Below are 114,608 nucleotides of genomic sequence, written 5' to 3'. Positions count from 1 at the left end.
GGATTATCTGAGAACGCGTGGATTGCCTGGGTTACGCCGAATGAAGATCCTGACAACCTGATCCTCACGGGTGCCAAAGCCTGGGGCAAAGACGGCAAATATATCGGTGTCGCCTGTTTCGCCGACAATCCGGCCGACGCCGGGCAGGCAAAGAAATACGCGGATAACAACTGTCCGGAAAACTACAGCAACGGGCACGCCAATAAATTATATCTCGGCGTTTTTTCCTGGCAGAACCAACAGCTAACGCCGATTGCACGCTCGGAAAAACCATTAAACCAACTCTCTGAGTGGAATAAAACCGCTGAAAAAGAGAGCGATGATGAGTCCGTCAGACCACTGGCCTATTACACAAAACTGGATCTGGCACCATACCGGATCGCACCCGATACGCTGGCGTTTGGGGTGCGCGGTGGATACTCTGAGGCGTATTCCGGCGGCGGCGCATTTTATGAAGTGCTGGAGCTCTATGCGATCAAAGATAACAGGATAATCAACGTGTATTCCGACCTTGTTTATCAATATACGGACATCGCCGGAGAGTGGAATAAAGACGGTACAAGACAGCACGACATCAGCGAAAGTAAATATATCCTCAAAATACGTTCGGCAAAAACACACGGTTTTTATGATTTAGAGCGCGTAAACCTGCAGGATAAAAGCAGCCAAATATTCCGCTGGTCTGAATCGCTGCAGCGATATGCGCCATAACCAACCAATAAGGCCGACATCGTTCTGAACGCTGTAGGCCATTATCCTTTATATCTCGCCGTTAAATTCAGGAGCGGAAGCGCTATCCGACCCTGGCATAGAGTTTTTGATTGCAGTCCATCGTTTCCCCCGCCGTCATGTTCAGGCCTAACAACCACCTGAATTATATGGTTATTCACCTTTTTATCTTCATCGCTATTTTTCGTAACGTTAATAATATTAATATTACATTTTTGTTTTTTTTTGGTTTCTGCCATCACTTTATGGTGACAATCACAACAATATACTTCACCTGGGACTAACTTAACCACGGTGAGGTAAAAAATGAAATTTGAACGCCATCATAGAATATTGAAAGAAATCAGTATTTCGGGAGTTGTAAAAGTTTCAAATCTGGCGAAAAGTCTCAAGGTAACAAAAGAAACCATTCGCTCAGATCTCAATGAACTTGCCGGACAGAGATATCTCACTCGCTGTCATGGTGGTGCATTTATTACCCTTGATTCTCTTGATAACGTTGCAAAAAACGAAATTGCTTATGTGCTGGAAAAATATGAATCAGCGCAGAAAATAAAAAAAGGTCTCTCTGCCATGAAAAATAATGTATGTGTTATTGGCTCGTTCAATGTTGATATTATCAGTTACCTACCGAGGCTACCCTCGACAGGAGAATCATTACTTGCCGATAAATTTATTTTTTCGCCAGGCGGGAAAGGATGTAATCAAGCTTTAGCGGCAAGCTATGCCGATTCTGATGTGCATTTTATTACTAAAGTAGGGTCAGACCATTTTAGTGATTACGCCATTAATTTTATAAACTCATCAAAAATCCATAAAAGTGTAATCTACCAGACCAAAGAAACACAAACTGGTACAGCTACCATCATGGTGAATGGAGATACCGGGGATAACGTCATCGCTATCTATCCCGGTGCTAATATGACAATTTCACCTGATGAAATCACCATACAAAAAGAAGCCATTATTCATTCAGATATTGTTCTTGTACAACTGGAGACAAATTACGAGGCGCTTCAGCAAACAATTCGTCTCGCACAAAAAAATGACATACCGGTAATTATCAATCCAGCGCCATACAATGAAATGGTCAATACCATCATTGATGACATCGATTATATTACGCCAAATGAAACCGAAGCTGGTCTCCTGGCAAACATGTCCGTCAATGACATTGAGTCAGCCAAATGTGCAGCGAAGATTATTCATCAGAAAGGTGTAAAAAATACCATTATTACTTTAGGTAGCAAAGGATCTCTCGCTTATGACGGAACGCAATTCATCTATTCTCCGGCATTCCCGGCAGTTGTAAAAAACACCGCAGGAGCTGGCGACGCCTTCAATGGCGCACTCGCATCTGGCCTTGCTAAAGGAAAATCACTGGCATCCGCATTATGCTACGCCAGCGCATTCGCCTCGCTTGCTGTTGAAACACCCAATGCCTCTGACATGCCAGAAAACGAATCCGTTCTACATCGCATTCAGAGTTCACATTACAGACAAACTATCTCTACTCACTAAATCAAGGGGCAGACTATGAACAATACGCAGAAGAAACTAAAGGTGCTCTTTATTGGAGAATCCTGGCATATTCACATGATTCATTCAAAAGGTTATGACAGCTTTACCTCCAGTAAATATGAAGAAGGCGCTACATGGTTACTGGAATGCTTAAAGAAAGGTGGTGTGGAAATTGATTACATGCCTGCTCACACCGTACAAATCGCATTTCCAGAAAGCATTGATGAACTAAACCGTTATGATGTCATTGTCATTAGCGATATCGGAAGCAATACATTCCTGTTGCAAAACGAGACATTCTATCAGCTCAAAATAAAGCCAAATGCTCTGGAATCAATTAAAGAGTACGTCAAAAATGGTGGTGGTCTGCTTATGATTGGCGGCTATCTGTCATTTATGGGTATTGAGGCAAAGGCTAATTACAAGAACACCATTCTTGCCGAGGTCTTGCCAGTTATTATGCTTGACGGCGATGACCGAGTAGAAAAACCAGAGGGTATCTACGCTGAGGCTGTCTCGCCTGAACATCCTGTTGTAGACGGATTCTCAGACTACCCAATATTTCTTGGATATAACCAGGTTGTCGCCAGAGAAGATGCTGATGTCGTATTAACAATAAATAATGACCCACTGTTAGTGTCCGGTAAATACCAACAGGGTAAAACCGCCTGTTTTATGAGTGACTGTTCGCCGCACTGGGGAACTCAGCAATTCATGTCCTGGCCGCTTTATACCGACCTGTGGGTTAACACGCTTCAATTCATCGCCAGAAAATAAAAAACAATGGAGTAACGAAAGTTACTCCTTTTATAAAATATAAGGATTGATGTATGAACAAGAATAAGTACTCAACCCCCTTACTGATGCTTGCAACCATCTTAGCCGGTATGCTTTCCCCAATGCAGTCTGCCGTTAATGGGCAATTGGGACACTGGTTGCAGGATGGTAATGCTTGCGCAGTAATCTCTTTCGCCAGCGGTCTGGTCGTCATGTTTTTTATTATTATTGCGCGTAAAGAAACACGCCATCAATTCGCGTCGATCCCTACGCTGATTAAAAAGCGGAAAATCCCCTTGTGGAATTGGTTTGCCGGGTTATGCGGGGCGATGGTCGTATTTTCTGAAGGCGCATCAGCCAGCGCGTTAGGCGTTGCCACTTTTCAAACTGCATTAATTTCCGCCCTGCTCCTTTCCGGCCTGCTGTGCGACCGTTTTGGCGTCGGTGTGGATGAGAAGAAATATTTCACGCCATGGCGCGTTACTGGCGCATTGTTCGCTGTTATTGCCACGATTTTTGTCGTGTCGCCACAGTGGCACTCAACCTCGTTTATCCTGCTGGCTATCCTTCCATTTTTGGCAGGATTACTCGCTGGCTGGCAGCCTGCGGGGAATGCCAAAGTCGCCGAGGCAACGGGATCCATGCTGGTTTCCATTACCTGGAACTTCATCGTCGGCTTTTGTGTCCTGGGTGCAGCGCTGGCGATACGTGTCGCATTAGGGCATGTCACCGTCCAGTTACCCGATACGTGGTGGATGTATCTCGGTGGCCCGCTGGGTCTGCTGTCCATCGGGCTGATGGCAATTCTGGTCAGAGGCTTAGGACTATTAATGCTGGGTGTCGCCTCTACCGCGGGTCAGTTACTGGGATCGGTGTTGATTGATGAGTTAATCCCATCATTAGGCAATACGGTCTATCTGGTCACCATCATCGGTACATTATTCGCGTTAGTAGGTGCAATTGTTACCACCATCCCCGAATACAGAGCATCCAAAATGGCGAAAAAAATGGAGGTGTCAGGATGAAAGGCTTCCTGCAAACCGTAACGGGCCCAGTGGCACACTCAGAAATGGGTCTGACGCTACCGCATGAGCACCTGTTTAACGATTTGTCATCCGTTGTTGACGAGCCACAGTATGCTTTTTCACAGCAGTTGGTGGGAAAGAAAGTCAGTGCTGACCTGCAGTGGGGACTGAAACACGACCCGTACTGCTGCGCCGATAACATGGACAGAAAAGAGATTGATGATGTCATCTTTGAAATCAATAACTTCATGTCACTGGGAGGCAGGACGATTGTCGACGCGACGGGTTCTGAATCTATTGGTCGGGACGCCACTTCATTGCGGGAAGTGGCATTAAAAACTGGTTTGAATATCGTTGCTTCATCAGGACCTTATCTGGAAAAGTTTGAAAGCGCCAGGATCCACAAACCTGTCGAGTTATTAGCCTCACTTATTGATAAGGAACTGAATCAGGGGATTGGCGAGACGGATATTCGCGCCGGTATGATCGGTGAAATTGGCGTATCACCCGCCTTTACCCAAGCTGAGCGCAACAGCCTGCGCGCGGCGTCTCTGGCACAACGTAATAATCCCCATACGGCAATGAATATCCATATGCCAGGGTGGCTGCGGCTGGGTGATGAGGTACTGGATATTGTCCTTGAAGAGATGGACGTCTCTCCGGCAAAAGTTTCGCTGGCGCACTCAGACCCTTCAGGAAAGGATGTTGCTTATCAACGTAAAATGCTTGACCGCGGCGTATGGCTTGAATTTGACATGATTGGTCTGGACATTACTTTCCCCAAAGAAGGTATCGCCCCAGGTGTTCAGGACACCGCAGATGCGGTAGCACATCTGATTGAACTGGGTTACGCCGACCAGATCGTATTAAGCCATGATGTTTTTCTCAAACAGATGTGGGCAAAAAATGGGGGGAATGGTTGGGGATTTGTCCCAAATGTTTTCCTCGCCTATCTGGCTGCCCGTGGCGTAGATAACGATACTCTTCGCAAGCTCTGTATTGATAATCCGGCGCGGTTACTCACGGCGTAACTAACATATAGCCCGGCGCCTGATGCCGGGCTATTAATCAACAATCAATACCCCGCCGTTAAATCATCCACGGAACGCGGGTCGGACGCGCCATACAGTGCGCCATCCGGTCCAACCATAATGCTCTGCGTGCTGCCCATCGCTTCTTTCAGCGCCACTTTCTGTCCTTTTTGCTCCAGCAGTTTGATTGTATCCGGGCTGAAGCCCTTCTCAATACGAAGCTCATCCGGCAACCACTGATGATGGAAGCGTGGTGCATTGGTCGCTTCGGCGACGTTCATCCCGAAATCAATGCTGTTGACCACCATTTGCAACACAGTAGTGATAATTCGGCTCCCGCCTGGGCTGCCGGTAACCAGCCAGGTTTTCCCATCTTTTACCACGATAGTCGGCGACATAGATGACAGCGGACGCTTCTTCGGTCCGACCGCGTTGGCATCGCCGCCTACCAGACCGTATACGTTTGGTACGCCCGGCTTGGCAGAGAAGTCGTCCATTTCATTATTGAGCAGAATGCCAGTGTTACCCGCCACAATACCGGTCCCGAAGGTGGTATTCAGGGTATAGGTCACCGCCACGGCATTGCCGTCTTTATCCACCACCGAGAAGTGAGTGGTCTGATTGCTTTCATACGGGGCGAGCTTGCCAGGTTTAATCTGGCTGGAAGGCTTAGCCTTGTTGATATCAATCTGATCGGCAAGCGTTTTAGCATAGGCTTTGTTGGTCAGAGCCTGCCATGGCACTTTCACAAAATCAGGATCGCCCAGATACTCCGAGCGGTCAGCGTAGGCATATTTCTCCGCTTCAGCCATGACCTGCATGGCGTCGGCGCTGCCAAACCCGTACTTCTTCATATCAAAGTTTTCAAGAATATTGAGGATCTGCACGATGTGAATACCGCCAGAGGACGGCGGCGGCATGGAGAAGACCTGATACCCGCGATAGTCACCGCTAATCGGCGTACGCTCCACGGCTTTATAGCTGGCTAAGTCCTCTTTGGTCATCAGCCCACCGTTCTTCTGCATTTCCCCGGCGATCTGATCGGCAATAGCCCCTTTATAAAACGCATCAGGGCCGCTTTCGGCAATCATCTCCAGGCTTTTCGCCAGGTTCGTTTGCACCAGCTTATCGCCTTTTTTCAGTGGCTCGCCGTCTTTCCAGAAAATGGCTTTGCTGTTCTCGTGATTAGGGAGCACTTCACTGCCATAGGTTTTCAGATCGTCGGCCAGTGCGTCATTAACCACAAAGCCCTCTTCCGCCAGCTTCATCGCCGGACGTACCACTTTGTTCAGCGGCATCGTGCCGTATTTCTCCAGCGCCAGCGAGAAACCCGCGACGGTACCCGGCGTACCGGATGCCAGATGCGACGTCAGGGACTTTTTCGCATCGGCGTTGCCCTGCTCATCAAGGAACATGTCGCGGGTCGCGCCAGCAGGGGCCATTTCGCGAAAATCAATCGCCGTGGTGTTACCGTCTTTGGTACGCAGCAGCATAAAACCGCCACCACCCAGATTGCCCGCCTGGGGATGCGTCACCGCCAGCGCGTAGCCAACGGCCACGGCGGCATCGACAGCATTCCCACCCTGTTTAAGAATATCCACCCCCACCTGAGTGGCAAGCGCATCCACGGAGGCCACCATCCCCTGCTGCGCACGCACGGGATGGAACACATCCTCCTCAACACCGTATGATACCGGCGGCGGTGCAGCCGGAGCGGCAGCAACGCTAAAACAACTTCCTGAGAGCAGAGCAGCAATGGCTACCCGGCGTAAAAACGTCGGTTTTATCATCGTTATTCTCCAGATGTATGGGGGTCAGCCCCCACTAAGCCTGGTGCATAACTCTGAAATAATCATCGTAACGGCGAGAAAGGAGTAAACTTAAGAGATCCCCGAGAGGAGAAAAGCGATGAAACGACTCTTACTTTTAGCCATGCTGTTGCCGTTTGCAGGCTTTGCGCAGCCCATCAACACCATGAATAACCCGAATCAACCCGGTTATCAGATCCCGAGCCAGCAGCGTATGCAAACCCAAATGCAATCGCAGCAGATTCAGCAGAAAGGGATGCTCAATCAGCAGTTGCAAACGCAGACGCGTATGCAACAACAGCATATGGAAAACCAAATCAATACCAACTCCCAGCGCGTCCTTCAGTCTCAGCCTGGCGAGTTTAATTCCAGCCAGCAGCAAATGCTGCCCAACAGCAACGGTGGAATGTTAAGTGGAACCCGTAACCCGGACAGCTCGCTGAATAAGCAACATATGCTGTCGGAGAAAAAGAACGGCGACATGCTGAAGCCCTCCAGCACGCCGCAGCCTAACGTTCCGTTAAAAACAATTGGGCCTTAACAGGGCTGGAAATCCGGACCAATCGTATCAATGGCATCGGTACAGATGCAGTCCACTCCCCAGCGTAGCAGTTCCGCCGCGCGCTGGGGTCGGTTGACGGTATACACCAGAATACGCAGCCCTGCGTCGCGCAGCGCATCCACGCGCGCTTCATCCAGCAGCTTGTGATTAAGATGAATAGAGACGCAGCCCAGCCGCGTTGTCAGCTCACGCCAGTCCTCGCGCCACTCATCAAGCAGTAAGCCTCTCGGCAGTTCAGGCGCTGCCTGCTGCGCCGCTTCAAGCGCGTCAATTTCAAAGGATGACAACAGCGGTGGTGTCATTCCCGCCCACAGTTCCCGAGCGGCCAGCGCTACGGCTTTGCCGGTTAACGTTCCGGTGCCGGTGGTAGGTTTAATTTCAATATTCGCCATCATACCGTGCTGACGGCAGCGCTCGGCCACTTGCGAGAGCAGCGGTAGCGGTTCGCCTTTAAACTCACCGCTAAACCAGCCGCCGGCGTCCACGCGCAATAAATCCTGCCAGTTCAGCTCGCCTGCCACACCCCAACCATTGCTGGTGCGTTCCAGGTTGTCGTCATGCAGCAAGAAGATCTCACCGTCTTTCGACAATTTAGCGTCAAACTCAATCATGGTATGCCCGTATCGCGCCCCCATGTCGATCGCCGCCAGGGTGTTTTCCGGTGCCAGCTTACCGCCGCCGCGATGGGCGACGATATGGGGGTAAGGCCAGTTACTCATACGCGTTGTCCTGTTTCGCCATCAAAAAGATGCAGATGATTTTCTGGCAGATGCAGCCACAGCGTGCTGCCTGCCGTCGGGCGATGCTGATGCGCCAGTCGCACCACCAGCTTTTGCTCACCCCAACGTCCGTGTGCCAGGTTATCCGCTCCCAGCATTTCCAGCGTGTCGACGACCAACGGCACGCCGCCTTCGGCCTGCGAGCTTAGCGCAATATGCTCCGGGCGGATACCCAACGTCATGTTGCGCCCACCAGACTCCCTCGCGCTTCTGCCGAGGGGCAACGTCATGCCGTCATCCAGTTCAAAATGGGTGCCCGAGGCGCTGATGCGCCCGTCCAGCAGATTCATCGCCGGACTGCCGATAAAACTCGCCACAAAGCGGCTGGCAGGCTTTTCATATACCTCAACCGGCGTGCCGATCTGCTCGGCAATGCCTTTGTTCATCACCATCACCCGCTGGGCGAGGGTCATCGCTTCTACCTGATCGTGCGTCACATACAGTGAGGTGGTTTTCAGTCGGCGATGCAGATGTTGTAACTCCAGACGCATCTGTACGCGCAGCTTGGCATCGAGGTTAGACAGCGGCTCATCGAACAGGAATACCGCTGGATCACGGACAATCGCCCGCCCCATCGCCACACGCTGGCGCTGACCGCCAGAAAGCTCGCGCGGACGACGCTTGAGCAGTTCACCCAGCTCGAGAATACGCGCCGCCTCTTTCACCCGTTCGGCAATGTGCTCCTTGCCCATCCCACGGATTTTCAGCCCCCAGGCCATATTTTCTTCCACGCTCATATGTGGGTAGAGCGCGTAGTTCTGAAAGACCATCGCAATGCCGCGATCCTTAGGCTCCATTTCGGTGACGCGTTTATTATCAATCCAGATATCGCCGCCGCTCACCCGTTCAAGCCCGGCCACCATCCGTAGCAGCGTTGACTTACCGCAGCCGGATGGGCCAACCATCACGATAAATTCTCCGTCCGCGACATCCAGTGTCAGCGGTTTAATCACCTGGGTTTTGCCGTCCCAGCTTTTGGTTACTGCCTGTAGTTTTAAACCAGCCATTTTTATTTCTCACTATCGACCAGGCCACGTACAAAGGCACGCTGCATGGCTAACACGATGATTACCGGAGGGATGAGCGTCAGCAGCATGGCTGCCATTACCTGATTCCACTGTGTGGTGCCTTCACCAGTAGCAATCATGCCTTTGATACCTGCCACCGCAGTGCCCAAATTGACATCGGTAATAATTAACAACGGCCACAGATACTGGTTCCAGCCGTAGATAAAGGTGATCACAAACAGCGCCGCCAGATTGGTTTTTGACAGCGGTAGTACAATATCGCGGAAAAAACGCATCGGTGACGCACCGTCAATACGCGCCGCCTCAACCAGTTCATCCGGCAGGGTCATAAAAAACTGCCGGAACAGGAACGTCGCAGTCGCCGATGCCATTAACGGCAGCGTCAGACCCGCATAGCTGTCGAGCATTTTCAGGTTGGCGATCACTTCCACCGTCGGGAAAATACGCACCTCGACCGGCAGCATCAGCGTGATAAAAATCATCCAGAAGAACAGGTTACGCAGTGGAAAGCGGAACCAGACGATGGCGAATGCGGAGAGCATAGAGACGGTGGTTTTCCCTACCGTAATACTGAACGCCATGATGAAACTGTTGAGCATCATCAGCCAGAACGGCGCGCTGTTAACGCCCACGCCGTTGACCCAGATGTATTTCATGTTTTCCAGCAGCTGTGTGCCGGGAATCAGCGTCATCGGCGTTTCAAAGACTGCTTTGTTATCCAGCGTCGCCGCGACAAACGCGACGTACAGCGGAAACAGGATCACCATGATCCCCATAATCAACATGGCATGGCTGAATATTGTCAGCCCACGACGATTCTCAATCATTGGTAACGTACCTTACTTTCCACATAGCGGAACTGCACCACCGTCAAAATAATGACCAGGAACATCAGCACTACCGATTGGGCGGCCGAGGCGGAGAGATCCAGCCCGACAAAGCCTTCGCGATAGATCTTATAAATCAACGTAGTGGTCGCCTGTACCGGCCCACCCGCCGTGGCGGCATCGATCACCGGGAAGGTATCAAAGAAGGCATAAACCAGATTCACCACCAGCAGAAAGAAGCTGACCGGTGCAATCAGCGGCAGCGCCAGCTTAAAGAAGCGGCGAACCGGTCCCGCACCATCAATCGCGGCGGCTTCAATCAGCGACCGCGGAATAGACTGTAGTGCGGCAAAGAAGAACAGGAAGTTGTAACTAATCTGCTTCCAGACCGACGCAAACACCACCAGAAACATCGCCTGACCGCTGTTTTGCGCATGGTTCCAGTCATAGCCAAACTCACCGAGAAAATGGGTAATCAGCCCGCGTCCTGGGTTAAACAGGAAGATCCACAATACGGCGGCGACGGCGGGCGCGACGGCGTAAGGCAACAGCATCAGCGTCTGGTAAAAACGGCTGCCGCGCACCACGTAATTCACCAGCGCCGCAAAAAATAACGACACCAGCAAACCGCTTACCGTGACTAACGTACTGAACTTAATGGTGGTCCAGAATGAATCAAGGTAGTACGGGTCATGAAACAGCGCGATAAAGTTTTCCAGTCCGACAAACTGGCTAGAAAGACCAAACGGATCAACGGATTGTAGTGAGTACCACAGCGCTTCACCGGCGGGCCAGATAAAGAAAATAACGGTGATAACCAGCTGCGGGGCCACCAGCAAATAGGGAAGCCAGCGCGAGCGGAACACCGGACGGGATGAAGACATGTAGGTTCTTTTCCTGGAAGGTGCCAGATTGCGGTGCAAACACCGTATCCGGCCTACAAACTACACGCATTTGTAGGCCGGGTAAGTCGCAGCCGCCACCCGGCATTTCACATTACGATTTAGTCGATTGCTCAAAGCGGCGCAGTAACTGATTGCCACGCTCAACGGCAGCATCCAGCGCCTGCTGCGGGGTTTTCTTCCCGGTCCAGACGCTTTCCAGTTCTTCATCTACGATGGTGCGGATCTGCGGCATGTTGCCCAGACGCAGCCCTTTGGTGAACGGCAACGGTGGCTTGTTCAGCATCTGGCGGGTGGCGATATCAGCCCCAGGGTTCTTATCATAGAAGCCCTGCTCGCGGGTCAAGTCGTACGCGGCGGTGGTAATGGGTAGGTAGCCGGTCTTCTGGTGCCATTCGGCAGCAATTTCAGGCTTCGCCAGGAAGTTGAGGAACTGCGCCACGCCTTCGTAGGTTGCTTTGTCTTTACCCTGCATCACCCACAGGCTGGCTCCCCCGATAATCGCGTTCTGCGGCGCGCCCTTCACATCGGCATCGTACGGCATCATGCCGACGCCATAGTTGAATTTGGCGTAGTGGCGGATGTCAGCCAGAGAACCGGAAGAGGCGGTGGTAATGGCACAATCCCCGTTATAGAACTTCTCGGTAGACTCGTCTTTACGCCCGAAGTAGCTGAAATCTCCTTTTTTGTTCAACTCTTCCAGCAGGGCGATATGTTTCACCTGTTCCGGTTTATTGAATTCCAGCACCGCGTCAGTACCGTCAAAGCCGTTGTTTTTGGTAGCCACCGGCAGACCATTCCAGGCGCTGAAGTTTTCAATCTGAATCCATCCCTGCCAGCCGCTGGCGTAACCGCACTTCATGCCTGCTGCTTTCAGCTTCGCGGTGTATTCCGCCAGATCCTGCCAGGTTTTTGGCGGCTGCTCAGGGTCTAAACCGGCTTTTTTGAAGGCATCTTTGTTGTAGTACAGCACCGGCGTGGAGCTGTTAAACGGCTGGGAGAGTAAGTGTCCGCTTTTAGAGTCGGTGTAATAACCGGAAACCGTTGGTACGAACTGAGACTCATCGAAGTTAATACCAGCCTCTTTGAATACTTCATAGACCGGTTTAATGGCTTTCGAGGCCATCATCGTTGCCGTGCCCACTTCATAAACCTGCAGTAGCGCAGGTGCGTTTCCGGTACGGAAAGCCGCAATACCTGCGCTCAGGCTCTGCTCGTAGTTGCCTTTGTACTGCGGAACAATTTTGTAGTCGGGATTGGCGGCATTAAAACGTTGCGCCAGTGAATCAACTTCTTTACCCAGTTCACCTTCCATTGAATGCCAGAACGGGATAGTGGTGACGGCCAGAGCCTGACCTGCAAACGCCAGGCTAAGTGCCAGTCCTAAAGCTGTATGTCGTAACGATATCATCGGTTATCTCTCTTGTTGTGCCGGATGCGCGATATCACGCGTTTTATGCTCGCGGGGGTAACATGACATGCTCGAATGACAGAAAAATAACTTTTTTATTACAAAAAAAAGATAGTAAGGCGACAAACAGATGGCAAGGCGGTGAAAGCGTAGTGACAGGAAAATGCGGGGTGGTGCACAACAAAGCCGGGTAGCGCTATGTCTTACCCGGCCAGGATGACGTTATCTGTTGCAGCCAGCAAAGAACATTAATCTTTACGCCAGCGTCGTTCATATTCATTCTGTAAACGCTGCTGTTCCCGCCGCTCACGTTCGCGCTGAATATCCGATTTCTCATCTTCCCAGCCCGGGCAGACAGAGGAGGTGAACACTTCACAGGGCGAGCTGGACTGCGCTAACGAGTTGTCCGGTTTCTCTTCCCAGATTGAAGGGTCGCGCGGGTCGAACGCTGGCGGTGTTAAGGCCAGGGTATTTGATGAAAGCGTCAAAAACAAACCGCCAATCATCATGCAGATACCGGAACGTATCATCCTTTCTCCATGTTCACTTTTATTATTGATAACTATTCTCAATAATAACATAGAGCAATAAAAAGGGGCCATATCAGGCCCCCTTGTCCATTCATAGAATGTTAACCGCCCAGATACGCGCTGCGCACTGCTTCGTTAGCCAGTAACGCATCACCGGTGTCTTCCAGCACCACATGACCATTTTCCAGCACGTAGCCGCGATCGGCGAGCTTCAGGGCCTGGTTAGCGTTCTGTTCGACGAGGAAGATTGTCATCCCCTGCTCGCGCAGTTGTTCAATGGTGTTGAAGATCTGCTGGATGATAATCGGCGCCAGACCCAGCGACGGCTCATCAAGCAGCAGCAGCCGCGGCTGACTCATCAGCGCACGACCTATCGCCAGCATCTGCTGTTCACCGCCGGACATCGTGCCCGCACGCTGAATTCGACGTTCATGCAGGCGGGGAAACAAGTCATACACCCACTTGATGCGTTCCTGAAACTGGTCCTTTTCGGCAAAGAAGCCGCCCATCGCCAGGTTCTCTTCCACCGTCATGCGGGAAAACACGCGACGCCCTTCCGGAACAATCGCTACCGCTTCGCGCATGATTTTCGCCGTCTGCCAGTCGGTAATGTCTTTACCATCAAAGACAATTCGCCCACTTGTCGCACGCGGATCGCCGCACAGCGTACCAAGCAGCGTGGTTTTTCCCGCGCCGTTGGCGCCGATAAGCGTCACGATTTCACCTTGATTGATATACAAGCTGACGTCGTGCAGCGCCTGTATCTTGCCGTAGTGGGCGCTGACTTTGTCAAAGGACAACATGACTTTTTCCATATTATGCGTCACCACCATTATGCTTCACCTAAATAGGCGCGGATCACATCCGGGTTGTTACGAATCTGTTCCGGCGTCCCGTTCGCCAGCGGCGTGCCCTGATTCACCACGTAAATACGGTCGGAAATACCCATCACCAGCTTCATGTCGTGCTCAATCAACAAAATGGTGGTGTTGTGATGGTTACGCAGTTCAGCAATCAGCTCGTCCAGCTCTTTGGTCTCTTTCGGGTTGAGGCCTGCGGCGGGTTCGTCGAGCATCAGGATTTCCGGCTGGGTCACCATGCAACGTGCAATCTCCAGACGGCGCTGGTCGCCGTAGGCCAGGTTACTGGCCTGACGGTTGGCGTGCTCCAGCAAACCAATACGCTCCAGCCAGGTGGCGGCGCGATCCAACGCTTCACTCTGCGCGCGACGGAACGACGGGGTTTTCAACAGGCCGGAGAAGACGCCGGTTTTCAGCTGCTGATGTTGCGCCACCAGCAGGTTTTCAATCACCGTCATCTCGCGAAACAGACGCACGTGCTGGAAAGTACGCACCACACCCATCCGCGCAATTTGCTGACCCGGCAGCCCTTCCAGATGCTGGTCGCGCAGCTTAATCGTCCCACCCGTCGGCTTATAAAAACCGGTCAGGCAGTTAAAGACCGTGGTTTTTCCCGCGCCGTTTGGCCCGATTAACGAGACGATCTCTTGTGGTCTCAGCTCCAGTTCAACGTTGTTTACCGCCAGCAGACCGCCGAAGCGCATCATCAGGCCGTTGACGGATAATAATGGCTGACTCATGCCTGCTCTCCTTTTGCTTCCCCGTTTTTCAGCTTCAACTGCGGACGGGTCATCGGCAACAAGCCCTGCGGACGCCAGATCATCATCAGTACCATTAAACCACCCAGCATTAACATGCTGTATTCATTGAAATCACGCATCAGCTCGCGTGACACCACCAGCAGGATGGCCGCGAGGATCACTGCAAACTGTGAGCCCATCCCGCCCAGTACCACAATCGCCAGCACAAAGGCCGACTCGGCAAAGGTGAAGGATTCCGGGCTGACAAAACCCTGACGCGCGGCAAACAACGTACCGGCAAAACCGGCGAACGCGGCGCTGATGGTAAAGGCGGTCAGCTTGATGCGCGTAGGGTTTAAGCCCAACGAGCGACAGGCTATTTCATCTTCGCGCAGCGCTTCCCACGCACGACCCAACGGCATACGCAGCAGACGGTTGATGACAAACAGCGAGAAGACCACCAGCAGCAGCGCCACCAGATAGAGGAAAATAACGCGGTCAGAGGGATCGTACTTCACGTTAAAGAAGTTGCTGAAGGTATCCCAGCCACCTTCACGGGCAGTACGGCTGAACTCCAGACCGAAAAAGGTCGGTTTCGGGATCTGGCTGATACCGTTCGGGCCACCGGTCACTTCGGTGTTGTTGAGCAGCAGGATACGGACGATTTCGCCGAAGCCTAAAGTCACAATCGCCAGATAGTCACCGCGCAGGCGCAGTACCGGGAAGCCGAGCATAAAGCCCGCAGCAGCGGAAACTAGCCCCGCCAGCGGCAGACAGGTCCAGAAGCCGAGTCCGTAATAGTGGTTCAGCAGCGCGAAGGTGTAAGCTCCGATGGCATAGAAGCCGCCGTAACCCAGCACCAGCAGACCGGAAAGTCCCACCACCACGTTTAAGCCGAGGCCGAGGATGATATAAATCATCGTCAGCGTGGCAATATCAACCGTACCGCGCGACACCATAAACGGCCACGCCACGGCAATCACCAGTAGCGCGACCAGGAACAGCTTCTGTTTAACGGTGGAGCCATCAATCGCCGGCAGAATAAACTTCGGTCCGGAGACGCTCTTCAGGCCCTTCTGGAAAGCTGGACGCAACAGTTGGAAGAGAAAGACCACGCCAGTGCCGATAAACACCCACTGCCAGCGGATATCCGCGGCGGTATCCACCACCAGTTTGGTGCCGTCAAGCTCCAACTGGACGCCCATAAAGACGCCCGCCAGGATGAAGAACATAGCGGCAGAGAGCAGCGCCATTGCAAAATGCATCGGTTTCATACTTTCTCTACCTCCGGGCGACCCAGAATACCGGTCGGCATCACCAGCAGCACCAGAATCAGCAGCGCGAATGAAACCACGTCTTTGTATTCGGTACTCAGATAAGCAGAGGAGAGCGCTTCCGCAACACCCAGAATCAGGCCGCCGATCATCGCCCCAGGAATGCTGCCGATGCCGCCCAGTACCGCCGCGGTAAAGGCTTTCATCCCGGCCATAAAGCCGATATAGGGGTTAATTACGCCGTAGAACTGGCCGAGCAGTACGCCCGCTACCGCCGCCATTGCCGCGCCAATCACAAAGGTCAGCGCAATCACGCGATCGGTATTTATGCCGAGCAGGCTGGCCATTTTCAGGTCTTCCGCGCAGGCACGGCAGGCACGGCCCATACGGGAGTAACGGATAAACAGCGTCAGCGCCAGCATCGCCAGGAAGGTTACAATCCAGATAACCAACTGCATGGTGGTGATGGAAGCAGAGAAGTTTTCGCTACTGCCGACGGTCCACTGGCCGTTAAACAGGCTGGGCAGCGCCACATCGCGCGAACCTTCCGTCAGGCTGACGTAGTTTTGCAGGAAGATGGACATCCCGATAGCGGAAATCAGCGCGATCAGGCGCTTAGAGCTGCGCACGGGCCGATACGCTACGCGTTCAATGCTCCAGCCGTAGGCGCTGGCAATCACAATCGCGCCGACAAAGCCCGCCGCGACCAGTAGCCAGCTGGAATCAATACCCATCATCATTAGCGCAGCGATGATCATAAAGGAGACATAGCTGCCGATCATATACACCTCGCCGTGGGCGAAGTTGATCATGCCGATAATGCCGTACACCATCGTGTAACCGATAGCGATCAGCGCGTAGGTGCTTCCCAGCGTGACGCCGTTAAACATCTGCTGCAAGAAATAGAGGAACTGCTCGGACATAAGGTAACCTTTCTTAACCCGCCCGTTTTGCACGGGCGGTGGGATAACTCGTCTTCAGCTATTACTTCGCGACGGTCGATGATCCGTCCGCGTGCCACTGGAAGACACCAAACTCAAATCCCTTCAAATCGCCTTTTTCGTCCCATTTCAGCGGCCCAATCACGGTGTCAGCCCCGTGTGCTTTCAGATCTTTCACCAGATCCAACGGCTCTTTGCTACCGCTGCGATCCATTGCTGTCGCCAGTGACTGGACGGCTGCATAAGTGATCCACACGTACGGCCCGGTTGGATCTTTCTTGTCAGCTTTGAGCGCATCGACGATAGCTTTATTCGCCGGATCCTGGTCATAGCGTTTTGGCATGGTCACCAGCATGCCTTCCGCGGCATCACCGGCAATGTTAGACAGCGACGCATTGCCCACGCCCTCAGGTCCCATAAACTGGGTATTCAGCCCGACGGAGCGTGCCTGGCGCAGCATTTGTCCCATTTCCGGGTAGTAGCCGCCGTAATAAACAAAATCGATATTTTCTTTTTTCAGGCGGGCGATCAGCGCAGAAAAATCTTTTTCCCCGGCAGTGATCCCGTCAAAGAAGACGATATTGGCTTTGCCCGCTTTCAGGCTCTCCTGCACTGAACGCGCCAGGCCTTCACCGTATTGCTGTTTATCGTGAATGATGGCGATGCGTTGCGGCTTCACCTTCTCCAGAATGTATTTCGCGGCGGTCGGCCCCTGAGAGGAGTCCAGGCCCGCTGTACGCATAATGTGTGCGTAACCGCGCTGGGTCAGTTCCGGGTTGGTCGCGCCCGGGGAAATCATCAGAATGCCTTCGTCTTCATAGATATCTGATGCGGGCTGCGTGGAAGATGAGCACAGATGACCAATAACGTACTGAATGCCGTCATTGACGATTTTGTTCGCTACCGCAACGGCCTGTTTCGGATCGCAGGCGTCGTCATATTCGACGGCAACCAGTTTGTCGCCTTTGACCCCGCCTTTGGCATTGATATCTTTAATGGCCTGACGTGCGCCATTAAACTCCATATCACCCCACTGCGCGACCGGACCTGACATCGCCCCGACAACAGCGACCTTGATATCCTCCGCCATGACCGCGTGTGACATTGCCAGTGCTATCACCCCTGCGATGATTGTTTTCGCATTCCGTTTCATTTTCCTGAATCCCCATTCGTGATGATGTATATATTTTGTATTTATGTGGTTAAAAAGCAGACTGTGCTTTTTTTGAACTGTACTATTTTTACCAGTCTCGTTAATGGTTTAGCGCAGTTTTTTAAGCAAATTACGGCTAAAATCTCTATTTTTCAGTCGATTAAGAAAAGATAATATTCTGCTTTTCACTATAGATAAACAAAAAAAAGTGCATTTGTCAGCATAAAATAACGGCACAAAGAGCGGAATAAAATGCTGCATTCCAGGGTATTATCCTGCCTGTTTTTCAATCTCTACTGTTTCAATCTGTCATTGTCGTTGTTACAAAACTATTAACCTGGTTAATCGCATTAAAAAGAGAAAGCATCCGGGCGAATTATTTCGGTACACTGATTCCATCTTTTGTGATTTGGACATGCTGTTAATGAAGCTGACCATCGTTCGTTTAGATAACTTTAGCGACCAGGACCTGATTGATCTGGGCAAAATCTGGCCGGAATATTCCGCCTCATCATTAAGCGTAGATGAAACGCACCGGATCTACGCCGCACGCTTTAACGAGCGTCTGTTAGGCGCCGTGCGGGTAACCCTGAGCGGCACACAAGGCGCACTGGATTCATTGCGCGTGCGCGATATCACCCGCCGTCGCGGCGTCGGGCAGTATTTGATCGAAGAAGTGATCCGGGAAAACCCTGACGTGAGTTCGTGGTGGATGGCCGACGTCGGCGTTGAAGACCGCAGCGTGATGGCCGCATTTATGCAGGTGTTAGGGTTTACGGCCCAGGAGAATGGCTGGGAGAAACGGTAGAAAACCGCCCCCAACCAATTGTATTACGAGTATTTTCCCAAGAATTTTGTGTTGCAGGCAGGCGGCAAGTTATAAAATCCCCGGAGCTTACATAAGTAAGTGACCGGGGTTGAATAACGCAGCCAACACACCTGCGGCACGAAAGGCGCCGGGAAAATCACTTGGCGTCTGTCGCCGTCCCGTTTGCATGCCAGTCAAACACGCCGAATTCGAAGCCTTTCAGGTCGCCCTTCGCATCCCATGACAGCGGCCCCATCACGGTTTCCACCGAGTTTGCTTTCAGATACTTGGCAATTTCAGCCGGATCTTCAGACTGGTTCAGACCGGCCTGCAAAGATTGCAGCGCGGCGTAGGTGGTCCATACGAATGCGCCGCTCGGATCCTGTTTCTTGGCTTTGATAGCATCTACGATGGGTTTGTTCGCCGGAACCTGGTCGTAGTTCTTCGGTTTCGTTACCAGTAAGCCTTCTGCAGATTCACCGGCGATGTTAGACAGCGACACGTTCGCTACACCTTCTGGCCCCATAAACTGGGTTTTCAGACCCGCGGCGCGTGCCTGGCGCAGGATTTGCCCCATTTCCGGGTGGTAACCGCCGTAGTAAACGAAATCGATATTCTCTTTCTTCAAACGCGCTACCAGCGTAGAGAAATCTTTTTCCCCGGCGGTGATCCCGTCAAAGAACACCACGTTGGCGTTACCCTTTTTCAGGCCATCCTGCACCGCGCGGGCCAGACCTTCACCGTACTGCTGCTTATCATGAATAATCGCGATGCGCTGCGGCTTCACTTTTTCAACGATATATTTGGCGGCCGTTGGGCCCTGATCGGAATCCAGACCAGTGGTACGCATCACCAGGCTATAGCCGCGCGCGGTCAACTCCGGCGCCGTTGCCGCTGGGGTGATCATCAGAATGCCTTCGTCTTCATAGATGTCTGACGCAGGCTGAGTGGAAGAAGAGCACAGGTGACCGATAACGTATTTAATCCCGTCGTTGACCACTTTGTTCGCAACCGCTACCGCTTGTTTCGGGTCACAGGCATCGTCATATTTCACCATGACCAGTTTGTCACCTTTCACGCCGCCCTTGGCGTTGATATCCGCAATTGCCTGCTCTGCGCCGGTAAATTCCTGATCGCCATACTGCGCTACCGGGCCAGACATCGCCCCCACAACAGCAATTTTTATATCTTCTGCTAATGCCATGTTGCTGAATGCGAGTGCAATACATCCTGCCAGTAACGCTTTACCCTTCATTTTCATCCTGAGGTTCCTCATTGTTATGGTTGTTGCATTTGTTGTGATGTTGTTATTTAGCACATTATTCTGATATTGGCGTCACACCAAGTATAAGACATTGATATTTAGGCATGCTGACCGTGCATTTTCAGCATACTCTGCTAAAACATACCCCATTTTTATGGATTTGAAACGTGAATTTTTGCGATGACATAACATATAGGTGACAAAACTATAAATATCAATTTCATCTCCATAATATGACCTTATATCATCGATATAAAATATAATCTTAATTAAGATGCATTGTTGAATATATATAAATGACAGTATTATTTATAAAAGCCAAATATTATATTATTTTGTTATGCGTTATATGCATCCGCTAGAAATAGCCATATTAGTCAATACATTCAATATGTGATCTTGGTAACGTTTAAAAATCCATAAAACAATATATATTCAAAGAACAGAAACCACTCTCAAGAATGGAGTCTGTTACATACAAAATATAAATCAAACATATGGATTATATATATAAGGAAGATAACCATTGAATCTCTATGATATCATCATATTAACACATGGTGACGCAGGTAAAGAGTTATTAAACAGTAGTGAAATGATTGTTGGCAAAACGAAAAATACAACGGCTATTTCTCTGATCATCGGGATGTCACCAGAAACGTTAATGGAGCAAACAAGGAAAATACTCAGACCTAATATTAAAACCGTTATTCTTACCGATATATATGGTGGAACACCATCAAATGTAGCGACGGTTCTCTCCAGAGAATACCCTATTCATTGTATTAGCGGCGTAAACCTTGCCATGCTGCTTGAAGCGAATATGTTACAAGACTCCGATAAAGAAATCACCATCGAAGAATATGTTCAATGTATTCATGATGCCGGTAAAGATATGGTTCAAAGTTATCAATTTAATAAAGGATAATAGAATATGAGTATAGTACATGCCCGCATTGATTATCGCCTAATTCATGGACAGGTTATCACCAAATGGCTGAAAAGGAGCAACGCCGATAAAATAATAGTTATTGATGACGAATTATATAATGATCCTTTTTTAGCCGAAGTTTATAAAATGGCGGCCCCCAGCGGCATCGAAGTAATCATGACATCCATTGAGGAAACGACAACCCGCTGGAATGAGAAAAATTTCTATACTGGCAAACTTTTAATCCTTTTCAAATCTATTGATTCAGCATTAAAGACTATTCAGGGTGGATTAGAACTTGAAGAGTTGCAAGTAGGTGGCATAGAAAACATCCCTGGCAGAAAAATCGTCTTTAATCAGATATCAATAAATAAAGAAGATGCAGAAAAACTACAAGTAATAGAAGACAGGAATATTAAAGTTTATTTCCAGACTATCCCAGAAGAAGAACCAGCCAGTCTGCAAAAAATAAAGAATAAGTTACCTTAAAAAGGAGAGGAACTTATGGGCGTTTCTACAGCAATATTGATTGGTTTAGTTTATTGGATTTCACAAGCGAAGGTATGGTATGGCTTTTCAATCATGCGCATGCCGTTATCTATTGCCCCCATTATGGGAATTATCTTTGATGATATGCCGACTGCATTATCAGTCGGTGCGACATTACAGATGATCTATATAGGTAGTATTGCTCCTGGTGGGAACCCGCCAGCAGATGAGGGATTGGCCTCCTGCATCGCTATACCTATTGCTCTTACTGCGGGGATAAAACCTGAAATAGCTATTTCGTTGGCAATCCCAATAGGTTTATTAGGGGTTGTCCTCGAAAACGTTCGTAAAACGGTTAATACCACATTTGTTCATATGGCCGATCGCTATGCCGAAAAAGCAGATATCAAAGGGATTCAGCGGGTAGCAACTATCTATCCTATTCTGTTGGCCTTCCCTATGCGCTTCGTTCCTGTTTTCGTTGCCTGTTTGTATGGCCCAGATGCTATTGCCTCATTTGTCAAACTGTTACCCTCCTGGACCACCAACGGCTTAGCTATCGCTGGTAATATTCTTCCAGCATTAGGTTTTGCTATCACTATCATTGTGATCGGGAAAAAACAATACATCCCGTTATTCATCATTGGTTTCTTCTTGGTCACATATTCAGGGCTAAACACCATAGGGATATCCATTTTTGGTTTATGTGCTGTTCTCTTATACATGCAATCAAAAACTGCGAAAGGAACACAAAATGGCTAATAATATCGACTTAAAGGAAGCCGAAAGCTCACCAATTACGAATAGAGATGTGCAGATTGTCTGGTTAAAATGGCATGCTTTCTCGGAAACATCATTAAATTTTGAACGGTTACAGGCTCTAGCCTTTTGTAATTCAATGACAGGGATTTTAGCTAAGCTATACCCAAATGAGAGGGATCTTTCAAAAGCGTTACAGCGCCATTTGACGATGTTTAACACACAAGCTAACTGGGGCTCAGTGGTAAACGGCATCACTATCGCACTAGAAGAAAAAGCATCCCAGGAACCTGAAGAACAGCGAACAGCCACAACCCAATTAGTGACCAGTTTAAAAACGGGGCTAATGGGTCCAGTCTCAGGTATCGGGGATACGTTAGATTTTGGCACATTGCGACCTATTGTTATTGGGGTATGTATTCCTTTTGTATTGCAAGGGTACGTATTAGCCGCATTACTGCCATTGATATATCAAGTTGTCTATATGTTCTTCGCTAGCCGATTTGCACTTAATATTGGCTATAAAAAGGGGAAAGAGTCAATTTTAGAGATACTCCACTCTGGCAGTATCCATAAAATTATTGAAGGCGCAGGTATGTTCGGCCTGTTGATGATGGGGGCACTTTCTGCCACTTATGTAAAGATTAAGACACCACTACATATTACTACTGGTGGGGGGAATACTATTGTCCTGCAGGACATGTTAGATAAAATTGTGCCTAACTTACTCCCCCTGGTTGCGGTTCTCGGTATTTATATATACATCCAGAAGTGTGGACCGCATTTCCTACGAATACTGGTAGCAATCCTCTCTTTAAGCCTTATTTTTTCATTCTTCGGTTTATTGTAATATGAAAAAAATACTTATAACGCCAAGGCCCTTTCTTAGTAAGGGGCAAAAATATCTGGATGAATTACAGGCAGCAGGTTATATCGTCGAATGTAATACGAGCGGCGGACGTTTTAGTAAAGAAGAGTTGATGGTAAAAATTAAAGATGCCGATGCTATTATTACAGGCAACGACCCTTTAGATCAAGACGTTATAGATTGTGCAAAAAAACTAAAAGTAATCTCAAAATATGGTGTTGGTTTAGATAATATAAACGTTGAGTATGCGAACAGCAGAAATATTGTGGTGCATAAAGCACTCAACGCCAATTCTGTATCGGTAGCAGAAATGGCTATTCTAATGATGCTATCCAGTGCCAGAAAGTATGTTGAAATCGAACAACAGGCTAAATGTAGTAATGATGTAAGATTGGTGGGTACTGAGTTACATAAAAAGACATTAGGGCTGATTGGCCTTGGTGCTATTGGCAAACATGTAGCCCACATCGCTAACGCTATGGGTATGGAGATCATTGCATACGACCCTTATATCAATCAGAGTCAGATTTTTCCGTATATAAACTTTAAAGAGTTAGATGAGGTGTATCAGCTCAGTGATGTTATCTCGCTTCATTTGCCTTTATTAGATAGCACCAGGCACATGATTGATCAGCACGCATTCGAAAAAATGAAGCCTTCCGCAATTTTAATAAATACTGCACGAGGCGGTTTGATTGATGAAGATAGTTTATACAATGCTTTAATTACTCATAAAATTTCTTTTGCTAGTGAAGATATTGAACTTAAAGAACGAAAAGAAGTAACAAAACAACTCATGAATTACTCGATCACGCCACATGCGGCTTCGTTTACTCAGGAAGCAGATCTTAACACAATTCAAATCTCGATTAAAAATGTTACCAACGAACTGGAGAAAAGATAATGAAAGAACTTAAGGGAATTATTACTGCGATGGTGACACCTTTTGATGAAACGGAAAAAATGGATATCCCGGCAGCAAGAAAGATGGCTCGCTGGTTAGTCAATAATGGTGTTCATGGATTATTTATTTGTGGCACCAACGGTGAATTTCATCTGTTATCAGATGATGAAAAAGTAGAACTCACCAAAGCAGTTGTTGATGAAGTGGGTGATGACGTAACTATTTGCGCCGGTGCCGGTTGCTGTAGCACACAGCAAACTATTGCTCTGACTCAACGACTCGTTGATGCTGGCGCAGATTACATTTCAGTTGTAACCCCCTACTATCTGGTGCCTAATCAGGAAGATTTATATAAACATTACTATGATATTGCGGCCAGCACAGCAGCACCTATTATTCTATACAATCTCCCAGGGCAAACGGGCCTAAGTATTGAATACGAAACAGCGAATCGCCTGGCTGATATCGATAATATCGTGGCAATCAAAGATAGCAGTGGCAAATTTGAAGTACAAAAACAGTACCTTGAGATTTCAAAACACAAAAATTTTAAAGTATTGAACGGTTCAGATTCGCTGATGCTTGATGCATTTAAAGAAGGTTCAGTTGCCAGCGTCGCAGCCACATCAAATGTTTTACCGAAGATTGAAGTAGATTTGTATAACTACTTTATCGCGGGGCAGTTGGATCAAGCACAGGAAGAGCGTAATAAGATCGATGCGCTGCGTATGAACATTAAGAAAATGACCGCACCTGCAGTAATGAAAGAGGCTCTTAACTTAATGGGGATCACCGCAGGCATTACCAGAAGACCAATACATATGCCGAATGAAATCATCACTCAGGATATCAAAGAGATGCTGGCAGCCTATAATCTCCTGCCACAATAAGTTATACCGACAGTATTCGGCTGCATTAAGGTGACATGTTTGCCCAGAAACCGGGCAAACATGTCACCTTGTCAGGCGCAGGGGCATCAATCACTTCGGCCCCCCACCCCACAACACCAGAGAGGCAAAAGCAAACCAGGCAGAGGAAAGCGTGATAGCAGTTTGAAGTATCAATGAGACATAAAAAACCCCGGATTTTCATCCAGGGTTTATCAGCATTTCCAGGTCGGCGGAAGATTACGCTTCGATCGCCGCACGCAGTTTTTTCATGGCGTTCTTTTCAAGCTGACGAACACGTTCAGCAGAGACGCCGTAGCGATCGGCCAGTTCCTGCAACGTCGACTTGTTGTCTTCGTCCAGCCAACGGGCGCGAATGATGTCCTGGCTACGCTCGTCCAGACCCTCCATTGCGTGGGTCAGTTTGTTCGCGGCCTGATCTTCCCAGTTATCTTCTTCAATGCCGTCGGCAAAGTTAGATGATTTATCCTGCAGATACAGAACCGGCGCCATCGGCTGGCTGTCAGACTCGTCGTCTGAAGACATGTCAAACGTCATGTCCTGCGCCGCCATACGGGATTCCATTTCGCGCACGTCTTTGCTGGAAACACCCAGCTCACGAGCAACCATTTCAACTTCGTCCTGATTGAACCAGCCCAGACGCTGCTTGGTTTTACGCAGGTTAAAGAACAGCTTACGCTGCGCTTTGGTGGTCGCGACTTTTACGATACGCCAGTTACGCAGAACGTATTCGTGGATCTCAGCTTTGATCCAGTGCACGGCGAAAGAAACCAGGCGCACACCCACTTCCGGGTTGAAACGGCGCACGGCTTTCATCAGGCCGATATTACCTTCCTGAATCAGATCCGCCTGCGGCAGGCCATAGCCCGCATAATTACGAGCAACATGAACAACAAAGCGCAGGTGAGACAGGATCAGCGTTTTAGCTGCTTCCAGATCGCCCTGGTAATGCAGCTTTTCAGCAAGTAGCCGCTCCTCGTCAGCCGACAACATCGGCCACGCGTTCGCAGCCCGGATGTAAGATTCCAGGTTACCAACAGGGGCTAAAGCTAAATTTTGCATTTCTTTGGTCATTCAAATCCTCTCAATCTTTTCATCTGACGCGTTGGCTAAAACCAATAGCAACAACCATGCCAGAGCTTATGAGCAACGAGAATATCATTCAATCTTTTATCAGACAGTGATTTTATCCACAAGTTCCATGTCGTAATGTGTATAGATTACGCACAAAATGTGACATCACAATGAATACGCTGGGAAGAGATAACAGGGACTCTTTCCCTGCAGAGCGAACTACTCAGTGCAGGGAAAGATTATACCAGAGATTTTTTAATCGGGGGTAAAGTGGCGTAAATGTTGAACCGTGGCAAGCCAGGCTGCCACCCAGCCAATCATCGAGCACACCAGCAGTAATAACAGGCATTCGTCGAATGATAAGCCGTTGATATCAAACTTAGTTCCAAAAACCTGCGCCACCTCAGTAACCGCTGACGAGAGGCGCATCACCAAAATTTCTGACAAAATCAGTGAAAGAAATGCGCCGGAAAAACCGAGCAGCGCACCGCCGTAGAGGAACGGACGCAGGATAAACCCATCCGTCGCGCCAATCAGTTTCTGCACGTTAATGGTATCGCGACGCGCAAAAATACTCAGCCGCACACTGTTACCGATGACGAGGAAGACCGCCGCTACCATCAGCACGCCAATCATCGCGGAGACGCGTCCGACAAGGCCCGTCAGCGCCGCCAGACGGGCAAACCAGCTGTCATCCATGCGCACTTCATCAATACCGTTGATTTGTGCGATACGGTCGCGCAGCGTGTTCAGCGACTCCGTGCCCTGGAAGTCCAGTTTCGGGATAACTACCGCCACGGCCGGTAGCGGGTTCTCTTCCAGCATATCCAGCGCGCCGCCAAAGCCGGACCAGTTACGGAATTCGCCCAGCGCGTCATCGCGGGAAAGGTAATTCACTTTCTCCACGCCCTGCTCGGCCTGCAACTGACCAACCACCCGCGCCGCTGCATCATCATCCAGCGTTTTTTGCAGGTAAACGGTGATCTGCGGAGAAGGATAATACTGGCTTGCCGCATGGTCGACGTTCTTATAAACCATGTAGCATACGCTTGGCAGCGTCAGGGAGATGGCAATAACCATCACCGTCAGGAACGTCGCCAAAGGCTTGCTTTTCAGGTCCTGTAACGCGCCCTGGAACGCGTAGCGTACCTGCTCGTTAAAGACATTGGTTTTACGCGAGTTCGGCTTTGGCGCGGCTTTCGCCCGCTTTGGCGCGTTACGACCGCCATCTCCCGGCGCGCCGCCCGATTTACGGAAGCGATCCAGTCGGCCACCGAACTGTTTGATTTGATTAATAGCGTCACGTCTATTCATGGGCCAGGCCTCCATGCAGATGTCCATCGCTCAGAACCATTTGGCGATAGGAGCGACGGGAGATCAGGCCAATATCGTGCGTGGCCATTAATACCGTGACCCCGACGCGGTTAAACTCTTCAAACAGGCGAAGGATCCCTTCCGACAACGCGTCATCCAGGTTCCCTGTTGGTTCATCCGCCAGCAATACCGCAGGTTTATTCACTACCGCACGGGCGATGCCCACGCGCTGTTGTTCACCGCCGGAGAGCTGAATAGGGAAGTTTTTCGCTTTGTCCAACAGTCCGACCTTATCCAGCGCCGCTGACACGCGACGACGAATATCGTCCCCGCTGGCGCCCGCGATGATCAGCGGGATTGCCACGTTGTCAAACACGGTTCTGTCCATCAACAGGTGGTGATCCTGAAAAATCATGCCAATCTGACGACGCAGAAACGGCACTTCACGGTTTTTCAAACGGCTGATGTCATGCCCGCTGAAGTAGATTTTCCCGGCGCTGGGCCGTTCAATTCCACAAATCAGCTTCAGCAGGGTACTTTTCCCCGCGCCAGAGTGGCCGGTCAGAAATGCCATCTCGCCAGGCTGCATATGGAAGGTAACTCCCTGCAGCGCTTGTCTCCCACCGAGATAGGCCTTGCTGACATGTTCAAAGCGAATCATTGTTAATCCTCTCGGGCAAAAAGTGCCTCTATAAAATCGTCCGCCTTAAACGGACGTAAATCCTCGATACGTTCGCCCACACCGATATAGCGGATAGGGATGCCAAACTGATCGGCAACCGAGAAGATGACCCCGCCTTTCGCCGTACCGTCCAGCTTAGTCAGGGTGATACCGGTTAAGCCCACGGCTTCATGGAACAGTTTGGCCTGGCTTATCGCATTCTGCCCGGTGCTGGCGTCGATAGTCAGCATAACTTCATGCGGCGCATCTTCGTCGAGCTTCTTCATGACGCGAACGATTTTTTTCAATTCTTCCATCAGGTGCGATTTGTTCTGCAAACGCCCTGCGGTATCAGCGATCAGCACATCTACATTACGCGCCTTCGCCGCCTGGATAGCATCAAAGATGACGGACGCGGAATCCGCGCCGGTATGCTGAGCAATCACCGGGATGTTGTTACGCTGACCCCAGACCTGCAACTGCTCTACCGCCGCCGCACGGAAGGTATCGCCCGCCGCCAGCATCACCGATTTACCCTGCTGCTCAAACTGACGCGCCAGCTTTCCGATAGTGGTGGTTTTACCCACGCCGTTGACGCCAACCATTAAGATAACAAACGGCGTCTTGCCATCAACATTCAGCGGTTCTTCCACCTTCGCCAGAATCTCGCCCATCTCTTCTTTCAGCAGGCCGTACAGCGCTTCCGCGTCTTTGAGCTGCTTACGGCTGGCACCTTCCGTCAGATTCGCAATAATCTTGCGGGTCGTTTCTACGCCCACGTCGGCGATCAGCAGTTGCTCTTCCAGCTCTTCAAACAGATCATCGTCGATCTTTTTACCACGGAACAGACTGATAAATCCGGAACCAAGGTTTTCTTTTGTTTTCAGGAGGCTGCGTTTCAGACGCGCAAAGAAACCTTCTTTCGTTGGTTTTTCCTGCTCCTGGACTCCCTCTTCTTCTGTCGGTGCTTCTACGGCAGGTTCTTCTACCGGCACCACCATCACGGCTTCTTCAGCAGCCTCAGCAGCCAGCGCCTGCGCTTCCAACTCTTCATCAGTCAGGTGCGGTTCGTTTTCGGCTTCCTCTTCAACCGCCTCAACGATTTCCACGGTTTCCGCTTCGGCCTGCCACTCTTCGGCAGAAACCTCTTCGGTTTTCACCTCTTCCGGCAGCGGCAATTCTTCGCGTTCGATAACCGTCGCCGCTGGCGTTTCCACTACGGGTTCAGCAGCGGGTTCAGCAACCCGCTCAATCTCCGGCTGCGATTGTTCGGCAACAGGTTCTGCTTCCGGCTGCAGTTTTTCGATTTCCGCAACCTGTTCAGTCACTTCAACAACTTCAGCTGCAAAAGCTTCCGTTTCCGCCTCGCTACGGGTTTCCTCGGCGCGCGGCTGTTCGTCAACGACGGTAGTTTCTTCAGCAACCGGTTGTTGTTCTTCGTTTTTTAATTCTGTCTCGTTTTCCGGTGTCTGCTCTTTTTGACCAAAGCCCAGCCAGGAAAAAAAGCCACGTTTTTTCTCTTTCGCCATTTGCGACTACACTCCCCCGCTGTTGCTTCATGGCACAGCGTCAACGCTATGTACATAGCAGCTAAAAAAATGATGAAATAGTCTATCACTTATACCCAATGAATTTCGAGTTACGTCAAGGTGGCAAGCGCACGAATCCCGATGAGCTTACTTTTAGTAAGTGATTCGGGTGAGTAAGTGCAGCCAACGAAGAGGTAACTTGAAAGGCGACGGGTTAACTTAACTCACATCACCGCCTGGAATGACACGTCAGCAGCGGATTGAGCAATAATTGAAATGAAAAAACCGAATCACTCTGGTAGCGGCCAGATCCGCATTATTGGCGGTCAATGGCGTGGCCGTAAACTCCCGGTTCCGGATAGTCCCGGTCTGCGCCCAACCACCGACCGCGTACGCGAAACCTTATTTAACTGGCTGGCCCCGGTAATGGTCGATGCTCACTGCCTGGACTGCTTCGCCGGCAGCGGCGCGCTGGGGCTGGAAGCCCTCTCTCGCTATGCGGCAAATGCGACGCTTCTGGAAATGGATCGCGCGGTATCACAGCAGCTACAAAACAATCTCGCCACGCTGAAAGCCCCCCATGCCCGGGTCGTCAACACCAATACCCTGACATTTTTGGCCCAGACGGGTACGCCGCATAACGTGGTGTTTGTTGACCCGCCGTTTCGCAAAGGATTACTGGAAGAAACATTAACTCTTCTGGAAATTCATGGCTGGCTGGCAAATGAAGCGTATATTTACGTTGAAAGCGAAGTAGAAAACGGTTTGCCGCCGGTTCCGGTGAACTGGTCGCTGTACCGCGAAAAAGTCGCCGGACAGGTCGCCTATCGCCTTTACCAACGTGAAGCACGAGGAGAACACGATGCTGATTAACCTGGGACGCCTGCTGATGTTGTGCGTCTGGGCATTTTTACTACTCAATATTTTCCAACCCTTTCCACGCCCGCTTAACATCTTCGTTAACGTCGCACTGATTTTTATGGTGCTGATGCACGGCATGCAACTGGCGCTGTTAAAAAGCACCATGCCTAAAGATGGCCCGCAGATGACCCGCGGAGAGAAAATCCGTATTTTTCTGTTCGGCGTCTTTGAGTTACTGGTTTGGCAGAAGAAGATTAAAGATCAGTTGAAAAAGTAACTGTGATCTTTTCGCCCGGCGGCGCTTAGCAGGCCGGGGCGACAAAATCTCCAGGCCGGACAAAGCGTAAGCCGCAATCCGGCATCAGTCAGATGAAACCTTAGCGTTCACTGTAAAATCAACAAAACGCGAACCTTTGTAACTCAGCGTTCCCTTATCCCCGACCGTTAACGCATGGTACTGCTGGGTATCCAGACGAAACGTCTGCTCGAAGCCGCCACTTTGTGGCTTAAAACTGACTTCATAGCGGATGCTGGTCCCCGCCGGGCTCACTTCCTGCTGGCGGGATCGCCGATCGTTAAGCGGTTTTTCCCGTTTGTTACTCACCACCACCTGCTTTTGCACTAACGGCGCAGTATCATTATCGGCTTTTTCACGCCGCTGCTGAACGAAGCGAAACGACGCAGCAACAACGATTAAGACAATGATAACAATGAAAAAAAGTGGTGGTTTGCTCATATTATTAACCCATCAGAAAATGCGGAAATAAGCATACATTGCCTGTTATGGTGTTGTCATCTGGCAGTGTCGACCTCTACACTGAACAGTAGAGCCGTGAGCACCCCGCTTACGAAAAAATAACGAATTCAAGGAACTAAGATGCTTTGGTCGTTTATCGCTGTCTGCCTTTCCGCATGGTTGTTCGTGGATGCTTCCTATCGTGGGCCCGCCTGGCAACGCTGGGTCTTTAAACCCCTAACGTTACTCCTGCTGGCGCTGCTGGCCTGGCAGGCGCCAATGTTTAATGCTGTCAGCTATCTGGTGTTGGCTGGCCTGCTTGCCTCGCTGCTGGGCGATGCGCTGACGCTGTTACCGCGCCAACGCCTTTTGTATGCCGTGGGGGCATTCTTCCTGTCGCATCTGCTGTATACCATTTACTTCGCCAGCCAAATGACGCTGTCGTTCTTCTGGCCTTTGCCGTTGGTGCTGGTGGTGCTGGGGGCGTTGCTGATTGCCGTGATCTGGACGCGTCTGGAAGAGCTACGCATCGCTATCTGTACCTTTATTGGTATCACGCTGATGATGGTCTGGATGGCTGGTGAGCTGTGGTTCTTCCGCCCGACCGCTCCGGCGCTGTCGGCTTTTATGGGCGCATCACTCCTGTTCATCGGCAACATTGTCTGGCTGGGTAGCCATTACCGTCGCCGCTTCCGCGCCGATAACGCAATTGCTGCCGCCTGCTACTTCGCCGGACATTTCCTGATTGTTCGTTCGTTGTATCTTTAAAACGCTTGACTCTGGAGTCGACTCCAGAGTGTATCCTCCGGTTAATATGAAATGATTATCAACCGGAGGATGCCATGTCGACACCCGATTCCAGTGGCAAAAAAGCCCCACAATTTTCTTCTTTCAAGCTAGCGCCTGCGCCACAAAAGGCTGACGACTGCTGCTGCGAAGGAAGTTGCTCCACCCCACCACCCGTATCCGGTACCGTAATGGGTACCCGCTACTCCTGGAAAGTGGCAGGCATGGACTGTGCAGCCTGCGCCCGAAAAGTGGAGAATGCGGTCCGCCAGGTCAACGGCGTCAACCAGGTCCAGGTTCTGTTCGCCACCGAAAAACTGGTAGTCGATGCGGGTTCCGATATCCGCCTGCAAGTTGAAAGCGCAGTGCAAAAGGCAGGCTATACCCTGCGCGATGAGCAAGCGCCAGACGCCGCCCCCGAGTCGCGGTTTAAAGAGAACCTGCCGCTGATTTCGCTGATTATCATGATGGCGATTAGCTGGGGGCTGGAGCAGTTCAATCACCCCTTTGGCCAGATAGTATTTATCGCCACCACGCTGGTAGGTCTGTATCCCATTGCCCGTCAGGCCCTGCGTCTGATGAAAACCGGCAGCTACTTTGCCATTGAAACGTTGATGAGCGTGGCCGCCATTGGCGCACTGTTTATCGGCGCGACGGCAGAAGCCGCCATGGTGCTGCTGCTGTTTTTAATTGGCGAACGCCTGGAAGGATGGGCCGCCAGCCGCGCCCGTAAAGGGGTCAGCGCACTGATGGCGCTCAAGCCGGAAACCGCCACGCGCCTGCGTAACGGCGAGCGCGAAGAGGTTGCTATCAATACTCTCCAGCCAGGCGATGTTATCGAGGTTGCCGCGGGTGGGCGTTTACCTGCCGATGGCAAGCTGGTCTCCGGATTTGCCAGCTTTGATGAAAGCGCCCTGACCGGCGAATCGATACCGGTTGAGCGCGCCACCGGCGAGAAAGTCCCGGCGGGCGCCACCAGCGTGGACCGTCTGGTAACGCTGGAAGTACTCTCCGAACCGGGTGCCAGCGCCATTGACCGTATTCTGAAATTGATTGAAGAAGCGGAAGAACGCCGCGCCCCCATTGAGCGCTTTATTGACCGTTTCAGCCGGATTTACACCCCAGCCATTATGGCGGTTGCGTTGTTGGTCACCCTTGTACCACCGCTGCTGTTTGCCGCATCCTGGCAGGAGTGGATTTATAAAGGGCTGACGCTGCTGCTGATTGGCTGCCCATGTGCGCTGGTGATTTCCACACCCGCCGCCATTACCTCTGGCCTTGCCGCCGCGGCACGTCGTGGCGCGTTAATCAAAGGCGGGGCCGCGCTGGAGCAGTTGGGTAGGGTAACGCAGGTCGCGTTTGATAAAACCGGCACCCTGACCGTCGGTAAACCGCGCGTCACGGCGATTCACCCGGCAAGCGGTATTGGCGAGGCAGAACTGCTGGCGCTGGCGGCAGCAGTAGAGCAAGGCGCGACGCACCCGCTGGCGCAGGCGATTGTTCGGGAAGCCCAAACGCGCGAACTGACTATCCCTGTCGCAAAAGATCAGCGGGCGCTGGTTGGCTCTGGCATTGAAGCACTGGTCAACGGCGAACGCGTGCTGATTTGCGCCGCCGGTAAGCAACCTGCCGATGCTTTTGCCGGGCAGATAAGCGAGCTGGAAAGCGCGGGTCAAACGGTGGTGCTGGTGCTGCGTAACGATGCCGTTCTCGGCGTGCTGGCCCTACAGGACACGCTGCGCGACGATGCCCGTAGCGCCATCAGCGAGCTTAATCAGATTGGTGTGAAAGGGGTGATCCTGACGGGTGATAACCCGCGAGCGGCGGCAGCTATTGCCAGTGAATTGGGTCTAGAATTCAAAGCGGGTCTATTACCGGAAGATAAAGTACAGGCCGTTACCCATCTTAACCAACAGTCGCCGCTGGCGATGGTCGGCGACGGCATCAACGACGCTCCGGCAATGAAAGCAGCCACCATTGGCATTGCGATGGGAAGCGGGACCGATGTCGCGCTGGAAACCGCCGATGCCGCCCTGACCCACAACCGCCTGCGTGGTCTGGTGCAAATGATTCAGTTAGCCCGCGCCACCCACGCCAATATTCGCCAGAACATTGCGATTGCGCTAGGCCTGAAGGGGATTTTCCTCGTCACCACCCTGCTCGGGATAACCGGACTGTGGCTGGCGGTGCTGGCAGATACGGGAGCGACGGTACTGGTGACCGCTAACGCGCTGCGGTTACTACGTAAAGGATAATGAGTCTGTGCCGGACGGCTGTTGCATTAGCGCCATCCGGCTGAGATTACTGGCCTTTGCGCACCAGATAGCGGTACGGCAGAGAGTCGGTCTCTTTTGCCACCAGCTCATGCTCCATAAAGGTACAGAAGCCGGGAATGTCACGGGTTGTCGCCGGATCGTCGGCGACAATCAGCAGCGTTTCACCCGCCTGCATACCGCGCACGGTTTTACGCACCATCATTACGGGTTCCGGGCAGCGCAGCCCCTGGGCATCAAGAGTATGGTCGGGAGAGGTAAACAGATCGCTCATCGTAGTCTCGTTCATTCAAAAACGGCGTTATTTTACGCTCTGTTGTGGCGTAAGCCAATCAGGTTAACGATTGCGTGAAAAACACCCATTGCAATGTGCTCTTAAAGCAGTATCATGCGACGGTTTTTTATTGGGTTCCCTCACCCCATCCAACAAAAAGGTCACAATATGACTCCGTTTACACAATCTCAACGCGTAAAAGCGTTGTTTTGGCTATCGCTATTTCATCTGCTGGTGATCACCTCCAGCAACTATCTGGTGCAGCTACCGATCTCCATTTTTGGTTTCCATACCACATGGGGCGCTTTCAGCTTTCCGTTTATTTTCCTCGCGACCGATCTGACCGTGCGTATTTTTGGCGCACCGTTGGCACGACGTATCATCTTTGCGGTAATGATCCCCGCGCTGCTGATCTCCTATGTCGTTTCATCACTGTTCTATATGGGATCGTGGCAGGGATTCGGCGCACTGCTGCACTTTAATCTGTTTGTCGCCCGTATCGCCGCCGCCAGCTTTATGGCTTACGCGTTGGGTCAAATTCTGGATGTGCATGTCTTTAACCGCCTGCGTCAGAACCGTCGCTGGTGGCTGGCGCCAACGGCTTCGACGCTGTTTGGCAACATCAGCGATACGTTAGCCTTCTTCTTTATCGCTTTCTGGCGCAGCCCGGATGCCTTTATGGCCGAGCACTGGATGGAAATCGCGCTGGTCGACTACTGCTTCAAAGTGCTGATCAGCATTATTTTCTTCCTGCCAATGTACGGCGTGCTGCTGAATATGTTACTGAAAAGGCTGGCAGATAAATCCGAAATCTCTGCATTGCAGACGAGTTAAAGGTTCATTTTCCGAGTTGTGATAAGATGGACGAATGAGCCGTTATGGCCGTTTATCGAAAGGAAGAAGTCAATGCGCAATCTGGTTAAATATGTCGGTATTGGCCTGCTGGTTATGGGGCTTGCGGCCTGTGATAATAGCGATACAAAAGCGCCAGCAGAGGGTGCTGCCGCAGAAAGTAGCGCCACCGGACAACCGGTCAGCCTGTTGGACGGTAAACTCAGTTTTTCCCTGCCAGCGGATATGACCGATCAGAGCGGCAAACTGGGCACCCAGGCGAACAATATGCACGTTTATTCTGACGCAACCGGCCAGAAAGCGGTGATTGTGATTGTTGGCGACAATACCAACGAAGACCTGGCTGTGCTGGCAAAACGCCTGGAAGATCAGCAGCGTAGCCGCGACCCGCAGTTGCAGGTCGTCACCAATAAATCTATTGAGCTGAAAGGCCACACGCTGCAGCAGTTAGACAGCATCATCTCGGCCAAAGGCCAGACCGCTTACTCTTCCGTGGTGTTGGGTAAAGTCGATAACCAACTGCTGACTCTGCAAATCACGCTGCCTGCTGACGATCAGCAAAAAGCGCAGACTACCGCAGAAAACATCATTAACACGCTGGTTATCCAGTAACGGTTAAGACGATGACTCGGCCTCCGGTGACACCACCTGAGGCCGTTTTTTTAATCGCCAGGTCAGCAATAACGCCACCGCCACCAGCCCTGCCGCCGCCAGATAGATAACCGGCACGCCCGCCCACGTCATGACCAGCCCGGCCAGCGGCCCCGTAACTCCCAGTGATAAATCCATAAACACCGTATACGTCGCCAGCGCAGCGCCCTGATTTTGCTGCGGGACGGCTTTTACCGCCACCACGCCCAGCGCCGGGAACACCAGCGAGAACCCTGCACCGGCCAGCAGGACGCCGCTTTTCGCCATCCACGGCATGGAAGCCATCCCCACCAGCAGCAACCCAACAATCTCGACGCTAAAGCAGATCATCGCCACATTTAGTCCACCTAAACGGTTGATACCATTTGGGAATAACAGGCGGGTCCCCACAAACGTGCAGCTAAAAAGCGTCAGCGCGAAAGCGGCGCCGTCCCAGCCTTTGGCATCATAAAACAGGGTAATGAAAGTGGCGATCACGCCAAATCCGGCTGAGGCCAGGGCCAGCGCCATGCCGTACAACCAGACACGCCCAAGCACCGCGCGAAACGGCAACGGTTTGCCTTTGCTGGCCTTCACCGCCGGACGAGGGAGCGCCAGCAGTATTGCCAACAGCGCCACGCCCATCACGGTCAGCGCCAGTCCCTGTAAGCCACCCCAGGCATAAAACAGAACGCCCAGCGGAGCGCCTATCGCCATCGCGCCATAGGTCACGATGCCGTTCCACGAAATCACCCGTCCGATGTGCATTGAACCAACGACCCCAACCCCCCACAGCGTAGAGCCAGTCCCGGCAAAGCTTTGCCCGATCCCTAGAATCACGCGCCCCAGGCATAACAGCAGCAGGCTGGCCAACGGCCAGCCATTCGTGAAGCCCGCCAGGAAGTAGCCCAGACCACTTAAAAAACAGCCACACAGTCCGAATACCACAATCTTCTTTGGCCCCAGCAGGTCGGCATAGCGACCAGCATGTGGGCGGCTCAACAGCGTAGCAAAATATTGCAGGCTGATGACCAGCCCTGCCCAAAAAGCGCTAAATCCCATCACATCATGGACATAGCCTGGCAATACAGCGAGCGGAAGACCAATGGTCAGGTAGCTGGCGAAGTTAAACATCACCACAGAGACAATACGCAGATTAAGGCGTAAACCGCTAAGCGTCGGTTCAGCGACGGGTTCGGGCATGGAGGATCACCACGTTTTCACAACAGTGTTTCATTTCTACCATGTTGCCGGGCAGAAATCAGTAGTCAGTTTAGGAATATCAGTCGCAAGCCAGCCGCTACACTTAATTCAAAAACGCAAACAGGAAGACGACATGACAACCGCCCAGCCCGATAAAACGGGTTTGCACATTCTGCTCAAACTGGCTGCTCTGGTGGTGATCCTCGCGGGTATTCATGCCGCGGCGGATATCATCGTACAGCTTCTGCTGGCCCTTTTTTTTGCCATTGTATTGAATCCGCTGGTCATCTGGTTTATTCGCCGGGGTGTACGTCGGCCGGTCGCGATAACGTTAGTCGTGGTGGTGATGCTGATCGTTCTTACGGCGTTAATCGGCGTTCTGGCGTCATCCATTACTGAATTCATGGCCATGCTGCCAAAATACAACAAGGAGCTGACGCGCAAGGTTCTGTATCTGCAAGAGATGGTACCTTTTCTGAATCTGCATATGTCCCCGGAGCGCATGCTGCAACGTATGGACTCCGACAAGCTGATGACCTTCACAACCACGCTGATGACAAGTCTTTCCGGTGCCATGGCCAGCGTCGTTCTGCTGGTGATGACGGTGGTCTTTATGTTGTTTGAGGTGCGTCATGTCCCCTATAAGCTGCGCTTTGCGCTGAACAACCCACAAATCCATATTGCGGGGCTGCATCGGGCGCTGAAAGGTGTTTCTCACTATCTGGCGCTGAAAACGTTGCTCAGCTTATGGACCGGTGCCATCGTCTGGCTGGGACTGGCGCTAATGGGGATTCAGTTTGCTCTGATGTGGGGTGTGCTGGCATTCCTGCTAAACTACGTGCCCAACATTGGCTCGGTCATTTCCGCCGTTCCACCCATGATCCAGGCGCTGCTGTTCAACGGCGTTTACGAATGCGTGCTGGTTGGGGCGCTGTTTCTGGTGGTGCATATGGTAATTGGCAACATCCTCGAGCCCCGCATGATGGGGCACCGGCTGGGATTATCGACGCTAATCGTCTTTCTCTCTCTGTTGGTGTGGGGATGGCTGCTTGGTCCGGTAGGTATGCTGCTCTCCGTGCCGTTAACCAGCGTGTGTAAAATCTGGATGGAAACCACCACAGGCGGTAGCAAACTGGCAATTTTGCTGGGACCCGGCAGGCCCAAAACCCGATTACCTGGATAAACTTGCAAACAGCATGTATAGAATGGTAAACAACCCCATTATTACTAAAGGTTAGCCCTGATATGTACCGGATCGTTCTTGGGAAAGTTTCTGTTTTAAGCGCTGGCACACTGCCTGCCGCACTGCGTGAGCAGGCCCCGCAAGGCGCTCGTCGTGCGCGCTGGCTGGCAGGTCGCGTGCTGCTTTCCCATACTCTTTCGCCATTACCGGACATCGTCTACAGCGAGCAAGGAAAACCGGCCTTTTCCGCCGACACTCCGCTGTGGTTCAATCTCAGCCACAGCGGTGATGATATTGCCCTGCTGCTCAGCGACGAAGGGGAAGTCGGCTGTGATATTGAAGTCGTTCGCCCGCGCGATAACTGGCAGACGCTGGCAAATACGGTGTTCAGTCTCAGGGAACATGCCGAAGTTGAGGCCGAACGCCCGGAGCAACAGTTGGCGGCGTTCTGGCGCATCTGGACGCGTAAAGAAGCTATCGTGAAACAGCGTGGCGGCAGCGCCTGGCAAATTGTCAGCGTCGACAGCACCGCGCTAACCTCCTCACTCTCAGTCAGCCAGTGCCAGCTCGATACCCTGAGCCTGGCGGTGTGTACCCCCACGCCGTTTACCCTGACCGCCGACGCCGTGCAGCGTCTGGAAGCCTTAGCGTAAATTTTCCGGGAAGTTTTCCGGCAATTCATTGGCCGCACAGGCAATAACGCTGTCATTATTCGCCCCACAGTCACGCACGAAGGTGATGGTCGCAAACTCGTCAATCACCTCAGTTGGATATGCCGGACCCGCATCGCGATATGACATCATCAGCGGAATATGGTCATTCTGGAAACAGACCGTTTTTTGCGGATTGTTAATCACCCAGCGTGGGAAAAAGATGGTGCCATGAAAGAGTTTGTCGCCCAGATTTACGATCAGGCTGACGTCGGTCCCGGTCGGTTCGGTCCATGAAATTTTATAAACACTCTCGCCAACCCGCACAATGTACGCCCGCTGATCCTTCACCCAACGATTCCCCACAATGCCGCTGTGAATACGGTAATCCAGAGTGGTGTCGTTTTTCACGTAGATCTCGTAATTCCAGCCATTATCGTAGGTATAGACCAGATGTTTGCCGACAAAGCCGCTCAAATCATGTTTATCAAAAGTGCTCATATTCGTTCTCCTCTTACTTGATGCGAGGATCTTACCGCTTCAAAAATTGGATGAATAACGCTATATTTACATCATATTCATTCAATTTTTAGATGAGTTATGCATAAGACAACGCTGGAGCAATGGGCCTTACTGGAGAAAGTCGTGGAGCTGGGCAGCTTTGCTAAAGCTGCGGAAGAGACCAACCGTAGCCAGTCTTCGGTGAGCTACAATCTGGCGCTACTGCAGGAGCGGCTTGGCGTGACGCTGCTGACGCCGGAAGGTCGCAGGGCGGTATTAACCCCTGCGGGAGAGCTACTGTTGGGCCAGGTCAAACCGTTACTGAAGGCCTTTTTATGGGTGGAAACCCGGGCAGCAACGTTGCAAAACGGCACGCGAACGCGGCTGGATTTCATGGTAGATAGCATCTTCCCACGCAAACGCCTGTTCGCGATCCTCAAGCAGTTTCAGCAGGCGTGGCCGCAGACGCAGGTGCGTTTGACCGAAGTGCTGGAGAATGCTGACGATCGACTGGCAGCGCATGCCGATGCGGACGTGATGGTCCTGACCCGACGCCAGGATATCACCGGCCGCGGCGAATGGCTGATGAATATTGACTTCGTGGCCGTTGCCCACCGCGATCACCCGCTCTGCATGTTGGATGCGCCGCTGGATGAAGACGCATTACGCGCGTGGCCGCTGATTCGCATTGCCGATCGCGACAACCCGCAGCAAGCGGTGCGCGATGCCTGGACCTTCTCGACCATTGATGCCGCGATTGAGGCGGTGATGTATCAGGTCGGTTACGGCTGGTTGCCTGAGGAGCGAATTCAGCAGCAGCTTGAGCAGGGGCTATTACGACCGCTGCCGTTAAGCCATGGCGCTCGCCGTGCCACCCCGCTGCATCTGATCGTCAAAGACACGCTCGCGCCGCTGGATGAACAGGTAACAACCCTGCTGCGTTTATTGCGAGAGCATTAACCTTTTCCCCGGATGCCGGACGTGTGTTACAAAATACGCTATTCCCCTTACTCCCTGTGCGCCCACGCGCCACATGAAAGGTTAATTGCAGATGCAACGAGTCACCATTACCCTCGATGACGATTTACTGGAAACGCTCGACAGCCTGAGCCAGCGCCGTGGCTATAACAACCGTTCCGAAGCGATCCGCGATATTCTGCGCGGCGCACTGGCGCAGGAAACCACCCAGGAGCACGGCACTCAGGGATTCGCAGTGCTCTCGTATGTTTATGAGCATGAGAAGCGTGACCTGGCGAGCCGTATTGTTTCCACCCAACATCACCACCACGATTTATCAGTCGCCACGCTGCACGTGCACATCAACCATGACGACTGTCTGGAAATCGCTGTGCTAAAAGGTGACATGGGCGATGTGCAGCATTTTGCCGATGACGTGATTTCCCAGCGCGGCGTGCGCCACGGTCATCTGCAGTGCCTGCCGAAAGAAGAGTAATTGCTTGTTTTGTTGCCCGGCCTACATTCATTCCCGTTTGTAGGCCGGGTAAGGCGCAGCCGCCTTCCGGCAATAATATTTACGCCATCGTGCCAATCGTCTTTCTGAAACGCAGCAGCGCTATCAGGAAGAACGTACTGCCAATCGCCAGCAGCGTCAGGAACTGCGGCCAGACAATATTAAATCCTGCGCCGCGGTAAAGAATCGCCTGCGCAAGGCTAACAAAATGGGTAGTCGGCATCGTCAGCATAATGTCCTGCACCGCCTGCGGCATGCTTTCACGCGGTGTAGAGCCGCCGGAGAGCATCTGTAACGGCAGTAGTACCAGAATCATCAGCAGCCCCAGTTGTGGCATGGAGCGCGCCAGCGTGCCCATAAAAATGCCGATTGATGTGGTGGCGAACAGGCTCAGCGCCACTCCCAGCATAAACAGCGGTATCGAGCCTTCAATCGGTACGCCAAGCACCCCTTTTACCATCAGCATCAGCGACAGACCGGAAACCACCAGCACCACCAGCCCCATCGACCAGATTTTTGCCATCATGATTTCAAACGGCGTCACCGGCATTACCAGCAGGTGCTCAATGGTCCCATGCTCACGCTCGCGAATCAGCGCCGACCCGGTAAGCACAATCGCCAGCATGGTGATGTTGTTGATAATCGCCATCACCGCGCCAAAGCGGGCGGGTTCCAGATTAGGGTTAAAGCGCATACGCATTTCCAGCGCCACTGGCAGCTCGCTGTTATCGCGGTAACGCGACACAAAGCTGTTCACCTCGCCACTGATGATATTCTGGATATAGCTGTTGCCGGTAAAGGCCTGGCTCATTCGCGTGGCATCGACGTTAACCTGAATATCCGGCTGCCGCCCAGCCAGTACATCGCGCTGAAAATCAGGCGGAATGTTCACAGCGAAGGTATAGCGCCCGGCATCCAGCCCGGCATCCATCTCATCGGCGGTAATCATCTTCGGCGGTAAAAACCACGGACGATAAAAACTGTTCACAATGCGATTCGACAACTGCGACTGGTCCATATCGGCAATGGCAATCGGCGCCAGGTGCAGCGACCCTGGCAGAACGGTCGCAGAAGAGTAAACCGAGACCGTGAAGGCGAAGACGATCAGCGTCAGCATCGCTTTGTCACCCAGCAGGCTGCGTAACTCTTTGATGCCGAGGTTATAAATATTCCGTAATCGGCGCATCACCCCTCCTGTTTTTTCAGCAGCAATACGCTCAGACCAATGACCACTGGAATGGCTACCGCCAGTGGAATAAACAGCGGCCAGAGATCGGTCAGATCCAGCGCTTTAGAGAACGTCCCGCGCGCGATGGTCAGAAAATGGCTGGTCGGGTAAATTTCGCCAATCCACCGTCCCGGCCCTTCCAGCGAGGCGACCGGGTCGATCATCCCGGAAAACTGCGTCGCCGGGATCAGCGTAATAATCGCCGTACCAAAAATGGCGGCGATCTGACTTTTCATAAACGTGGAAATTAACAATCCCAGCCCGGTGGCAATGGTGACGTACAGCAGCGCGGCCAGCGTCAGGGTCACAAAACTCCCCTTATGCGGGACGCCGAATACAAACACCGACAGCGCACACAGCAGCAGAAAGTTCAGCATGCCCAGCACGATGTAAGGCAACTGTTTGCCGAGTAAAAACTCGCTGCGGGTAGTGGGCGTCACGTACAGGTTGATAATCGACCCCAGCTCTTTCTCACGCACCACGCTCAGAGCGCTGAGCATGGAGGGGATCATCATCAACAGCAGCGGGATCACCGCCGGAACAATCGCTGGCAGGCTTTTCACATCCGGGTTGTAACGATAGCGAGTTTCAATGGTCATCAATCCGTTTTGCCCGCTGGTATTTGGCTGACGCGCCATCACATCCTGCAGCCAGGTCTGGTGCATCGCCTGCACGTAGCCTCTGACCGTTTCCGCACGGCTCGGCATTGCGCCATCGACCCAGACGCCAATCTTCACCGGCGTTCCACGCGCGATATCGCGGCCAAAATTTGGCGGGATCTCTATGGCTACCGCGACTTCGCCCGAGCGCATCCGTTTGTCCAGCTCGTCATAACTGGTGAGCGGCGGCTGCTCGATAAAATAGCGCGATCCCGCCAGATTCAGCGTCCACGCCTGGCTGCTGACTGTCTGGTCACGATCGAGCACCGAAAAACGCAGGTTTTCCACATCCATGCTGATGCCGTAGCCCATGATCAACATCAGGATCACCGTGCCCATCAGCGCCAGCGTTGAACGTACCGGGTCACGTCGCAGCTCCAGCGCTTCGCGGCGGCTGTAGCTGAACAAGCGCCGCAGGCTAAATCCCTGGTGCGGCGGTTGACTGTTTTCATGCACTGCCGGGACATTGGCTGGCGGTAACTGAGCCTCCGGCGCCGGACCTGCCGCTTCCTGTAACCAAGAGATAAACGCCTCTTCCAGACTGGCGGCACCACGCTGTTTCACCAGCGCCTGCGGCGTAGCGCTGGCCAAGACTTTTCCGGCGTGCATCAGCGACATACGGTCGCAGCGCTCGGCTTCGTTCATAAAATGGGTGGAGATAAAAATGGTCACTTTATCCTGACGCGACAGATCGACCATCAGTTGCCAGAACATGTCTCTCGCCACCGGATCGACCCCGGAGGTTGGTTCATCGAGAATGAGCATCTCCGGGCGATGGATCACCGCCACCGCCAGCGACAGGCGTTGACGGATCCCCAACGGCAGCGCGCCAGGCAACGCGTCTTCGACATCGGTCAGCGAAAAGCGCTCACTCATTTCTTGTACCCGCCCCGGGATTTCTGCTTCGGGGATATGGAACAACCGCGCGTGTAGCTCGAGGTTTTGCCGTACGGTCAGCTCGCTGTAGAGCGAAAACGCCTGCGACATATAGCCTACCCGGCGACGGGTATCGATATTCTTCGGGTCAACCGCTTGCCCAAACAGCCACGCCTCACCTTCACTTGCGGGTAGCAGCCCGGTGAGCATTTTCATGGTGGTGGATTTACCGCAGCCGTTGGAGCCGAGAAAACCGAAGATTTCCCCGCGCGGAATACGAAAGTTAACGTGGTCAACGGCCACGAACTTGCCGAAGCGCATGGTCAGATCTTTCGCCTCGATGGCAATCTCTTCCTGCTCAGCGTGATACGGCGGGATCACCACTGGCTTATGCGCCTGGCGCTGGGCTTCGGGTAACAGCGCGATAAACGCCTGCTCCAGCGTGTCGGAGTTGGTTTTTTCGCGTAGCTGCTGCGCGCTCCCGGTGGCCAGCACCTCCCCGGCGTTCATCGCCACCAGCCAGTCAAAGCGCTCGGCTTCTTCCATGTAGGCGGTCGCAACCAGCACGCTCATGTTGGTCTGCCGCTGGCGAATGCTGTTAATCAGATCCCAGAACTGGGCGCGGGACAGCGGGTCGACCCCGGTGGTAGGTTCATCGAGAATTAACAGTTCCGGGTCATGGATTAACGCACAGCACAGCCCCAGCTTTTGCTTCATCCCACCCGAGAGTTTCCCGGCCGGACGATCGCGAAACGGCGCCAGTCCGGTGCTGTTCAGCAGCTCGGTAATCCGCGCTTCGCGCTCCGCTTTGTCATGGCCAAATAGCCGGGCAAAGAAATCGACGTTCTCATACACCGACAGCGTGTGGTACAGGTTTTTCCCCAACCCCTGCGGCATCCAGGCAATGCGCGGGCAGACATCCCGGCGATGTTTCGGGTCGCGCATATCGCCGCCCAGCACCATCACGTTACCGTGTTCAATGACTCGCGCGCCGGAGATGAGCGACAGCAGGCTTGATTTTCCGACGCCATCCGGGCCAATCAGCCCCACCATACAGCGGGCGGGGATATCCAGCGTGATATTGTTCAGCGCTACCGTTTTCCCGTAATGCTGACTCACGCCGTCAAGGTGCGCCACGGGAGGAACGGGAACCAGCGCCAGATGCGTCATTGCGGCAACCTCACCATCAGGTCGTCAGGCCAGGCTCGATTTTCATCGATACGCACCCACGCCATGCCCGGCAGACCGGTTTTCACGTACTCGAGATGCTGCTGCAACAGCTCTGGCGGGATACGCGCTTTAACGCGGAACATCAGCTTCAGCCGCTCATCGCTGGTTTCAACCGTTTTCGGTGTGAACTGCGCGACGCTTGCCACAAAGCTGATGGTCGCCGGAACACGCAGATCCGGTGCGGCATCCAGCACCAGGCGCGCTTCGCCGCCAATCTTCAGTAAGCCAGCCTGTTCGGTAGGCAAGAAGAACGTCATGTAGACATCGCTGAGATCGACCATATTCAGGACGCGCCCACCCGCAGAAAGCACCTCACCCGGCTCAGCAACGCGGTACTGCACGCGACCATCGCGCGGGGCTTTCAGCTCGCTGTCATCAATATCAGCCGCAATACGACGTTCGGTGGCCTGCGCAGCTTCTACACGGGTTTGCGCCTGAATGATGCTGGTGCGAGCGGCTTCAATTGCGGCTTTTGCCGCTGAGACCTGCGCCTTTGCGGATTCCAGCGCGGCGCGTGCGCTTTCTGCCGCGGCCCGATCGTCATCCAGTTGTTGCTCAGACACGGCCCCACGCTGGGATAGCGAACGGGAACGCACGTGGCGTTTAGAAACCGACTGCAGCTCCGCCTCGCGCTGTTTTACTACCGACTGCGCGGCGCGCATTTCACTTTGCCGCTGTTCCAGCAGCGCTCGCGCCGCCGCCACCGCGCTTTCGGCCTCTTTGATTTGCGCGATCGCTTCCAGCCGCTGCTCCTGCAGCACGCGAGTATCCATTTTCGCCAACACCTCGCCCTGACGAACGAACTGCCCTTCCGACACAAGGATCGTGTCAATTCGCCCGGCAATCTTGGTAGCAATATCCACTTCGGTGGCTTCAATTCTACCGTTGCTGGCTGCGAACCCCTCCGGTATTCCGGCAGGACGGAGCATCCACCATGCTATCGCAGCCACCACGACCAGGGTGCCCGCCCCCCACCACATCACATGACGCTTAAACTTATCCATATTCGACCCGCCGTAATCCCTGTTATCAAACGATGCGTGTCACAAAGCCCGCTGAATAGCTATTCAGCGGGAGATTCCATCCGGGATGAGAAGGAATAAGAAACTATGGCCAGAGAGCGGACAGGCGTTAAGGCAACCTGCGCCGCGCAGGAAGTGAATGACGAAAATGCTGTGAAATCGGGTAGTAATGTTGTCATCATCAGCGTTCCTGGCCGGAAATGAAACACGCATACTCATAACTGCTGTCTATTGAATACTAACACCTGGATTCAATATGTCTATTCGGTTGTAGTTTCCACTTCAGCCCTATCGCGCTCTGGCACAGGGAATATTTCGTATATCAACGATTGATAAACATTCACAACTATAAACATAATCAATAATTAGACATCGCTATAATAGTGGCTCATTTACCGATCTCGTTATGGCGAGGCTCCTGTACAAATACAAGTTACCGCCCTGCTGGTATCGAGAGAGGCCACTCAGGGAAATACAGGCATCCATCGAATCAAGGTGTTGCCAAGGTAACTTCTGACGATTTCACCATCGGACAGATACGTTGTTCAGTGCTAAAACCAGGACGTAGGGATCCGCCTGCGCTAACCCTGTCTTGTTCGCCCCTATGAGAGATTTTTATAGGGAATTACACCATGTCATCTATGCCACTCTGCGCCGCCCATCATCCTATGCCGGATTTCAATGGCGATGCTATCGCGCAATATATGCGCACCGATTTTATTACCCTGCCGGATCATCTCAGCGTGAACGGCGCTCGTGAATACTTTGTCTCCCAGCTCACAACGGATGATATTCCAGGCCAGGTCTTTGTTGTGGCTGGAAAAGCGCTGCGCGGGGTGTTATCCATCAAGCGCTTATTGCAGGAAAAAGATACATCGTTGAGCATCAACCATCTTACGGACAGTTGTTTGTTTCATGTAAAGCCTGATGATGAACGGGCACAGGTCGTTGCCGAGTTAGCCGAACGCGAACTCGATCTGGTGGCTGTCGTTGAGAAAGGTGAGCTGGTCGGTTGTCTGATGGAAAAAGAGATCGCTCATCTACAGGAAGATGATGTTACCGAAGATGTTCAGCTTCAGGGGGCAACGTTGCCGCTGGAAAAACCCTACCTGGAGATTAGCCCGTGGACATTGTGGAAAAAACGTTCTGTCTGGCTCCTGCTGCTTTTTGTCGCAGAAGCCTATACCAGCAGCGTTCTTCAACATTTTGAAGAGGCGCTGGAATCTGCTATTGCACTGGCCTTTTTTATTCCACTATTAATTGGTACTGGCGGCAACAGCGGTACGCAGATCACCTCAACGCTGGTACGTTCAATGGCGCTGGGAGAAGTGCGGCTGCGCGATATGGGTCGGGTGATCCGCAAAGAAGTTTCAACTTCGCTGCTGATCGCCCTGACGCTGGGTCTGGCAGGCTGCTTGCGCGCGTGGATGATGGGTATCGGAGTGGAAATCACGCTAATCGTTAGCCTGACGCTGGTTTGCATTACGTTGTGGAGCGCCGTGGTGTCATCAGTGATCCCCATGGTGCTCAAGCGTATCGGCATTGATCCCGCCGTGGTTTCCGCCCCGTTTATCGCCACGCTTATCGACGGTACCGGGTTGATTATCTACTTTAAAATCGCCCAGTATTTTCTTGGTCTGAACTAATGATAACGCCCGGCAGCCCAGGTTGTCGGGCACCACGGTCAGGCAGGTGTCAAATCCTGCGCGCATGCCCAGGCGCTCGACCACGCCCACTGGAAGTTATAGCCGCCCAGCCAGCCGGTGACGTCCATGACTTCGCCGATAAAGTAGAGTCCCGGTACTTTGCGCGCTTCCATCGTGCGCGATGACAGCTCGTTGGTATCGACGCCGCCCAACGTGACTTCAGCGGTACGATACCCTTCCGTACCGTTCGGCTGCACCCGCCACTCAGTCAGCGTCTCAACCAGCGTTTGCTGATCGCGTACATTAAGCTGCTTCAGCGAGACATCCGGGATTTGCCCTAACTGCTGTAAACATTCCACCAGACGCTTTGGCAACTGCATTGCCAGGGTGTTCTTTAAGCTTTGATTAGGGTGTGCGCTACGTTGGTCATCGAGGAAGCTCGCGAGGTCAACATCCGGCAACAAATTAATGCTGACAAATTCACCTGGCTGCCAAAAACTGGAAATCTGCAGCACGGCCGGACCAGAAAGCCCGCGGTGCGTAAAGAGCAGGTTTTCACGAAATACGGTGCCGTCCTCGGCGGTGATAACGGAAGAAACGGATACGCCAGAGAGCACCTGAAGCTGCTCCAGTAGCGGCTTATGTAAGGTGAAAGGCACCAGACCTGCGCGCGTAGGCAAAACGTTCAGGCCGAACTGTTCCGCAATTTTATAACCAAACGGCGTCGCGCCAAGACCCGGCATAGAGAGACCACCGGAGGCGATAACCAGCTTTTTCGTGCCGACACTCATCCCATTCAATTCCAGGACAAAATCGTCACCATCTCGCTCAACGCTCAGGATTTCGCTACGTAACCGCATAGTTACGTTACCTTTTTCACACTCATCCACCAGCATATCGACAATTTGCTGGGCGGAATCATCGCAGAAAAGCTGGCCTAGCGTTTTTTCATGCCAGGCAATACCGTGCTTACCCACCAGATCGATAAAATCCCACTGTGTATAACGCGCCAGCGCCGATTTGCAAAAATGCGGGTTTTGACTCAAATACGCAGCCGGCTCGACATAAAGGTTGGTAAAGTTGCAGCGGCCCCCGCCAGACATGAGAATCTTGCGCCCGGGCTTTTTACCATTATCAATTAGCAGTACGCGACTACCTGCTTGTCCTGCCTGCGCGGCACAAAACATACCCGCTGCGCCAGCGCCTATAATAACGGTATCAAACCTTTCCACGTTGCGATCCTCTCTAAAAAGCGGGAGTGAATTGTAAAGATTCCTCAGTGGTCGCACCAGCACCAAACTACCGATAAAGGGTATTTATCTGAAATATATAGGATAATTCTTTAGTGGTGTAAAACAAAGCAGGAGACAAATCAAAAAAACTCTATATTTCACTTTGCCCGCGCCGCCAAAGTCACTGATAATGCGCCGCGTTCATGTCCTCAAAATGGCGTAACGTCCTATGCTACATTTGTTTGCTGGCCTGGATTTACATACCGGGCTTTTACTATTGCTTGCTCTGGCTTTCGTGCTGTTCTACGAAGCAATTAATGGCTTCCATGATACAGCCAATGCTGTCGCAACTGTGATCTATACCCGTGCAATGCGTTCGCAATTGGCGGTGGTCATGGCTGCGGTGTTCAACTTCTTTGGTGTTTTGCTGGGTGGTCTCAGCGTGGCGTATGCCATCGTGCATATGTTACCAACGGATCTGCTGCTTAATATGGGATCGTCACATGGCCTCGCCATGGTGTTCTCCATGTTGCTGGCGGCAATTATCTGGAACCTGGGTACCTGGTACTTTGGTCTGCCTGCATCCAGTTCCCACACGCTGATTGGCGCCATTATCGGTATTGGTTTAACCAATGCGCTGATGAACGGCACCTCGGTGGTGGATGCACTTAACATCCCGAAAGTTATCGGTATTTTTGCCTCGCTTATCATCTCACCTATTGTCGGTCTGGTGGTTGCAGGTGGTCTTATTTTCATTCTGCGTCGCTACTGGAGCGGTACGAAAAAACGTGCCCGTATCCACCTGACGCCGGCAGAACGTGAAAAGAAAGACGGAAAGAAAAAGCCGCCGTTCTGGACGCGTATTGCACTGATCCTCTCCGCTATCGGCGTGGCGTTCTCCCACGGCGCGAACGATGGTCAGAAAGGCATTGGTCTGGTGATGCTAGTGCTGATTGGCGTAGCGCCAGCAGGTTTCGTGGTGAATATGAATGCTTCCGGTTACGAAATTACCCGTACCCGCGATGCAATCAATAACGTCGAAGTCTTCTTCCAGCAGCGCCCTGACCTGCTTAAACAGGCCACAGGCGTAGACCAACTGATTCCGTCCCCGACGGACGCGGCACCAGCGACGCCGACCGAGTTCCATTGCCACCCGGCGAATACCATCAACGCGCTGGAACGTGCGAAAGGTATGCTGGCGAATCTGGAAACCTACGACAAGTTAAGCGTCGAACAGCGTGGTCAGTTGCGCCGTATTATGCTGTGCATCTCTGATACCACCGATAAAGTGGTTAAGCTGCCTGGCGTAAGCGCTGACGATCAGCGTCTGCTGAAGAAACTGAAATCTGACATGCTGAGCACCATTGAGTACGCGCCTATCTGGATCATTATGGCCGTCGCACTGGCGCTGGGTATTGGTACGATGATTGGCTGGCGTCGCGTGGCAACCACCATCGGTGAGAAAATCGGTAAGAAAGGCATGACCTATGCCCAGGGGATGTCGGCGCAGATGACCGCCGCAGTCTCTATCGGTCTTGCCAGCTACACCGGTATGCCCGTTTCCACCACACACGTACTCTCCTCTTCCGTTGCGGGAACGATGGTTGTTGATGGCGGCGGTTTGCAGCGTAAAACGGTGACCAGCATTCTGATGGCCTGGGTCTTCACCCTGCCAGCAGCAATTCTTCTTTCCGGCGGGCTGTACTGGCTCTCCCTGAAGCTTATCTAAGCGAATGCGCGGTAAAAAAGCGGGTCAGGAAACTGGCCCGCTTTTTTTGTATCTGTCGTTGGAATCAGTGCCAGATAATCAGCGCAACCATGCTGATTAGCACCAGGCCGCATAGCGCGCTGGTGAGAATGAACTGACCGCGAACCCGCTCACAGCGGCGAATAAATTCATCATCATGATGATCGCGGTAACGCTGAGCGTAGATATACCACACCAGACGCATCTGCTTGTTCGGTTGCCCATGCGAGGTAAAAAAGCCCCCTCCATCTACATACTGGTAAAGCAATGGATCGCAACCACGAAGTACTACTAGCAGTGCGCGTAGCGAAGAAAAATAGCGCGCCATATTAACAATGCAAACGACACATAAAGCCCAGAACAATGCAATGGTGCTTATCATACCCCCTCCCCGGCGACCCGCCCACGGAACTCCTTTCCGGGACTACCGCTCCCCGATACCCTGCCAAACCATTCAGTGAAGAGTACTGAAGAAACCGTTCGTATTAGTATCACGCATTCGAACGCCCCTCTAGATAGTGTAGGAGATTAGTTAATTTTTTTGCCAGAAGGTTAATCGCTATCAATGCAATTAACTAAAAAATTTGTTTAACTGCTTGGCAAGCAAGGCGGATTGACGGATTATTCTGGTCGCTATAATGTAAGGATAGTCCTTATATGGTACGTTTTTACGACTGGGCTAGCCCCGCGCACAAGGTTCGCAGGACGCGGATGACGCGGCGGCAGAGAAACGCCAGCAGGCTAGTCATCGACAACTTATGGAAGGAGTAACACTATGGCTTATAAACACATTCTTATCGCGGTTGATCTTTCTCCGGAAAGCAAAGTTCTGGTTGAAAAAGCGGTCTCTATGGCGCGGCCTTACAATGCTAAAGTTTCCCTTATCCACGTTGACGTAAACTATTCCGACCTGTACACCGGCCTTATCGACGTGAATCTGGGCGACATGCAGAAACGCATTTCTGAAGAAACCCACCACGCGTTAACCGAGCTGTCCACCAATGCAGGCTACCCTATCACCGAAACCCTGAGTGGTAGCGGCGACCTGGGTCAGGTTCTGGTTGATGCCATCAAAAAATACGACATGGATCTGGTCGTTTGTGGTCACCACCAGGATTTCTGGAGCAAACTGATGTCCTCCGCGCGCCAACTGATCAACACCGTCCACGTCGACATGTTGATTGTTCCGCTGCGTGACGACGAAGAAGCATAAAATGCTTGCCGCCGGGAAATAGCCCGGCCTGCTGCAAGTAGTTAAGCCTGTAAACGCCCGCCTGTGCGGGCGTTTTTGTTTTTATCATTCGGACACAATTAGTACATCAATCCAACAAACAAATCATAATTAGTGTGATCAACTAATTGGATCGAAAACCATCTCTATAATACTCTACTCTCGCGGCCAATAGCCGCAGTCTATAACAAAATAAGACTTTTTCGGCGCGTTTAAGCATACGCGTTCATACTTTTCGGGATGGCTTTGAAAGGCGATGGAATATGAATAAAACTGCACCTACGGGCTTGCTGCAGCAACCTCGTCCGTTCTTCATGATCTTCTTTGTAGAATTATGGGAACGATTTGGCTATTACGGCGTTCAGGGCATCCTGGCGGTATTCTTTGTTAAGCAGCTAGGATTTTCACAGGAACAGGCATTTGTCACCTTTGGTGCCTTTGCTGCGCTGGTCTACGGCCTGATCTCGATCGGCGGCTACGTCGGCGACCACCTGTTAGGCACCAAGCGCACGCTGGTTCTCGGTGCCATTGTGCTGGCAATCGGCTACTTCATGACCGGGATGTCGCTGCTCAAGCCCGATCTGATCTTTATTGCTTTGGGTACCATTGCCGTCGGTAACGGGCTGTTTAAAGCCAACCCGGCAAGCCTGTTGTCAAAATGCTATCCACCAAAAGACGCCCGTCTGGACGGTGCTTTCACCCTGTTTTATATGTCGATTAACATCGGTTCGTTGCTGTCGCTGTCGCTGGCGCCGGTGATTGCCGATAAGTTTGGCTACGCGGTGACCTACAACCTGTGCGGGGCCGGGCTTATCGTCGCGCTGCTGGTCTACTTTGCCTGCCGTGGGATGGTAAAAAATATCGGTTCTGAGCCAGACCATAAGCCGCTGAATTTCCGTAATCTGCTGTACGTGCTGGCCGGTACGGTAGTGATGGTATTTATCTGCGCCTGGCTGATGCACAACGTGCAGATTGCCAACCTGGTGCTGATCGTCTTGTCGATTGCCGTGACTATCATCTTCTTCCGTCAGGCATTCAAACTGGATAAAACCGGGCGCAACAAGATGTTCGTGGCCTTCATCCTGATGCTGGAAGCGGTTGTGTTCTACGTGCTGTACGCGCAGATGCCGACATCGCTGAACTTCTTTGCTATCAATAACGTGCACCATGAAATTCTCGGTTTCGCCATTAACCCAGTGAGCTTCCAGGCGCTGAACCCGTTCTGGGTGGTGCTGGCAAGTCCGGTACTGGCCGCGATCTATACCCGTCTGGGAAACAAAGGCAAAGACCTGACTATGCCGATGAAATTTACGCTCGGTATGTTCCTGTGCTCGTTGGGCTTCCTGACGGCAGCCGCTGCCGGGATGTGGTTTGCGGATGCGCAGGGGCTGACGTCGCCGTGGTTTATCGTGCTGGTATATCTGTTCCAGAGCCTGGGTGAACTGCTGATTAGTGCCCTGGGACTGGCGATGGTCGCCGCTCTCGTGCCGCAGCACCTGATGGGCTTTATTCTCGGGATGTGGTTCCTGACGCAAGCCGCCGCCTTCCTGATGGGCGGGTATGTCGCCACGTTTACTGCCGTACCGGAGAACATCACCGACCCGCTGCAAACGCTGCCTATCTACACCAACGTCTTCAGCAAGATAGGCCTGGTCACCCTGGCTGTCACGGTGGTGATGGCGATTATGGTGCCCTGGCTGAACCGAATGATTAATACGCCAGATAGCAGTAAATAAGCTTTTTTTAACATTAACCGCGAGTCACATCGCGGTTTTTTTTGCCTTTTAAGTCCTGCATTGTAAGAGCGTAGTTTATACAAACAGGTCATCATGAATGGACATGACCATGAACGATATTGCGTTGATTAAGACTTCAGTTTTATCACGCCAGCGGAAAACGCTTCTCACCGAGGATGAGCACCGGGCATTTTCAATCGCTACCCTTTGCGCGCGTTAATCCACTCCTGAACTTCGACCACAAAAGTGTCCGGCGCTTTGCGGTACATTTTGCGCGCCAAATCCAGAATCGTATGCTGACCGAGCGCTTCTTCCATTCGCTGCTGAGCCATATCCATTACCGAGCGCACACCACAAATGCCTTCACAGGCCCACTCCGGCGGATGCTCCTCAAATACCGCCAGCCGCTGGCGAATCTCACGACACTCAAAGATGCGCTTATCGCCATCAATGGCATTCACCACGTCCAGCACCGTAATGTGTTCAGCAGGTTTAGCCAACTGGAAACCGCCGCCCTTTCCCTCAATGCTGCGCACCAGGCCCGCTTTCGACAAACGGGTGAAAATTTTCGCCAGGTAGTCATACGGCACGCTTTGCAGCTCGGCAATTTCCCGCACGCTCATATCCCGCGCGTCGCCCTTGCTGTCGACCATACACATCAGGCTATGAATGCCGTACTCAACCCCGGAACTGTAAAATGCCATTCTCTTATCTCAGCCAAAATGAATCTGAGTTAATTGTAGCTTTTTCGTCTCATTCATTCCAGACAGCAGCACAATCCATATTTATATAAAAACTTTAATCATATATTTATCAAATAGATAATCAAACACCCTACGACATCAGGACAAAAAGGATCCTGATCGCATTGCAATTCTTAACTACGACAAATAAAATCCGAGTAAATTATTCGTAGTCACCAGAGAGAACCCCCCAATGCGTAAACGAATTCTGATCGTGGGCGCCGGCTTTGCCGGTATGTGGGCAGCATTAAGCGCCGCACGACTGGCGGATAAACATCAGCAGGCCATTGATATTACAGTAATTGCACCACAGCCAGAGCTGCGTGTCCGCCCACGCTTTTATGAACGCGCCGTACAAACCCTGGTCGCCCCACTGCAACCCTTGTTTGACGTTACCGGCGTCAACTTCCTGCAAGGTAACGTCGAGCAGATCATCCCGGACTCTAAAGAGGTGAGCTGGAAAGATGCCAACGGAGAAATTCATCTGCGCCGCTACGACCGCCTGGTACTCGCCAGCGGGAGTCACGTTAACCGCGACGCCGTTGTCGGTGCAGCCGAGCATGCGTTTGACCTCGACCAGCTCGAGAGCGCCACCGCACTGGAGCAGCACATTACAGACCTGGCATTACAGCCGGAAAGTGAGGCTCGCAATACGGTGGTGGTCTGTGGCGGCGGCTTTACCGGGATTGAGATGGCGCTGGAATTACCTGGTCGTCTGCGTGAGATTCTGGGTGCCGATGCTAAGACCAGAGTGGTCGTAGTTGAACGCGGTGCTCAGCCTGCCGGGCGTTGGAGCCAGGAATTACGCGACGTAATAATCGAAGCCTCCACTGAACTGGGCATCGAATGGTTGGTAAATGCAGAAGTAGAAAGCGTGGATGCCGGCGGCGTAACGCTGAAAGATGGGCAGGTTATTGCCTCTCAAACAGTTATCTGGACCGTCGGCGTGCAGGCCAATAGCCTGACAGCACAGATTAACGCCCCGCGCGATCGACAGGGCCGCCTGCATGTGAATGCCAATCTGCAGGTCGTGGGTCATGATGATATCTACGCCACTGGCGATGTGGCCTACGCCGCCACCGATGACAAAGGCAACCATGCGTTAATGACCTGCCAGCACGCTATTTTGTTGGGTAAATTCGCCGGTAATAACGCTGCTGCAAGCCTGCTGGGAGTAGAACCTTCACCGTACCGTCAGGAGATGTACGTCACCTGTCTGGATCTCGGCGCGTGGGGTGCGGTGTATACCGAAGGATGGGATCAGCAGGTCAAACTCACTCGCGCAGAAGCGAAGAAACTGAAAGTATCGATTGTCAGTGAACTGATTTATCCGCCGAAAGCGGAAAGAGCCGTCGCATTTGAGATGGCTGACCCATACGCACCGTTTGTCTAACCTCCAGTAAACATAGTCTTCCTGACGGACAATCACTCTGTCAGGAAGTCGCCAGTGCCATACAACCTCCCCAGCAATGCCCCATCAGTTATATACATGGTTCTTTATCAATTATTCCCCTCAATTTTAATCACGCATAAAGACGCATTAAAAAAGCAAACGTGCAAATAAACGCATTAATGAATCGATTAACAATCGTACACGCCAGAAATGCGATCCTTTACGCAAAACACAAGAAATATAAGCAACCAACTGAATTAAAAGAATTTAAAATGTATCCTGTGATTAGCATCGCAAAAATCAACGATCTTCGTAGGCAATGCGTTTTTCTGCGCATAGATTATAAACACGCAAAAAACCGCATCAACATGTAAACAATATGCTGCGGGCATCGAATGTCAAATACCCAGGCAGCTGCTGTCAGTCAATCGTGAAAAGTGGGAGAACGTAAATGGATCAAGCAACAAAGTGGTTGGATCTTTCCGGTAAAGTCGTGGTCGTGACGGGTGGCAGTATGGGCCTAGGTGAAAAAATGGTTGAGAATCTCTACGCCAACGGTGCAACCGTGGTTTATGCCGATTTATCACCCAATAAAAACTTCAGCCAGTTCGACGACATCATCTTCATCAAATGCGATGTGACCAAAAAAACAGAAGTTGAGCAGCTCACGGCCTCAGTGGTAAAGAGGTTTGGTCATATAGACGGTTTAGTCAACAATGCGGGTGTCAGCCGTCCACGCCTGTTAGTCGATGTATTTAAAGAAAAACCAGAATATGAACTGAGCGAAGATGATTTCGACTTTATGGTCAACGTTAACCAGAAAGCTGTTTTTCTGGTATCGCAGTCCATTGGGCGCCAGATGGTCGAACAAGAATCCGGCGTCATTATCAATATGACTTCCGAAGCTGGTGTTCAGGGTTCACGCGGGCAGAGCTGCTATTCCGCAACGAAAGCCGCCGTTAACGCCTTCACATTTTCATGGGCGAAAGAGTTGGGCCCCCACAATGTGCGCGTTGTTAGCGTTGAGCCAGCCATCAATGTACCAACGCCAATGAACAGCGAAGCCAATTTCCGGGCGCTGGCTTACACACGAGGAACCGATCCAAATCATGTTCATAAAGACTATAAAGGCATTATTCCTCTTGGTCGTCCGGGGAAACTTGAAGAGATTGCCGACCTGATCTCTTTCCTGGTTTCCGATCATTCTTCTTATATCACCGGGTCCGTAATCAATATTACCGGCGGTAAATCGCATCATTAATCACTCATCAATATAAGAATGGAGCCGACCATGGGGAACAGTCGAATTGCCAATAGCCCTGCGTTAGCAAAAATTAGAAAGTTTGGTGGAGTTATGAGCGGCATGGTTATGCCGAATCTGGGAGCGTTTGTGGGATGGGGTTTAATGGCCGCCATCTTTATCCCTAATGGCTGGTTCCCTAATGAAAAATTAGGTGAAATGGTTGGCCCAATCCTAAATTACCTTTTTCCATTACTGATTGGCTATACCGCAGGATATAACATCCACGGTCAACGTGGAGGGGTCATTGCTGCATTCGCGACAATGGGCGTTATCGTCGGGTCAGAAATCACGATGATCAGTGGGGCGATGGTCATGGGGCCACTCTCTTCCTGGCTGTTGAAGAAATTTGACCAAAAAGTGCAGGACAAAATTAAGCCGGGATTTGAAATGTTCGTCAATAATTTCAGTCTCGGAATTATTGGCCTGATATGCGCTATTTTCGCCTATATGACCGTTGGGCCGGTTATCCGCCTGCTGATTGTCATTATCACATCAGGGGTAAACTGGTGTACCAGCAATAATTTACTCCCTTTACTGTCAGTGTTTATGGCGCCCGCTCAGGTTCTGTTCCTGAATAATGTGGTTAACCACGGCATTCTCGCACCAATTGGTTTCGCCCAGGTTCCCGAACTGGGTAAATCAATCATGTTCCTGGTAGATACCAATAATGGCCCACTGCTCGGAACATTAATGGCGATAGCCCTGTTTGGACGTGGACGCGCGAAGAAAACAGCACCGATGGCGATGTTTATTGCAGGTATAGCGGGGATCGGTGAAGTCTATTTTCCGTTTGTGCTGGCAAATCCATTACTGGTATTCGCCACAATGGGAGGACTTGCCGTCTCCTTATTCTTACAAGTCATCATGGAAGGCGGGTTGATCGGCGTTGCATCTCCAGGCAGTTTAATCGCTATCGCCATGATGACGCCGAAAAGCGCCATCGTTGCCAATCTGGTGTCCATCAGCGCAGGATTTATCGTGTCATGCGCGCTGGGCTGGTTAATACTTAAAATCAGCCCCGGTTCAGAAGATGATGATGAAAGCCCAGTGACTGTCGGCGGGCGTCAGGTTAAATCTGTGGCTGATTTTGTCCCAGGCTTATCCAATACCAGCGTAAAAAAGGTGCAACGTATATTGGTCGCATGTGATTCCGGGATGGGTTCTAGCGCAATGGGCGCTTCTGTTCTACGTAAACGACTACAAGAAGAAGGGCTCGGCTATATTAAGGTTATTAACGATTCAGCAAACCGAGTGGGTAGAGACTACGATATGGTAATTACTTTATCTGGGCTCCTTGAGCGCGCAAAATTAAGCTGTGAAAACACCGATACTGTGTTTATGACCGTTAATAACTTTATTAAGTTGAGTGATTATGACGAAACAGTTGCGTTTATAAAATCGCATAATCATGAAAACCATGAAGAGGTGCCAGCATGAGTGACATCTTTATCCCCGAGAACATTATTCTTAATGCACATGCCAACGATAAATTTGAAGCTATAACCCTTACTGGAAATATTCTGAAAATGAATGGCTATGTGACAGATAAATACGTTCAGAGAATGAAACTCAGAGAGGAGATTGTTTCAACTTATTTAGGCAATGGTTTAGCAATACCACATGGTACGGATGGTTCAGATTGCGAAATCATTAAGTCAGGCATTTCTTTAGTACAGTTTCCTGACGGTATAGACTTTGGTGATGGAAATACTGCCTATATAACCATAGGTATCGCGGGTAAAGAAGGCGAACATATGGACTTGTTAAATAAAATCGCCTTAATTTGCATTGAAGAAAAGAATGTTCAGGCATTACGAACCGCTAACTCTATAGAATATATTTTACAAGTGCTAAACATCTAAGATATACTCATTATTCTCTGAATAAAATGAGTCATTACGATGAAAGCGGCAAGACAAGATATTATTCTTCAAATACTTGAGAAAGAGAAAAAGATTGTTGTCAGTAAATTAAGTGAGCGTCTTAAGGTTTCTGAGGACACCATAAGACGCGACTTAAATGAGCTTGCGAATCAAGGAGTAATTCATCGTGTTCATAGTGGCGCAATACGCGTCGGGCCTGCCATCACTGAGTTTAATATCCGGCAGGATCTGAACACCAATGAGAAAGTAAAGCTGGCAAAGAAAGCCGTACATTTAATTAAAGAAAATAGCGTCATTTTAATTGACGGAGGAACAACTAACTACGAACTCATAAAGCTAATACCCAAAGATTTAAAATGCACTGTTGTTTCTAATAACATCCCTATTCTGCATTTATTAAGTGATTACAAGAATGTAGAGGTTATAGGATTAGGGGGCAGGCTTTATAAAAACTCTTTGGTTTTAATTGGTGCTGAAACTATTCGCGAATTAAATGCTATTCGCCCGGATATATACTTTATGGGTGTTGCGCATGTTGACAGTGAAGTCGGTGTAACTATTCCCGATCTGGATGAGTGTTATACCAAACAAAAAATGGCTGAAGTCTCTAATGAAGTTGCCATTCTTGTAACCGAAGAAAAACTTGAGACCAGATCTAATTTCGTGGTGTCCTCACTCAAGGATATAAATCATATATTCACGAGCAAGGATATCTAATAATATGAGGAGTTATAATGAAACGCGTATTAATTATAGGCGCTGGCCGCCTTGGTAAAGGCTTTGTGGGCGAAACATTTGACAATGCTGGCTGGGATATAACATTTCTGGATAAAGACCAAAGAGTTATTGATGAACTGAACCGTGAAAACAAATATACCGTTCAGGTTTTTCGTACTGATGACATCATTTTACACGAGATCACCAACTTTAATGCTTTTTTGACCGATGACAACTATTCTGTCATGAATGACTTTCTTGAGTCGTCTGTCATTATGTGTCCACTTTATCCAGAGGATTTTGCAGAATCCGCTCAGTATCTTGGCAAATGTTTTGAGCATCAATATCATATTGACCCAAACAAAAAAATGTCATTAATTTGCCTGACAAATAAAAATCATATTATTAAAGATATTGAAGGCTGGTACCGTGACGCAATCCCATCTGCTGAAGCGCGTCAATGGTTCGACACCCACGTAGCGATCCGCGACTCAATTGTCAGACGCTCCACCGATGCCAAAACGCACTACGCAACCCAGATAGACAGCACCGCCGTTGCCTCATTGATCATTCAAACTCCTCTTTATAACGACATCAGTGGTGTGGAATGGCTAGAGCCACGCGAACATCTGGAAATGCTTAAAGACATCAAAGTATTTACCATCAATGGCCCTCACGCTACTACCGCCTGGTATGGACATCTGAAAGGTTACAAAACCATTCCTGATGCCTCAGCCGATCCTCAGGTTTCAGATTTGGCCAATGCGGTACACGATGTCACAATTACTGCGGTAATGACCGAATACCCACAAATCACGCGCGAAGCATTAAAAGATCTGGAGTACTTACCTAAAGCTAAAAACGAACTCCCGGATTCGATTCATCGTGTCGCCTATGATCCTATTCGGAAATTGGCTTATCAGGATCGCTTAATGGGTGTAGTGCAACTTTGTCTTAAACACGACCTCGATTACACCCCCCTCACAAAAGCGATCGCTTGCGGCCTTGCTTATTATGCCGAAGACGATCAAACCTCTGTCAAACTGCAACAGAAAATGCAACGAATGGGATTGCTGACTACCGCTGCCGAAATCATTGGCTTACCTAAAAATCACCCTGTGACGCTTAATGTTGCACAGCAATATTTAGCGCTGGATGCTGAAAATTTAATTCCAACGACACAGTGTTAATTATGATGCCTGATGCCAATTGCAATGCTCGTTTCATCATAAAAAATGAGCATGGTCTACATGCTCGTCCAGGAGCAAACCTGGTTGCGACATTAAAACCCTTTAAATGTGAAGTTAAGATCGCAAATCTTGCAAGAAGTGATAAATACGTAAATGCAAAGAGTCTAATGGCTCTCATGTCCCTGGGTATAAAAAAAGGCCATGAAGTCAATATCGTATTCCTGGGTGAAGATGCCCAAATTGCATTACAAAAACTTAGCGCCGAAATCGAAAATGGTTTAGGTGAATAAGCTAATATCATTGGCGCTTATTTTTAAATAAGCGCCAACATCCGAAGATTTGGGAGCATTATGATGACCACCACCCACGATCGAGTTAAGTGGAAAGGCTATTCAGGAGTCCCCGCGTAAATATCAAACCGATGCCCTTTCGTAACTACCGCGTTCGGCGTGGCGACATCCGCCAGCGGCGGTGCGTAATCCGGGCGCTTCACTACCACACGTTTAGTGGCTAGCTGACGCGCAGGCTCCAGCAGCCCATCCGCATCCAGGTCCGGCCCCACCAACGACTGAAACACGCGCATCTCTTTTTTCACCAGCGCACTTTTCTGCTTATGCGGGAACATCGGGTCGAGGTACACCACCTGCGGACGCGGGGTGATATCGGTTAACGCCGTCAGGCTTGAGGCGTGGATCAGTTGTAAACGTTCCTGCAGCCACGGACCGATTTCCGGGTCAGCATACCCTCGCGCCAGGCCATCATCCAACAGCGCCGCCACGACCGGGTTACGTTCCAGCATTCGCACGCGGCAGCCTACTGAGGCCAGCACAAACGCATCGCGCCCCAGCCCTGCAGTCGCATCAACCACATCCGGCAGGTAATCGCCTTTAATGCCAACCGCCTTCGCCACCGCTTCGCCGCGACCACCGCCAAATTTGCGCCGATGGGCCATCGCACCGCCAACGAAATCCACGAAGATACCGCCGAGTTTGGGCTCATCACGTTTACGCAGTTCCAGATGTTCCGGTGTCATCACCAGCGCCATCAGGTTATCTTCATCGTGCGTAAGATTCCAGCGGGCGGCAAGAACAGATAAGGCGCCGTCTCCGGCGCCTGTTTCATCTACTAAGCAGATTTTCACGTGAATAATCAGCCTTTAATCCCGTAATGCTCCAGCATTGCATCCAGTTGCGGCTCACGGCCACGGAAGCGCTTGAACAGTTCCATCGGCTCTTCAGAACCACCACGGGTGAGAATGTTATCGAGGAACGATTGTCCGGTTTGACGGTTGAAAATCCCTTCATCTTCAAAGCGAGAGAATGCATCCGCCGCCAGCACGTCGGCCCACAGGTAGCTGTAGTAACCCGCCGCATAGCCACCAGCAAAAATGTGGCTGAAGGCATGCGGGAAGCGGCCCCACGTTGGGCCCGGCACCACGGCGACCTGCTTTTTAATTTCCACCAGCGTTTCGAGGATTTTCGCCCCTTGCTGTGGGTTAAACTCCGCGTGCAGACGGAAATCAAACAGGCCAAACTCCAGTTGACGCAGAATAAACAGTGCCGCCTGGTAATTTTTCGCCGCCAGCATTTTATCCAGCAGCTCCTTGGGCAGTGGCTCACCGGTCTCAAAGTGACCAGAGATAAATGCCAGCGCTTCGGGCTCCCAGCACCAGTTTTCCATAAACTGGCTCGGCAGTTCGACCGCATCCCACGGCACGCCGTTGATACCTGAAACACCGGCAGTTTCGATACGGGTCAGCATATGGTGCAGACCGTGGCCGAACTCGTGGAACAGGGTGATCACTTCATCGTGGGTAAACAGCGCGGGTTTGCCGTTCACCGGGCGGTTAAAGTTACAGGTCAGGTAGGCAACAGGCTTTTGCAGCGTACCGTCGGCTTTACGCATCTGGCCGACGCAGTCGTCCATCCACGCCCCGCCACGTTTATGTTCACGGGCATACAGGTCAAGATAGAAACTGCCGCGCAGTTCGTTGTTTTCGTCATACAGTTCGAAGAAACGTACTTCCGGGTGCCAGACGTCAACATCAGTGCGCTCTTTAGCGGTAATGCCGTAAATACGTTTAACCACTTCAAACAGGCCGTTAACGGCTTTGTTTTCCGGGAAGTATGGACGCAGCTGCTCGTCGCTGATGCTATAGAGGTGCTGTTTTTGTTTCTCGCTGTAGTAAGCGATATCCCACGGTTGCAGCTCATCGACACCAAATTCCGCTTTCGCGAAGGCGCGCAGTTGAGCCAGCTCTTTCTCGCCCTGAGGACGGGCACGTTTCGCCAGGTCGGTAAGGAAGTCGAGTACCTGCTGCGGGTTTTCCGCCATTTTGGTGGACAGAGATTTAAAAGCGTAGCTTTCAAAGCCCAGCAGCTGTGCCAGCTCGTGGCGCAGCGCGAGGATCTCTTCCATTATCGGGCTGTTGTCCCATTTACCAGCGTTTGGCCCCTGGTCAGACGCGCGAGTGGAGTAAGCGCGATACATCTCCTCACGCAGCCCCTGGTTATCACAGTAGGTCATCACCGGCAGGTAGCTTGGGATATCCAGCGTTAACAGGTAGCCTTCCTGCTGTTTAGCATCAGCCTGGGCTTTTGCAGCCGCCAGCGCGCTTTCCGGCATGCCGGAGAGTTCCGCTTCATCAGTCACCAGCTTAGTCCAGCCCATCGTGGCATCGAGGACGTTATTGCTGTAGAGATTGCCCAGCTCAGACAGGCGGGTGGCAATCTCACCATAGCGCAGCTGTTTTTCCTTCGGCAGACCAATACCAGAAAGCTCAAAATCGCGCAGCGCGTTATCGACCGCTTTTTTCTGTGCGGTGTTCAGGGTAGCGTAATGATCGCCGTCACGCAGGTCGCGGTACGCTTTGTACAGACCTTCATGTTGCCCAACCCAGGTGCTGTATTCAGACAGCAGCGGCAGCGTTTGTTCGTAGGCTTCGCGCAATTCCGGGCTGTTTTTCACCGAGTTCAGGTGGCTAACCGGAGAGAAAATACGCCCCAGCACATCGTCAACTTCCGCCAACGGCTGGCAAAGATTTTCCCAGGTGTACGGCGCGCCCTGCGCAACCACTCGCTCAACGTTTTCGCGGCAATCGTTCAGCGCCTTAGTAACGGCAGGCACAACGTGCTCAGGCTGAATTTTAGAAAACGGCGGCAGTTCGAAGGGGGTCAGCAATGGATTGGTCATTAGCGCGGTCCTGTTGAAAAGAGTGAATGAAGCGCGTATCCGGCGCTGTGCATATTAATTTGTACAATGGGGTTAAGTGTAGAGGATTTCAATGCCAGGCGTTGCGCTTTCGCGGCAGTGACGACTTTTCTGTATACTGTGGCGATACGCTTTATTTTCGCCCGATATTGCGCTGTTTTCGGGCCTACGTTTATAACCTGGAACACGTTTACCCATGCTGAGTTATCGCCACAGTTATCACGCTGGCAACCACGCCGACGTCCTTAAACACACCGTCCAGAGCCTGATCATCGAATCGCTTAAAGAGAAAGAAAAACCGTTTCTCTATCTGGATACCCATGCTGGCGCAGGCCGTTATCAGCTGAGCAGTGAGCATGCCGAACGTACCGGTGAATATCTGGAAGGGATCGCCCGTATCTGGCAGCAGGACGATTTGCCTGCCGAACTGGAACCCTACATTGGCGTGGTGAAGCACTTCAACCGTAGCGGCCAGTTGCGCTATTACCCCGGCTCTCCGTTAATTGCTCGCCAGCTGCTGCGAGAACAGGACAGCCTGCAATTAACGGAACTGCACCCGAGCGACTTTCCTTTGCTGCGCGGCGAATTCCAGAAAGATGAGCGCGCACGCGTGGCCAAAGCCGATGGTTATCAGCAGCTAAAAGCAAAATTACCGCCGGTTTCCCGTCGCGGGCTGATCCTTATCGATCCCCCCTACGAAATCAAAAGCGACTACCAGGCGGTGGTGACCGGTATTAACGAAGGCTATAAGCGTTTCGCAACCGGCACCTATGCGCTGTGGTATCCGGTAGTTCTGCGCCAGCAAATCAAACGCATGATCCACGACCTGGAAGACACCGGTATCCGCAAAATTCTGCAAATTGAGCTGGCGGTGCGTCCGGACAGCGATCAGCGCGGCATGACGGCGTCCGGTATGATTGTAATAAACCCGCCGTGGAAGCTGGAGCAGCAGATGAACAGTGTCCTGCCGTGGTTGCACAGCAAACTGGTTCCGGCAGGAACCGGTCATACGTCGGTAAGCTGGATCGTGCCGGAGTAATCGCAGTCATCGGTGGAACCTTTTAATTTCAGGTATACAATCGCGAATATTTTGGCGGATGGCGTAACGCTTCTCCGCCCTACAATGAACATGAAGGAGCGGTCATGACCAAGCACTATGATTACATCGCTATTGGCGGCGGCAGCGGTGGTATTGCCTCCATTAACCGTGCAGCAATGTACGGCCAGAAATGCGCGCTGATTGAAGCCAAAGAGCTAGGCGGCACCTGCGTTAACGTTGGCTGCGTACCGAAAAAAGTGATGTGGCATGCCGCACAGGTCCGCGAAGCAATCCACATGTACGGGCCGGATTACGGTTTCGACACCACCATCAATAAGTTCGATTGGGATAAACTGATCGCCACGCGCACCGCTTATATTGATCGCATTCATACCTCGTACGACAACGTGCTGGGCAAAAATAATGTCGATGTGATTAAAGGCTTTGCCCGCTTTGTGGATGCCAAAACCATTGAAGTGAACGGTGAAACCATTACTGCCGATCATATTTTGATTGCTACCGGTGGTCGCCCGAGCCATCCGAGCATTCCGGGTGTGGAATACGGTATCGACTCCGACGGTTTCTTTGAGCTGCCCGCGCTGCCAAAACGCGTGGCCGTTGTTGGCGCAGGCTACATCGCCGTTGAACTGGCGGGCGTAATTAACGGTCTGGGTGCACAAACGCATCTGTTCGTGCGTAAACACGCGCCGCTGCGCAGCTTCGACCCGATGATCGTCGACACGCTGGTTGAGGTGATGAACGCCGAAGGCCCGACTCTGCATACTCACGCAATTCCAAAAGCGGTCGTTAAAAACGCTGATGGCAGCCTGACCCTGCAACTGGAAGATGGTCGTAGCGAAACGGTAGATTGCCTGATTTGGGCGATCGGTCGTGAACCTGCCACCGACAACTTCAACCTGGCGGTTACTGGCGTGAAAACCAACGAAAAAGGCTACATCGTCGTTGATAAATTCCAGAACACCAGCGTGCCGGGTATTTATGCCGTCGGCGATAACACCGGGGCCGTTGAGCTGACGCCGGTTGCCGTTGCCGCGGGCCGTCGTCTGTCCGAGCGTCTGTTTAACAACAAGCCGGACGAACATCTGGACTACAGCAACATCCCGACCGTGGTCTTCAGCCATCCGCCTATTGGTACCGTGGGCCTGACCGAGCAGCAGGCTCGCGAACAGCACGGCGATGATCAGGTGAAAGTGTATAAATCATCGTTTACCGCGATGTATACCGCTGTCACCACCCACCGTCAGCCGTGCCGCATGAAGCTGGTTTGCGTCGGTCCGGAAGAGAAGATTGTCGGTATTCATGGCATTGGTTTTGGGATGGATGAAATGCTGCAAGGCTTCGCGGTCGCTCTGAAAATGGGCGCAACCAAGAAAGACTTTGATAACACCGTTGCCATTCACCCAACGGCATCTGAAGAGTTCGTGACCATGCGTTAATCAATAAAAAACCGGATGGCACTTTGCCATCCGGTTTTCTCTTATTTACCCTGCATATACGGTGTATATACCCCATTAAGGCTTTCGAGGAATGCTACGATATCGTCGATATCTTCCTGAGGCAGTTCTTTACCCACCTGATAACGCAGCATCAGTTTTACCGCGCCGTCGAGCGTAGGCACATCACCGCGATGGAAATAGGGCGCAGTCAGCGCAACGTTACGCAATCCAGGGACTTTCTGACGCAGCTTGTCACGTAATTCATTGGTGACGTTCATGCGGCCAATATCTGCAGCAGTGACCTCGCCGAAATTAAAGTCCTTTTTCAGCCCCAATGGCTCAAATGAACGTCCGCCTAAAATAATACCGCCATGACAGGTCGCGCACTTATTATCTTTAAACAACTGATAGCCATGTTTTTGCTGAGCGGTTAAGGCCGCTTCATCACCACGCAGCCATTTATCAAACGGCGAATTTGGCGTAATCAGCGTTTTCTCAAACTCAGCAATCGCATCGGTAATATTATCCCCACTGAATCCCTGCGGATAAACGGCAATGAACTCTTGCTTAAGTTGCGGATCCTTGTCCAGTTTCTGGATAATTTCATCCCAGGATTTAGACGCCATTTCGATAGGGTTCAACGGTGGGCCACCGGCCTGCGCCTGCAGTGTTGGCGCACGGCCATCCCAGAATTGCTCAACGTTAAAGACCGAGTTAAATACCGTTGGCGCATTGATAGGGCCAACCGCGCCGCCTACACCGATTGACGTTTTCCGGCCATCCACGCCGCCCGCATTCAGGGCGTGACAGTGCGCACAAGAAATCGTGCTGTCGCCGGAAATACGCGGGTCATGGTAAAGCGTAAAACCAAGCGCTACTTTGCGGGCATCGGTCGGGATGCTTTCCGGTATCGGCTGTACAGGTTCATTACGATGCTGCGTGGCAGTATCGTTACTGGCGTAGTACTGCTCACGCTGTTTCGCAATCCAGCCCAGGATCTCTGCTCGCTCCGTATCGCTTACCTTGCCAGCCCAGTGCAGTGCGGTATAACGCGTCGGCGGCATGGTCTCGTATTGCATCACCCACTCAATTTTATTCAGATCGCTTTGCGAAACGGGTTTATCCGCGACCAGCGCCGCACGAACGGCCTCCAGATTGAATGATTTGTATCCCAGTTGAATATCGTAATTCATCAACTGCTTAGCGACGGGAAAAGAAGAATAGAAAGGTAATTCAGCCGAAGGAGTGTGACAATAATCGCATCCTTTTTCACGTAAGAACCCTAGTACTTTATTATTTTCTTCCAGCGTAGAGGCCTGAACATCAGCCTGTTTACTCCGTTGATTATCGTGATACCACACATAACCGGATAATCCAAAATAACAAATCGCGACGCCAGCTATGGCAATCACGGTAAGACGGGTAATGATTTTCATTATTTTACCCTCACCGTTGTGAGTTATTGTGACCCAGAAAATTAGAATAATTAATAGACAGTCTTTGTCAGACCTGACCATCATAGGAAATGAGGGAATTACTATTTTGATAAGTATCAAGCAATTACATGGAGGAGAACTATCGATAGAATAGCCTGTGCCTATTATAGAGTTAAACGTTACCAGGTTGCGTTCACACCTCGTTGCAATCGAATGTTCTGAAAATGGAATATCCTCAGGTTGAGCAGAATTCGGAATTATTCATTATTTTCATTGGGATAGATTTATTTTTTGGATATTGCGCAGCACTAAAATGTGATCGACCGCACGCTTTACTCACCAGATACCGAAGCGAATGTCTACGCTTAATTGACGAGCGGGCAATAGCCTTAATCTTTCAACGTCCATCGGAGGTCTTTCGCATTATGCTCAACCAGAAACTACCCCACGCCCCTTCTGAAGAAATGACGATCGACATCGATCTGCTTTATGAAATGGATCCGTGCGAGTTAAAGCTGGATGAAATGATTGAGGCGGAGCCTGAACCGGAGATGATTGAAGGGTTACCCGCCTCAGATGCGTTAACTCCCGCCGATCGTTACCTCGAGCTGTTCGAACACGTTCAGTCGTCGAAACTGTTTGCCGATAGCAAAACCTTCCCCGACTGTGCGCCGAAAATGGATCCGCTGGATATTTTGATCCGCTATCGCAAGGTTAAACGCCACCGCGATTTTGATCTGCGACGCTTCGTCGAGAACCACTTCTGGCTCCCGGAAACGCCCTCCAGTGAATATGTTTCTGACCCGGCAAATTCGCTGAAAGAGCATATCGATCAACTGTGGCCGGTGCTGACGCGCGAACCACAGGACCACATTCCCTGGTCCTCGCTGCTGGCGTTACCGCAGTCATATATTGTGCCCGGCGGACGTTTTAGTGAAACCTACTACTGGGATTCCTACTTCACCATGCTGGGTCTGGCGGAGAGCGGTCGCGAAGATCTGCTGAAATGTATGGCGGACAACTTTGCCTGGATGATTGAAAACTATGGTCACATCCCGAACGGTAACCGTACTTACTACCTGAGTCGCTCGCAGCCGCCGGTCTTTGCGCTGATGGTCGAACTGTTTGAAGAGGATGGCGTACGCGGCGCGCGTCGTTACCTTGATCATCTAAAAATGGAGTACGCGTTCTGGATGGATGGCGCAGATTCCCTGGTACTCAACCAGGCCTACCGTCACGTGATCAGAATGTCGGACGGCTCCCTGCTCAACCGCTATTGGGACGATCGTGATACGCCGCGCGATGAGTCGTGGCTTGAAGACGTCGAGACCGCCAAGCATTCGGGTCGCCCACCCAATGAAGTGTATCGGGATTTGCGCGCGGGCGCGGCCTCCGGCTGGGATTACTCCTCGCGCTGGCTACGCGATGCAGGCCGTCTTGCCAGCATACGCACCACTCAGTTCATCCCTATTGACCTGAACGCGTTCCTCTACAAGCTGGAGAGCACTATCGCCAATATTTCCGCACTGAAAGGCGACAAAGACACTGAAGCGCAGTTTCGCCAGAAAGCCAATGACCGCCGCGATGCGGTGAATCGCTATCTCTGGGACGATGAAAACGGCTGCTATCGCGATTACGACTGGCGGCGCGAACAAATGGCCCTGTTCTCTGCCGCCAGTATTGTGCCGCTGTATGTCGGCATGGCAACACATGAACAAGCCGACCGACTTGCCAATGCGGTCCGCAGTCGCCTGCTAACCCCCGGAGGGATTTTAGCCACGGAGCATGAAACGGGTGAGCAATGGGATAAACCCAACGGCTGGGCGCCGCTGCAGTGGATGGCGATCCAGGGTTTCAAACTTTACGGCGACGACCATCTCGGGGATGAAATCGCCCGTAACTGGTTGAAAACGGTGAATCTCTTTTATCAGGAACACCACAAGCTTATCGAAAAATACCACATCGCCGACGCCGCGCCGCGCGAAGGCGGCGGCGGAGAATATCCGTTACAGGACGGCTTTGGCTGGACCAATGGCGTGGTGCGCCGACTCATCGGTCTGTATGGCGAACCCTAGCAGCTGACGGTCTGAATTATCAGACGGTCAGTTAATCGCATCGTACAGTTCGGCGTGAATTTTTTGCCATTTCTTGTTCTCTGGGCTTGGCTGCGCGCGAACGCGTAGCTCGGCCTGTTCAAGGTCATACTGCTGACGCGCGACAACCGCCGGCACCGAGCAAAAACTTTGCAGATAGCTTTTATGCAGCGATGTGAGTGACGCCCCATTCGCCATCGCATGGCTGACCGTGGTCATAAACTGCCGACATGGCTTACTCTCACTCATCTGCGAAGGGTAACGCAGCAGCAGCCTCAACACCTCGGTATTGCCTGCCGAGAATGCCTGCTCCGTCCACGCCAGCTTCCAGTCCATCCCGCCCTGCAGGAAAAGTGACGTCACACGGGTGTCGTTGCGCTCGATAGCCGCGCGCATGTTAAAGGCATCCCAAGTGATGCCCATTCGGGTCACCGACTCCCGCGCACCAGGGGCATCACGCCGTGGCTCCTCCTGCACGATTTCAACAGATTGCCCGGAAGACGCTTGTGGCGCTGGCGAAATGAATAACCAGAACGCGCCCAGCGAAATCACCAGCACCATCACACCGACCGCTACCCACAACATGCCGGAAATCAGCTGTTCACGTTCTTCCGCCGTGCGCCTGGCCCGCTTCTCCGGCGGATCGATACTGTCTGCGATTTCCTGTTTATCGCCCCCCGCCTGCTCGTCTTTTTGCTTTGCGCTTTCCCAAAACTGGCGAACCGTCGCCTCATCGGACTCCAGATACGACGCAGGATTAATGCGCGTACGCCGTTCTTCAAATGCCCGCTGCACAGGGTGAGTAATCTGTCGGTACTGGCAATCCAGCAACAGCAGCTGTACTGAGGTTAGCGGCTGCTGCGCGATAACGCAGTTACGGGCCAGGCGGCAGTCATCCAGGAACATCCTCAGCGTGATACGTGGCTCAACAAACGACATGAGCACCGAGGTGTCGTTAAAAATCTCGCTAAAATGCCGAACGAATAACTTCTTATCGACAACCATCAGCGCCAGTTCGCTAAACATCATGCCGTCCAGCGCATCCCGACTTTCTCCCAGCTTTAACCAGCGACGCAGACGTTCACCGCCAAAGTGCTGTTTCAGGAAGCTGTTGAGCGGATGTTGATCCGGCCATACCCGCGCAATCAGGGATTTGAGGGTTAATTCTATTGCGCGAAGCTGACGCTGCGCCCGCATCTGCGCATCCGGCTCTGCACGTTCAATCTCGGTTGGATACTTCAGGAGGGGCTGTTGCTGGCGCAACTGTTCCAGAGAAGCGACAAAGCGCAGCGCAGAAATCAGCTGATTTTCACTGACGTCCTGGCCATTTTCATATTGCGGCACGCTCTGCTGAAGATGGCGTAGCCGCAACGTGAACTGACTCAATTGCGCGTCATTCATCTGCAACCGCCTGGCGACAACACCCCAACCTCCCAGATTCAATCGCGCCTGGTCAAGCTGCTCGAGAAACCAGCGTGGATCTTTACCCTCTGCGACGCGCACGCCAAGCATCAGCAAAATTTCTACCGAGGCTTGCCGGATTATCCCCAAACAATGTTCGAATGGTGTACATGTCGCCTGTAACGCGCTATTGGTCATTATCTTCCCTAAAAGGACCCAAAAAGTGCGGCCTCACAATGGTGTGTAGTTATCTTTTTTAAATGCAGCGCTGTGCCGCCACAGACTAAAACACATTCATATAGCAAATAAATATGTTTTACAGTGACTTCCGCACAATCATTGAAAATTATTCTGGAGATAAGCCTGTGCCTGTACTGAAAACCTCGCGTTTGATCTGCCGCCCGCTCACACATGACGACTGGGCGTTTTTCTTAACGCTACAGCAGAACGCAGATGTGATGCGCTTTGTCGCTGACTCGCGTACCGAAGAGGAGATACGGACAGTCTTTGACTCCCGCTTGCCTGAATGGTCTCCCGGCAGTCCACACTGGCTGTGCCTGGTCCTGTGCGATAAGGCATCGGGCGTACCGCTTGGGGTAACCGGATATATTCAGGATAAAAATGAATGTGCCGAGGTCGGCTTTCTGCTCACTCCCGAGGCGCAGGGCAAAGGTTATGGCGCTGAATCCCTGCATGCCGTTTGCGATTATGCGTTTACCGCCGGAGGACTACGCCGACTGACGGCCTGCGTCACCGCAGGAAACGATGCCTCACGGCGTCTACTGGAAAAGGTCGGGTTCATTCTCGAAGGCACGCTGCGAGAAAGCTACTGGCTACATCAAACCTGGCATGATGACTGGATTTTCGGCCTGTTAAAACATGAATATCAGCCGCCCGCGCCATCAGGCGTTTTGCTGTAAAAAATGGCTGGATGGCGGCTGGCGTAACGGGGTGTGTTTCTTAAAATAGGTCTCTTTGTACAGAGATTATTATGCCGCTACATTCGACGCAGTTCACGCCCGCCTGTATCGCATTTATTAAGCAATGGCAGGGCCTGTCGCTGGAAAAGTATCAGGACAAAAAGGGGATCTGGGTCATTGGCTACGGGCACGAAATCACCGCAGATGAATCCTTTGATGCCCCAATTATGCTGATGCAGGCCGAAACATTGCTGCTCGCGGATATAAATATCTGCGAGGCATTCATCCATAAGGAAATGCCGCAAATACAAGATCGGTTTCAACAGGAAGCGTTAATTGCATGGATGCTCAGCGTGGGGATTAGCCGGTTTTGCAGTGCTGAATTCTGGCCGGGGGCTATTTCACAGCCAGAAACAGTCTGACTGTGAAATATTTTCCCATTATAGGGTGTCGTTTAGCATCATTGCCGCCTGCGTACGGTTTTTTACCTCCAGGCGCTGATACAGCGATTCAAGATGGGCTTTTACCGTTCCGGTGCTGATATTTAATAATCGACCAATTTGTTTATTAGATTCTCCGGCGGCCAGCATCGTCAGAATCTCCCGCTGACGCGCGCTGAGCAATCTGATATTTTGCCCGCCACATTCGGTCGCTGTGATGCAATCTCTGGGGATAAACATCATACCTATCGCGACGCTATTGAGTGCCAGCGTGAAGGTTTCCGCATCAGAGTCGCGCGGAACAATGGCCAGCACGTTTAATTGCGTGACTTCCTGTAGCCATTTTTTACGGCAGTCCGTTGCGGTTACCAGCACTTTTACCTTCGCAAAGCGCTCTGCTATCTGTTGCAGCAAGCTACGGCAGAACTCAGCGTCAAAATCTCCATCCAGCATTACCAGTGCATCAGGATTGTCTTCCAGCGTCCGCCAAAGATCATCTGCCTGACTGACACCCTGAACATTCACTCCTGGAATACGCTCTTGCAAAATTACATTCATTCCATGAATAAATATTGACTGCCTGTCAAACATTATTAACTGCATTATTTATCTCCGTCTGAATAAGATATTAGCCTTAACACGCGGAAGGGTATTATCCGAGGGGCAAAATATGAAGTCACCATTTGGCGGAGGCCATTTTACCGATAGACGGAGAAGAAAGAAGCAGACGTTATAAATAATTACAGCTGAAACCAAAGAATCACACAAAGGATCAAAATCGGGATCAAATATTCAGAAAATCCTTAATATTTGATGTTCAAAACTGGATTGCTAATATTAATAACCCGGAGTTTATATTCTTAGCTAAAAATAAGGAATTCACGATAACAGACAAATATGTTACAAAACAAAATATCGCATTAAATGATCATTCGGGCATGAGAATGGGGAGGTGATCATGGTTTCTGATGCAACAAATCCACTCCCGAAGAAGAATGAACTCTTCAGAACGTTTATCCCCGATCTCTTTCAGCACCGCGATCGCGGTATCAGATTCCAAATAATACCGGCAAACGCCATCAGCTATATTTTGACCTCTGATGGCGCGCCAGTTTTCGATTGCTCAAAAGGCTAAGTAAGAGGCAGTCAATTACAGGAACATCCCGCCAGAGACTTCGATACGCTGTGCCGTCATCCAGGCCAGCTCATCGCTGAGCAACGCAGCAATGGCGTCGCCAATATCGTCCGGTAACCCAACACGCCCCAGCGCCGTCTGCGATGCAATGTAGGCATTCAATTGCGCATTATCCCGCACGTTTCCGCCGCTAAAATCCGTCTCGATTGCCCCAGGCGCAATAATATTCGCCGTAATGCCGCGCTCTCCCAGCTCTTTCGCCTGATAACGGGTTAACACCTCCATCGCCCCTTTCATGGCAGCGTAAGCGCTGTAACCCGGTAGCGCAAAGCGCGACAATCCGGTCGAGACATTAAGAATGCGTCCGCCGTTGTTGATCAGCGCCAGCAGGTTCTGTGTCAGGAAAAAAGGTCCTTTAAAATGGATGTCCAAAAGCTGGTCAAATTGCGCTTCAGTGAACGCCGGATAAGGCGCGTTAATGCCAACTCCGGCATTGTTCAATAAATAATCAAAGGTGTCGCTTTGCCAGTGCGTTTGTAGGGTTTCCTGCACCTGTTTGACAAACTGAGGGAAAGTGGAAATATTTCCGACGTTCAACGGTAATGCTGCAGCTTTACCGCCAGATTGGCGAATTTCATCTACAACCTGCTGCGCTTCTTTTTCATTGCTGTTCCACGTCAGGATGACACCAATGCCTTTACTCGCCAGCTTTAGCGCCGCGTTTTTACCGAGTCCACGGCCGCCGCCGGTCACCAATGCGATACGTTGCGTCATAAGAAACCTCATTTCAGGTGTTGTGAAGATTGAGACAAAGCTTATTAGGTGGTAGAAAAACAATAAATACCGCTAACTGCGCATTACTGTTTCATTTAGAACAACAATAGGGCATGAGAATGGATAAAATTCACGCAATGCAGTTGTTCATCCGCGTCGCAGAACTGGAGAGCTTTTCGCGCGCGGCAGACACCCTCGGACTTCCTAAAGGTAGCGTATCGCGTCAAATCCAGGCCCTGGAAAATCACCTGGGCACACAGTTGTTGCACCGCACAACCCGCCGCGTTCAGCTCACGCAAGACGGCATGATCTATTACGAACGAGCGAAAGATTTGTTGAGCAATCTCGATGAACTGGATGGGCTATTCCATCACGACCCGGCCAGCATCAGCGGCAAGCTGCGCGTCGATATGCCGGTTGGTGTGGCGAGAAATCTGGTAATGCCCCGCTTACCGGCCTTCTTGCATCAGTATCCGGGGCTTGAGCTCGAACTTAGCAGCAGCGACCGCCTGGTAGACTTGATCCGCGAAGGCTTCGACTGTGTGGTACGCGTGGGGACGCTGAAAGATTCAGGGCTGATTGCGCGCCCGCTGGGAAAACTCACGCAGATTAACTGCGCCAGCCCGCAATACCTCGCCCGATTTGGTTATCCGGAAAGCCTGGAGGATTTAGCCTCGCATGCGGTGGTGCACTACTCAGTCAATTTGGGAACACGTGCGCAAGGCTTTGAAGTGGCGACAGACAACGGTGCTAAATGGGTTAAAACCGGCGGCATGCTGACGGTGAACAGTACCGAAACGTATCATGCGGCATGTCTTGCCGGTCTGGGCATTATTCAGGTACCGCGCGTGGGCGTGCGTGATGCCCTGCGCGCCGGTACGCTGATTGAAGTATTACCGCAATATCGCGCCGAACCATTACCGGTTTCATTGCTCTATCCGCATCGCCGTAACCTCTCCCGCCGCGTACATCTGTTTATGGAATGGCTGACCGGCGTGATGAAAGACTATGTGGACTGACAAGCTATACTGTCCTGAGAATGAACAGAACGAGGATTACTGCCCTGATGACGCAGGAAAAAGAGATTAAACGCCCCATTCAGGAACTTGAGCACGCACCAATCCCAAAAATTGAGACCCTGGAGCGTAAAAATACAGAAACCAACGGTAAGACCAACCAGGCGCTGAAAACCGCCCTGACCTTCGCCGATAAAATTCAACGCCAGCCCATGATTGCCCATCTGATTCGCGCCGCGGAGAGATTTAACGATCGTATGGGAAATCAGTTTGGCGCCGCCATTACCTACTTCTCGTTTCTGTCGATGATCCCTATCCTGATGGTGTCGTTTGCCGCCGCGGGTTTTATTCTCGCTTCGCACCCTACGCTGTTGCAGGATATCTTCAGCAAAATCCTGCTCAACGTCAGCGATCCGACGCTCGCCTCCACGCTGAAAAACACCATCAATACCGCCGTTCAGCAACGCACCACCGTCGGTCTGGTGGGTCTTGCCATCGCGCTCTATTCCGGAATTAACTGGATGGGAAACCTGCGCGAAGCTATTCGTGCCCAGTCGCGGGATGTCTGGGAGCGGACCCCACAGGATCAGGAAAAAATTTGGGTCAAATATCTGCGTGATTTTGTCTCATTGATTGGCTTACTGATTGCGCTGATTGTTACGCTGTCCATTACCTCCATCGCCGGTTCCGCCCAGCAGATGATTATCTCTGCGCTGTATCTCGACGGCATCGAATGGCTGAAGCCCGCCTGGCGGCTGATCGGCCTGACCATCTCTATTTTCGCCAACTACTTGCTGTTCTTCTGGATTTTCTGGCGGCTACCGCGTCACCGACCGCGCAAAAAAGCGCTCATTCGCGGCACGTTTATCGCGGCACTGGGGTTTGAAGTCATCAAAATGATCATGACGTACACGCTGCCATCACTGGTGCAATCGCCGTCAGGCGCGGCGTTTGGTTCCGTACTTGGACTGATGGCGTTCTTCTACTTCTTCGCCCGTCTGACTCTGTTTTGCGCTGCCTGGATTGCCACAGCGGAGTACAAAGACGACCCGCGTATGCCGGGGAAAACCCACCGCTAATCTTTGTTAACTGCCGGATAACGCTACGCTTATCCGGCCAACCCAATGCTTACGTCGAAATCCTGCGCATTATCAGAATTAAAATCCAGCCCGTAACTTTTGTTTAACCAAAAACCAGTTTTATCATCCAAGTTTTAAATTATGTGAAGCATTTCATGGAAGTGAAATCTCCAGCCTAAAAATTATCCCCTTTTTGCTCTATTTTTGACCGATCGCAAGGTTTGTTACAGATTGAAATGTCTCTTTTGCTGTGCGTAATATGACCTTTCGTTCGACCAAAAATAAGAAAATATTATGCAAGCAACAGCCACAACGCTCGACAACGAACAGGAACACACCCCGGTCAACTCGCGCAATAAAGTCGTCGTCGCCTCACTCATTGGCACTGCCATTGAGTTCTTCGACTTCTATATCTACGCCACCGCCGCGGTGATCGTGTTCCCCCATATCTTCTTCCCGCAGGGGGATCCGACCGCGGCAACGCTGCAGTCCCTTGCCACCTTTGCTATCGCCTTTGTGGCACGGCCTATCGGTTCTGCTGTGTTCGGGCATTTTGGCGATCGCGTAGGGCGTAAAGTCACGCTGGTTGCCTCACTGCTCACTATGGGGATCTCGACGGTTGTCATTGGCCTGCTGCCGGGCTATGAAACTATCGGTATTTTCGCCCCGCTGCTGCTGGCGCTGGCGCGTTTTGGTCAGGGTTTAGGACTGGGCGGGGAATGGGGCGGCGCGGCGTTACTGGCGACGGAAAACGCACCGCCGCGTAAACGCGCGCTGTACGGATCATTCCCGCAGTTGGGCGCACCTATCGGCTTCTTCTTCGCCAACGGCACTTTCCTGCTGCTCTCCTGGCTGCTGACCGACGAGCAGTTTATGAGCTGGGGCTGGCGCGTACCGTTCATCTTCTCTGCGGTGCTGGTGATTATCGGTCTGTACGTTCGCGTTTCGCTGCATGAATCCCCGGTCTTTGCCAAAGTGGCAGCGGCGAAAAAACAGGTGAAAATCCCGCTGGGTACCCTGCTGACAAAACATGTCCGCGTGACGATCCTCGGCACGTTCATCATGCTGGCGACCTATACGCTGTTCTATATCATGACCGTCTATTCCATGACGTTCAGCACCGCCGCGGCGCCTGTAGGGCTTGGCCTGCCGCGTAATGAAGTGTTGTGGATGCTGATGATGGCGGTTATTGGCTTTGGCGTCATGGTGCCGGTGGCGGGCCTGCTGGCCGATGCGTTTGGTCGTCGCAAGAGCATGCTCATCATCACCACGCTTATTATTCTGTTTGCGCTGTTTGCCTTTAAACCGCTGCTCGGCTCTGGCAATCCGGTGCTGGTGTTCGCCTTCCTGTTGCTTGGTTTGAGCCTGATGGGTTTGACATTTGGTCCGATGGGCGCGCTACTGCCGGAGCTGTTCCCGACCGAAGTGCGCTACACGGGAGCGTCGTTCTCGTACAACGTTTCGTCGATTCTTGGTGCTTCCGTTGCCCCTTACATTGCCGCATGGCTGCAGGCGAATTACGGCCTGGCGGCGGTCGGTACGTATCTGGCATCAATGGCGGCGTTAACGCTGATTGCGCTGCTGTTAACCCACGAAACCCGCCATCAATCATTGTGATTCTTTGGTTGTAAGCACCGTCTGCGGCCTACGTTGAGCATGAAATGTAGGCCGCAGAAGCGAAGCGTTAGCGCCATCCGACAACGGCAAAAATCACTTCTTCATTTGCGACAAAATGGTCCGGCATTGATTAGCGTCTCCTTCAGAAGGTGAAATCAGCGCCAGCAAGGCCGCCGCGGGCGTCACTAACGTTGCCAGCGCGGCAGCAACCGCACCGCGCGCAATCAGCGGCCCGGCCTTCACACCGGCCTGCGGATTCTTAAAGGTGCCGCGAACATACAGCGGCGAACGCAGGGTAATAATACGAATGCCTTTGCTCTCCGGATCGATGGTTAAATCCAGTTGCTCCGACGCAAAACTCGCCGTACCAGTGACATTAATGACCGCGTTTTCCGTGTCGAAGGCAAAAATCTGCGGGCGGGCTACGCCGTTAACAATATCCAGATTCGCCGCCGCGCAGTTCACCCGCACCTCGTCATCACCAAATATCTGTCCAACAAGATAGTTGCCCAGATTCAAGCCAACAATTTCCATCAGATTCCGGCTGATCAAACCGTCGTTCATCAGCAGCTTCAGGTTACCATTGCTGTTACCAAGCAGCGCCGCTACCGAGTTTCCGCTCCCGCTAAACCTGGCGTCACCGTTCATTTCACCGAGCGTTTTCTGCATCAGCTCCACATCCGGCATCAGCGCTTTTAGCTTCAGGCGGCGAGCCTGGATGTCCGCCTGCCCCCGCATCGGCTTTTTATCCCCTTCCAGATGGATGCTGGAGACAATGCTGCCTCCCGCGAGGCCAAATTTCAGCGGCTGCAGGCGCAGGTCGGCATTTTTCAGGATGATATGGGTGGAGAGATCGCTGATCGGCAGGCTACTGCCGTGCTCAATACGCCGTCCTTTGAAACGTACGTCAGCGTCCATCACGTTCCATTTGTCGGTTTCAAAACGGTCATACGGCAAGACCTTGTCCGCGGGCTGGACGCTCTTCTCACCTTTGCGCTGTTCAGATTGTTTAGCCCGCTCCGCCCCTTTGCCTGAATCCACACCGATCAGCGGCCCCAAATCAGCCAGCCTCAGTTGGCGTGACTCAACATCCCCTTTCAGCATTGGGCGCGGCTTACCGGTGGTATAGGCCAGCGTTCCGTGAATATCGCTGTCGCCAATTCGGCCATTAAAATCGCGGTAATCAAAAACAGAGGATTTTTCCGGGTCAATTTTCGCGACCAGATGTCCGTCGGTTTCAAACGGCGGCGTATCCGGGAGCAGCACGCCGGTCAAATCGTACAAATCCCCTAGCGAATCTCCCGAGAATTTAAGCCGCAGATCCGCCCCGCCCATATTCATCGGATCGTTTATCGTACCGATAAACGCCACACGCGTATTACCCGAACGGAAATCAGCCTGAATCGGGAAAGGGGTTCCTTCACCGCGCAGCGCCAGCATTCCGCCTATCTTCCCGCGACCGCTTAGCGGTTCGCCGTTATATCGGCCTTGCGCTTTCAGACCAAACACGTAGTCCTCAATATGGGCGTTGCTCTCTTTACTTTTTGCGCCAGTCACTTCGCTAAAGGGCAACGGCTTACCCAGCGGATCGACCAGGATCTCAATCTCTGACTTCGTCACCTTATCGTTAATGGCGATGCGCCCTTGGTCGAACAGAATGTTATCCAGCCGGAGAGACCAGGCTGATGGCGGCGCTTTGGGATCGCGGTTTTCATCCCCTGTCAGGTTAAAGGTCCAGTTATTGTTTTTCTCCGACAGGCGGATAAGCCGTGCATCGGGTTTGACCAGCTTGATCCACGGGAGCCAGACGGTTTTTGTCAGCAATGCCAGTGGGGCGAGCGTGGCTTCAACGCGCGGGAGATGCACCATGGTGACGTCAGGAATGTCCGGCGGGTTGCCGAGGATGATATCCTCAGCATGGACATGCGGCCACGGAACCCAGCTACGCCAGCCGGTTTCCTGTTTTTGGCGTTCCCAAACCACGCCCAGGTCACCCCGTATGGCGAAGGGCCGGTTGAGTTCTGTAGAGACTTTCTGGTTGATGGTCGGTTTGAGCCGGTTCCAGTCAAATGTCGCAATCACGATGATGAGTACGACGATCAACAACAAGAAAACCCCTATTACTGAAGTGGTTATTTTGCCTGTTCTCGTCATGTTTAACCTCCTTACTTTCTTCCTTGCCTGTCCTAAAGATAGTCCAGCAGAGGAAAAGGAGGCGTTCTACATCCTTATCAAAGCGACAGAATTACGTCTTCTAGGGTATCCAGAGGCACTGGACGAGAGAGAAAATAGCCTTGCGCAGCGAAAGCCGGTGAGTTTTGCACATCACGCCACTCTTCCAGCGTTTCAACGCCTTCGACAATCACACCGCGGCAATAGCGGTTCATCAGCTGTAACAGCAGCGTAAAGAGATTGCGGCCCTCCGGCGTCTGGCGCAGCATGACAAACAGATCCCGCGCCACTTTGATATAGTCGTAACTCACTTCGCTCAGAGCCGAGAAGTTTGCCATTCCGGTACCAAAATCATCCAGCCAGAGCGGGCCAAACTCGCACATTGAGGCGAACGACGAACCTTTCGGCAAGCGGATATGCTCCACCAGTTCAAAGCGCAGCCACGGCAGACATTCGATGATTTTCAGGATTTCGGGATCCTGGCGCATTGCAATCAGCGTTGGCCCGTCGACATTCACGGATGCCAGCAGATCGTTGGCTTTGAAAAACGCCCCTTTTTGTTCAAGCTGTACAAGCTGCTCTTTCACCACATCTACACGATGTCGTACGGCCACTTCGGCGAAATAGCGGTCTGGTGCGATACGTTGGGAGGGGTTTTCAGGATGGCTCACGACGGTCAGCAGCTCAACGGCCATCAGCCGTCCGTTGGTCTGATAAATCGGCTGGTAGGTGTAAGCACGCTCGCACTGCAGCCAATAGCGTCTCTCCTGCAAGTTTTCAATACTCGCATCGAGCGTAATTAGCTGCTGGGTAACCTGCTTTATCATCTGAGATGTCCTGTAAATAAGAGTGTGACTGACCGGACTCGTCAAAGGTTATCGGCGCTCAGGCGAAGAACTTTACGTTCAGCCCTACGCAAAATAGAAACTAAGCGGCAAAAAACGACGCAGAACACGTGCTGGCTCAAAAAAATAATGGAACGATGTTTTAATATAGTTGACCACTTAACACCCACAGCGCACACTAACGCTAATTTTTTTCAGAGCAGGTTACGACTATGTCCAGAAAGATTGCCGTGATTGGCGAATGCATGATTGAGCTGTCACAGAAAGGCGCTGACGTTCAGCGCGGATTCGGTGGCGACACGTTGAATACATCCGTTTATATCGCCCGTCAGGTCGATGCTGCGGCACTTTCCGTACACTATGTGACTGCGCTGGGTACCGACAGTTTTAGCCAACAAATGCTGGAATCCTGGCAGAGCGAAAATGTGGATACTTCATTAACCCAACGCATGGAAAACCGCCTGCCGGGCCTCTATTACATTGAAACCGATAGCACCGGCGAGCGCACCTTCTATTACTGGCGTAATGAAGCCGCCGCAAAATTCTGGCTTGAGAGCGAACAGTCCGCCGCTATTTGCGAAGAACTGGCGACATTTGACTATCTGTATCTGAGCGGAATCAGCCTGGCTATTTTAAGTCCGGCAAGTCGTGACAAGCTGCTGTCGCTGCTGCAAGAATGCCGCGCCAACGGTGGAAAGGTCATTTTTGACAATAACTACCGCCCACGTCTGTGGAGCAGTAAAGAAGAGACCCAGCAGGTGTATCAGCAAATGCTGGAATGCACCGATATCGCGTTCCTGACGCTGGATGATGAAGACGCGCTGTGGGGTGAAAAACCGGTTGCCGAGGTGATTGCCCGTACTCACGCGGCTGGCGTACAGGAAGTGGTTGTGAAACGCGGTGCAGACTCTTGCCTGGTTTCCATCGCAGGCGAAGAACTCATCGACGTTCCGGCCGTAAAACTGCCGAAAGAGAAGGTTATCGATACGACCGCTGCGGGAGACTCCTTCAGCGCCGGGTATCTGGCGGTACGTCTGACCGGTGGCGATGCCGCTGATGCCGCAAAACGCGGGCACCTGACGGCAAGCACCGTTATTCAGCATCGTGGGGCGATTATTCCTCGCGACGCCATGCCGCAATAATCTGGCGTTCTGGCAGGCCGGATTAGACGTTAACGTCGCGTCCGGCCTGCAGGTCACGATTCCCTTATTGCACCGGCGGGATGTCCGTCACTTCAGGATGTGATTCATCCGTTTCTACCGACGTTGCCGCGGCGGTAACCGGCGCCATAATGCTATCCCACGTCGCCTGCAGATCCTTCATATTGAATTCAGGTTCACCCTTCGGCTGCAACAGAATTAACGCCATATCTTGCGACAGTTGCTGACGCAGGTCCTGATTCAGCATCTCAACACTCAGGTTGTTCAGGAAGCTCTGACGTAAACGCTGATACTGTTCAGGCGCAATATCTACGACCTGGTTTTGCAACGAGCGCAAACGCTGGCTGATCAAAATATCGGTATCGGTGCGACCATAGGTGGCAAACAGCTTCTGCAGTTCCAGATTCTTTTGCGCCACCAGCGCATTAAATTCTTCTTCCGGCAGCCCCTTATCGCGCACTTTGGCCAGCTCACGCGCAACCGTGCTGAGGTTCGCGTTCAGCTTACCGTTCGGTGATTCAACGTTAATGGCACATTGCGCGCGCAGGAACAGCACCCGACAGTCAAAGCCAAGGCCAATGTCTTTGGCATTGTTTTTGGTGAGCTCCTGCTGAATGTGCCAGAACAACGCTTCACGGGCTAAATCAGCGCGCCAGTAACGTAACAGCGCGGCAGATTCACGGATCGGCTGCCACGGCGTATCCCACATAATAGACAGGCGATCCTGACGTACCGCATCGGTCATTATGCTTACGGCCTCTGCACGCAGCGGAGAGAGCGTGGGTACCGGCGCAGGCGTTTCACGTTTACCTTTTAATTCGCCAAAGGTTTTATTGATTTGATCAGCCACGCTGCGCGCATCTACGTTACCGACGATAATCAGCGTCATCGCATCCGGGGTATACCATTTCTGGTAGAAGGACTGGATTTTCGTCGCATCAATAGGCGTTTTCAGCGGATCGGCAGGATCGTGACCCAGCAGCGTCGATCCCTTCAGACGATAGCGCCACCATCCCTCTTTGGTATCTGACGGCCAGGTTGCAACCATATCTTCGCTACTCAGCGCATGATTGACCGATTCAGGGGTGATGCTCAGATTACCGGAAATATTCGCCAGATAAGAAAGTGACTCTTTCAGCAGATCGTTACGGCTGTTAGGCAGACTGAGGTTATACAGCGTGGAATCATAGGAAACGATAACGGGCGGCATGGGACGACTGGGATCGAACCCCTGCTGCCACAGAGAACGGGCTTGCGTAGCATCGAGGCCACCGCTTTGCGTCAGCGCGATACGCGGGATCGCATGGCTGAAACCACTCTGTTGTGTACTTTCGGTGAGTGAACCGGTATTGACCAGCAGGCGAACCTCAATACGGTCGCTGGGGCGCTGGGGAGTGGCTAAGACTTGCCACTGTAAACCATTTGCCAGCGTGCCCTGTTGCCACGCCGGGTCAGGCTGGAGCGCATCTGCCTGCACATAGCCGGCAGTGGCCATCATCAGCAAGCCGCCCGCTAAAAGTCGAATTTTTGTGCCCTGCATGTGAACCCCTGATCAACTATCCTGGAAATAAAAAGACAGCCCGCGAGAGGACTCTCTGAATATGACGTTAAAAACACTTCGTGTTAGACCGCAAGAACATAAAAATGTCACGGAGGAAGTGAAAAAATCCCGACGCCGCCGAATCGGCGGTTTCAGGCACAGGGGTTAATTATGCGCAAACGCCCGCAGTCCTGGAAGGGACTACGGGCATAAGTGGAGAGATTAAGAGGATATTTCGTGCGTTTTGCCATCCGGCGCACGATTATTCAGCACATCATCCAGCTTTTTATGGTCCAGTTCTTTCACCCATTTCGCTACTACAACAGTTGCCACACCGTTACCGACCAGGTTAGTCAGCGCACGGGCTTCAGACATAAAGCGGTCAATACCGAGAATCAGCGCCAGACCAGCAACCGGTAAATGGCCCACAGCGGAGATAGTCGCGGCCAGAACAATGAAGCCACTCCCGGTCACACCCGCAGCACCTTTTGAAGAGAGCAGGAGCACCACCAGCAGGGTTATCTGATGGAAAATATCCATATGGCTGTTGGTGGCCTGAGCGATAAATACCGCCGCCATCGTCAGATAGATTGATGTCCCATCAAGGTTAAACGAGTAGCCCGTGGGTATAACCAACCCGACAACCGACTTGCGACAGCCCAGTTTTTCCATCTTATCGAGCATACGCGGCAGCGCGGACTCGGAAGAAGAGGTGCCCAGAACGATCAGCAGTTCTTCACGGATATAGCGGATGAATTTGAAAATGCTGAAGCCGGTTGCGCGCGCAATCGAGCCCAACACCACAACCACAAACAGAATACAGGTGATGTAGAAACAGATGATCAACTGACCCAACTGCACCAGCGTCCCGACGCCATATTTACCGATGGTAAAGGCCATGGCACCGAAAGCACCGATCGGCGCAAGGCGCATGATCATGTTGATGATGCCAAAAATAACCTGCGAGAAGCTTTCAATCACGTTGAAAATCATCTGGCCTTTGCTACCCAAACGATGCAGCGCAAAACCAAACATAACCGCAAACAGCAATACCTGCAGGATGTTGCCACTGGCGAACGCGCCAATGACGCTACCCGGGATAATATCCATCAGGAAGCCTACGATCCCCTGGTCTTTTGCCTGTTCGGCGTAAATCGCAACCGCTTTGGCATCCAGCGTCGCCGGATCGACGTTCATACCGGCACCGGGTTGCACCACGTTGACGATGATAAGGCCGATGATCAGCGCAATCGTACTGACAATTTCAAAATAAAGCAGTGCAACCGCACCGGTGCGGCCTACGGCTTTCATACTTTCCATGCCTGCAATGCCGGTGACGACAGTACAGAAGATGACAGGTGCGATGACCATTTTGATGAGCTTCACGAAAGCATCACCAAGTGGCTTCATTTGGGCGCCTAATTCAGGGTAGTAATGGCCAAGGAGGATACCTATGGCAATTGCTGTCAGGACCTGAAAGTAAAGGCTTTTGAATATAGAGGTTTTCATAGGGTGTCCTTAAAGTAAAAACCACAGGCCTTGTAAGGTTTTGTTTAACCTGCGGCCTTAAAGTAACACCCACACAACATGACAGAAATGCGCCTGGATCATAATTGATACAGAAATGTTAAAAATTTTGAGCTGGCTCGCACAAGCGAGACCTTTTTTAACTTTTGTAATCAGCGTTTTTCGGCGTCAGATAACGTTCTTCGAAGATATTCGCCGGAACCGGCCGGGCAAACAGGAACCCTTGTGCCACTTCTACCCCCGCTTGTGATAACCATTCGCGTTGCGCTTCGGTTTCGACGCCCTCAGCGATCATCTGCAAATTGAGGCTATGCGCCAACTGAATGATGGCGGAGATCATGCTGCAATCTTCAGGGACGCCATCAACAAACATCTTATCAATTTTGAGTACATCCACCGGGAGCGACTTCATGTGCTGCAGTTGTCGCAGACCCGCATAGCCCATACCAAAATCGTCCAGCGCGATACGCACGCCCGCGTTGCGCAGCGGGCGTAAAATAGCCACAGCGGCATTAGGATCATCAATGTGCCGGCTTTCGGTCACTTCCAGAATCAACGTCCCAGGCTTGATGCGATAGCGGTTTAGCAACTCCAGCAGATCCGACACCATACTCGGATGCATCAGCTGTAGTGCAGACAGGTTCACCGAGAGCGGCAGCATCAGGCCGCGTTCCTGCCAGGCTGACAGCTGGCGGCATGTCTCCTCCAGCACCCAGTAACCGACCGTCACCATCAGGCCACAGGACTCAATCCTGTCGATTAACCCTTCTGGCAGCTCCCAGCTTCCGTCTGGCTGCTGCATTCGCAATAATGCTTCTGCGCTCAATACCTTACCGCTGGACATCTCCACCTGCGGCTGCATCCAGAGCGCAAACTGATGGTTATCCAGCGCGGTAAGAATATCGTTCTCTTCCGTCAAACGCTGTTGCGCCTCTTCCATCTGCAACGGGTCAAAGAACTGAATCCGGTTTTTACCCTTGTGACGCGACGTTAACACGGCTGAGAGTGCGCGGTGGTAAAGCTGTTCTGCGGTCAAATCGCCATTAAACATCGCCACCCCAATGTTACAGGTTGGACGTAGTTGAATGCCCTGAATCGGTAATCGCTCGTTAACGATAGTGAGCACTTGCTGACCTAGCGTAATAGCGTGCCAGGGTTCTTTCACACCATGTGCGATGATGGCAAAGTCATAGCCGCTCACCTGGGTAAGCACCATTCTGGGGGCCAATACTGACTTCAGCTTTTCAACCAGCGTAAGCAGCAGGATTTCCCGCTGGGTCTCGGATAACACACCCGCGGTATCACGTAGGGTTTCGCAGGTGACAATCATCAACGCCGTAGTCTGCTGACGATTCACAACCTGCTCCAGCAGCGCCATCAGAAACGACTTGTTGGGCAGCTCAGAAACCGGGAATCGCATTGAATGGTCGCTTTGCTCTTCACTGCGGCGCTGAATCAGTTGCTGATTGAGGTTGTAGCTACGCACCAGCAGGCCAATCTCGTCGTCCTGATGCAGACGCGGCAATGCCAGCTGATAGCCAATCAGATCCTGCTGGGGAATGTCGTTCAGCTCACGCGCTATTTTACGTAATGGATGCAAAATCAATCTGTTAATACACCATGAGATGGCTACCGTGAGTATTAACGAGAGAAGTAAGTAAATGGTCACTAACGTTGAGAGCGTACTCATCACGAACTTGTACATACGGTACGAATCCGCCTGTAGCACCAGATACGCCAGCGGTTGCGGATTCGCTGAACGCTCAAGAGAATAGACCGGCAGCGAAATTTGTACCGGAAGTTCAAACAGGCGAGTCACCGTAACCGGAACCGGGCGTTCAGGAATAAAGCTCATCCGCAGCGCCTGAAACTGATTGGGAAGCACCACATCGGCGCGGCTGACCACGCCTGCTGGTCGAATACTTCTTAAAATAGCTTCTGCTTCGGGAATATCCCCTTTCAGGATCGTGCCCGACAGAGGCTCACGGACGGAGCGAGCGATACTTTCCAGTTGCGTAGCCGTGTTGTAGCGATTCTGCTGGACCAGATGGAACAACAAAACGGTGCAAAAAATAAACACAAACACCATGACAACGGCCGCAACCATTGCCATCTGCTTAATTGTTAACGAGCGACTGACACGCAAACTGACTCTCCACGGATAGACGAAACTGCCGTCAGAGTATACCCGATCGTAGCGGTATTAAGAGAGGCGGTATCTGAAAACTTCCCAGCATGCATTATCCCGACAGGATAGGCACCTGGCGACGAGATTTATCTGCATTTAAGCCGAAAAAGGCCGCAAGGTTTCCCCCTGCGGCCTGGTTCGGGCGCATGTTGCCATCACGGCAGACAGACGCCCGCAAGGTGTATTACTTCCTGTTACGCAGCCAGCTCACAATCAGGCTGGCAATAATGCCAGCGATGATCGGAGCCGCTAAATCGTGCCAGAAGGCCACGCCTAACTGTGCGAGCGTCATATAGCCGCCTGTGTTGCAATGGCAACTGTTCACGGCTATTCTTGAGTTGTTCAGGTTCAAGTTAGCCCCCGTTTTGTTGCCAGGTTTATACCGAACAACGTGCGGGGGTTTTCTCTTTCCAGCAACCGATGCCGCCGGGGATCAAGCCCCCGCAACATTGCGCCTCACCGGGAATTCCCGGCTTGCCGCTGATTCTACGGTAGCCCACTTGCCATATCACTGCGCAATATATGGCTCTGCGTAGCGCCTCGCATTTCACCTGTTTTCGCACCAGTACGCTGGAAAGTTTCTTGCCAGTTGGCAACATTCCTGCCGCTCTTCAATACAGAAAAGGACATATCTCATTGATATCTATAACTTCATTTTCTGGCACAGCGATTGCTATTTGACTGTGAGCTGTTCTGTTCCGAATCAAAGGAGATATCATGTCTGACTGTCGTACTTACGGATTCAACACCCAGATCGTTCACGCGGGGCAACAACCCGACCCTTCTACTGGCGCGCTCAGTACGCCTATTTTCCAGACTTCAACGTTTGTTTTTGACAGCGCCGAACAAGGTGCCGCCCGCTTTGCGCTCGAGGAGTCCGGGTACATTTACACCCGTTTGGGTAACCCCACCACCGATGCGCTGGAGAAAAAGCTGGCGGTACTGGAAAGAGGTGAAGCCGGGCTGGCAACCGCATCCGGTATTTCTGCCATCACCACCACGCTGCTGACGTTGTGCCAGCAGGGCGACCATATCGTTTCCGCCAGCGCGATTTACGGCTGCACCCACGCGTTTTTGTCGCACAGCATGCCGAAGTTTGGGATTAACGTCAGCTTCGTCGATGCGGCAAAGCCTGAAGAAATCCGCGCCGCCATGCGCCCGGAAACCAAAGTAGTGTATATCGAAACGCCCGCTAACCCGACGCTGTCGCTGGTCGACATTGAAACGGTAGCCGGTATCGCCCATCAACAAGGCGCATTGCTGGTGGTGGATAACACCTTTATGTCACCGTACTGCCAGCAGCCTTTACAGCTAGGCGCGGATATTGTGGTACACAGCGTCACTAAATATATCAACGGTCACGGAGACGTGATTGGCGGCATCATTGTTGGTAAGCAGGAGTTTATTGACCAGGCGCGGTTTGTTGGTCTGAAAGATATCACCGGCGGCTGCATGAGTCCTTTCAACGCGTGGCTGACGCTACGCGGCGTTAAAACACTGGGGATTCGTATGGAACGCCACTGTGAAAACGCATTGAAAATCGCCCGCTTCCTCGAGGGGCATCCATCCATTACCCGCGTTTATTATCCTGGCTTATCTTCACACCCGCAGTATGAGCTGGGCCAGCGACAGATGAGCCTGCCAGGAGGAATTATCAGCTTCGAAATAGCCGGCGGCCTCGAGGCTGGCAGACGGATGATCAATTCTGTAGAATTGTGCCTCCTCGCGGTCAGTCTCGGTGATACCGAAACCCTCATTCAGCACCCAGCGTCTATGACACATTCGCCCGTTGCGCCAGAGGAACGGCTTAAAGCAGGTATTACCGACGGGCTTATCCGTCTTTCTGTGGGTCTTGAAGATCCAGAAGATATTATTAACGACCTTGAACACGCCATCAGAAAGGCAACATTCTGACCATTATGACCTGAACCGACGCCGATCGGTTCAGGTTGTTGAGAATCAAGGCACAACAGTCTGGTAATACGCGCAATCCTGTTTCGGGGAGTGCGCGTATTTTGGGCAGGGGGTTCTATGCAGGACGACACATTACAACTAAGCAACAATACAGCAACCACCGTACCATTCTCAAAGAAAATACCGTTTACGAAATACGACTTTGGCTGGGTATTACTGTGTATCGGTATGGCAATTGGTGCTGGAACGGTACTGATGCCGGTACAAATAGGCTTAACAGGCATTTGGGTATTTATCGTCGCCTTTATTATTGCCTATCCAGCAACCTATATTGTGCAGGATATTTATTTAAAAACATTATCAGAAAGTGAAACTTGTAATGACTATACCGATATTATCAGTCATTACCTGGGAAAAAACTGGGGCGTATTTCTTGGCGTCATCTATTTTTTGATGATTATTCACGGCATATTTATCTATTCCTTATCCGTGGTTTTTGACAGTGCCTCATATATCAAAACCTTCGGCTTAACCGATGCCGATCTTTCACAATCGATAATCTATAAAGTGGCCATTTTTGCCGTGCTGGTGGCCATTGCTTCCGGGGGAGAAAAGCTGCTGTTTAAAATCTCCGGCCCGATGGTGGTAGTCAAAGTGGGGATCATCATCGTGTTTGGTTTTGCGATGGTTCCGCACTGGAACTTCTCTAATATCAGCGCATTCCCTGAAACATCGGTCTTCTTTCGCGACGTATTGCTGACCATCCCGTTCTGCTTCTTCTCGGCGGTGTTTATTCAGGTGTTGAACCCAATGAACATCGCCTACCGCAAGCGGGTAGCGGACCGGGTTCTGGCCACCCGAATGGCAATACGCACGCATCGCATCAGTTACATTACGCTGATTGCGGTCATTCTGTTTTTCTCATTCTCTTTTACCTTTTCTATTAGTCATGAAGAGGCCGTTTCGGCCTTCGAACAAAATATTTCCGCACTGGCGCTGGCAGCGCAAGTCATTCCTGGGCAAATTATTCATATCACCTCAACGGTGCTAAATATCTTCGCCGTATTAACCGCATTCTTTGGTATTTATCTGGGGTTCCACGAGGCGATTAAGGGTATTATTCTTAATGTTCTGAGCCGCGTTATTGATGTGGCGAAAATTAATCCCCTGGTGCTTACGCTGGGTATTTGCACCTTTATTGTTATCACCCTGGTGATCTGGGTGTCATTTCGTGTATCGGTACTGGTGTTCTTCCAGTTGGGTAGCCCACTTTACGGGATTGTGTCGTGTATTATTCCGTTTTTCCTGATTTATAAAGTAACGCAACTGGAAAAACTACGCGGGCTGAAAACCTGGCTAATCCTGTTGTACGGGATCCTGCTGTGCCTGTCGCCATTATTGAAGCTGATTGACTAATCCGTTTACAGCGCCGTCAGTCACTGACGGCGCTTAACTCACACTCTCCAGTTGATAGCTGCGAATTTTATTCAGTACCGTGGTATGTGACACCCCCAGCGCTTTAGCGATATGCCGCGACGACACATTCTCTTCCACCATCTGTTCAATAAGCTGGCGTTCAGCACACAAAACCTGTTCTTTAAAAGGACGCTCTGTCGGCGTCAGCTCAACAGCAGGCAAATTCACCATCCCTAATTCTTCCCGCGTAATGACGTCGGATTCCGCCATCAGCATCAGGCGAATGATGGTATTTTCCAGTTCGCGAACGTTTCCCGGCCAGGTGTGATGATGCAGGGCATCAAAGCAGGCTTTATCCAGAATGATCCGTCGCTGGAATTCCTTCGCGTATTTCTGCACAAAGTGGCGAATCAATAGGCTGATATCCTGCGGGCGCTCCCGCAGGGGCGGAATGGTCAGTGAAAGTACGTTAATGCGGTAATAGAGATCGGCGCGCAGCAGACGTTGTTCCACCATCTCTTCCAGATTGGCGTTGGTTGCCACAATAATGCGCACATTGACCGGAATAATTTGCGCCCCGCCAACGCGACGGATCCCACCATCCTGAAGTACGCGCAGTAATTTAGCCTGTAAGCTCAGCGACATTTCACCAAATTCATCGAGAAAAAGGGTGCCTTTATCGGCCATTTCAAACAGCCCTTTTTTGCCTTTACAATCTGCACCGCTAAAAGCCCCTTTCTCATAGCCAAAGAATTCACTCTCCATCAACGACTCAGGTAGCGCAGAGCAGTTGACCGGAATAAACGGATAAAAACGTCGCTGCCCGGAATTATGGATAGCCCGGGCCAGAAGTTCTTTGCCAGTACCCGTATCGCCGCGGATCAAAACGGTATATTTGCTGTCGGCAATTTTTATCGCCTTTTCGATAAGCGAGTGCATGCTCTGGCTGCTACAAATAATGTCAGAGAAATAGCGCGGGCGTTCCGGCTCAGGCGTCGACAGTTCGCTTATCTCTTCACACAGGTAAGCGACGTTAATAATATCGGCGCGCCGGCCTAAACAGGATTGCACGCAGGAAATATCCTGTAACTGGCGGCACCAGGATTTAATCAGGATCCGTCCAGGTGTGACTTTCATGGAGATGATATTGATATCGCAGCAGGAAAATTCCTTCAGGACATCCTCAACCATCGACAGACGATCAATTGTTTTAATATCCCAGCGTATCGTGACCACATTTGCTCCTGACAGTTAGCAACTGCGAAATAGATATTTCTGTGACGAGAGGAAATCTGACTACATTTTAGACGCTGTGGAATAATGTTCTGCCAGAGGACTCACATTGTGGACGTAAAAACAAAATATAAAAAAACCGGAGCACAAGGCTCCGGTTATCAGGTCATAACCCACGTTTATTGCTGTGGATTTTCATCCTGGTCAACAGCGAAACAGGCCACGAGTTGTCCACCGTAATCCTTCAGCTGCGGCTGAAGCTGGGTACACGGACCAAAACGCCGACGGCAGCGGGCATTGAACGCACAGCCCGGCGGTGGATTCAGCGGGCTTGGCAGCTCACCGGTCAGCTTGATACGCTCGCGGCGATCGTCCGGGTTCAGGCGTGGCGTCGCGGAGAGCAGAGCCTGCGTATACGGATGACGCGGATTATTGAAGATCTGATCCTTCGTTCCTTTTTCCACACAGCGGCCTAAATACATCACCATCACCTCATCGGCAATGTGCTCTACCACCGACAGGTCATGCGAGATAAAGACGTATGACAGCCCCAGTTCCTGCTGCAAGTCCATCATCAGGTTCAGCACCTGCGCACGAACAGAAACGTCCAGCGCCGAGACCGGTTCGTCGGCAATCACCACGTCTGGATCAAGCATCAGCCCGCGAGCGATGGCAATACGCTGACGCTGACCGCCGGAGAACATGTGCGGATAGCGGTCGTAGTGCTCGGTTTTCAGCCCCACTTTCGCCATCATCGCCAGCGCTTTTTCACGACGCTCCTCTTTACTTAGCATGGAGTTGATCAGCAGCGGCTCTTCCAGAATCTGCCCTACTTTCTTGCGCGGGTTCAGGGAACCGTAAGGGTTCTGGAACACAATCTGGATTTTCTGCCGGCGCAGCTTCTGCGCCTGCGGGTCGTGCTTAAGCAGATCCTGCCCCTGATAATACAGCTCACCGCCGGTCGGGACTTCAATCATCGTCAGCAGGCGACCAAGGGTGGATTTCCCACAGCCTGACTCGCCTACCACCGCCAGCGTTTTGCCGCGTTCCAGCGTAAAGGAGACGCCGTCCAGCGCTTTCACCAGGCGTTCCGGGGCGAACATCCCCTTCTTCACCGGGTAGTGTTTTTTCAGGTCAATTGCCTGCAACAGCGGCTGTGGCAAAGCGGCCTTTTGCGTACTCATAGCCCAGGCCTCCCGGCATCATCAAGTGGGTAGTGGCATTTCGACTGACGACCGCCTTCCAGCAGGTTCAGTTCAGGTTCTTCAGCGCGGCATTTGTCAGTCGCATAGGGGCAGCGCGGGTTCAGTAAACAACCGGTCGGGCGGTCATATTTACCTGGCACCACGCCCGGCAACGAAGCCAGACGCGCTTTATCCTGAGCGAACTCCGGCAACGCGCGCAGCAACGCCTGGGTATACGGATGACGCGGCGCGCGGAAAATATCCTGCGCGGCCCCGGTTTCCACTACCTGCCCGGCGTACATCACAATGATCTTGTGCGCCGCTTCGGCCACCAGCGCCAGGTCGTGCGTGATTAAGACCAGCGCCATGTTCTCTTTTTGCTGCAATTCCAGCAGTAGCTCGATGATCTGCGCCTGAATGGTCACATCCAGCGCCGTTGTCGGTTCGTCGGCAATCAACAGCTTTGGACGACAGGCAATCGCCATCGCGATCATCACGCGCTGGCTCATCCCACCAGACAACTGGTGCGGATAGACATCCAGACGCGAGGCCGGATCGGGGATCCCCACCAGCGTCAGCAGGTCAATCGCCCGCTGAATACGCGTTTTTTTGTTGCCGCCCTGGTGCACCTTAATGGCTTCCATAATCTGGTAGCCGACGGTGTAGCACGGGTTAAGGCTGGTCATCGGGTCCTGGAAGATCATCGCCACTTCCGCGCCCACTAACTGGCGACGCTCTTTCTCAGAGATGCGCTTCAGGTCACGACCATTAAACTCCAGATTTTCGGCCATAACGCGGCCTGGGTAGTCAATCAGTCCCATAATCGCCAGCGAGCTGACGGACTTACCAGAGCCGGACTCCCCTACAATGCCAACCACTTCACCCTGGTTCACGCTGTAACTAATGCGGTCTACGGCACGGAATTCGGACCCCACATCGCCGAAGTGCACCGATAATTTATCTACATTTAATAACGCCATCTCGAACCTCTTACTGCTTCAGTTTGGGATCGAGCGCGTCACGCAGACCGTCACCCATCAGGTTAAATGCCAGCACCGTCAGCAGGATTGCCAGCCCCGGGAAGGTCACGACCCACCAGGCGCTTTGGGCAAATTGCAACACGTCAGAGAGCATGGTGCCCCATTCCGGCGTAGGCGGCTGTGCGCCCATCCCCAGGAAGCCGAGGGCAGCCATATCGAGAATGGCGTTAGAGAAGCCAAGCGACGCCTGAACAATCAGCGGCGCAAGACAGTTAGGAAGAATATTGACGAACATCTGGCGCATTGCACCGGCTCCGGCCACGCGGGATGCGGTAACGTAGTCGCGGTTAACCTCCACCAGGACGGCGGCGCGCGTCAGACGCACATAGTGCGGCAATGCCACGAACGTCAGCGCCAGCGCGGCGTTGCCAATCGAGGGCCCAAATACCGCCACCAGCACCAGCGCCAGTAACAGGCTCGGCAGTGCCAGCATGATATCGACCACACGCATGATGACGTTATCGACAATCCCGCCAAAGTAACCGGCAATCAGCCCGAGAATCACGCCCATCAGCAGGGAGAGCACCACCACCAGACAGCCGACCAACAGAGACAGACGCGCACCGTACATCAGGCGGGACAGCACATCGCGGCCCACATCATCAGTACCAAACAGATGCGCCATGGTACCGCCTTCCTGCCACGCAGGAGGAGCCAGCAGCGTATCGCGGAACTGCTCTGCCGGGTTGTACGGCGCGAGGACGTTGGCAAAGACCGCAATCAGGATCATCACGACAACGTACACCAGCCCAACAACCGCACCTTTGTTGCGTTTAAAATAGTGCCAGAACTCCTGCAACGGGGTCATGGGCACCGGTGCAGCAATAACTTTATTTTCAGTAACCTGTGACATGATGGCCCCTTACTTCCTATGCCGAATACGCGGGTTCACCACGCCGTACAGCAGGTCTACCAGCAGGTTGACGAGGATAATCATCGTCGCGACCAGCAGCACCCCGCCCTGTACCACTGGATAATCACGGCGTTGTAGCGCATCGATCAACCAGCGTCCCAGTCCCGGCCACGAGAAAATAGTCTCGGTCAGGATCGCCCCAGCCAATAACGTACCGACCTGCAGGCCGATAACGGTCACAACGGGCAGCATCGCGTTACGCAGAGCGTGAATGATGATGACGCGCATACGGGTCAGGCCTTTGGCGCGTGCGGTACGAATGTAATCTTCACCCAGTACTTCCAGCATCGATGAACGAGTCATACGCACAATTACCGCCAGAGGAATGGTGCCAAGCACCATTGCTGGCAGGATCATATGCGCCAGCGCATCGATAAAGTTGCCCTCTTCACCCCAAATGGCGGTGTCAATCAGCATAAAACCGGTCAGGGGATTGGAATCATCAAGGAACACCATGTCGCTCACCCGACCGGAAACCGGCGTCAGGTTCCACTGCACGGAAACCAGCATGATCAGCATCATGCCCCACCAGAAAATCGGCATGGAGTAACCCGTCAGCGCCAGGCCAACGGCAGTGTGATCGAAAATGGAGCCGCGCTTAACGGCAGCAAGTACACCCACCGGAATACCCACCGCAACGGCGAAAATCATCGCGCAGACGCCAAGTTCCAGCGTTGCTTTAAAGCGAGGAACGAACTCTTCCCACACCGGTAATCGGCTTTTCAGCGAGATACCTAAATCACCATGCATAACCCCCCAGATGTAATGGAGGTACTGCTGCCACATCGGTTTATCCAGACCGAGTTCAGCCAACAGTTGAGCATGACGCTCAGGGGAAATTCCACGCTCACCCGCCATGATCATTACCGGATCGCCGGGGATCATATGAACGAAAGCAAAGGTGAGAAGAGTGATACCGATAAACGTGGGAATGACAAGTCCCAAACGTCGGAGAATGAACTGCAACATAACCCGGATTCTCTCTAATGACGCACGGCCTGGAACCGTGAATCTGTATTGCTCACAAATCTTATCTCCCCCTCCAGCGAGAGGGAGATAAAGCATTACTGTCAGGTGGCGCTACGGTGACCCGACTTAACGGTCCGTAGCGCTGCCTGGCTTGCTTTTAATTATTCGACAGAGACGTTTTCGAAGTGATGTTTGCCTAATGGATCAACCACATAGCCTTTCACTTCTTTACGCACTGGTTCATACACGGTGGAGTGAGCAACAATCAGAGCCGGGGCCTGATCGTGCATAACAACCTGAGCTTGCTTGTACAGTTCAATACGTTTGTTGTGATCGTCGGTCGCACGCGCCGGCTGGATCAGATCTTCAAACGGCTTGTAGCACCAGCGAGAGTAGTTGGAACCGTCTTTCGCTGCCGCACAGCTGAACAGGGTGGCGAAGAAGTTGTCCGGATCCCCGTTGTCACCGGTCCAACCCATCATCACCGCCTGATGCTCACCCGCTTTGGCGCGTTTCAGATATTCGCCCCACTCGTAGGTCACAATCTTGGCCTGAACGCCGATTTTCGCCCAGTCAGCCTGAACCATTTCCGCCATACGGCGGGCGTTCGGGTTGTAAGGACGCTGTACCGGCATGGCCCACAGCTCAACGGTGAAGCCTTTATCCTGACCCGCTTCCTTCAGCAGCGCTTTAGCCTTTTCAGGATCGTAGGTGTAGTCTTTAACGTCGTCGTTATAGCCCCACATGGTCGGTGGGATCAGGTTTTTCGCGGCAACGCCAGCGCCCTGATATACCGCTTTAATGATGGCTTCTTTGTTCACCGCGTAGGTCAGCGCCTGACGGACTTTCACGTCATCAAACGGTTTCTTCTCGGTGTTGAAAGAAAGGTAGCCAACGTTCAGACCGGCCTGCTCCATCAGGTTAATGTTTTTATCCTGCTTCATACGCGCGATATCTGCCGGGTTCGGGTACGGCATCACCTGGCACTCGTTCTTCTGCAGTTTGGCGTAACGCACGGAAGCGTCAGGCGTAATGGAGAAGACCAGACGGTCAATCTGTGGCTTGGTGCCCCAGTAACCTTCGAATGCTTTATACAGAATACGGGAGTCTTTCTGGTACTGCTGCAGCTGGAACGGACCGGTCCCAATTGGGTTCAGATCCACTTTCTCCGGGGAGCCGGCTTTCAGCATGTTGTCTGCATATTCTTTGGAAAGAATAGAAGCGAAGTCCATCGCCAGGTCAGCCAGGAAAGGCGCTTCCGGGCGAGTCAGCACGAACTGAACGGTTTTATCGTCCACTTTTTTCACTTCGGAGATCAGATCTGGCAGACCCATCCCTTCGAAGTATTCATAGCTACCGCCAGAGACTTTGTGGTACGGGTTCTGGGCATTTTTCTGACGATCGAAAGAGAACACCACGTCATCGGCGTTTAAATCGCGCGTCGGTTTGAAATCTTTGTTGTCCTGCCACTTCACGCCCTGGCGCAGGTGGAAGGTATAGGTTTTACCGTCTTCGCTGATTTCCCACTTCTCAGCAAGGCCCGGGATCACTTCAGTTGTACCGGTTTTGAACTCGACCAGGCGGTTATAGATCGGTACGGAGCTGGCATCATAGGTCGTGCCAGAGGTGAAAAGCTGTGGGTTAAAGCCTTCAGGAGATCCTTCTGAACAATAAACCAGAGTTTTAGCCTGTACGCTTGCGGCGCAGGTCATAGCCACCAGGCTCAGACCAAGCTTCAGCATCCCTGACTTCTTCAAGGAAATACTCATTCTTCTGCTCCAAATGTGATGTTTGTTGTTTTACCCTTTGCAGTGGGTTTGCACCGCCTGGCCTTTTTTGTTTTTTACCCGGCCGGGTCGGCGTTAAGAGGATAGGGATTCCGTTCACATAAGCGACTGAGTTGCAGTGCGGATTCTCCATGAAATGCCCCTCATGCCCTACAATCTGTCAACAGAATGTGAAAACGTCAATACAGGTAACCGTGATTTACACCAACGGTGAGAATTCGCAAACAAAGATTAAAAAAAGTGCAGAAGGACATTTTCAGCAGGGAAATTTGTGCTACGCGCACTATGCCAGAATAAACATCTTCATATTTCGCAACATTTGGTGATTAACATTTATGCAAATTATTAAAACTTTCTAAATTAATGCTGCATATCTGAGCGATTAATGCCATGAACGCTAAAGCGCACAGCGGAAAATGCCAGGTTCAGCCATAAGTAGCGCAAAAAAAGTTTCAAGCAAATATAAAAAAAGGCAATGGAATATGTCACAGAATCGTTAACAGTCAGTGGGAAGTGGTGCACAATTTTTGCAGATAAAAGGAAGGTCAATTTTGGTCGGTGAGAGAGGATTACTCGCCACTAATGCAAAAAACCCTGCTCGTTGAGCAGGGTTTTGAATTTGGTCGGTGATAGAGGATTCGAACCTCCGACCCCTTCGTCCCGAACGAAGTGCGCTACCAGGCTGCGCCAATCACCGAATGCGGGGCGCATCTTACTGCTCAGCCGCGCCCCCGTCAATCCCTTAGTATCAAAATGCCATTTGATCGGCGAGAAAGTCAGCAGCCCAATTACTGAGCCGTAACCTTCTTCGCGTCCGGGATACGGCACCAGTTGTTATTCTCGTTAATACCGCCATTTGGCGAGGTATAACCGAGGCAACCCAAGATAGTGTCGTACAGTTCCACATGACGACGCGGCACCTTCATATCAGCTTCTTGCTTCAGGTGTGCAAACGCCTTCGCATGGTCTGGGTCTTCCAGATATTTATCTGACATCCACACCAGCATAGGAACGCGGAACTGCTCTGGCGGAGCCATTTTACGCGGCGTACCGTGCAGGTGCTCACGCTCGTTAATCGACTCACCGTGATCGGCGGCGTAGAACACTATCGCTTTCTTATCCCGCAGTTGATCAAACACTTTGGTAATAAAGTGATCAACATAGGTTACCGAGTTATCAAAAGAGTTAATCATCTCGGCTTTCGAGCAACCGCTATCCACATTGACACACTCCGGCTTCCACTGCGCATAGTCGCGGGTGTAGCGCTGCGTGTAGTTAAAATGCGAACCTTTGGTATGCAGAATAATCAGACGTTTGCCATCATCGTCATTCGGTTGCAGAGACTGCTGCATTTCGGTAATCAACAGCATATCGTCAACGTTCTTGCCACGGTTACGCGGCTCTGCGCCAATCTGCTCTCGGTAAGCGATGTTCTCCGCCATGGTATTGCTGTAGAACCACATCTCGCTTTGCATCGCGTAGAGGTCTGTCTTGAACCCTAACTGACCAAGCACGGAAAAGACGTTTTGTTCTTTCAGGGTACGCTGCGGGTTTTCTTCCGCCCCACCTTCACGCACAAACATACAGCGCAGCGAAAGCTTGGTCGCCGTGTCACAGGAATATCCACGGAACGCGGCCAGGTTTTTCTCCTGGGCGAGCCTTGGCGTGGTATTTCGCTCATAGCCAAAAATCCCCATATGGTCCCAGCGGGTGGTTTCGCCGATAATAAAGACCACATAGGTGTCGTCGAGGTTCTTAGGTTCAACATAGGTAAATTTCTTCGCCGGGTTCATCAGCGATTTGTTGTCTGAGGATTCATCCACCTGTGCCCAGGCGTACAAACCCAGCGCAGAGAGCCAGTTTGACGGCAAGTAAGAGTTCGCCACAACCCCGCCATAGCTGGGTAAATCGATACCTGTTTCTCGCTCTACGCTTCTCTGTTGCATGCTCAGCAGGCGAATCGGCGCCCATACCATCAGGCCGGCCAGTAAAACTACCGCTACACTACGCCACCTCATGCCCGGTGTACGAATTTGTCTCATCAACGTGTAGCGGCAGCGGTTACTCCAAATCAGCACCAAGGGAATAATACTGACCGAAACCAGCCACACGATGAAATGCCAGCCGACGACTTCTTTCGATAAATCAATATCCGTGGTCATTACGGAGGCGATAATACCGTAACCAATTACCACATTCAGGAAGGTCATATAATAACTGGCGCCGGCAGAACACAGCACCAAACAGGTTGCCAGGACACGCCAGGCGCGGCGGCCAAACAAAGAGAGAAGGCGTAGTAAAAAGAAGGTCACCAGCACAGTGCCGGCCAATTCAACAACCGCGGAGAGTCCTTTCCAGACGGTAAAATCGTGCGCATATCCGCTAAAGCGACGGAAAAATACAGCACAGTTCATAAACAAACCGATATAGATTGCCAGCAAGAAACTGAGTTTCTGCTGCGTCATCGACTTAATGTATCTCATGCAAACAAACCCTGGAAATCGGGATAAAAAACCCTGAGCAGCGATCAATCAGACCTGACAGAGGAAAAATGCGACAACAGCAGAAGTGAAATGTCTACGGGCGCGGGTAAGTAGACCACAGGAGGGAGCAAAAGTGCTTATAGAGAATGAAAATGGCGCATAAATTTTTGTAAATATATGCGCCAGGTATTAATCATACTACTAATAGATTTAGGCGTGCGCCTCGGTATAGACGCTACGTTGTGGCTGACGAATAGTGGTAGAAAGCGCCAGCGAAATGATTAACAGCGCAAAGATGACGCAGAAGGTCACATAGAACCCGCCAAACAGCGAGGCGATAATGGAACCGCAAATGCTACCGATACCGAAGCCCAGGTAAATAACACCGTAGTTTTTAGCCAGGTTATTCAGACCGAAGAACTCGCTGACCAGTGACGGGAATACGGTGATGGTGCCGCCAAAGTTAAATGCGACACAGGCAATTGCCATAAAGAAGGTTACGTCATTCAGCGGCGCGAACAACAGTGCAGCCATACCGACCAGCGAAACGACCTGACCAATGGTGATCACGCGAATACGGGAGATTTTATCGGACAGAATCCCCAGCACCAGACGACCCGACAGGTTCGCGATAGAAATGACGGTAACCGCATTCGCCGCCGTCGCCACATCCATATGCGCCAGGCTTTGTGCGATATCTTTCGCCACGCCAATGACGTACAGACCGCTCATACACGCTGTCAGGAACATGACTGCCAGCATCCAGTACTGCGGTTTGCGCATGGACTGCGCCAGGGTGTAGTCGTTCTCAACTACGCCATTCTTCGCTTTCACTTCCTGATTCGGCGCATCTTTCATCAGCGTGGAGCCAAAGACGATCATCACCAGTACGATCGCACCCCAAATCATGAAGGTTTTTTCCAGGCCCACGGTGCTCAGCAGTTGGCTGTCGATAAATTTAAAACCGAGGCTGCCAAGGCCATAAGAACCGATGGCAAAGGCGGAAATCAGCCCTTTACGCTCAGGGAACCATTTTACGCAGTTGGAAAGCGTTAACAGGTAACCTGCGCCATCCGCCAGACCAACCAGCACACCAGCGCTCAGCCACAGCATAATCAGGCTGTTGGAATGGGCGGTTAAGAAGAAACCGACGCCGAGTAAAATACCGGAGGCCATGGTGACGCGTTTCACGCCAAAACGCTCCTGCAGCTTGCCGGCAACGGAAGAGGAAATCGCCAGCCCGAGGCTCAGCAGGCCAAAGGAAAATGCCACCTGACTGACCGGCGCATCGAGCTTAGAAGAGAGCGCGCCATTAAACAGGCTCCAGGTATAAACAGAACCTAAAGCAAATTGGGTAATAATCGTGCCGATCAGTGTTAGCCAGCGAGTACGCTGATAATCAGAAGTTTTCATGGCAGTCTTCCTGCATAAGCAAAATGGGAAATTCTCTGCCAACAACCATACCGAAGCGCTTTTATGGCCAGGAGAAAACGGCATGAAATGCCACCAGGACGGAATGAAATGCCTGGAATGCGGAATGAATGACGAGACAAAAAGTCGGGTTACTGAATTTTATCGTAAGAGTTAGTACACGCTATCGCTGAGGGGCGTGTGATTGTTGATCTCAATATGTAACAAAGATGTTTATATGATGATTGTTTGCGTTAAAATTTGGCACTCACTCCCATGGTGTACATATAGTCGCTGTTATTGGCGCTATTTTCCGCCTGCGAAAGCGCCGCGTAAGCCGCCATGTGCCTGTTCAACAGCATATCTGCGCCAACGGTAACATCCAGCCAGTTACCGTCTTGACCCGCCGCCGTCATGCGACTGAGGCCCGACTGCGCTTTCCAGATATTCTCGCCAAACTGCTGGTTATAGCTGATTTGCGCCCACGGCCGCACATCACCGAACTGAGAATTGACTCGCCAGCCTAACGTGCTGACGCTGGCATGCCACAGCGGATCGTTCTGCGTTACCGACGTCACGCTATCGCCAAATTCGTTGTAAGTAGACGTGGTCGAACCGTCATAATGCAGCGCGGCCACCGGACCAGTCATCACCTGCCTTGAAAGCGGAAAGTTCCAGCCCATACTCATGCCGCTGGTCGCATCCATAGGCGTTTCATCCGCCAGATTCACCACGGGACCCGCCACGTTTTGAGTGGAGCGAATACGTTCTTCCAGAATGTCGTTATAACGTGGTTGGTGATCGCTGTCCCATGTATAACGTTCAGCCGTATGCCCTGACATCGCATCAACGATATATTCTTGTTGCCAGCCATATGCTGTATTGATGAACAGCGCACAAACTACGACGCTCGCCAGAGTTAACCTTTGGCGACCACTACTGTTTCTTATAATCATCAACGCGACTCCAGAAAAGAGCCGAATTCGGCGATATTATTGTCATTGTGTGAAGGATATCGGGCCCATCAGGCCCTGTATTAAATATTGTCTTTTTAGCTGGCGCGTCAAGGCGGGCCGAATGAAATTTTTACGCCAGTAAAAACAGCGAGGAAGAATATGCAGCGTTGCGGATGGGTCAGCCAGGACCCACTTTACATTGCCTACCACGACAAGGAATGGGGCGTCCCCGAAACAGATGGCAACAAGCTGTTCGAAATGATCTGTCTGGAAGGCCAACAGGCCGGTTTATCGTGGATCACCGTGCTAAAGAAACGGGAAAATTATCGCCACGCCTTCCACCATTTTGACCCGGAAAAAGTGGCGGCCATGACCGAAGAAGATGTGGAAAGACTGGTACTGGATGCCGGCATTATTCGCCATCGAGGAAAAATTCAGGCCATTATCGGCAACGCTCGCGCCTTTCTGACCATGGCGCAAAACGGAGAATCGTTTAGCGAGTTCGTCTGGTCGTTTGTTGATAACCAACCGCAACTGACCCGCGCCGCCAACCTGAGCGATATCCCCACCTCTACACCGGCGTCAGATGCTCTGTCTAAAGCGTTAAAAAAACGCGGATTTAAGTTTGTCGGCACCACCATCTGTTACTCCTTTATGCAGGCATGCGGCCTGGTCAATGACCATGTCACCAGCTGTATCTGTTACCCGGGAGAACAACATGATTCGTGAATCAAAGGCTGACGATCTACCGTCGATTCTGGCGCTGTGGATGGAAAGCACGATCCATGCCCATCCGTTTATCGAAGAACGCTACTGGCGCGAAAGTGAATCCATCGTGCGGGATGTTTACCTGCCAGCCGCACAAACCTGGGTATGGGAAGAAGAAGGGGTGCTCAAAGGCTTTGCCAGCGTCATTGACGACCGCTTTCTCGGCGCGCTGTTCGTCGCGCCTGCCGCCATCAGAAGCGGGATCGGCAAAGCGCTGGTGCAGCATGTGCAGCAGCGCTTTTCGTTACTCAGCCTCGAGGTCTACCAGAAGAATCAATCAGCGGTGAACTTCTACCATGCGCTGGGTTTTCGCATTGAAGATGGCGCATGGCAGGAAGAGACTCACCATCCCACGTGGATTATGGGCTGGCAGGCGGATCAAACGCCGTAAGCGCCAACGTTGGTCCGCTGTATTTTTCGAGCCACGCCAGCGCAGTGTTGCTCGCACAGCCATTCCCCAGCTTCGAGCTGGGGAGATCTTTGGTCAGCACGTTGACGGCGCCATTTTTACAAATACCGTTGGCGGCGAGATCCAAATCAGGCCAGGCGCCCTCATGAATACAGATGACACCGGGTTTAATTCCCGTCGTCACGACCGCTCCCGCCAGAACGTGCCCACGCTGGTTCCACACCCTGACCGTGTCGCCATCCGCAATACCGCGCGCTTTGGCATCCTGCGGATGAATCGTGACGGGCTCACGATCCGCTACCGCATACTGTTCGCGCAACGCGCTGTAATTTAGCTGACTGTGCAAACGGTGCGCCGGATGGGCGGAAAGCAGCTGTAACTGGCCCGGCTCGGCGTTACCGAACCACTCATCCGGCTCCAGCCACATCGGATGCCCCGCACAGTCCGCGTAACCGTAACCGGCAATCCTCGCGGAGTAGATTTCAATTTTACCGCTGTCCGTTTTCAGCGGATGCGCCTGTGGGTTGCGGCGAAAATCCGCGAAACGGATAAACTCCGCGCTGGCGGCGTTTTCTGGCATTTCGATCAGCGCATTCCGCTGCCAAAACTCGGTGAATGGCGGCAACGTCACCTGCTGGCTAGCCCCACGCTGCCCGGCAATGTTGTAAAAAGTCTCCAGCCATTCCAGCTCGCTTTTGCCTTCGGTAAATCGCTCATACCCGCCCTTCTCCCAGCGTTCACTCAGCTCGGCAAAGACATCAAAATCATTTCGCGCTTCACCCTGCGGCGGTACAACCTGCTTCATCGGCACCAGATGCTGGTTGCTGTAATCGCCGGTCATGGTCAAATCATTACGCTCAAAAGACGTCGTCGCCGGCAGCACGATATCGGCATGCTTCGCTGCGGCTGTCCAGAAACACTCCGAGATAACCACCAGCTCCGGTTTTTGCCAGGCGCGAATCAGACGGTTGGTGTCCTGATGATGGGTGAAGTTGGCGCCGCCCGCCCACCACAGCATACGGATGTCCGGGAAATGGCGGTCCATACCGTTGTGCTGATAAAAACCCCCCGGGTTCTCCAGCGCTTCAACAATTCGCGCCACCGGGATTTTATCCACTGCGTCGGTGCCGTTTTTAACGCTGCCCTGCATTGAAGCCAGCACCGCAGCACGGCGCGTTGGGTTGCCGCCGTTGGCAAAATGGTACGACAGCCCAAAGCCGCCGCCAGGCGTCCCGATTTGCCCGAGCATGGCGGCCAGCGTGACAATCATCCAGTGTTTCTGCTCACCATACTGCTGGCGTTGCATACCCCATCCCGCCATCAGCATGGTGGTGTTTTGGTGAAATATCGCCGCAAGTTCACGTATTTTCGCCGCCGGAACACCACAAATTTCAGCGGCCCATTCTGCCGTTTTTGCAACATCGTCAGATTTGCCCAGCAGATAGTCGGCAAAACGGTCATATCCGGTCGTACACCGGGCGAGAAAGTCCGCGTCGTGCCAGCCGTTTTCCACCAGCGTATGCGCGATACCCAGCATCAGCGCCACGTCGGTCCCCATATGCGGAGCGATCCATTCCATCTTCTCGCCAAAGAAATCGACGCTTTCCGATCGCATCGGATCGATACAGATCAACCGCTTCCCGCTGCCACGCAGTGCCTCAAAGTAAGCGAGGCCCTGCTCGTCGGAGGCGTTCCAGGCAATTTTCAGGGTATTCAGCGGATTGGCGCTCCATAACACCACCACTTCGCTGTTCTCCAGCACCACCGGCCAACTGGTCTGCTGCTGGTAAACTTCGTTACCGCCCACCACGTACGGCATGATGGCCTGCGCAGCACCCGTCGAGTAATCCCCCAGATGCCCGGTATAACCACCCGCCAGCGCCATATAACGCTGTAGCAGGGTCGCTGCTTTGTGTAACACGCCGTTGGAACGCCAGCCGTAGGAACCGGCAAAAATCGAGGCCGGGCCGTAGCTGTCACGGATGCGTTTATGCTGCGTATGGATAAGATTCAGCGCGTCGTCCCAACTGACACGAACAAATTCATCCTGCCCGCGCACCCCCTGCGGATCCTCCGGCGAGGCGAGAAAGCCTTTACGCACCATGGGAAAACGTACCCGCGTTTTACTGTGTACCTGGTCGCGCACCACGGTTTGCAAAGAGTTGGGATGGGCGGTGGGCAGCACGCCGCGAGAGGAGAAAACCGTCTCGCCATCGGTTTCGACGAGAATAGGTCCCCAGTGGGCGGCGGTTAACACCGAGTAATGTGCGGGTGAATTAGCCAAGATGGCGCTCCTGAATGCGATGTGACGGCTTATTTATTATGCCGTTCAATGTTACTTACAAATTTCAGAGTCTTCCCTGGAATTTTCTTCATGTTCACACGTCATAATCAACCGCCACGGTCGCTGTGGCAAAGAAGAAAAAGTCATTAAGGAATTAAGATGAAGAAACGTGTTTTTGTTATTGCTGCCATCGTGAGCGGCGCCCTGGCGGTTTCTGGCTGCACAACAAACCCTTACACCGGAGAACGCGAAGCGGGTAAATCCGGCATTGGCGCGGGTATTGGCTCTCTGGTCGGCGCGGGTATTGGCGCACTCTCTTCTTCGAAGAAAGATCGCGGCAAAGGCGCGCTGATTGGTGCGGCGGCTGGCGCGGCCGTTGGCGGCGGTGTCGGCTATTACATGGACGTGCAGGAAGCAAAACTGCGCGACAAAATGCAGGGAACGGGCGTCAGCGTGACGCGCAGTGGCGATAACATCATCCTGAATATGCCAAATAACGTCACCTTCGACAGCAACAGCAGCAACCTGAAACCTGCGGGTGCCAACACCCTGACCGGCGTGGCAATGGTACTGAAAGAGTACAATAAAACCGCCGTCAACGTGCTCGGCTTCACCGACAGCACCGGCAGTCAGGATCTGAATATGCGCCTGTCGCAGCAGCGCGCGGACTCCGTGGCCAGCGCCTTAATCACTCAAGGCGTCGCCGCTAACCGTATCCGCACTCAGGGTATGGGCCCGGCAAACCCGATCGCCAGTAACAGCACGGCGGAAGGTAAAGCGCAAAACCGCCGCGTAGAGATCACCTTAAGCCCGCTCCAGTAACGTTTTGTGCCGGATAATGGCAGCGTCTTATCCGGCATGAAGCACTTGCCATCGTTGATTTTCGCGTTAAGGTGTTGTCACCAAATTTAGGGAAATCAGCGATGAGCAAATCAACACGGGCAACCATCAGCGATGTGGCGAAAGCCGCAAAAACCGGCAAGACCAGCATTTCACGCTACCTCAACGGTGAAAAGCACCTGCTTTCCGACGCGCTACTGGCCCGCATTGAACAAGCCATTGCCGATCTCGACTACCGTCCCAGCCTGATGGCAAGAGGCCTGAAACACGGTCGTACCCGTCTGATTGGTCTGATCATCGCCGATATTACTAATCCCTACTCCGTCAACGTGTTAAGCGGGATTGAAGCCGCCTGTCGCGATAAGGGCTTTACCCCGCTGGTGTGTAACACCAACAACGAAGTGGATCAGGAGCTGCATTATCTCGACCTGCTGCGCAGCTACCAGGTCGAAGGGATTGTGGTCAACGCCGTTGGAATGCGCGAAGAGGGGCTGAACCGCCTGCAACAGTCTGCGCTGCCGATGGTACTGATTGACCGTAAAATTCCCGATTTCGCCTGTGATATGGTCGGGCTGGATAACACCCAGGCGGCAACGGTTGCCACTGAACATCTGGTCGAGCAAGGTTTTGAAGCCATCCTGTTCCTCAGCGAACCGCTGGGCATGGTGAATACCCGCCGCGAACGCCTGAGCGCTTTTCGCGCCACGCTCGCACAGTACCCCGGCGTTATCGCGCAAAATGCCGAAGTCCCGCTAACGGACAATACGCAACTGGATGACACGCTGCGCCAGTTTCACCAGCAGCATCGGGGGATGCGCAAAGCCGTTATCTCTGCCAACGGCGCTCTCACGCTGCAGGTTGCCCGCGCCCTGAAGCGCATTGGCCTTAACTGGGGCAGCGATATCGGCCTGCTCGGTTTTGACGAACTGGAATGGGCGGAGCTGGCGGGCGTCGGTATCACCACGTTGAAACAACCCACATGGCAGATTGGCTACACCGCCGTTGAGCAGGTTGTACGCCGAATTGATGGCGGCTCTGCTGCCATTCAGGAACAGGTATTCTCCGGCGAGCTGATCGTGCGCGGCTCAACCGCCCGTTAAATTTCCTTCGTGATGGTGATCATAAATTCGACATCATGAGCTTTTCTTTGGAACCGGTTCCATCTAGCGTTATAACAAGAATGCTAGTCTGGAGTTTCCATGAAAAGAAAAATTATGGTGGTTACCGCCGCCTACGGCTACGACCAGGTGCGGGCCGCAGGCGGGCAAACGGCAATGTTGCCCATCATTGCCGAAGCCGGTGCTGACGGCGTCGAAATCCGCCGCGAGTTATTAACCGACGCCGAGCTGAAAACGCTGTCCACAACGGCCTCTGCAATCGAACTCTTCGGCCTGCTGGCCTGTTATTCAGCGCCTGAACCGTTATTCCTTGAGGATGGGAACCTGAATCCCCGACTTCCGCAGCTTCTCGAAGAAGCGCAGGCCCTACAGGCGCTGTGGTTAAAAGTCTCTCTCGGTCATTTTTCCCATACCGAACAGTTCGACGATTTACGTGAATGGCTGGACAACAGCGGCATGGAGCTGGTTGTGGAAAACGATCAGACCGCCTGCGGACGCCTGCAGCCGATGCAACGCTTTAATGAAGCCTGTCAGACGCAAAACCTGCCGATATCTCTGACTTTCGATTTGGGCAACTGGCTGTGGGTTGGCGACTCCCCGGAGCAGGCCGCGCAGAACCTGGCGCCAACCGTCGGATATATCCATGTCAAAGCCGCAGTTACGCATCGCGATAGCTACCGTGCCGTACCGCCTGATGAAGCAGATTCACGCTGGCTGGCGCTGTTAAAAACGCTGCCCAACGATGTTCCGCGCGGTATTGAGTTCCCCCTGGAAGGGCAGGATTTGACGGCGGTTACCCGCCACTACGTCGAGCTGTTACGCGAGGAGTAACACATGAAAAATTCACTGGATGCGGTCACTATTGGTGAAGCGATGGCGATGTTTGTCGCCACGCAAACCGGCGAACTGACGGATGTAGAGCAGTTTATCAAGCGCGTTGCAGGCGCTGAACTCAACGTGGCGACCGGTCTTGCTCGTCTGGGCCTGAAGGTCGGCTGGGTGAGCCGCGTAGGCAACGACAGTTTTGGTCGTTTTATCGTTAAGTCGCTGGAAAAAGAAGGGATAGATGCGCAGGGAGTTACCCTGGATGGGCGTTACGCTACCGGCTTTCAGCTTAAATCTAAGGTCGAAAATGGAACCGATCCCATTGTGGAGTATTTCCGCAAAGGTTCCGCCGCCAGCCACCTCAGCGTTGAGGATTATCACGAGTACTATTTCGCCAGCGCGCGCCACTTGCACCTGAGCGGCGTGGCGGCGGCGCTTTCTGCCAGCTCCTATGAACTACTGGCGCACACCGCCCGCACGCTGAAAGCCCAGGGGAAGACCATCTCGTTCGACCCAAATTTGCGTCCGGTACTGTGGAAAAGCGAAGCCGAAATGGTGGAAAAACTGAACCGGCTGGCATTCCAGGCTGACTGGGTTTTACCTGGATTAAAAGAGGGGATGATTTTAACCGGCCAACAGACGCCTGAAGCCATCGCCGACTTTTATCTGCGCCACGGGGTGAAGGCCGTGATCATCAAAACCGGGGCTGATGGCGCCTGGTACAAAACAGCCAGCGGTGAACAAGGTTGCGTTGCACCGGTAAAAGTCGACAACGTGGTCGATACGGTCGGCGCAGGCGATGGCTTTGCCGTGGGCGTTATCAGCGCCCTGCTGGAAGGCCGTTCGCTGCATCAGGCGGTGACCCGCGGCAATAAAATCGGCGCACTGGCCATTCAGGTTCAGGGCGACAGCGAAGGATTACCCACACGTGAACAATTAGGGGAATAAACTCCCGGCCAACTCTGTCTCTGTACCCTACATACAGAGGCGGCGTATCAGCATAACCAGAGGGCAGTCTATGAATAGCTCAACTAATGCAGCAAAACGCTGGTGGTACATTATGCCAATCGTGTTTATCACGTATAGCCTGGCGTACCTTGACCGTGCGAACTTCAGCTTCGCCTCCGCCGCCGGTATCAACGAGGACCTCGGCATTACCAAAGGGATCTCTTCCCTGCTGGGCGCTCTGTTTTTCCTCGGCTATTTCTTCTTTCAGATCCCAGGCGCGATTTACGCAGAACGGCGCAGCGTACGAAAACTGATTTTTGTCTGTCTGATCCTCTGGGGCGCATGCGCGTCGTTAACCGGTATGGTCAGCAATATTCCAATGCTTGCCGCCATCCGCTTTATTCTTGGCGTCGTTGAAGCCGCGGTGATGCCCGCAATGCTGATTTATATCAGCAACTGGTTTACGAAATCCGAGCGCTCGCGCGCTAACACTTTCCTGATCCTCGGTAACCCGGTTACCGTCCTGTGGATGTCTGTGGTTTCCGGTTATCTGATCCAGGCGCTGGGCTGGCGGGAAATGTTTATCATCGAGGGCTTCCCGGCCATCATCTGGGCGTTCTGCTGGTGGGTATTGGTAAAAGACAAACCGTCTCAGGTCGGCTGGCTGTCAGAATCTGAAAAAGCCGCCCTTCAGGCGCAACTGGAAAAAGAGCAGCAAGGCATCAAAGCCGTGCGTAACTATAGCGAGGCCTTCCGCTCACGTAACGTCATCCTGCTGTGCATGCAGTATTTCGCCTGGAGTATTGGCGTCTATGGTTTTGTCCTGTGGCTACCGTCGATTATCCGCAACGGCGGCGCAAATCTGGGCATGGTAGAGGTTGGCTGGCTGTCATCCGTACCTTATCTGGCGGCGACGGCGGCGATGATCCTCGTCTCCTGGGCCTCCGATAAGCTGCAAAACCGTAAACTGTTTGTCTGGCCGCTGTTATTGATAGCCGCTTTCGCTTTTATCGGCTCCTGGGCCGTGGGTGCAGACCACTTCTGGATTTCTTACACGCTGTTAGTTATTGCGGGTGCGGCAATGTACGCCCCATATGGCCCCTTCTTCGCCATCATCCCGGAAATGCTGCCGCGCAACGTCGCCGGGGGTGCAATGGCGCTGATTAACAGCATGGGCGCGCTAGGCTCATTCTTTGGTTCATGGTTTGTCGGCTACCTCAATGGCGCAACCGGCAGCCCATCCGCCTCGTACATATTTATGGGGGTAGCGCTTTTTGTCTCAGTATGGCTAACTTTAATTGTTAAGCCTGCTAATAATCAGCAATTACCTATTGGCGCACGCCACGCTTAAATTTTAACTTACGGAGATTCGCATGAAGCCGTCCATTATTCTCTATAAAGCGTTACCTGACGATTTACTGCATCGCCTGGAAGAGCATTTTACTGTGACTCATGTGCCTAACCTGCGCCCGGAAACGGTCGCACAGTACGCCGAGGCTTTTGCCAACGCGGAAGGTCTGCTGGGTTCCAGTGAAGCCGTCAATACCGCCCTACTGGAGAGAATGCCCAGGCTACGTGCGACATCCACGATTTCCGTAGGCTATGACAACTTCGACGTCGATGCCCTCAACGCGCGCAAGGTGCTGTTGATGCACACGCCAACCGTGCTGACGGAAACTGTCGCCGATACGGTAATGGCGCTGGTGTTAAGCACCGCTCGCCGCGTGGTAGAAGTTGCTGAACGGGTGAAAATTGGCGAATGGACCAAAAGTATCGGGCCGGACTGGTTTGGTACGGATGTACACCACAAAACGCTGGGGATTGTCGGCATGGGCCGTATTGGTCTGGCGCTGGCGCAACGCGCGCATTTTGGTTTTAGCATGCCGATTCTTTATAACGCGCGCCGTCATCACCAGGAGGCGGAAGAACGCTTCAACGCGCGTTACTGCGACCTCGATACGCTGTTGCAGGAGTCCGATTTTGTCTGCCTGATCCTGCCGTTAACCGCAGAAACGCATCATCTGTTTAGTACCGAACAGTTTGCCAAAATGAAGTCCTCCGCCATTTTCATTAACGCCGGGCGTGGGCCAGTGGTCGATGAAAAAGCGCTGATTGCCGCCCTGCAAAGCGGGGAAATTCATGCCGCAGGCCTGGATGTGTTTGAGCAGGAGCCATTACCAGCAGACTCACCGTTATTGGCGCTGCCAAACGTGGTAGCCGTGCCGCACATAGGTTCAGCGACGCATGAAACGCGCTATAACATGGCGGCCTGTGCGGTGGATAACTTAATCGATGCGCTGCAAGGACGCGTTGAGAAGAATTGCGTGAACCCGCAGGTCGCGCCATAAACAAAAGGCCGGGTAGCGCTTACGCTTACCCGGCCTTTTATGTATTACATCGCCTTCATTACTGAGCGGCATTCACCGCCGCAGTCCAGGCCTGATTAAATGCCTGATGCTGAGAGGCCAACGGGCCAATCAGCGTGTTGTACTGACTTGCCTGCTGTGAAGTTGGGAACTGGATACCGTTAGCGACAAAGCTCACCTGCGTATCCTGCTGTGCCACAAAATCACCGACCTGTACTAACTGCTGCGTGAAGATTTGCGCGGCAGGGATCAGCGGCTGTAGCGCCTCTGAAGGTACAGTGACGACTTTATTGTAGACCTGGTCAAAGACCGGCTTCAGATCCTCGCCCTGCTTCAGCGCGCCATGCGCAGCATCTGCCTGCAGTTTCGCATTCTGCAACTGTTGCCCTAATACGCCCAACGCACCATTTGCCTGACGCAGCGGTTCACGCTGAGTCACATAATCCTGAGGAACACGAATCGCATTTACGCTATCAACCACCGGGCGCAGACCGGAGTCCATTGCCTGATTAACCTGCTGCGAATAGCCATACAGAATCGCGTAATCGGACACAAACGGGCCAAACTGTTTTTTCTGATCGGCGGTCAGCGTTGGTAAACGCTCTCCGCTACGCATTGCAGTATTCTGCAGAAAATCGATAAACGCTTTGCGTTGATCGCCTTCTTTATCAAAACACCCACTCAGGCCAACTACCATTAAGAGCGCCAAAACAGGCGCAAACCAGCGAGAGCAGGACTTACCTGTCGCCATTTTAATACTCCTTTCACCCAAAAATGCGCACAACGACACCCGCGTGCCTGACGTTGACAAGGATAGTCCAGGTCAGCCCCGCAAGATACCCTTTCCGCGTAATCTTGTGGGGGAAAATAACCGCTCCCGCCACCCATCGTTTTGCTAAACAATGCGCCATTTACCACACGACGTCATATTTTAGTCATCTTTACAATCGGGCTCGATCGTTCGCAGATCACGACCTTTATCAGTTCGTTAGCCTGCAAAAGATTGTCGACCCCGATCCGCTGAAACGAATCCATCACACAAACCTAAAATCCGGCTTCATTTTTTCCGACTACTCTTAATGAGCTTCGATGAAATTCACGATCCCGCTGTGTGATTTGTAGGAGTTCTCAATGGAATACAAAGATCCTATGTTTGAACTGCTGAGCAGTCTGGAGCAGATTGTTTTTAAAGATGTATCGCAGACGGTTACTCTGACGCAAAAAACCAACCCTTTCACCGAATTTGAACAGCTACGACGAGGGACAGGTTTAAAAACAGATGATTTTGCCCGGGTGATGGGCGTGACGGTCGCGACGGTTCATGAATGGGAGTCTAAACGCGTAAAGCCTTCCAATACCGAATTGAAGTTAATGCGCCTGATTCAGGCAGACCCAAGATTAAGTAAGCAACTGATGGATTGAACGATTTTTCAATTTTACTTATGAACGGTCCTGTAAAAGGGCCGTTCCCTTAAGGGGGTTATCCACAAAAAAGAAAATAGTAGTTGCATCCACATGCGTAAAATGAGTTAATGCCCTCAACGGTTTGACGTACAGACCATTACAGCAGTTAGTAAGGCAAGTCCCTTCAAGAGTTATCGTTGATACCCTTCGTAGTGAGCATTTCCTTTACTGTTAAAAAATCTGTAAAGCACGCCATATCGCCGAAAGGCACACTTATTTTTTAAAAGGTAATACACTATGTCCGGTAAAATGACTGGTATCGTAAAATGGTTCAACGCTGACAAAGGTTTCGGCTTCATCACTCCTGACGATGGCTCTAAAGACGTGTTCGTACACTTCTCTGCTATCCAGAACGATGGCTACAAATCTCTGGACGAAGGTCAGAAAGTTTCCTTCACCATCGAAAGCGGCGCTAAAGGCCCGGCAGCTGGCAACGTAACCAGCCTGTAAGCTTAAAAAGCTCAAAATTCTGAATCCCTGCCAAACGGCGGGGATTTTTTTTATCTGTACTTCGCAAGACTCGCCGCCCAAACGCTTCTTTGCATTACTTTACCCGTCCTCCCTTTGAC

The 114,608-nt window shown here is 52.0% G+C and carries 107 protein-coding genes, 1 tRNA gene, 1 pseudogene and 1 riboswitch (1 of these 110 running past the window's edge); of the genes and pseudogenes, 57 read left to right on the top strand and 52 right to left on the bottom strand.

The window, feature by feature from the left end:
• The 5 genes from HVZ52_RS01340 to HVZ52_RS01320 all read left to right on the top strand — a co-directional run.
• Window positions 1–711 carry the 3' portion of a hypothetical protein gene (locus tag HVZ52_RS01340; protein WP_181598782.1) on the top strand. It extends 174 nt beyond the left edge of the window, so 711 of the gene's 885 nt are visible here — the last part of the coding sequence; its start codon lies off the left edge, out of view; the stop codon is at window positions 709–711.
• A gap of 324 nt (window positions 712–1,035) precedes the next feature.
• Entirely contained in the window at window positions 1,036–2,250 is a 1,215-nt protein-coding gene (locus HVZ52_RS01335) for a PfkB family carbohydrate kinase (RefSeq protein ID WP_181598781.1), read from the top strand.
• Window positions 2,251–2,265: 15 nt separating this feature from the next.
• Complete coding sequence (locus HVZ52_RS01330; protein ID WP_181598780.1) at window positions 2,266–3,027, top strand: glutamine amidotransferase; 762 nt, start codon at window positions 2,266–2,268, stop codon at window positions 3,025–3,027.
• Between the two features lie 53 nt (window positions 3,028–3,080).
• Window positions 3,081–4,052 carry a DMT family transporter gene (locus tag HVZ52_RS01325; RefSeq protein ID WP_049283110.1) on the top strand — a complete coding sequence of 324 codons (972 nt, stop codon included), beginning with the start codon at window positions 3,081–3,083 and terminating at the stop codon, window positions 4,050–4,052.
• Window positions 4,049–5,083 (top strand): phosphotriesterase, encoded by a 1,035-nt coding sequence (locus HVZ52_RS01320; protein WP_181598779.1) that lies wholly within the window; start codon window positions 4,049–4,051, stop codon window positions 5,081–5,083. Before HVZ52_RS01325 ends, HVZ52_RS01320 begins: the two co-directional genes overlap by 4 nt.
• A 44-nt stretch (window positions 5,084–5,127) precedes the next feature.
• Here HVZ52_RS01320 and ggt read toward each other — a convergent pair whose 3' ends face one another.
• Window positions 5,128–6,873 (bottom strand): gamma-glutamyltransferase, encoded by a 1,746-nt coding sequence (ggt, locus tag HVZ52_RS01315; RefSeq protein ID WP_181598778.1) that lies wholly within the window; start codon window positions 6,871–6,873, stop codon window positions 5,128–5,130.
• Between the two features lie 118 nt (window positions 6,874–6,991).
• Between ggt and HVZ52_RS01310 the strand changes: the two genes are divergently transcribed.
• Window positions 6,992–7,432, top strand: coding sequence for a DUF2756 family protein (locus HVZ52_RS01310; protein WP_049283113.1), 441 nt, complete (start codon window positions 6,992–6,994; stop codon window positions 7,430–7,432).
• Here HVZ52_RS01310 and ugpQ read toward each other — a convergent pair.
• The 11 genes from ugpQ to livK all read right to left on the bottom strand — a co-directional run bounded on the left by ugpQ (window position 7,429) and on the right by livK (window position 17,898).
• The gene (ugpQ, locus tag HVZ52_RS01305) at window positions 7,429–8,172 is read right to left on the bottom strand and encodes a glycerophosphodiester phosphodiesterase (protein ID WP_047501430.1); all 744 of its coding nucleotides are present in this window, start codon (window positions 8,170–8,172) and stop codon (window positions 7,429–7,431) included. The genes HVZ52_RS01310 and ugpQ overlap by 4 nt on opposite strands.
• On the bottom strand, window positions 8,169–9,239 hold the full coding sequence (locus HVZ52_RS01300; protein WP_016154829.1) for a sn-glycerol-3-phosphate import ATP-binding protein UgpC: 1,071 nt from the start codon (window positions 9,237–9,239) through the stop codon (window positions 8,169–8,171). Before HVZ52_RS01300 ends, ugpQ begins: the two co-directional genes overlap by 4 nt.
• A gap of 2 nt (window positions 9,240–9,241) precedes the next feature.
• Window positions 9,242–10,087, bottom strand: coding sequence for a sn-glycerol-3-phosphate ABC transporter permease UgpE (gene ugpE, locus HVZ52_RS01295; protein WP_181598777.1), 846 nt, complete (start codon window positions 10,085–10,087; stop codon window positions 9,242–9,244).
• Window positions 10,084–10,971 (bottom strand): sn-glycerol-3-phosphate ABC transporter permease UgpA, encoded by an 888-nt coding sequence (gene ugpA / locus HVZ52_RS01290; RefSeq protein ID WP_016154830.1) that lies wholly within the window; start codon window positions 10,969–10,971, stop codon window positions 10,084–10,086. Before ugpA ends, ugpE begins: the two co-directional genes overlap by 4 nt.
• Before the next feature lie 112 nt (window positions 10,972–11,083).
• On the bottom strand, window positions 11,084–12,400 hold the full coding sequence (ugpB, locus tag HVZ52_RS01285) for a sn-glycerol-3-phosphate ABC transporter substrate-binding protein UgpB (RefSeq protein WP_016154831.1): 1,317 nt from the start codon (window positions 12,398–12,400) through the stop codon (window positions 11,084–11,086).
• Window positions 12,401–12,648: 248 nt separating this feature from the next.
• Window positions 12,649–12,930 (bottom strand): hypothetical protein, encoded by a 282-nt coding sequence (locus HVZ52_RS01280; protein WP_095715580.1) that lies wholly within the window; start codon window positions 12,928–12,930, stop codon window positions 12,649–12,651.
• Between the two features lie 101 nt (window positions 12,931–13,031).
• A complete protein-coding gene (gene livF, locus HVZ52_RS01275) occupies window positions 13,032–13,745 on the bottom strand; it encodes a high-affinity branched-chain amino acid ABC transporter ATP-binding protein LivF (protein WP_085951092.1) in 714 nt (237 codons plus the stop codon).
• 17 nt (window positions 13,746–13,762) lie between these two features.
• Complete coding sequence (livG, locus tag HVZ52_RS01270; RefSeq protein WP_003023438.1) at window positions 13,763–14,530, bottom strand: high-affinity branched-chain amino acid ABC transporter ATP-binding protein LivG; 768 nt, start codon at window positions 14,528–14,530, stop codon at window positions 13,763–13,765.
• The gene (gene livM, locus HVZ52_RS01265) at window positions 14,527–15,804 is read right to left on the bottom strand and encodes a branched chain amino acid ABC transporter permease LivM (protein ID WP_016154835.1); all 1,278 of its coding nucleotides are present in this window, start codon (window positions 15,802–15,804) and stop codon (window positions 14,527–14,529) included. The genes livG and livM overlap by 4 nt, the downstream gene beginning before the upstream one ends.
• The gene (gene livH, locus HVZ52_RS01260) at window positions 15,801–16,727 is read right to left on the bottom strand and encodes a high-affinity branched-chain amino acid ABC transporter permease LivH (RefSeq protein ID WP_003023435.1); all 927 of its coding nucleotides are present in this window, start codon (window positions 16,725–16,727) and stop codon (window positions 15,801–15,803) included. The genes livM and livH overlap by 4 nt, the downstream gene beginning before the upstream one ends.
• Before the next feature lie 61 nt (window positions 16,728–16,788).
• Window positions 16,789–17,898 carry a high-affinity branched-chain amino acid ABC transporter substrate-binding protein LivK gene (livK, locus tag HVZ52_RS01255; RefSeq protein WP_047415930.1) on the bottom strand — a complete coding sequence of 370 codons (1,110 nt, stop codon included), beginning with the start codon at window positions 17,896–17,898 and terminating at the stop codon, window positions 16,789–16,791.
• A 424-nt stretch (window positions 17,899–18,322) separates the two neighbouring features.
• Between livK and panM the strand changes: the two genes are divergently transcribed.
• Complete coding sequence (panM, locus tag HVZ52_RS01250; RefSeq protein WP_016154837.1) at window positions 18,323–18,706, top strand: aspartate 1-decarboxylase autocleavage activator PanM; 384 nt, start codon at window positions 18,323–18,325, stop codon at window positions 18,704–18,706.
• Window positions 18,707–18,863: 157 nt separating this feature from the next.
• Here panM and livJ read toward each other — a convergent pair whose 3' ends face one another.
• Complete coding sequence (livJ, locus tag HVZ52_RS01245) at window positions 18,864–19,967, bottom strand: branched chain amino acid ABC transporter substrate-binding protein LivJ (protein ID WP_181598776.1); 1,104 nt, start codon at window positions 19,965–19,967, stop codon at window positions 18,864–18,866.
• Window positions 19,968–20,496: 529 nt separating this feature from the next.
• Here livJ and HVZ52_RS01240 point away from each other — a divergent pair.
• From HVZ52_RS01240 to dapA, 6 genes are read left to right on the top strand one after another with little or no spacing between them, the layout of a single operon-like run.
• The gene (locus HVZ52_RS01240; RefSeq protein ID WP_047501419.1) at window positions 20,497–20,898 is read left to right on the top strand and encodes a PTS sugar transporter subunit IIA; all 402 of its coding nucleotides are present in this window, start codon (window positions 20,497–20,499) and stop codon (window positions 20,896–20,898) included.
• A gap of 6 nt (window positions 20,899–20,904) precedes the next feature.
• Window positions 20,905–21,390, top strand: coding sequence for a PTS sugar transporter subunit IIB (locus tag HVZ52_RS01235; RefSeq protein ID WP_049283116.1), 486 nt, complete (start codon window positions 20,905–20,907; stop codon window positions 21,388–21,390).
• Window positions 21,391–21,405: 15 nt separating this feature from the next.
• Window positions 21,406–22,152 (top strand): PTS sugar transporter subunit IIC, encoded by a 747-nt coding sequence (locus HVZ52_RS01230; protein WP_101700397.1) that lies wholly within the window; start codon window positions 21,406–21,408, stop codon window positions 22,150–22,152.
• Entirely contained in the window at window positions 22,145–22,999 is an 855-nt protein-coding gene (locus HVZ52_RS01225; RefSeq protein ID WP_101700398.1) for a PTS system mannose/fructose/sorbose family transporter subunit IID, read from the top strand. Before HVZ52_RS01230 ends, HVZ52_RS01225 begins: the two co-directional genes overlap by 8 nt.
• A 1-nt stretch (window position 23,000) precedes the next feature.
• Window positions 23,001–23,921 (top strand): phosphoglycerate dehydrogenase, encoded by a 921-nt coding sequence (locus HVZ52_RS01220; RefSeq protein ID WP_181598775.1) that lies wholly within the window; start codon window positions 23,001–23,003, stop codon window positions 23,919–23,921.
• On the top strand, window positions 23,921–24,811 hold the full coding sequence (dapA, locus tag HVZ52_RS01215; protein WP_101700400.1) for a 4-hydroxy-tetrahydrodipicolinate synthase: 891 nt from the start codon (window positions 23,921–23,923) through the stop codon (window positions 24,809–24,811). Before HVZ52_RS01220 ends, dapA begins: the two co-directional genes overlap by 1 nt.
• Window positions 24,812–25,048: 237 nt before the next feature.
• Here dapA and rpoH read toward each other — a convergent pair whose 3' ends face one another.
• The 4 genes from rpoH to ftsY all read right to left on the bottom strand — a co-directional run bounded on the left by rpoH (window position 25,049) and on the right by ftsY (window position 29,407).
• Window positions 25,049–25,903 carry an RNA polymerase sigma factor RpoH gene (gene rpoH, locus HVZ52_RS01210; protein ID WP_005121585.1) on the bottom strand — a complete coding sequence of 285 codons (855 nt, stop codon included), beginning with the start codon at window positions 25,901–25,903 and terminating at the stop codon, window positions 25,049–25,051.
• 255 nt (window positions 25,904–26,158) lie between these two features.
• A complete protein-coding gene (gene ftsX, locus HVZ52_RS01205; RefSeq protein ID WP_016154839.1) occupies window positions 26,159–27,217 on the bottom strand; it encodes a permease-like cell division protein FtsX in 1,059 nt (352 codons plus the stop codon).
• Window positions 27,210–27,878, bottom strand: a complete 669-nt coding sequence (gene ftsE, locus HVZ52_RS01200) for a cell division ATP-binding protein FtsE (protein WP_003023420.1) — start codon at window positions 27,876–27,878, stop codon at window positions 27,210–27,212. The genes ftsX and ftsE overlap by 8 nt, the downstream gene beginning before the upstream one ends.
• Before the next feature lie 2 nt (window positions 27,879–27,880).
• Window positions 27,881–29,407, bottom strand: a complete 1,527-nt coding sequence (ftsY, locus tag HVZ52_RS01195; RefSeq protein ID WP_101700401.1) for a signal recognition particle-docking protein FtsY — start codon at window positions 29,405–29,407, stop codon at window positions 27,881–27,883.
• A 276-nt stretch (window positions 29,408–29,683) separates the two neighbouring features.
• On the opposite strand from ftsY, the gene rsmD reads away from it, so the two are divergent.
• Both rsmD and HVZ52_RS01185 read left to right on the top strand, forming a co-directional pair.
• Window positions 29,684–30,280 (top strand): 16S rRNA (guanine(966)-N(2))-methyltransferase, encoded by a 597-nt coding sequence (gene rsmD / locus HVZ52_RS01190; protein ID WP_181598774.1) that lies wholly within the window; start codon window positions 29,684–29,686, stop codon window positions 30,278–30,280.
• Entirely contained in the window at window positions 30,270–30,545 is a 276-nt protein-coding gene (locus tag HVZ52_RS01185) for a DUF1145 family protein (protein WP_016154842.1), read from the top strand. Before rsmD ends, HVZ52_RS01185 begins: the two co-directional genes overlap by 11 nt.
• Window positions 30,546–30,629: 84 nt before the next feature.
• On the opposite strand, the gene HVZ52_RS01180 is transcribed toward HVZ52_RS01185, so the two are convergent.
• A complete protein-coding gene (locus tag HVZ52_RS01180) occupies window positions 30,630–31,004 on the bottom strand; it encodes a DUF2500 domain-containing protein (protein ID WP_181598773.1) in 375 nt (124 codons plus the stop codon).
• Between the two features lie 141 nt (window positions 31,005–31,145).
• On the opposite strand from HVZ52_RS01180, the gene HVZ52_RS01175 reads away from it, so the two are divergent.
• Entirely contained in the window at window positions 31,146–31,772 is a 627-nt protein-coding gene (locus HVZ52_RS01175) for a lysoplasmalogenase (protein WP_016154844.1), read from the top strand.
• Between the two features lie 74 nt (window positions 31,773–31,846).
• Window positions 31,847–34,045 (top strand): Zn(II)/Cd(II)/Pb(II) translocating P-type ATPase ZntA, encoded by a 2,199-nt coding sequence (gene zntA, locus HVZ52_RS01170; protein ID WP_181598772.1) that lies wholly within the window; start codon window positions 31,847–31,849, stop codon window positions 34,043–34,045.
• Window positions 34,046–34,091: 46 nt separating this feature from the next.
• On the opposite strand, the gene tusA is transcribed toward zntA, so the two are convergent.
• Window positions 34,092–34,337, bottom strand: coding sequence for a sulfurtransferase TusA (gene tusA / locus HVZ52_RS01165; protein ID WP_003827551.1), 246 nt, complete (start codon window positions 34,335–34,337; stop codon window positions 34,092–34,094).
• A gap of 168 nt (window positions 34,338–34,505) precedes the next feature.
• Between tusA and HVZ52_RS01160 the strand changes: the two genes are divergently transcribed.
• Entirely contained in the window at window positions 34,506–35,171 is a 666-nt protein-coding gene (locus tag HVZ52_RS01160) for a 7-cyano-7-deazaguanine/7-aminomethyl-7-deazaguanine transporter (protein ID WP_019078120.1), read from the top strand.
• 72 nt (window positions 35,172–35,243) lie between these two features.
• Window positions 35,244–35,801 carry a DcrB family lipoprotein gene (locus HVZ52_RS01155; protein ID WP_016154847.1) on the top strand — a complete coding sequence of 186 codons (558 nt, stop codon included), beginning with the start codon at window positions 35,244–35,246 and terminating at the stop codon, window positions 35,799–35,801.
• Between the two features lie 3 nt (window positions 35,802–35,804).
• Here HVZ52_RS01155 and HVZ52_RS01150 read toward each other — a convergent pair whose 3' ends face one another.
• Window positions 35,805–37,022 (bottom strand): MFS transporter, encoded by a 1,218-nt coding sequence (locus HVZ52_RS01150; protein ID WP_047358184.1) that lies wholly within the window; start codon window positions 37,020–37,022, stop codon window positions 35,805–35,807.
• A 133-nt stretch (window positions 37,023–37,155) separates the two neighbouring features.
• Here HVZ52_RS01150 and HVZ52_RS01145 point away from each other — a divergent pair, with 133 nt between their 5' ends.
• Window positions 37,156–38,205: an AI-2E family transporter gene (locus HVZ52_RS01145; protein ID WP_047501404.1), complete on the top strand. Its 1,050-nt coding sequence runs from the start codon at window positions 37,156–37,158 to the stop codon at window positions 38,203–38,205.
• A 62-nt stretch (window positions 38,206–38,267) separates the two neighbouring features.
• Complete coding sequence (acpT, locus tag HVZ52_RS01140; protein WP_046274499.1) at window positions 38,268–38,858, top strand: 4'-phosphopantetheinyl transferase AcpT; 591 nt, start codon at window positions 38,268–38,270, stop codon at window positions 38,856–38,858.
• Here the strand turns inward: acpT and HVZ52_RS01135 are convergent.
• Entirely contained in the window at window positions 38,850–39,356 is a 507-nt protein-coding gene (locus tag HVZ52_RS01135; protein ID WP_019078109.1) for a phenolic acid decarboxylase, read from the bottom strand. The genes acpT and HVZ52_RS01135 overlap by 9 nt on opposite strands.
• A gap of 99 nt (window positions 39,357–39,455) precedes the next feature.
• On the opposite strand from HVZ52_RS01135, the gene HVZ52_RS01130 reads away from it, so the two are divergent.
• The 3 genes and pseudogenes from HVZ52_RS01130 to nikR all read left to right on the top strand — a co-directional run bounded on the left by HVZ52_RS01130 (window position 39,456) and on the right by nikR (window position 40,809).
• A complete protein-coding gene (locus HVZ52_RS01130) occupies window positions 39,456–40,316 on the top strand; it encodes a LysR family transcriptional regulator (RefSeq protein WP_047415905.1) in 861 nt (286 codons plus the stop codon).
• Window positions 40,313–40,393, top strand: a pseudogene (gene nikE, locus HVZ52_RS22985) (nickel import ATP-binding protein NikE); the annotation flags it as partial. The gene HVZ52_RS01130 and the pseudogene nikE, both read left to right, overlap by 4 nt.
• A 14-nt stretch (window positions 40,394–40,407) precedes the next feature.
• On the top strand, window positions 40,408–40,809 hold the full coding sequence (gene nikR, locus HVZ52_RS01125) for a nickel-responsive transcriptional regulator NikR (protein ID WP_005121550.1): 402 nt from the start codon (window positions 40,408–40,410) through the stop codon (window positions 40,807–40,809).
• Between the two features lie 79 nt (window positions 40,810–40,888).
• On the opposite strand, the gene HVZ52_RS01120 is transcribed toward nikR, so the two are convergent.
• The 3 genes from HVZ52_RS01120 to HVZ52_RS01110 are packed head-to-tail and all read right to left on the bottom strand — an operon-like array spanning window position 40,889 to window position 45,824.
• Complete coding sequence (locus HVZ52_RS01120) at window positions 40,889–42,013, bottom strand: ABC transporter permease (RefSeq protein ID WP_181598771.1); 1,125 nt, start codon at window positions 42,011–42,013, stop codon at window positions 40,889–40,891.
• A complete protein-coding gene (gene rbbA / locus HVZ52_RS01115; protein WP_181598770.1) occupies window positions 42,013–44,760 on the bottom strand; it encodes a ribosome-associated ATPase/putative transporter RbbA in 2,748 nt (915 codons plus the stop codon). Before rbbA ends, HVZ52_RS01120 begins: the two co-directional genes overlap by 1 nt.
• Window positions 44,757–45,824 (bottom strand): HlyD family efflux transporter periplasmic adaptor subunit, encoded by a 1,068-nt coding sequence (locus HVZ52_RS01110; RefSeq protein WP_046274495.1) that lies wholly within the window; start codon window positions 45,822–45,824, stop codon window positions 44,757–44,759. Before HVZ52_RS01110 ends, rbbA begins: the two co-directional genes overlap by 4 nt.
• A gap of 411 nt (window positions 45,825–46,235) precedes the next feature.
• Window positions 46,236–46,419: riboswitch (M-box (ykoK) riboswitch) on the top strand.
• Window positions 46,420–46,474: 55 nt separating this feature from the next.
• Between HVZ52_RS01110 and HVZ52_RS01105 the strand changes: the two genes are divergently transcribed.
• Window positions 46,475–47,488, top strand: coding sequence for a magnesium transporter (locus tag HVZ52_RS01105; RefSeq protein WP_046274494.1), 1,014 nt, complete (start codon window positions 46,475–46,477; stop codon window positions 47,486–47,488).
• A 38-nt stretch (window positions 47,489–47,526) separates the two neighbouring features.
• On the opposite strand, the gene HVZ52_RS01100 is transcribed toward HVZ52_RS01105, so the two are convergent.
• Window positions 47,527–48,720, bottom strand: coding sequence for an NAD(P)/FAD-dependent oxidoreductase (locus tag HVZ52_RS01100; RefSeq protein ID WP_016154874.1), 1,194 nt, complete (start codon window positions 48,718–48,720; stop codon window positions 47,527–47,529).
• Window positions 48,721–48,949: 229 nt separating this feature from the next.
• On the opposite strand from HVZ52_RS01100, the gene pitA reads away from it, so the two are divergent.
• On the top strand, window positions 48,950–50,449 hold the full coding sequence (gene pitA / locus HVZ52_RS01095; protein WP_016154875.1) for an inorganic phosphate transporter PitA: 1,500 nt from the start codon (window positions 48,950–48,952) through the stop codon (window positions 50,447–50,449).
• Between the two features lie 64 nt (window positions 50,450–50,513).
• Here the strand turns inward: pitA and uspB are convergent, their stop codons facing one another.
• A complete protein-coding gene (uspB, locus tag HVZ52_RS01090; RefSeq protein WP_003023371.1) occupies window positions 50,514–50,849 on the bottom strand; it encodes a universal stress protein UspB in 336 nt (111 codons plus the stop codon).
• Window positions 50,850–51,242: 393 nt separating this feature from the next.
• Here uspB and uspA point away from each other — a divergent pair, with 393 nt between their 5' ends.
• The gene (uspA, locus tag HVZ52_RS01085; RefSeq protein WP_003023368.1) at window positions 51,243–51,680 is read left to right on the top strand and encodes a universal stress protein UspA; all 438 of its coding nucleotides are present in this window, start codon (window positions 51,243–51,245) and stop codon (window positions 51,678–51,680) included.
• Window positions 51,681–51,961: 281 nt separating this feature from the next.
• A complete protein-coding gene (gene dtpB, locus HVZ52_RS01080; RefSeq protein WP_019078104.1) occupies window positions 51,962–53,434 on the top strand; it encodes a dipeptide/tripeptide permease DtpB in 1,473 nt (490 codons plus the stop codon).
• A 200-nt stretch (window positions 53,435–53,634) separates the two neighbouring features.
• Here dtpB and HVZ52_RS01075 read toward each other — a convergent pair whose 3' ends face one another.
• Window positions 53,635–54,138 (bottom strand): Rrf2 family transcriptional regulator, encoded by a 504-nt coding sequence (locus HVZ52_RS01075; protein ID WP_016154877.1) that lies wholly within the window; start codon window positions 54,136–54,138, stop codon window positions 53,635–53,637.
• Between the two features lie 232 nt (window positions 54,139–54,370).
• Between HVZ52_RS01075 and HVZ52_RS01070 the strand changes: the two genes are divergently transcribed.
• The 7 genes from HVZ52_RS01070 (at window position 54,371) to HVZ52_RS01040 (ending at window position 60,953) form a co-directional block, all read left to right on the top strand.
• Window positions 54,371–55,570: an NAD(P)/FAD-dependent oxidoreductase gene (locus HVZ52_RS01070; RefSeq protein WP_181598769.1), complete on the top strand. Its 1,200-nt coding sequence runs from the start codon at window positions 54,371–54,373 to the stop codon at window positions 55,568–55,570.
• A gap of 451 nt (window positions 55,571–56,021) precedes the next feature.
• On the top strand, window positions 56,022–56,831 hold the full coding sequence (locus HVZ52_RS01065) for a sorbitol-6-phosphate dehydrogenase subunit (RefSeq protein ID WP_016157691.1): 810 nt from the start codon (window positions 56,022–56,024) through the stop codon (window positions 56,829–56,831).
• Between the two features lie 30 nt (window positions 56,832–56,861).
• Window positions 56,862–58,310 (top strand): PTS mannitol transporter subunit IICB, encoded by a 1,449-nt coding sequence (locus HVZ52_RS01060; RefSeq protein WP_016157692.1) that lies wholly within the window; start codon window positions 56,862–56,864, stop codon window positions 58,308–58,310.
• On the top strand, window positions 58,307–58,735 hold the full coding sequence (locus HVZ52_RS01055) for a PTS sugar transporter subunit IIA (RefSeq protein WP_016157693.1): 429 nt from the start codon (window positions 58,307–58,309) through the stop codon (window positions 58,733–58,735). Before HVZ52_RS01060 ends, HVZ52_RS01055 begins: the two co-directional genes overlap by 4 nt.
• A 39-nt stretch (window positions 58,736–58,774) precedes the next feature.
• Window positions 58,775–59,473, top strand: coding sequence for a DeoR/GlpR family DNA-binding transcription regulator (locus tag HVZ52_RS01050; protein ID WP_047501382.1), 699 nt, complete (start codon window positions 58,775–58,777; stop codon window positions 59,471–59,473).
• A 17-nt stretch (window positions 59,474–59,490) separates the two neighbouring features.
• Complete coding sequence (locus HVZ52_RS01045) at window positions 59,491–60,663, top strand: mannitol dehydrogenase (protein WP_181598768.1); 1,173 nt, start codon at window positions 59,491–59,493, stop codon at window positions 60,661–60,663.
• Window positions 60,664–60,665: 2 nt separating this feature from the next.
• A complete protein-coding gene (locus tag HVZ52_RS01040) occupies window positions 60,666–60,953 on the top strand; it encodes an HPr family phosphocarrier protein (RefSeq protein WP_029139725.1) in 288 nt (95 codons plus the stop codon).
• A gap of 98 nt (window positions 60,954–61,051) precedes the next feature.
• Here HVZ52_RS01040 and rsmJ read toward each other — a convergent pair whose 3' ends face one another.
• Window positions 61,052–61,804, bottom strand: a complete 753-nt coding sequence (gene rsmJ / locus HVZ52_RS01035) for a 16S rRNA (guanine(1516)-N(2))-methyltransferase RsmJ (protein WP_101700420.1) — start codon at window positions 61,802–61,804, stop codon at window positions 61,052–61,054.
• An 8-nt stretch (window positions 61,805–61,812) separates the two neighbouring features.
• Entirely contained in the window at window positions 61,813–63,855 is a 2,043-nt protein-coding gene (prlC, locus tag HVZ52_RS01030) for an oligopeptidase A (RefSeq protein ID WP_181598767.1), read from the bottom strand.
• Window positions 63,856–64,069: 214 nt separating this feature from the next.
• On the opposite strand from prlC, the gene HVZ52_RS01025 reads away from it, so the two are divergent.
• Window positions 64,070–64,912, top strand: coding sequence for a 23S rRNA (adenine(2030)-N(6))-methyltransferase RlmJ (locus tag HVZ52_RS01025; protein ID WP_016154881.1), 843 nt, complete (start codon window positions 64,070–64,072; stop codon window positions 64,910–64,912).
• Window positions 64,913–65,016: 104 nt separating this feature from the next.
• A complete protein-coding gene (gene gorA, locus HVZ52_RS01020) occupies window positions 65,017–66,369 on the top strand; it encodes a glutathione-disulfide reductase (protein ID WP_046274489.1) in 1,353 nt (450 codons plus the stop codon).
• Window positions 66,370–66,410: 41 nt separating this feature from the next.
• Here the strand turns inward: gorA and HVZ52_RS01015 are convergent, their stop codons facing one another.
• Complete coding sequence (locus HVZ52_RS01015) at window positions 66,411–67,805, bottom strand: cytochrome-c peroxidase (protein WP_016157700.1); 1,395 nt, start codon at window positions 67,803–67,805, stop codon at window positions 66,411–66,413.
• A 425-nt stretch (window positions 67,806–68,230) separates the two neighbouring features.
• On the opposite strand from HVZ52_RS01015, the gene HVZ52_RS01010 reads away from it, so the two are divergent.
• A complete protein-coding gene (locus tag HVZ52_RS01010) occupies window positions 68,231–69,880 on the top strand; it encodes an alpha,alpha-trehalase (RefSeq protein ID WP_029139724.1) in 1,650 nt (549 codons plus the stop codon).
• Between the two features lie 27 nt (window positions 69,881–69,907).
• Here HVZ52_RS01010 and HVZ52_RS01005 read toward each other — a convergent pair whose 3' ends face one another.
• Window positions 69,908–71,497: an STY4199 family HEPN domain-containing protein gene (locus HVZ52_RS01005; protein WP_047415891.1), complete on the bottom strand. Its 1,590-nt coding sequence runs from the start codon at window positions 71,495–71,497 to the stop codon at window positions 69,908–69,910.
• A 167-nt stretch (window positions 71,498–71,664) separates the two neighbouring features.
• Between HVZ52_RS01005 and HVZ52_RS01000 the strand changes: the two genes are divergently transcribed.
• Window positions 71,665–72,219, top strand: a complete 555-nt coding sequence (locus HVZ52_RS01000) for a GNAT family protein (RefSeq protein ID WP_181598766.1) — start codon at window positions 71,665–71,667, stop codon at window positions 72,217–72,219.
• 71 nt (window positions 72,220–72,290) lie between these two features.
• Window positions 72,291–72,641, top strand: coding sequence for a lysozyme (locus HVZ52_RS00995; RefSeq protein WP_049042435.1), 351 nt, complete (start codon window positions 72,291–72,293; stop codon window positions 72,639–72,641).
• Between the two features lie 18 nt (window positions 72,642–72,659).
• Here the strand turns inward: HVZ52_RS00995 and HVZ52_RS00990 are convergent, their stop codons facing one another.
• Window positions 72,660–73,262, bottom strand: coding sequence for a response regulator transcription factor (locus tag HVZ52_RS00990; RefSeq protein WP_016154889.1), 603 nt, complete (start codon window positions 73,260–73,262; stop codon window positions 72,660–72,662).
• A 355-nt stretch (window positions 73,263–73,617) separates the two neighbouring features.
• Here HVZ52_RS00990 and HVZ52_RS00985 point away from each other — a divergent pair, with 355 nt between their 5' ends.
• Window positions 73,618–73,794, top strand: coding sequence for a hypothetical protein (locus HVZ52_RS00985; RefSeq protein ID WP_153646715.1), 177 nt, complete (start codon window positions 73,618–73,620; stop codon window positions 73,792–73,794).
• A gap of 15 nt (window positions 73,795–73,809) precedes the next feature.
• On the opposite strand, the gene HVZ52_RS00980 is transcribed toward HVZ52_RS00985, so the two are convergent.
• A complete protein-coding gene (locus HVZ52_RS00980) occupies window positions 73,810–74,568 on the bottom strand; it encodes an SDR family oxidoreductase (RefSeq protein ID WP_016157705.1) in 759 nt (252 codons plus the stop codon).
• A gap of 119 nt (window positions 74,569–74,687) precedes the next feature.
• Here HVZ52_RS00980 and HVZ52_RS00975 point away from each other — a divergent pair, with 119 nt between their 5' ends.
• The 3 genes from HVZ52_RS00975 (at window position 74,688) to HVZ52_RS00965 (ending at window position 78,280) form a co-directional block, all read left to right on the top strand.
• On the top strand, window positions 74,688–75,587 hold the full coding sequence (locus HVZ52_RS00975; RefSeq protein WP_016157706.1) for a LysR family transcriptional regulator: 900 nt from the start codon (window positions 74,688–74,690) through the stop codon (window positions 75,585–75,587).
• A 47-nt stretch (window positions 75,588–75,634) separates the two neighbouring features.
• Window positions 75,635–76,663 carry an inner membrane protein YhjD gene (yhjD, locus tag HVZ52_RS00970; RefSeq protein WP_016154892.1) on the top strand — a complete coding sequence of 343 codons (1,029 nt, stop codon included), beginning with the start codon at window positions 75,635–75,637 and terminating at the stop codon, window positions 76,661–76,663.
• A 294-nt stretch (window positions 76,664–76,957) separates the two neighbouring features.
• Window positions 76,958–78,280, top strand: a complete 1,323-nt coding sequence (locus tag HVZ52_RS00965) for an MFS transporter (protein WP_003023312.1) — start codon at window positions 76,958–76,960, stop codon at window positions 78,278–78,280.
• A gap of 93 nt (window positions 78,281–78,373) precedes the next feature.
• Here the strand turns inward: HVZ52_RS00965 and HVZ52_RS00960 are convergent, their stop codons facing one another.
• Complete coding sequence (locus HVZ52_RS00960) at window positions 78,374–80,434, bottom strand: AsmA family protein (RefSeq protein WP_181598765.1); 2,061 nt, start codon at window positions 80,432–80,434, stop codon at window positions 78,374–78,376.
• Between the two features lie 77 nt (window positions 80,435–80,511).
• Window positions 80,512–81,279, bottom strand: a complete 768-nt coding sequence (gene pdeH / locus HVZ52_RS00955; RefSeq protein WP_047415877.1) for a cyclic-guanylate-specific phosphodiesterase — start codon at window positions 81,277–81,279, stop codon at window positions 80,512–80,514.
• Window positions 81,280–81,509: 230 nt separating this feature from the next.
• Here pdeH and HVZ52_RS00950 point away from each other — a divergent pair, with 230 nt between their 5' ends.
• Window positions 81,510–82,439 carry a sugar kinase gene (locus tag HVZ52_RS00950; RefSeq protein WP_016157709.1) on the top strand — a complete coding sequence of 310 codons (930 nt, stop codon included), beginning with the start codon at window positions 81,510–81,512 and terminating at the stop codon, window positions 82,437–82,439.
• Window positions 82,440–82,503: 64 nt separating this feature from the next.
• On the opposite strand, the gene HVZ52_RS00945 is transcribed toward HVZ52_RS00950, so the two are convergent.
• The 4 genes from HVZ52_RS00945 to HVZ52_RS00930 form a co-directional block, all read right to left on the bottom strand.
• On the bottom strand, window positions 82,504–83,997 hold the full coding sequence (locus HVZ52_RS00945; RefSeq protein WP_131405424.1) for a pitrilysin family protein: 1,494 nt from the start codon (window positions 83,995–83,997) through the stop codon (window positions 82,504–82,506).
• A 222-nt stretch (window positions 83,998–84,219) separates the two neighbouring features.
• Window positions 84,220–85,506 (bottom strand): C4-dicarboxylate transporter DctC, encoded by a 1,287-nt coding sequence (gene dctA, locus HVZ52_RS00940; RefSeq protein ID WP_003023301.1) that lies wholly within the window; start codon window positions 85,504–85,506, stop codon window positions 84,220–84,222.
• A 157-nt stretch (window positions 85,507–85,663) separates the two neighbouring features.
• On the bottom strand, window positions 85,664–87,670 hold the full coding sequence (gene hmsP / locus HVZ52_RS00935; RefSeq protein ID WP_032931922.1) for a biofilm formation regulator HmsP: 2,007 nt from the start codon (window positions 87,668–87,670) through the stop codon (window positions 85,664–85,666).
• Between the two features lie 226 nt (window positions 87,671–87,896).
• On the bottom strand, window positions 87,897–88,004 hold the full coding sequence (locus HVZ52_RS00930; protein ID WP_016154898.1) for a type I toxin-antitoxin system toxin Ldr family protein: 108 nt from the start codon (window positions 88,002–88,004) through the stop codon (window positions 87,897–87,899).
• 425 nt (window positions 88,005–88,429) lie between these two features.
• On the opposite strand from HVZ52_RS00930, the gene megL reads away from it, so the two are divergent.
• The gene (megL, locus tag HVZ52_RS00925) at window positions 88,430–89,626 is read left to right on the top strand and encodes a methionine gamma-lyase (RefSeq protein ID WP_003023295.1); all 1,197 of its coding nucleotides are present in this window, start codon (window positions 88,430–88,432) and stop codon (window positions 89,624–89,626) included.
• Between the two features lie 117 nt (window positions 89,627–89,743).
• A complete protein-coding gene (locus HVZ52_RS00920; RefSeq protein ID WP_181598764.1) occupies window positions 89,744–91,042 on the top strand; it encodes an amino acid permease in 1,299 nt (432 codons plus the stop codon).
• A gap of 33 nt (window positions 91,043–91,075) precedes the next feature.
• Here HVZ52_RS00920 and HVZ52_RS00915 read toward each other — a convergent pair whose 3' ends face one another.
• From HVZ52_RS00915 to HVZ52_RS00865, 11 genes are all read right to left on the bottom strand, one after another.
• Window positions 91,076–92,278 (bottom strand): sigma 54-interacting transcriptional regulator, encoded by a 1,203-nt coding sequence (locus tag HVZ52_RS00915; protein ID WP_016154900.1) that lies wholly within the window; start codon window positions 92,276–92,278, stop codon window positions 91,076–91,078.
• Between the two features lie 176 nt (window positions 92,279–92,454).
• Window positions 92,455–93,459 carry a dipeptide ABC transporter ATP-binding subunit DppF gene (gene dppF / locus HVZ52_RS00910; RefSeq protein WP_053388698.1) on the bottom strand — a complete coding sequence of 335 codons (1,005 nt, stop codon included), beginning with the start codon at window positions 93,457–93,459 and terminating at the stop codon, window positions 92,455–92,457.
• Window positions 93,456–94,439, bottom strand: coding sequence for a dipeptide ABC transporter ATP-binding protein (gene dppD, locus HVZ52_RS00905; RefSeq protein ID WP_019078085.1), 984 nt, complete (start codon window positions 94,437–94,439; stop codon window positions 93,456–93,458). Before dppD ends, dppF begins: the two co-directional genes overlap by 4 nt.
• Before the next feature lie 10 nt (window positions 94,440–94,449).
• On the bottom strand, window positions 94,450–95,352 hold the full coding sequence (gene dppC, locus HVZ52_RS00900) for a dipeptide ABC transporter permease DppC (RefSeq protein WP_016154902.1): 903 nt from the start codon (window positions 95,350–95,352) through the stop codon (window positions 94,450–94,452).
• Between the two features lie 9 nt (window positions 95,353–95,361).
• Entirely contained in the window at window positions 95,362–96,381 is a 1,020-nt protein-coding gene (gene dppB, locus HVZ52_RS00895) for a dipeptide ABC transporter permease DppB (RefSeq protein ID WP_016154903.1), read from the bottom strand.
• A gap of 161 nt (window positions 96,382–96,542) precedes the next feature.
• Window positions 96,543–98,150 (bottom strand): dipeptide ABC transporter periplasmic-binding protein DppA, encoded by a 1,608-nt coding sequence (dppA, locus tag HVZ52_RS00890; protein ID WP_016154904.1) that lies wholly within the window; start codon window positions 98,148–98,150, stop codon window positions 96,543–96,545.
• Window positions 98,065–98,301 carry a hypothetical protein gene (locus HVZ52_RS00885; RefSeq protein WP_137398959.1) on the bottom strand — a complete coding sequence of 79 codons (237 nt, stop codon included), beginning with the start codon at window positions 98,299–98,301 and terminating at the stop codon, window positions 98,065–98,067. The genes dppA and HVZ52_RS00885 overlap by 86 nt, the downstream gene beginning before the upstream one ends.
• 487 nt (window positions 98,302–98,788) lie before the next feature.
• Window positions 98,789–98,865 (bottom strand) — tRNA-Pro (locus tag HVZ52_RS00880).
• 91 nt (window positions 98,866–98,956) lie between these two features.
• Window positions 98,957–100,651, bottom strand: a complete 1,695-nt coding sequence (eptB, locus tag HVZ52_RS00875) for a kdo(2)-lipid A phosphoethanolamine 7''-transferase (protein WP_181598763.1) — start codon at window positions 100,649–100,651, stop codon at window positions 98,957–98,959.
• 210 nt (window positions 100,652–100,861) lie between these two features.
• Window positions 100,862–102,064 (bottom strand): MFS transporter, encoded by a 1,203-nt coding sequence (locus tag HVZ52_RS00870; RefSeq protein ID WP_016154906.1) that lies wholly within the window; start codon window positions 102,062–102,064, stop codon window positions 100,862–100,864.
• Window positions 102,065–102,315: 251 nt separating this feature from the next.
• A complete protein-coding gene (locus HVZ52_RS00865; RefSeq protein WP_016157717.1) occupies window positions 102,316–103,017 on the bottom strand; it encodes an autotransporter outer membrane beta-barrel domain-containing protein in 702 nt (233 codons plus the stop codon).
• A 159-nt stretch (window positions 103,018–103,176) separates the two neighbouring features.
• On the opposite strand from HVZ52_RS00865, the gene tag reads away from it, so the two are divergent.
• Window positions 103,177–103,746: a DNA-3-methyladenine glycosylase I gene (gene tag / locus HVZ52_RS00860; RefSeq protein WP_047358205.1), complete on the top strand. Its 570-nt coding sequence runs from the start codon at window positions 103,177–103,179 to the stop codon at window positions 103,744–103,746.
• On the top strand, window positions 103,736–104,176 hold the full coding sequence (locus tag HVZ52_RS00855) for an N-acetyltransferase (RefSeq protein WP_016157718.1): 441 nt from the start codon (window positions 103,736–103,738) through the stop codon (window positions 104,174–104,176). The genes tag and HVZ52_RS00855 overlap by 11 nt, the downstream gene beginning before the upstream one ends.
• Here the strand turns inward: HVZ52_RS00855 and HVZ52_RS00850 are convergent.
• Entirely contained in the window at window positions 104,145–106,478 is a 2,334-nt protein-coding gene (locus HVZ52_RS00850) for a molybdopterin guanine dinucleotide-containing S/N-oxide reductase (protein WP_181598762.1), read from the bottom strand. The two genes, HVZ52_RS00855 and HVZ52_RS00850, sit on opposite strands and share 32 nt — an antisense overlap.
• Before the next feature lie 159 nt (window positions 106,479–106,637).
• Here HVZ52_RS00850 and HVZ52_RS00845 point away from each other — a divergent pair, with 159 nt between their 5' ends.
• From HVZ52_RS00845 to ghrB, 6 genes are all read left to right on the top strand, one after another.
• The gene (locus tag HVZ52_RS00845; protein WP_016157720.1) at window positions 106,638–107,300 is read left to right on the top strand and encodes an OmpA family lipoprotein; all 663 of its coding nucleotides are present in this window, start codon (window positions 106,638–106,640) and stop codon (window positions 107,298–107,300) included.
• 101 nt (window positions 107,301–107,401) lie between these two features.
• Window positions 107,402–108,418, top strand: coding sequence for a LacI family DNA-binding transcriptional regulator (locus tag HVZ52_RS00840; protein WP_005133828.1), 1,017 nt, complete (start codon window positions 107,402–107,404; stop codon window positions 108,416–108,418).
• A 99-nt stretch (window positions 108,419–108,517) separates the two neighbouring features.
• On the top strand, window positions 108,518–109,267 hold the full coding sequence (locus HVZ52_RS00835) for a sugar phosphate isomerase/epimerase (RefSeq protein WP_181598761.1): 750 nt from the start codon (window positions 108,518–108,520) through the stop codon (window positions 109,265–109,267).
• Between the two features lie 3 nt (window positions 109,268–109,270).
• Window positions 109,271–110,209 (top strand): sugar kinase, encoded by a 939-nt coding sequence (locus HVZ52_RS00830; protein ID WP_181598760.1) that lies wholly within the window; start codon window positions 109,271–109,273, stop codon window positions 110,207–110,209.
• Window positions 110,210–110,279: 70 nt separating this feature from the next.
• Window positions 110,280–111,560 (top strand): MFS transporter, encoded by a 1,281-nt coding sequence (locus HVZ52_RS00825; protein ID WP_003827389.1) that lies wholly within the window; start codon window positions 110,280–110,282, stop codon window positions 111,558–111,560.
• 22 nt (window positions 111,561–111,582) lie between these two features.
• Window positions 111,583–112,557, top strand: coding sequence for a glyoxylate/hydroxypyruvate reductase GhrB (gene ghrB, locus HVZ52_RS00820; RefSeq protein ID WP_047415858.1), 975 nt, complete (start codon window positions 111,583–111,585; stop codon window positions 112,555–112,557).
• A gap of 58 nt (window positions 112,558–112,615) precedes the next feature.
• On the opposite strand, the gene HVZ52_RS00815 is transcribed toward ghrB, so the two are convergent.
• Window positions 112,616–113,326: a DUF3053 domain-containing protein gene (locus HVZ52_RS00815; RefSeq protein WP_016154915.1), complete on the bottom strand. Its 711-nt coding sequence runs from the start codon at window positions 113,324–113,326 to the stop codon at window positions 112,616–112,618.
• Window positions 113,327–113,706: 380 nt separating this feature from the next.
• Here HVZ52_RS00815 and HVZ52_RS00810 point away from each other — a divergent pair, with 380 nt between their 5' ends.
• Together HVZ52_RS00810 and cspA are read left to right on the top strand one after the other, a co-directional pair.
• On the top strand, window positions 113,707–113,997 hold the full coding sequence (locus tag HVZ52_RS00810; protein ID WP_016157726.1) for an HTH-type transcriptional regulator: 291 nt from the start codon (window positions 113,707–113,709) through the stop codon (window positions 113,995–113,997).
• A gap of 279 nt (window positions 113,998–114,276) precedes the next feature.
• Window positions 114,277–114,489 carry an RNA chaperone/antiterminator CspA gene (gene cspA, locus HVZ52_RS00805; protein WP_000014594.1) on the top strand — a complete coding sequence of 71 codons (213 nt, stop codon included), beginning with the start codon at window positions 114,277–114,279 and terminating at the stop codon, window positions 114,487–114,489.
• Window positions 114,490–114,608: the final 119 nt, after the last annotated feature.

The organism is Citrobacter sp. RHB36-C18 (assembly GCF_013814485.1).
GTDB classification, from domain to species: Bacteria; Pseudomonadota; Gammaproteobacteria; order Enterobacterales; family Enterobacteriaceae; genus Citrobacter; species Citrobacter braakii.
This window is presented reverse-complemented; position numbering and strand designations above follow the sequence as displayed.

What these genes read in the sequence shown, in the direction of transcription:
- HVZ52_RS01335 (WP_181598781.1), top strand. Translation starts at nt 1,036, where the DNA reads ATGAAATTTGAACGCCATCATAGAATATTGAAAGAAATCAGTATTTCG.
- HVZ52_RS01330 (WP_181598780.1), top strand. Translation starts at nt 2,266, where the DNA reads ATGAACAATACGCAGAAGAAACTAAAGGTGCTCTTTATTGGAGAATCC.
- HVZ52_RS01325 (WP_049283110.1), top strand. Translation starts at nt 3,081, where the DNA reads ATGAACAAGAATAAGTACTCAACCCCCTTACTGATGCTTGCAACCATC.
- HVZ52_RS01320 (WP_181598779.1), top strand. Translation starts at nt 4,049, where the DNA reads ATGAAAGGCTTCCTGCAAACCGTAACGGGCCCAGTGGCACACTCAGAA.
- ggt (WP_181598778.1), bottom strand. Translation starts at nt 6,873, where the DNA reads ATGATAAAACCGACGTTTTTACGCCGGGTAGCCATTGCTGCTCTGCTC.
- HVZ52_RS01310 (WP_049283113.1), top strand. Translation starts at nt 6,992, where the DNA reads ATGAAACGACTCTTACTTTTAGCCATGCTGTTGCCGTTTGCAGGCTTT.
- ugpQ (WP_047501430.1), bottom strand. Translation starts at nt 8,172, where the DNA reads ATGAGTAACTGGCCTTACCCCCATATCGTCGCCCATCGCGGCGGCGGT.
- HVZ52_RS01300 (WP_016154829.1), bottom strand. Translation starts at nt 9,239, where the DNA reads ATGGCTGGTTTAAAACTACAGGCAGTAACCAAAAGCTGGGACGGCAAA.
- ugpE (WP_181598777.1), bottom strand. Translation starts at nt 10,087, where the DNA reads ATGATTGAGAATCGTCGTGGGCTGACAATATTCAGCCATGCCATGTTG.
- ugpA (WP_016154830.1), bottom strand. Translation starts at nt 10,971, where the DNA reads ATGTCTTCATCCCGTCCGGTGTTCCGCTCGCGCTGGCTTCCCTATTTG.
- ugpB (WP_016154831.1), bottom strand. Translation starts at nt 12,400, where the DNA reads ATGATATCGTTACGACATACAGCTTTAGGACTGGCACTTAGCCTGGCG.
- HVZ52_RS01280 (WP_095715580.1), bottom strand. Translation starts at nt 12,930, where the DNA reads ATGATACGTTCCGGTATCTGCATGATGATTGGCGGTTTGTTTTTGACG.
- livF (WP_085951092.1), bottom strand. Translation starts at nt 13,745, where the DNA reads ATGGAAAAAGTCATGTTGTCCTTTGACAAAGTCAGCGCCCACTACGGC.
- livG (WP_003023438.1), bottom strand. Translation starts at nt 14,530, where the DNA reads ATGAGTCAGCCATTATTATCCGTCAACGGCCTGATGATGCGCTTCGGC.
- livM (WP_016154835.1), bottom strand. Translation starts at nt 15,804, where the DNA reads ATGAAACCGATGCATTTTGCAATGGCGCTGCTCTCTGCCGCTATGTTC.
- livH (WP_003023435.1), bottom strand. Translation starts at nt 16,727, where the DNA reads ATGTCCGAGCAGTTCCTCTATTTCTTGCAGCAGATGTTTAACGGCGTC.
- livK (WP_047415930.1), bottom strand. Translation starts at nt 17,898, where the DNA reads ATGAAACGGAATGCGAAAACAATCATCGCAGGGGTGATAGCACTGGCA.
- panM (WP_016154837.1), top strand. Translation starts at nt 18,323, where the DNA reads ATGAAGCTGACCATCGTTCGTTTAGATAACTTTAGCGACCAGGACCTG.
- livJ (WP_181598776.1), bottom strand. Translation starts at nt 19,967, where the DNA reads ATGAAAATGAAGGGTAAAGCGTTACTGGCAGGATGTATTGCACTCGCA.
- HVZ52_RS01235 (WP_049283116.1), top strand. Translation starts at nt 20,905, where the DNA reads ATGAGTATAGTACATGCCCGCATTGATTATCGCCTAATTCATGGACAG.
- HVZ52_RS01230 (WP_101700397.1), top strand. Translation starts at nt 21,406, where the DNA reads ATGGGCGTTTCTACAGCAATATTGATTGGTTTAGTTTATTGGATTTCA.
- HVZ52_RS01225 (WP_101700398.1), top strand. Translation starts at nt 22,145, where the DNA reads ATGGCTAATAATATCGACTTAAAGGAAGCCGAAAGCTCACCAATTACG.
- HVZ52_RS01220 (WP_181598775.1), top strand. Translation starts at nt 23,001, where the DNA reads ATGAAAAAAATACTTATAACGCCAAGGCCCTTTCTTAGTAAGGGGCAA.
- dapA (WP_101700400.1), top strand. Translation starts at nt 23,921, where the DNA reads ATGAAAGAACTTAAGGGAATTATTACTGCGATGGTGACACCTTTTGAT.
- rpoH (WP_005121585.1), bottom strand. Translation starts at nt 25,903, where the DNA reads ATGACCAAAGAAATGCAAAATTTAGCTTTAGCCCCTGTTGGTAACCTG.
- ftsX (WP_016154839.1), bottom strand. Translation starts at nt 27,217, where the DNA reads ATGAATAGACGTGACGCTATTAATCAAATCAAACAGTTCGGTGGCCGA.
- ftsE (WP_003023420.1), bottom strand. Translation starts at nt 27,878, where the DNA reads ATGATTCGCTTTGAACATGTCAGCAAGGCCTATCTCGGTGGGAGACAA.
- ftsY (WP_101700401.1), bottom strand. Translation starts at nt 29,407, where the DNA reads ATGGCGAAAGAGAAAAAACGTGGCTTTTTTTCCTGGCTGGGCTTTGGT.
- rsmD (WP_181598774.1), top strand. Translation starts at nt 29,684, where the DNA reads ATGAAAAAACCGAATCACTCTGGTAGCGGCCAGATCCGCATTATTGGC.
- HVZ52_RS01185 (WP_016154842.1), top strand. Translation starts at nt 30,270, where the DNA reads ATGCTGATTAACCTGGGACGCCTGCTGATGTTGTGCGTCTGGGCATTT.
- HVZ52_RS01180 (WP_181598773.1), bottom strand. Translation starts at nt 31,004, where the DNA reads ATGAGCAAACCACCACTTTTTTTCATTGTTATCATTGTCTTAATCGTT.
- HVZ52_RS01175 (WP_016154844.1), top strand. Translation starts at nt 31,146, where the DNA reads ATGCTTTGGTCGTTTATCGCTGTCTGCCTTTCCGCATGGTTGTTCGTG.
- zntA (WP_181598772.1), top strand. Translation starts at nt 31,847, where the DNA reads ATGTCGACACCCGATTCCAGTGGCAAAAAAGCCCCACAATTTTCTTCT.
- tusA (WP_003827551.1), bottom strand. Translation starts at nt 34,337, where the DNA reads ATGAGCGATCTGTTTACCTCTCCCGACCATACTCTTGATGCCCAGGGG.
- HVZ52_RS01160 (WP_019078120.1), top strand. Translation starts at nt 34,506, where the DNA reads ATGACTCCGTTTACACAATCTCAACGCGTAAAAGCGTTGTTTTGGCTA.
- HVZ52_RS01155 (WP_016154847.1), top strand. Translation starts at nt 35,244, where the DNA reads ATGCGCAATCTGGTTAAATATGTCGGTATTGGCCTGCTGGTTATGGGG.
- HVZ52_RS01150 (WP_047358184.1), bottom strand. Translation starts at nt 37,022, where the DNA reads ATGCCCGAACCCGTCGCTGAACCGACGCTTAGCGGTTTACGCCTTAAT.
- HVZ52_RS01145 (WP_047501404.1), top strand. Translation starts at nt 37,156, where the DNA reads ATGACAACCGCCCAGCCCGATAAAACGGGTTTGCACATTCTGCTCAAA.
- acpT (WP_046274499.1), top strand. Translation starts at nt 38,268, where the DNA reads ATGTACCGGATCGTTCTTGGGAAAGTTTCTGTTTTAAGCGCTGGCACA.
- HVZ52_RS01135 (WP_019078109.1), bottom strand. Translation starts at nt 39,356, where the DNA reads ATGAGCACTTTTGATAAACATGATTTGAGCGGCTTTGTCGGCAAACAT.
- HVZ52_RS01130 (WP_047415905.1), top strand. Translation starts at nt 39,456, where the DNA reads ATGCATAAGACAACGCTGGAGCAATGGGCCTTACTGGAGAAAGTCGTG.
- nikR (WP_005121550.1), top strand. Translation starts at nt 40,408, where the DNA reads ATGCAACGAGTCACCATTACCCTCGATGACGATTTACTGGAAACGCTC.
- HVZ52_RS01120 (WP_181598771.1), bottom strand. Translation starts at nt 42,013, where the DNA reads ATGCGCCGATTACGGAATATTTATAACCTCGGCATCAAAGAGTTACGC.
- rbbA (WP_181598770.1), bottom strand. Translation starts at nt 44,760, where the DNA reads ATGACGCATCTGGCGCTGGTTCCCGTTCCTCCCGTGGCGCACCTTGAC.
- HVZ52_RS01110 (WP_046274495.1), bottom strand. Translation starts at nt 45,824, where the DNA reads ATGGATAAGTTTAAGCGTCATGTGATGTGGTGGGGGGCGGGCACCCTG.
- HVZ52_RS01105 (WP_046274494.1), top strand. Translation starts at nt 46,475, where the DNA reads ATGTCATCTATGCCACTCTGCGCCGCCCATCATCCTATGCCGGATTTC.
- pitA (WP_016154875.1), top strand. Translation starts at nt 48,950, where the DNA reads ATGCTACATTTGTTTGCTGGCCTGGATTTACATACCGGGCTTTTACTA.
- uspB (WP_003023371.1), bottom strand. Translation starts at nt 50,849, where the DNA reads ATGATAAGCACCATTGCATTGTTCTGGGCTTTATGTGTCGTTTGCATT.
- uspA (WP_003023368.1), top strand. Translation starts at nt 51,243, where the DNA reads ATGGCTTATAAACACATTCTTATCGCGGTTGATCTTTCTCCGGAAAGC.
- dtpB (WP_019078104.1), top strand. Translation starts at nt 51,962, where the DNA reads ATGAATAAAACTGCACCTACGGGCTTGCTGCAGCAACCTCGTCCGTTC.
- HVZ52_RS01075 (WP_016154877.1), bottom strand. Translation starts at nt 54,138, where the DNA reads ATGGCATTTTACAGTTCCGGGGTTGAGTACGGCATTCATAGCCTGATG.
- HVZ52_RS01070 (WP_181598769.1), top strand. Translation starts at nt 54,371, where the DNA reads ATGCGTAAACGAATTCTGATCGTGGGCGCCGGCTTTGCCGGTATGTGG.
- HVZ52_RS01065 (WP_016157691.1), top strand. Translation starts at nt 56,022, where the DNA reads ATGGATCAAGCAACAAAGTGGTTGGATCTTTCCGGTAAAGTCGTGGTC.
- HVZ52_RS01060 (WP_016157692.1), top strand. Translation starts at nt 56,862, where the DNA reads ATGGGGAACAGTCGAATTGCCAATAGCCCTGCGTTAGCAAAAATTAGA.
- HVZ52_RS01055 (WP_016157693.1), top strand. Translation starts at nt 58,307, where the DNA reads ATGAGTGACATCTTTATCCCCGAGAACATTATTCTTAATGCACATGCC.
- HVZ52_RS01050 (WP_047501382.1), top strand. Translation starts at nt 58,775, where the DNA reads ATGAAAGCGGCAAGACAAGATATTATTCTTCAAATACTTGAGAAAGAG.
- HVZ52_RS01045 (WP_181598768.1), top strand. Translation starts at nt 59,491, where the DNA reads ATGAAACGCGTATTAATTATAGGCGCTGGCCGCCTTGGTAAAGGCTTT.
- HVZ52_RS01040 (WP_029139725.1), top strand. Translation starts at nt 60,666, where the DNA reads ATGATGCCTGATGCCAATTGCAATGCTCGTTTCATCATAAAAAATGAG.
- prlC (WP_181598767.1), bottom strand. Translation starts at nt 63,855, where the DNA reads ATGACCAATCCATTGCTGACCCCCTTCGAACTGCCGCCGTTTTCTAAA.
- HVZ52_RS01025 (WP_016154881.1), top strand. Translation starts at nt 64,070, where the DNA reads ATGCTGAGTTATCGCCACAGTTATCACGCTGGCAACCACGCCGACGTC.
- gorA (WP_046274489.1), top strand. Translation starts at nt 65,017, where the DNA reads ATGACCAAGCACTATGATTACATCGCTATTGGCGGCGGCAGCGGTGGT.
- HVZ52_RS01015 (WP_016157700.1), bottom strand. Translation starts at nt 67,805, where the DNA reads ATGAAAATCATTACCCGTCTTACCGTGATTGCCATAGCTGGCGTCGCG.
- HVZ52_RS01010 (WP_029139724.1), top strand. Translation starts at nt 68,231, where the DNA reads ATGCTCAACCAGAAACTACCCCACGCCCCTTCTGAAGAAATGACGATC.
- HVZ52_RS01005 (WP_047415891.1), bottom strand. Translation starts at nt 71,497, where the DNA reads ATGACCAATAGCGCGTTACAGGCGACATGTACACCATTCGAACATTGT.
- HVZ52_RS00995 (WP_049042435.1), top strand. Translation starts at nt 72,291, where the DNA reads ATGCCGCTACATTCGACGCAGTTCACGCCCGCCTGTATCGCATTTATT.
- HVZ52_RS00990 (WP_016154889.1), bottom strand. Translation starts at nt 73,262, where the DNA reads ATGCAGTTAATAATGTTTGACAGGCAGTCAATATTTATTCATGGAATG.
- HVZ52_RS00985 (WP_153646715.1), top strand. Translation starts at nt 73,618, where the DNA reads ATGGTTTCTGATGCAACAAATCCACTCCCGAAGAAGAATGAACTCTTC.
- HVZ52_RS00980 (WP_016157705.1), bottom strand. Translation starts at nt 74,568, where the DNA reads ATGACGCAACGTATCGCATTGGTGACCGGCGGCGGCCGTGGACTCGGT.
- HVZ52_RS00975 (WP_016157706.1), top strand. Translation starts at nt 74,688, where the DNA reads ATGGATAAAATTCACGCAATGCAGTTGTTCATCCGCGTCGCAGAACTG.
- yhjD (WP_016154892.1), top strand. Translation starts at nt 75,635, where the DNA reads ATGACGCAGGAAAAAGAGATTAAACGCCCCATTCAGGAACTTGAGCAC.
- HVZ52_RS00965 (WP_003023312.1), top strand. Translation starts at nt 76,958, where the DNA reads ATGCAAGCAACAGCCACAACGCTCGACAACGAACAGGAACACACCCCG.
- HVZ52_RS00960 (WP_181598765.1), bottom strand. Translation starts at nt 80,434, where the DNA reads ATGACGAGAACAGGCAAAATAACCACTTCAGTAATAGGGGTTTTCTTG.
- pdeH (WP_047415877.1), bottom strand. Translation starts at nt 81,279, where the DNA reads ATGATAAAGCAGGTTACCCAGCAGCTAATTACGCTCGATGCGAGTATT.
- HVZ52_RS00950 (WP_016157709.1), top strand. Translation starts at nt 81,510, where the DNA reads ATGTCCAGAAAGATTGCCGTGATTGGCGAATGCATGATTGAGCTGTCA.
- HVZ52_RS00945 (WP_131405424.1), bottom strand. Translation starts at nt 83,997, where the DNA reads ATGCAGGGCACAAAAATTCGACTTTTAGCGGGCGGCTTGCTGATGATG.
- dctA (WP_003023301.1), bottom strand. Translation starts at nt 85,506, where the DNA reads ATGAAAACCTCTATATTCAAAAGCCTTTACTTTCAGGTCCTGACAGCA.
- HVZ52_RS00930 (WP_016154898.1), bottom strand. Translation starts at nt 88,004, where the DNA reads ATGACGCTCGCACAGTTAGGCGTGGCCTTCTGGCACGATTTAGCGGCT.
- megL (WP_003023295.1), top strand. Translation starts at nt 88,430, where the DNA reads ATGTCTGACTGTCGTACTTACGGATTCAACACCCAGATCGTTCACGCG.
- HVZ52_RS00920 (WP_181598764.1), top strand. Translation starts at nt 89,744, where the DNA reads ATGCAGGACGACACATTACAACTAAGCAACAATACAGCAACCACCGTA.
- dppF (WP_053388698.1), bottom strand. Translation starts at nt 93,459, where the DNA reads ATGAGTACGCAAAAGGCCGCTTTGCCACAGCCGCTGTTGCAGGCAATT.
- dppD (WP_019078085.1), bottom strand. Translation starts at nt 94,439, where the DNA reads ATGGCGTTATTAAATGTAGATAAATTATCGGTGCACTTCGGCGATGTG.
- dppC (WP_016154902.1), bottom strand. Translation starts at nt 95,352, where the DNA reads ATGTCACAGGTTACTGAAAATAAAGTTATTGCTGCACCGGTGCCCATG.
- dppB (WP_016154903.1), bottom strand. Translation starts at nt 96,381, where the DNA reads ATGTTGCAGTTCATTCTCCGACGTTTGGGACTTGTCATTCCCACGTTT.
- dppA (WP_016154904.1), bottom strand. Translation starts at nt 98,150, where the DNA reads ATGAGTATTTCCTTGAAGAAGTCAGGGATGCTGAAGCTTGGTCTGAGC.
- HVZ52_RS00885 (WP_137398959.1), bottom strand. Translation starts at nt 98,301, where the DNA reads ATGGAGAATCCGCACTGCAACTCAGTCGCTTATGTGAACGGAATCCCT.
- eptB (WP_181598763.1), bottom strand. Translation starts at nt 100,651, where the DNA reads ATGAGATACATTAAGTCGATGACGCAGCAGAAACTCAGTTTCTTGCTG.
- HVZ52_RS00870 (WP_016154906.1), bottom strand. Translation starts at nt 102,064, where the DNA reads ATGAAAACTTCTGATTATCAGCGTACTCGCTGGCTAACACTGATCGGC.
- HVZ52_RS00865 (WP_016157717.1), bottom strand. Translation starts at nt 103,017, where the DNA reads ATGATTATAAGAAACAGTAGTGGTCGCCAAAGGTTAACTCTGGCGAGC.
- tag (WP_047358205.1), top strand. Translation starts at nt 103,177, where the DNA reads ATGCAGCGTTGCGGATGGGTCAGCCAGGACCCACTTTACATTGCCTAC.
- HVZ52_RS00855 (WP_016157718.1), top strand. Translation starts at nt 103,736, where the DNA reads ATGATTCGTGAATCAAAGGCTGACGATCTACCGTCGATTCTGGCGCTG.
- HVZ52_RS00845 (WP_016157720.1), top strand. Translation starts at nt 106,638, where the DNA reads ATGAAGAAACGTGTTTTTGTTATTGCTGCCATCGTGAGCGGCGCCCTG.
- HVZ52_RS00840 (WP_005133828.1), top strand. Translation starts at nt 107,402, where the DNA reads ATGAGCAAATCAACACGGGCAACCATCAGCGATGTGGCGAAAGCCGCA.
- HVZ52_RS00835 (WP_181598761.1), top strand. Translation starts at nt 108,518, where the DNA reads ATGAAAAGAAAAATTATGGTGGTTACCGCCGCCTACGGCTACGACCAG.
- HVZ52_RS00830 (WP_181598760.1), top strand. Translation starts at nt 109,271, where the DNA reads ATGAAAAATTCACTGGATGCGGTCACTATTGGTGAAGCGATGGCGATG.
- HVZ52_RS00825 (WP_003827389.1), top strand. Translation starts at nt 110,280, where the DNA reads ATGAATAGCTCAACTAATGCAGCAAAACGCTGGTGGTACATTATGCCA.
- ghrB (WP_047415858.1), top strand. Translation starts at nt 111,583, where the DNA reads ATGAAGCCGTCCATTATTCTCTATAAAGCGTTACCTGACGATTTACTG.
- HVZ52_RS00815 (WP_016154915.1), bottom strand. Translation starts at nt 113,326, where the DNA reads ATGGCGACAGGTAAGTCCTGCTCTCGCTGGTTTGCGCCTGTTTTGGCG.
- HVZ52_RS00810 (WP_016157726.1), top strand. Translation starts at nt 113,707, where the DNA reads ATGGAATACAAAGATCCTATGTTTGAACTGCTGAGCAGTCTGGAGCAG.
- cspA (WP_000014594.1), top strand. Translation starts at nt 114,277, where the DNA reads ATGTCCGGTAAAATGACTGGTATCGTAAAATGGTTCAACGCTGACAAA.